General features: G+C 71.2%; 115 protein-coding genes (1 of these 115 running past the window's edge). 23 read left to right on the top strand and 92 right to left on the bottom strand.

Annotated elements, in window-relative coordinates; translation table 11 throughout:
* Both OG883_RS43745 and OG883_RS43750 read left to right on the top strand, forming a co-directional pair.
* Positions 1–319, top strand: partial view of a hypothetical protein gene (locus OG883_RS43745; RefSeq protein ID WP_266553978.1) — the end only. Its footprint begins 1,214 nt before the window's first position; only the last 319 of its 1,533 coding nucleotides appear in the window; its start codon lies off the left edge, out of view; it ends in the stop codon at positions 317–319.
* Between the two features lie 451 nt (positions 320–770).
* On the top strand, positions 771–2,162 hold the full coding sequence (locus OG883_RS43750; protein WP_266553980.1) for a hypothetical protein: 1,392 nt from the start codon (positions 771–773) through the stop codon (positions 2,160–2,162).
* Between the two features lie 160 nt (positions 2,163–2,322).
* Here OG883_RS43750 and OG883_RS43755 read toward each other — a convergent pair whose 3' ends face one another.
* The 23 genes from OG883_RS43755 to OG883_RS43865 all read right to left on the bottom strand — a co-directional run bounded on the left by OG883_RS43755 (position 2,323) and on the right by OG883_RS43865 (position 27,087).
* Complete coding sequence (locus tag OG883_RS43755; protein WP_266553982.1) at positions 2,323–2,916, bottom strand: hypothetical protein; 594 nt, start codon at positions 2,914–2,916, stop codon at positions 2,323–2,325.
* A 144-nt stretch (positions 2,917–3,060) separates the two neighbouring features.
* Positions 3,061–3,210 carry a hypothetical protein gene (locus OG883_RS43760; protein WP_266553984.1) on the bottom strand — a complete coding sequence of 50 codons (150 nt, stop codon included), beginning with the start codon at positions 3,208–3,210 and terminating at the stop codon, positions 3,061–3,063.
* A 2-nt stretch (positions 3,211–3,212) separates the two neighbouring features.
* Positions 3,213–4,448, bottom strand: coding sequence for an MFS transporter (locus OG883_RS43765; RefSeq protein WP_266553990.1), 1,236 nt, complete (start codon positions 4,446–4,448; stop codon positions 3,213–3,215).
* A 324-nt stretch (positions 4,449–4,772) separates the two neighbouring features.
* Positions 4,773–6,017: a hypothetical protein gene (locus OG883_RS43770; RefSeq protein WP_266553992.1), complete on the bottom strand. Its 1,245-nt coding sequence runs from the start codon at positions 6,015–6,017 to the stop codon at positions 4,773–4,775.
* 41 nt (positions 6,018–6,058) lie between these two features.
* The gene (locus tag OG883_RS43775) at positions 6,059–6,910 is read right to left on the bottom strand and encodes a hypothetical protein (RefSeq protein ID WP_266553994.1); all 852 of its coding nucleotides are present in this window, start codon (positions 6,908–6,910) and stop codon (positions 6,059–6,061) included.
* Positions 6,911–7,022: 112 nt separating this feature from the next.
* Positions 7,023–7,250 carry a hypothetical protein gene (locus tag OG883_RS43780; protein WP_266553996.1) on the bottom strand — a complete coding sequence of 76 codons (228 nt, stop codon included), beginning with the start codon at positions 7,248–7,250 and terminating at the stop codon, positions 7,023–7,025.
* Positions 7,251–7,263: 13 nt separating this feature from the next.
* On the bottom strand, positions 7,264–8,016 hold the full coding sequence (locus OG883_RS43785) for an HNH endonuclease family protein (RefSeq protein ID WP_266553998.1): 753 nt from the start codon (positions 8,014–8,016) through the stop codon (positions 7,264–7,266).
* A gap of 58 nt (positions 8,017–8,074) precedes the next feature.
* On the bottom strand, positions 8,075–8,911 hold the full coding sequence (gene trpA / locus OG883_RS43790; protein WP_266554000.1) for a tryptophan synthase subunit alpha: 837 nt from the start codon (positions 8,909–8,911) through the stop codon (positions 8,075–8,077).
* A gap of 128 nt (positions 8,912–9,039) precedes the next feature.
* Positions 9,040–9,378, bottom strand: a complete 339-nt coding sequence (locus tag OG883_RS43795) for an SH3 domain-containing protein (RefSeq protein ID WP_266554002.1) — start codon at positions 9,376–9,378, stop codon at positions 9,040–9,042.
* Between the two features lie 102 nt (positions 9,379–9,480).
* On the bottom strand, positions 9,481–10,311 hold the full coding sequence (locus OG883_RS43800) for a hypothetical protein (RefSeq protein ID WP_266554004.1): 831 nt from the start codon (positions 10,309–10,311) through the stop codon (positions 9,481–9,483).
* Positions 10,312–10,437: 126 nt separating this feature from the next.
* Complete coding sequence (locus OG883_RS43805) at positions 10,438–11,115, bottom strand: HAD family phosphatase (RefSeq protein WP_266554006.1); 678 nt, start codon at positions 11,113–11,115, stop codon at positions 10,438–10,440.
* Positions 11,112–12,284: an MFS transporter gene (locus OG883_RS43810; RefSeq protein ID WP_266554008.1), complete on the bottom strand. Its 1,173-nt coding sequence runs from the start codon at positions 12,282–12,284 to the stop codon at positions 11,112–11,114. Before OG883_RS43810 ends, OG883_RS43805 begins: the two co-directional genes overlap by 4 nt.
* A gap of 787 nt (positions 12,285–13,071) precedes the next feature.
* Positions 13,072–14,085: an MFS transporter gene (locus OG883_RS43815; RefSeq protein ID WP_266554010.1), complete on the bottom strand. Its 1,014-nt coding sequence runs from the start codon at positions 14,083–14,085 to the stop codon at positions 13,072–13,074.
* Positions 14,086–14,328: 243 nt separating this feature from the next.
* Positions 14,329–15,531: a peptidase M23 gene (locus OG883_RS43820; protein WP_266554012.1), complete on the bottom strand. Its 1,203-nt coding sequence runs from the start codon at positions 15,529–15,531 to the stop codon at positions 14,329–14,331.
* A 2-nt stretch (positions 15,532–15,533) separates the two neighbouring features.
* Positions 15,534–16,358, bottom strand: a complete 825-nt coding sequence (locus OG883_RS43825) for a hypothetical protein (RefSeq protein ID WP_266554014.1) — start codon at positions 16,356–16,358, stop codon at positions 15,534–15,536.
* Between the two features lie 142 nt (positions 16,359–16,500).
* Positions 16,501–18,522: a hypothetical protein gene (locus OG883_RS43830; protein WP_266554016.1), complete on the bottom strand. Its 2,022-nt coding sequence runs from the start codon at positions 18,520–18,522 to the stop codon at positions 16,501–16,503.
* Between the two features lie 169 nt (positions 18,523–18,691).
* Positions 18,692–21,292: an ATP-binding protein gene (locus OG883_RS43835; RefSeq protein ID WP_266554018.1), complete on the bottom strand. Its 2,601-nt coding sequence runs from the start codon at positions 21,290–21,292 to the stop codon at positions 18,692–18,694.
* A complete protein-coding gene (locus tag OG883_RS43840; protein WP_266554020.1) occupies positions 21,289–22,143 on the bottom strand; it encodes a hypothetical protein in 855 nt (284 codons plus the stop codon). The genes OG883_RS43835 and OG883_RS43840 overlap by 4 nt, the downstream gene beginning before the upstream one ends.
* Positions 22,140–22,964, bottom strand: coding sequence for a cell division protein FtsK (locus OG883_RS43845; RefSeq protein ID WP_266554022.1), 825 nt, complete (start codon positions 22,962–22,964; stop codon positions 22,140–22,142). Before OG883_RS43845 ends, OG883_RS43840 begins: the two co-directional genes overlap by 4 nt.
* Entirely contained in the window at positions 22,964–23,551 is a 588-nt protein-coding gene (locus OG883_RS43850) for a hypothetical protein (protein ID WP_266554024.1), read from the bottom strand. Before OG883_RS43850 ends, OG883_RS43845 begins: the two co-directional genes overlap by 1 nt.
* A 10-nt stretch (positions 23,552–23,561) precedes the next feature.
* Complete coding sequence (locus OG883_RS43855; RefSeq protein ID WP_266554026.1) at positions 23,562–23,798, bottom strand: hypothetical protein; 237 nt, start codon at positions 23,796–23,798, stop codon at positions 23,562–23,564.
* A gap of 93 nt (positions 23,799–23,891) precedes the next feature.
* The gene (locus OG883_RS43860) at positions 23,892–24,932 is read right to left on the bottom strand and encodes a conjugal transfer protein (RefSeq protein WP_266554028.1); all 1,041 of its coding nucleotides are present in this window, start codon (positions 24,930–24,932) and stop codon (positions 23,892–23,894) included.
* 232 nt (positions 24,933–25,164) lie between these two features.
* Positions 25,165–27,087 carry a hypothetical protein gene (locus OG883_RS43865; protein ID WP_266554030.1) on the bottom strand — a complete coding sequence of 641 codons (1,923 nt, stop codon included), beginning with the start codon at positions 27,085–27,087 and terminating at the stop codon, positions 25,165–25,167.
* A 545-nt stretch (positions 27,088–27,632) separates the two neighbouring features.
* Between OG883_RS43865 and OG883_RS43870 the strand changes: the two genes are divergently transcribed.
* Positions 27,633–27,866: a hypothetical protein gene (locus OG883_RS43870; RefSeq protein WP_266554032.1), complete on the top strand. Its 234-nt coding sequence runs from the start codon at positions 27,633–27,635 to the stop codon at positions 27,864–27,866.
* 404 nt (positions 27,867–28,270) lie between these two features.
* Here the strand turns inward: OG883_RS43870 and OG883_RS43875 are convergent, their stop codons facing one another.
* The 4 genes from OG883_RS43875 to OG883_RS43890 form a co-directional block, all read right to left on the bottom strand.
* Complete coding sequence (locus OG883_RS43875) at positions 28,271–28,393, bottom strand: hypothetical protein (RefSeq protein ID WP_266554034.1); 123 nt, start codon at positions 28,391–28,393, stop codon at positions 28,271–28,273.
* Between the two features lie 228 nt (positions 28,394–28,621).
* Positions 28,622–30,001, bottom strand: coding sequence for a DUF2637 domain-containing protein (locus OG883_RS43880; RefSeq protein ID WP_266554036.1), 1,380 nt, complete (start codon positions 29,999–30,001; stop codon positions 28,622–28,624).
* A gap of 2,487 nt (positions 30,002–32,488) precedes the next feature.
* The gene (locus OG883_RS43885) at positions 32,489–33,541 is read right to left on the bottom strand and encodes a hypothetical protein (protein ID WP_266554038.1); all 1,053 of its coding nucleotides are present in this window, start codon (positions 33,539–33,541) and stop codon (positions 32,489–32,491) included.
* A complete protein-coding gene (locus OG883_RS43890) occupies positions 33,538–34,809 on the bottom strand; it encodes a ParA family protein (protein ID WP_266554040.1) in 1,272 nt (423 codons plus the stop codon). Before OG883_RS43890 ends, OG883_RS43885 begins: the two co-directional genes overlap by 4 nt.
* Before the next feature lie 1,245 nt (positions 34,810–36,054).
* Between OG883_RS43890 and OG883_RS43895 the strand changes: the two genes are divergently transcribed.
* The 4 genes from OG883_RS43895 (at position 36,055) to OG883_RS43910 (ending at position 43,835) form a co-directional block, all read left to right on the top strand.
* Positions 36,055–38,574: a hypothetical protein gene (locus OG883_RS43895; protein WP_266554042.1), complete on the top strand. Its 2,520-nt coding sequence runs from the start codon at positions 36,055–36,057 to the stop codon at positions 38,572–38,574.
* 118 nt (positions 38,575–38,692) lie between these two features.
* Positions 38,693–40,024: a hypothetical protein gene (locus OG883_RS43900; RefSeq protein WP_266554044.1), complete on the top strand. Its 1,332-nt coding sequence runs from the start codon at positions 38,693–38,695 to the stop codon at positions 40,022–40,024.
* A gap of 87 nt (positions 40,025–40,111) precedes the next feature.
* Entirely contained in the window at positions 40,112–40,843 is a 732-nt protein-coding gene (locus tag OG883_RS43905) for an RNase adapter RapZ (RefSeq protein WP_266554046.1), read from the top strand.
* Between the two features lie 226 nt (positions 40,844–41,069).
* Positions 41,070–43,835 (top strand): serine/threonine-protein kinase, encoded by a 2,766-nt coding sequence (locus OG883_RS43910; RefSeq protein WP_266554048.1) that lies wholly within the window; start codon positions 41,070–41,072, stop codon positions 43,833–43,835.
* A 122-nt stretch (positions 43,836–43,957) separates the two neighbouring features.
* On the opposite strand, the gene OG883_RS43915 is transcribed toward OG883_RS43910, so the two are convergent.
* The 3 genes from OG883_RS43915 to OG883_RS43925 all read right to left on the bottom strand — a co-directional run bounded on the left by OG883_RS43915 (position 43,958) and on the right by OG883_RS43925 (position 45,412).
* The gene (locus OG883_RS43915; RefSeq protein WP_266554050.1) at positions 43,958–44,461 is read right to left on the bottom strand and encodes a hypothetical protein; all 504 of its coding nucleotides are present in this window, start codon (positions 44,459–44,461) and stop codon (positions 43,958–43,960) included.
* 26 nt (positions 44,462–44,487) lie between these two features.
* Entirely contained in the window at positions 44,488–44,646 is a 159-nt protein-coding gene (locus tag OG883_RS43920; protein ID WP_266554052.1) for a hypothetical protein, read from the bottom strand.
* Between the two features lie 178 nt (positions 44,647–44,824).
* Positions 44,825–45,412 carry a hypothetical protein gene (locus OG883_RS43925; RefSeq protein WP_266554054.1) on the bottom strand — a complete coding sequence of 196 codons (588 nt, stop codon included), beginning with the start codon at positions 45,410–45,412 and terminating at the stop codon, positions 44,825–44,827.
* A 166-nt stretch (positions 45,413–45,578) separates the two neighbouring features.
* Here OG883_RS43925 and OG883_RS43930 point away from each other — a divergent pair, with 166 nt between their 5' ends.
* The 3 genes from OG883_RS43930 (at position 45,579) to OG883_RS43940 (ending at position 46,947) form a co-directional block, all read left to right on the top strand.
* Positions 45,579–45,923 (top strand): hypothetical protein, encoded by a 345-nt coding sequence (locus tag OG883_RS43930; RefSeq protein WP_266554056.1) that lies wholly within the window; start codon positions 45,579–45,581, stop codon positions 45,921–45,923.
* Between the two features lie 4 nt (positions 45,924–45,927).
* Entirely contained in the window at positions 45,928–46,326 is a 399-nt protein-coding gene (locus OG883_RS43935) for a hypothetical protein (RefSeq protein WP_266554058.1), read from the top strand.
* A gap of 96 nt (positions 46,327–46,422) precedes the next feature.
* Positions 46,423–46,947 (top strand): hypothetical protein, encoded by a 525-nt coding sequence (locus OG883_RS43940; protein ID WP_266554060.1) that lies wholly within the window; start codon positions 46,423–46,425, stop codon positions 46,945–46,947.
* A 13-nt stretch (positions 46,948–46,960) separates the two neighbouring features.
* Here OG883_RS43940 and OG883_RS43945 read toward each other — a convergent pair whose 3' ends face one another.
* The 3 genes from OG883_RS43945 to OG883_RS43955 form a co-directional block, all read right to left on the bottom strand.
* The gene (locus OG883_RS43945; protein ID WP_266554062.1) at positions 46,961–47,794 is read right to left on the bottom strand and encodes an endonuclease/exonuclease/phosphatase family protein; all 834 of its coding nucleotides are present in this window, start codon (positions 47,792–47,794) and stop codon (positions 46,961–46,963) included.
* Positions 47,791–48,432: a 2'-5' RNA ligase family protein gene (locus tag OG883_RS43950; protein ID WP_266554064.1), complete on the bottom strand. Its 642-nt coding sequence runs from the start codon at positions 48,430–48,432 to the stop codon at positions 47,791–47,793. Before OG883_RS43950 ends, OG883_RS43945 begins: the two co-directional genes overlap by 4 nt.
* 76 nt (positions 48,433–48,508) lie before the next feature.
* Entirely contained in the window at positions 48,509–49,045 is a 537-nt protein-coding gene (locus tag OG883_RS43955) for a hypothetical protein (RefSeq protein ID WP_266554066.1), read from the bottom strand.
* Positions 49,046–49,412: 367 nt separating this feature from the next.
* Here OG883_RS43955 and OG883_RS43960 point away from each other — a divergent pair, with 367 nt between their 5' ends.
* On the top strand, positions 49,413–50,540 hold the full coding sequence (locus tag OG883_RS43960; RefSeq protein WP_266554068.1) for a hypothetical protein: 1,128 nt from the start codon (positions 49,413–49,415) through the stop codon (positions 50,538–50,540).
* A gap of 101 nt (positions 50,541–50,641) precedes the next feature.
* Here OG883_RS43960 and fxlM read toward each other — a convergent pair whose 3' ends face one another.
* The 8 genes from fxlM to OG883_RS44000 all read right to left on the bottom strand — a co-directional run bounded on the left by fxlM (position 50,642) and on the right by OG883_RS44000 (position 56,073).
* Positions 50,642–51,886: a methyltransferase, FxLD system gene (gene fxlM / locus OG883_RS43965; protein ID WP_266554070.1), complete on the bottom strand. Its 1,245-nt coding sequence runs from the start codon at positions 51,884–51,886 to the stop codon at positions 50,642–50,644.
* A gap of 97 nt (positions 51,887–51,983) precedes the next feature.
* Positions 51,984–52,196 carry a YozE family protein gene (locus tag OG883_RS43970; protein ID WP_266554072.1) on the bottom strand — a complete coding sequence of 71 codons (213 nt, stop codon included), beginning with the start codon at positions 52,194–52,196 and terminating at the stop codon, positions 51,984–51,986.
* 5 nt (positions 52,197–52,201) lie between these two features.
* Positions 52,202–52,750, bottom strand: coding sequence for an HD domain-containing protein (locus OG883_RS43975; RefSeq protein ID WP_266554074.1), 549 nt, complete (start codon positions 52,748–52,750; stop codon positions 52,202–52,204).
* Positions 52,751–52,863: 113 nt separating this feature from the next.
* Positions 52,864–53,259, bottom strand: a complete 396-nt coding sequence (locus OG883_RS43980) for a DUF3307 domain-containing protein (RefSeq protein ID WP_266554076.1) — start codon at positions 53,257–53,259, stop codon at positions 52,864–52,866.
* A gap of 107 nt (positions 53,260–53,366) precedes the next feature.
* Positions 53,367–54,311: a hypothetical protein gene (locus tag OG883_RS43985; RefSeq protein ID WP_266554078.1), complete on the bottom strand. Its 945-nt coding sequence runs from the start codon at positions 54,309–54,311 to the stop codon at positions 53,367–53,369.
* A gap of 36 nt (positions 54,312–54,347) precedes the next feature.
* On the bottom strand, positions 54,348–54,644 hold the full coding sequence (locus OG883_RS43990) for a hypothetical protein (protein ID WP_266554080.1): 297 nt from the start codon (positions 54,642–54,644) through the stop codon (positions 54,348–54,350).
* A gap of 220 nt (positions 54,645–54,864) precedes the next feature.
* Positions 54,865–55,722 carry a hypothetical protein gene (locus OG883_RS43995; protein WP_266554082.1) on the bottom strand — a complete coding sequence of 286 codons (858 nt, stop codon included), beginning with the start codon at positions 55,720–55,722 and terminating at the stop codon, positions 54,865–54,867.
* Between the two features lie 78 nt (positions 55,723–55,800).
* The gene (locus OG883_RS44000; protein WP_266554084.1) at positions 55,801–56,073 is read right to left on the bottom strand and encodes a hypothetical protein; all 273 of its coding nucleotides are present in this window, start codon (positions 56,071–56,073) and stop codon (positions 55,801–55,803) included.
* Between the two features lie 412 nt (positions 56,074–56,485).
* On the opposite strand from OG883_RS44000, the gene OG883_RS44005 reads away from it, so the two are divergent.
* The gene (locus tag OG883_RS44005; protein WP_266554086.1) at positions 56,486–58,327 is read left to right on the top strand and encodes a hypothetical protein; all 1,842 of its coding nucleotides are present in this window, start codon (positions 56,486–56,488) and stop codon (positions 58,325–58,327) included.
* 138 nt (positions 58,328–58,465) lie between these two features.
* The gene (locus OG883_RS44010; protein WP_266554088.1) at positions 58,466–58,720 is read left to right on the top strand and encodes a hypothetical protein; all 255 of its coding nucleotides are present in this window, start codon (positions 58,466–58,468) and stop codon (positions 58,718–58,720) included.
* A gap of 300 nt (positions 58,721–59,020) precedes the next feature.
* On the opposite strand, the gene OG883_RS44015 is transcribed toward OG883_RS44010, so the two are convergent.
* Positions 59,021–59,656 carry a hypothetical protein gene (locus OG883_RS44015; protein WP_266554090.1) on the bottom strand — a complete coding sequence of 212 codons (636 nt, stop codon included), beginning with the start codon at positions 59,654–59,656 and terminating at the stop codon, positions 59,021–59,023.
* Between the two features lie 87 nt (positions 59,657–59,743).
* Between OG883_RS44015 and OG883_RS44020 the strand changes: the two genes are divergently transcribed.
* On the top strand, positions 59,744–60,043 hold the full coding sequence (locus OG883_RS44020) for a hypothetical protein (RefSeq protein WP_266554092.1): 300 nt from the start codon (positions 59,744–59,746) through the stop codon (positions 60,041–60,043).
* 79 nt (positions 60,044–60,122) lie between these two features.
* Here the strand turns inward: OG883_RS44020 and OG883_RS44025 are convergent, their stop codons facing one another.
* The 12 genes from OG883_RS44025 to OG883_RS44080 form a co-directional block, all read right to left on the bottom strand.
* Positions 60,123–60,353 carry a hypothetical protein gene (locus OG883_RS44025; RefSeq protein WP_266554094.1) on the bottom strand — a complete coding sequence of 77 codons (231 nt, stop codon included), beginning with the start codon at positions 60,351–60,353 and terminating at the stop codon, positions 60,123–60,125.
* A 57-nt stretch (positions 60,354–60,410) separates the two neighbouring features.
* Positions 60,411–60,728, bottom strand: a complete 318-nt coding sequence (locus OG883_RS44030) for a hypothetical protein (protein ID WP_266554096.1) — start codon at positions 60,726–60,728, stop codon at positions 60,411–60,413.
* Between the two features lie 104 nt (positions 60,729–60,832).
* On the bottom strand, positions 60,833–62,233 hold the full coding sequence (locus OG883_RS44035; RefSeq protein ID WP_266554098.1) for a hypothetical protein: 1,401 nt from the start codon (positions 62,231–62,233) through the stop codon (positions 60,833–60,835).
* 185 nt (positions 62,234–62,418) lie between these two features.
* Entirely contained in the window at positions 62,419–63,690 is a 1,272-nt protein-coding gene (locus OG883_RS44040) for an ADP-ribosyltransferase (RefSeq protein WP_266554100.1), read from the bottom strand.
* Between the two features lie 556 nt (positions 63,691–64,246).
* Positions 64,247–64,540, bottom strand: a complete 294-nt coding sequence (locus tag OG883_RS44045; RefSeq protein WP_266554102.1) for a hypothetical protein — start codon at positions 64,538–64,540, stop codon at positions 64,247–64,249.
* Positions 64,541–64,635: 95 nt separating this feature from the next.
* Complete coding sequence (locus tag OG883_RS44050; RefSeq protein ID WP_266554104.1) at positions 64,636–65,457, bottom strand: toxin glutamine deamidase domain-containing protein; 822 nt, start codon at positions 65,455–65,457, stop codon at positions 64,636–64,638.
* 194 nt (positions 65,458–65,651) lie between these two features.
* Complete coding sequence (gene ligA / locus OG883_RS44055) at positions 65,652–67,706, bottom strand: NAD-dependent DNA ligase LigA (protein ID WP_266554106.1); 2,055 nt, start codon at positions 67,704–67,706, stop codon at positions 65,652–65,654.
* Between the two features lie 145 nt (positions 67,707–67,851).
* A complete protein-coding gene (locus tag OG883_RS44060) occupies positions 67,852–68,235 on the bottom strand; it encodes a hypothetical protein (protein WP_266554108.1) in 384 nt (127 codons plus the stop codon).
* Positions 68,236–68,372: 137 nt separating this feature from the next.
* A complete protein-coding gene (locus OG883_RS44065) occupies positions 68,373–68,828 on the bottom strand; it encodes a hypothetical protein (RefSeq protein WP_266554110.1) in 456 nt (151 codons plus the stop codon).
* Positions 68,829–68,931: 103 nt separating this feature from the next.
* Positions 68,932–69,609, bottom strand: coding sequence for a hypothetical protein (locus OG883_RS44070; RefSeq protein WP_266554112.1), 678 nt, complete (start codon positions 69,607–69,609; stop codon positions 68,932–68,934).
* 26 nt (positions 69,610–69,635) lie between these two features.
* A complete protein-coding gene (locus tag OG883_RS44075) occupies positions 69,636–69,932 on the bottom strand; it encodes a hypothetical protein (protein WP_266554114.1) in 297 nt (98 codons plus the stop codon).
* A 91-nt stretch (positions 69,933–70,023) separates the two neighbouring features.
* Positions 70,024–71,043: a DUF932 domain-containing protein gene (locus tag OG883_RS44080; RefSeq protein WP_266554116.1), complete on the bottom strand. Its 1,020-nt coding sequence runs from the start codon at positions 71,041–71,043 to the stop codon at positions 70,024–70,026.
* A gap of 236 nt (positions 71,044–71,279) precedes the next feature.
* On the opposite strand from OG883_RS44080, the gene OG883_RS44085 reads away from it, so the two are divergent.
* The 3 genes from OG883_RS44085 to OG883_RS44095 all read left to right on the top strand — a co-directional run bounded on the left by OG883_RS44085 (position 71,280) and on the right by OG883_RS44095 (position 72,832).
* Positions 71,280–71,504, top strand: a complete 225-nt coding sequence (locus OG883_RS44085; protein ID WP_266554118.1) for a hypothetical protein — start codon at positions 71,280–71,282, stop codon at positions 71,502–71,504.
* Positions 71,505–71,891: 387 nt separating this feature from the next.
* Complete coding sequence (locus OG883_RS44090; protein WP_266554120.1) at positions 71,892–72,434, top strand: hypothetical protein; 543 nt, start codon at positions 71,892–71,894, stop codon at positions 72,432–72,434.
* Positions 72,431–72,832: a hypothetical protein gene (locus tag OG883_RS44095; protein ID WP_266554125.1), complete on the top strand. Its 402-nt coding sequence runs from the start codon at positions 72,431–72,433 to the stop codon at positions 72,830–72,832. The genes OG883_RS44090 and OG883_RS44095 overlap by 4 nt, the downstream gene beginning before the upstream one ends.
* A gap of 132 nt (positions 72,833–72,964) precedes the next feature.
* Here the strand turns inward: OG883_RS44095 and OG883_RS44100 are convergent, their stop codons facing one another.
* The 18 genes from OG883_RS44100 to OG883_RS44185 form a co-directional block, all read right to left on the bottom strand.
* Positions 72,965–73,285, bottom strand: a complete 321-nt coding sequence (locus OG883_RS44100) for a hypothetical protein (protein WP_266554129.1) — start codon at positions 73,283–73,285, stop codon at positions 72,965–72,967.
* Positions 73,286–73,363: 78 nt separating this feature from the next.
* Positions 73,364–74,341 (bottom strand): hypothetical protein, encoded by a 978-nt coding sequence (locus tag OG883_RS44105; protein WP_266554131.1) that lies wholly within the window; start codon positions 74,339–74,341, stop codon positions 73,364–73,366.
* A gap of 101 nt (positions 74,342–74,442) precedes the next feature.
* Positions 74,443–74,757 carry a hypothetical protein gene (locus tag OG883_RS44110; protein ID WP_266554133.1) on the bottom strand — a complete coding sequence of 105 codons (315 nt, stop codon included), beginning with the start codon at positions 74,755–74,757 and terminating at the stop codon, positions 74,443–74,445.
* Positions 74,758–74,762: 5 nt separating this feature from the next.
* The gene (locus OG883_RS44115) at positions 74,763–75,380 is read right to left on the bottom strand and encodes a hypothetical protein (protein ID WP_266554135.1); all 618 of its coding nucleotides are present in this window, start codon (positions 75,378–75,380) and stop codon (positions 74,763–74,765) included.
* An 87-nt stretch (positions 75,381–75,467) separates the two neighbouring features.
* Complete coding sequence (locus tag OG883_RS44120) at positions 75,468–75,974, bottom strand: hypothetical protein (RefSeq protein ID WP_266554141.1); 507 nt, start codon at positions 75,972–75,974, stop codon at positions 75,468–75,470.
* Positions 75,975–76,187: 213 nt separating this feature from the next.
* On the bottom strand, positions 76,188–76,472 hold the full coding sequence (locus OG883_RS44125; RefSeq protein ID WP_266554143.1) for a transporter: 285 nt from the start codon (positions 76,470–76,472) through the stop codon (positions 76,188–76,190).
* Positions 76,473–76,580: 108 nt separating this feature from the next.
* Positions 76,581–77,105, bottom strand: coding sequence for a hypothetical protein (locus OG883_RS44130; protein WP_266554145.1), 525 nt, complete (start codon positions 77,103–77,105; stop codon positions 76,581–76,583).
* Positions 77,106–77,268: 163 nt separating this feature from the next.
* Entirely contained in the window at positions 77,269–78,462 is a 1,194-nt protein-coding gene (locus OG883_RS44135; RefSeq protein WP_266554147.1) for a hypothetical protein, read from the bottom strand.
* Positions 78,463–78,536: 74 nt separating this feature from the next.
* Positions 78,537–79,202 (bottom strand): hypothetical protein, encoded by a 666-nt coding sequence (locus OG883_RS44140; protein WP_266554149.1) that lies wholly within the window; start codon positions 79,200–79,202, stop codon positions 78,537–78,539.
* 59 nt (positions 79,203–79,261) lie between these two features.
* On the bottom strand, positions 79,262–79,582 hold the full coding sequence (locus OG883_RS44145) for a hypothetical protein (protein ID WP_266554151.1): 321 nt from the start codon (positions 79,580–79,582) through the stop codon (positions 79,262–79,264).
* 99 nt (positions 79,583–79,681) lie between these two features.
* Positions 79,682–80,083 carry a hypothetical protein gene (locus tag OG883_RS44150; RefSeq protein WP_266554153.1) on the bottom strand — a complete coding sequence of 134 codons (402 nt, stop codon included), beginning with the start codon at positions 80,081–80,083 and terminating at the stop codon, positions 79,682–79,684.
* Positions 80,084–80,528: 445 nt separating this feature from the next.
* A complete protein-coding gene (locus OG883_RS44155; RefSeq protein WP_266554155.1) occupies positions 80,529–81,548 on the bottom strand; it encodes a hypothetical protein in 1,020 nt (339 codons plus the stop codon).
* Positions 81,549–81,662: 114 nt separating this feature from the next.
* Positions 81,663–82,352: a hypothetical protein gene (locus OG883_RS44160; RefSeq protein WP_266554157.1), complete on the bottom strand. Its 690-nt coding sequence runs from the start codon at positions 82,350–82,352 to the stop codon at positions 81,663–81,665.
* The gene (locus OG883_RS44165; protein WP_266554159.1) at positions 82,349–83,353 is read right to left on the bottom strand and encodes a hypothetical protein; all 1,005 of its coding nucleotides are present in this window, start codon (positions 83,351–83,353) and stop codon (positions 82,349–82,351) included. The genes OG883_RS44160 and OG883_RS44165 overlap by 4 nt, the downstream gene beginning before the upstream one ends.
* A gap of 59 nt (positions 83,354–83,412) precedes the next feature.
* Entirely contained in the window at positions 83,413–83,619 is a 207-nt protein-coding gene (locus OG883_RS44170) for a hypothetical protein (protein WP_266554161.1), read from the bottom strand.
* A 1,017-nt stretch (positions 83,620–84,636) separates the two neighbouring features.
* Entirely contained in the window at positions 84,637–84,990 is a 354-nt protein-coding gene (locus tag OG883_RS44175; protein WP_266554163.1) for a hypothetical protein, read from the bottom strand.
* 60 nt (positions 84,991–85,050) lie between these two features.
* Positions 85,051–85,647 carry an LPD29 domain-containing protein gene (locus OG883_RS44180; RefSeq protein WP_266554165.1) on the bottom strand — a complete coding sequence of 199 codons (597 nt, stop codon included), beginning with the start codon at positions 85,645–85,647 and terminating at the stop codon, positions 85,051–85,053.
* A 177-nt stretch (positions 85,648–85,824) separates the two neighbouring features.
* A complete protein-coding gene (locus OG883_RS44185) occupies positions 85,825–86,082 on the bottom strand; it encodes a hypothetical protein (protein ID WP_266554167.1) in 258 nt (85 codons plus the stop codon).
* A gap of 174 nt (positions 86,083–86,256) precedes the next feature.
* On the opposite strand from OG883_RS44185, the gene OG883_RS44190 reads away from it, so the two are divergent.
* Complete coding sequence (locus OG883_RS44190) at positions 86,257–86,991, top strand: N-acyl homoserine lactonase family protein (protein ID WP_266553733.1); 735 nt, start codon at positions 86,257–86,259, stop codon at positions 86,989–86,991.
* A gap of 182 nt (positions 86,992–87,173) precedes the next feature.
* Here the strand turns inward: OG883_RS44190 and istB are convergent, their stop codons facing one another.
* From istB to OG883_RS44285, 19 genes are all read right to left on the bottom strand, one after another.
* On the bottom strand, positions 87,174–88,010 hold the full coding sequence (gene istB, locus OG883_RS44195) for an IS21-like element helper ATPase IstB (protein WP_266553735.1): 837 nt from the start codon (positions 88,008–88,010) through the stop codon (positions 87,174–87,176).
* A complete protein-coding gene (istA, locus tag OG883_RS44200) occupies positions 88,007–89,689 on the bottom strand; it encodes an IS21 family transposase (protein ID WP_266553737.1) in 1,683 nt (560 codons plus the stop codon). The genes istB and istA overlap by 4 nt, the downstream gene beginning before the upstream one ends.
* Positions 89,690–89,808: 119 nt before the next feature.
* Positions 89,809–90,054 (bottom strand): hypothetical protein, encoded by a 246-nt coding sequence (locus tag OG883_RS44205; protein WP_266554170.1) that lies wholly within the window; start codon positions 90,052–90,054, stop codon positions 89,809–89,811.
* A 193-nt stretch (positions 90,055–90,247) separates the two neighbouring features.
* Positions 90,248–90,754, bottom strand: a complete 507-nt coding sequence (locus OG883_RS44210; RefSeq protein ID WP_266554172.1) for a hypothetical protein — start codon at positions 90,752–90,754, stop codon at positions 90,248–90,250.
* 298 nt (positions 90,755–91,052) lie between these two features.
* On the bottom strand, positions 91,053–91,583 hold the full coding sequence (locus tag OG883_RS44215) for a hypothetical protein (RefSeq protein ID WP_266554174.1): 531 nt from the start codon (positions 91,581–91,583) through the stop codon (positions 91,053–91,055).
* Between the two features lie 83 nt (positions 91,584–91,666).
* Complete coding sequence (locus tag OG883_RS44220) at positions 91,667–91,960, bottom strand: hypothetical protein (protein ID WP_266554176.1); 294 nt, start codon at positions 91,958–91,960, stop codon at positions 91,667–91,669.
* A 367-nt stretch (positions 91,961–92,327) separates the two neighbouring features.
* Positions 92,328–92,867, bottom strand: coding sequence for a hypothetical protein (locus OG883_RS44225; protein ID WP_266554178.1), 540 nt, complete (start codon positions 92,865–92,867; stop codon positions 92,328–92,330).
* 85 nt (positions 92,868–92,952) lie between these two features.
* Complete coding sequence (locus tag OG883_RS44230) at positions 92,953–93,378, bottom strand: hypothetical protein (protein ID WP_266554180.1); 426 nt, start codon at positions 93,376–93,378, stop codon at positions 92,953–92,955.
* 139 nt (positions 93,379–93,517) lie between these two features.
* Complete coding sequence (locus tag OG883_RS44235) at positions 93,518–93,730, bottom strand: hypothetical protein (protein WP_266554182.1); 213 nt, start codon at positions 93,728–93,730, stop codon at positions 93,518–93,520.
* A 76-nt stretch (positions 93,731–93,806) separates the two neighbouring features.
* Positions 93,807–93,998 carry a hypothetical protein gene (locus tag OG883_RS44240; protein ID WP_266554184.1) on the bottom strand — a complete coding sequence of 64 codons (192 nt, stop codon included), beginning with the start codon at positions 93,996–93,998 and terminating at the stop codon, positions 93,807–93,809.
* 212 nt (positions 93,999–94,210) lie between these two features.
* Positions 94,211–94,672 (bottom strand): hypothetical protein, encoded by a 462-nt coding sequence (locus tag OG883_RS44245; protein ID WP_266554186.1) that lies wholly within the window; start codon positions 94,670–94,672, stop codon positions 94,211–94,213.
* 361 nt (positions 94,673–95,033) lie between these two features.
* A complete protein-coding gene (locus tag OG883_RS44250; RefSeq protein WP_266554188.1) occupies positions 95,034–95,603 on the bottom strand; it encodes an LPD29 domain-containing protein in 570 nt (189 codons plus the stop codon).
* Between the two features lie 144 nt (positions 95,604–95,747).
* On the bottom strand, positions 95,748–96,134 hold the full coding sequence (locus OG883_RS44255; RefSeq protein ID WP_266554190.1) for a hypothetical protein: 387 nt from the start codon (positions 96,132–96,134) through the stop codon (positions 95,748–95,750).
* A gap of 104 nt (positions 96,135–96,238) precedes the next feature.
* Positions 96,239–96,511: a hypothetical protein gene (locus OG883_RS44260; RefSeq protein ID WP_266554192.1), complete on the bottom strand. Its 273-nt coding sequence runs from the start codon at positions 96,509–96,511 to the stop codon at positions 96,239–96,241.
* 69 nt (positions 96,512–96,580) lie between these two features.
* The gene (locus tag OG883_RS44265; RefSeq protein ID WP_266554194.1) at positions 96,581–96,859 is read right to left on the bottom strand and encodes a hypothetical protein; all 279 of its coding nucleotides are present in this window, start codon (positions 96,857–96,859) and stop codon (positions 96,581–96,583) included.
* Between the two features lie 241 nt (positions 96,860–97,100).
* Positions 97,101–97,334, bottom strand: a complete 234-nt coding sequence (locus tag OG883_RS44270; protein WP_266554196.1) for a hypothetical protein — start codon at positions 97,332–97,334, stop codon at positions 97,101–97,103.
* Between the two features lie 130 nt (positions 97,335–97,464).
* Entirely contained in the window at positions 97,465–97,674 is a 210-nt protein-coding gene (locus OG883_RS44275) for a hypothetical protein (protein ID WP_266554198.1), read from the bottom strand.
* Between the two features lie 195 nt (positions 97,675–97,869).
* The gene (locus tag OG883_RS44280) at positions 97,870–98,178 is read right to left on the bottom strand and encodes a hypothetical protein (protein ID WP_266554200.1); all 309 of its coding nucleotides are present in this window, start codon (positions 98,176–98,178) and stop codon (positions 97,870–97,872) included.
* A 967-nt stretch (positions 98,179–99,145) separates the two neighbouring features.
* Positions 99,146–99,592: a hypothetical protein gene (locus OG883_RS44285; protein WP_266554202.1), complete on the bottom strand. Its 447-nt coding sequence runs from the start codon at positions 99,590–99,592 to the stop codon at positions 99,146–99,148.
* A 332-nt stretch (positions 99,593–99,924) separates the two neighbouring features.
* Between OG883_RS44285 and OG883_RS44290 the strand changes: the two genes are divergently transcribed.
* The 4 genes from OG883_RS44290 to OG883_RS44305 all read left to right on the top strand — a co-directional run bounded on the left by OG883_RS44290 (position 99,925) and on the right by OG883_RS44305 (position 102,097).
* Positions 99,925–100,437, top strand: a complete 513-nt coding sequence (locus OG883_RS44290) for a hypothetical protein (RefSeq protein WP_266554204.1) — start codon at positions 99,925–99,927, stop codon at positions 100,435–100,437.
* A gap of 55 nt (positions 100,438–100,492) precedes the next feature.
* Entirely contained in the window at positions 100,493–101,206 is a 714-nt protein-coding gene (locus OG883_RS44295) for a hypothetical protein (protein ID WP_266554206.1), read from the top strand.
* Between the two features lie 72 nt (positions 101,207–101,278).
* Entirely contained in the window at positions 101,279–101,590 is a 312-nt protein-coding gene (locus OG883_RS44300) for a hypothetical protein (RefSeq protein ID WP_266554208.1), read from the top strand.
* Between the two features lie 78 nt (positions 101,591–101,668).
* A complete protein-coding gene (locus OG883_RS44305) occupies positions 101,669–102,097 on the top strand; it encodes a hypothetical protein (protein ID WP_266554210.1) in 429 nt (142 codons plus the stop codon).
* A 478-nt stretch (positions 102,098–102,575) separates the two neighbouring features.
* Here the strand turns inward: OG883_RS44305 and OG883_RS44310 are convergent, their stop codons facing one another.
* Complete coding sequence (locus tag OG883_RS44310) at positions 102,576–103,256, bottom strand: hypothetical protein (protein WP_266554212.1); 681 nt, start codon at positions 103,254–103,256, stop codon at positions 102,576–102,578.
* A 1,255-nt stretch (positions 103,257–104,511) separates the two neighbouring features.
* On the opposite strand from OG883_RS44310, the gene OG883_RS44315 reads away from it, so the two are divergent.
* Positions 104,512–105,270 (top strand): hypothetical protein, encoded by a 759-nt coding sequence (locus OG883_RS44315; protein ID WP_266554214.1) that lies wholly within the window; start codon positions 104,512–104,514, stop codon positions 105,268–105,270.
* Positions 105,271–106,009 lie beyond the last annotated feature (739 nt).

Genomic DNA, 106,009 nt, shown 5'->3' on the forward strand with positions numbered 1-106,009 from the left:
CACCCTGCTCGACTGGTCCCGTGAGGAGGGCGTACGGCTGCGCCACGGCGAGCGCTCGCAGATCAAGCGTCTGCACTATCTCGACCGGGGCGAGGGGTATCCCGCGGCGGAGGCGTACCTCGTGGCCGCGCCGAGCGGCGCCGACGACAAGAACAGGGATTCCTTCGAGCGCAGGTGGGTGGAGATCACCGGGCTCATCGGGACCCGGTGGGATCCCATCCGGCCGCTCGTTCGTCACCCGCTCAGTCGCGGCTCGCGCGTCGTGCCGGTCATCCGTCCCTCGGGCGTGACGCGTGTGCCCGCACTGGAGGCGGCCTGATCCGTGCGCGCGGGCCGGCCCCGTTCAGGGTGTGGTGCGCCGGATCGGGCAGCGGCTGCCGAAGGTGTCGACGGCGAGGCGCACATGTACCGAGGACTACACGAAGCTGGGCGCGATCCGGTCGAGGAGCGCAGGCCGCGTGCAGGGCAACTCCGGCGAGCTGCTGCCGTAGCTGAGAGCAGTCTCCAGCGAGTGCGCGGCTGCGCGGCGAGGGGGGCGCACGGGAGCACGGAGCTCGGATTCCGGCAGTCGCCGGGGTGCGGCATCGCTACGATGACGGCCTGGCCAGACACGTACTGCCAAGGCCGCCGTCATCGCCGTCCACGCCCGCTGATGACATTGCCGGCAAGGGTTTGCGGACCCCGTGGTGAGCGACTCCGCCTTGTTGGTCTCTGATTCCGCTGTGGCACGCGGCGTGGGTCTCGGTGTCACGGCCGAAGGAAGCGACCTCGTGACCAAGAAGCGCACGACCGCAAAGCAGCGTGCCCGGGAACTCCAAGCCCTCATGCCACAGCTCTCCTTGAGCGAAGCCCTCGCCCTCGTCCGCTCCGGATCCACCACCGCAGTGCCCACGCGCCAGGAGGCCCGCGTCGCTCTGCAGGAGCTCGCCGCCGACGCCGCGGTGCACGCGAGTTGGCGGGAGCGGATGCGGCATCACCTGGTTGAGGCGGCCGATTCCGGATGGCCATCGCCTCAGACCTGTCGGGAGTTCTGCACCGACCTGCACGCCGCGGCCGGCGGGGGCCCGATCGAGATGTGGGACCGGCTGCGGGTCCCGATGGCGATGATGGACATGCCGCTGCCCCAGGTCCTCCAGGCCATCGCCGCCATGGCGCGGGCCGCCGGCGTTCAGCGCTACGCGAGCTGGTTCGGAGTGCAGCCGCCGGAGGGGACGCAATCACCCTGGGACACGGCTGGTCCGTGGCACCATGCCGCGCAGCAGTACGTGTTCGCGGTCGTGCTCGCCTTCGCCGGCCCGCTGCGCGATCTGTTGCGGCATCCGTACGGACAGATTCCGCTGGCGGACGACGTGGTCTACGGGATTGCGCCGGTCCCGGGCCGACGCTCGTTCCGGCAGATCTGGACCTACACACCGCACGGGCTGCGGATCCAGGCCGTGACGTACCCGCGGCCCTGGGGAACCGAGCCCGTGCACGGCAGTTTCGCGGTCACCGCGGCGGCTGACCGGGTCCTCGTGGCCAGGGCCCTCCTCGCGCACGCCCTCGGCGGCAGCGCCCCGGCTGCTCAGGGGGCGTGCTCCGGTTGCCAGGGCACCGGCTGGCTCGAGGCCCTCGACGACCAGCACGCCGCGCACCGGCCTCACTACCACCGTGGGGAGCCGTCGGTTCCGGTGGCATGCCTGTGCGGTCTCTGCCGCGGCAGTGGCCTTCGCGGCCTGCCCGCACGGGAGTTCGCCGACGCGTTCCTCACGCCCCTCCCGTCATCGTGGAGGATGCGCCGCAGCGACGTCCTCCAGTGGGTGGCCGGCCGGATGGTCCCGACCGAGGTGGAGGTGCCGGCGACCTGCGCGCCCGGCCTGCAGACGGCCTATGTCGACTCCGTGGTGTCCGCCCTGGTCCAGGCGGAGTTCACCGTCGATGACCGGGACGACGGGTACGGCGTCGACTTCGACACCGCCGGCAATCTCGGCGCCTGGGTCACCCTGCCCGGCCACCCCTTCCCCGGCCCGAACGGCTCCAAAGGGTCCTTCCTGACCTGGGCCGACGACCGGGGCTGGTGCGTCACCGCCCACAATGCCGACCCGTCCGCCCCCGCCAGCCTGATCACGACGCGACCGCGCCGCGCGCTGTGCCCGGGAGTCCTGGTGCCTGCTCCGGACTAACTTGTCGCGGCGCTGGCCGGCATGGACCGCGAGGAAGCCCGAGGGAAGTGGGAGCCCCCTTCCGACTTCACGTCCGACTCCTACGCCCAGGTCCTCGCCTATCTCCCGTGACCTCTGCGAGCCCGCACGCGGCGGTCATATCGGCCCGGCAGCCGAAGAATCAAGCCCGGCGCAGGCGGGCGGAGTCCTCCCACTCGCGCCATGCGGCGTACTCCTGACGCACGTACCCGCGCAGTCCCTCGGGCGACTGCCACTGGGGCGATTCGGCGCCGAGAAGGCCTTCGACGTGGACCTGGTCGAGCTCGAGGTCGAGGTGCAGGAGCAGGTCGGCGGCCATCACGGCCGCGTCGTCGGCGTCGGCGGCCTGCTCCTCGTCGATCAGGGCGCCGTGCGCGGCGACTTGCATCGCGTGGGCGGCCCGGTCGAGGTAGGCGGCCTGGCGCAGGTAGAAGAGCCGGTATCCGCCGTGGTCGACCGCGGGCCCGCGGCCGTCCCGGGCCGCCTGGGCGCGCAGGTTGATGCCCTCGGCCCACAGGGCCAGGGTCAGTTCCTCCTCGGCCAGGGCGGGGGCCGTGCCGTACGCCTGGTCGTAGTCGGGCGCGAGGAGGTGTGGGAGTTCGGCGGGATGCCAGCGGTGGCCGCACAGCAGGCAGGCGAACGCGGCGACGGACGGGGCGCCTTCAGGCGGGTCGAGCTGGGCTTCGACTTCGTCGCTCGGGCACTTCGGGCAGTGGATCACGAGGTGGTCGGGCATTGGTGTCCCTTTCGCCGTGCGGGTCATGTCAGCTGCTCCCCTCCCGCCTGGCGGCGGACAAGGGGCCGGTGCATGACGACGGCCCCTGACCACAGCTGATGTGGTCGGGGCCGCCGACGTGAGTCCGGGAGATCCTCATTGCGCTCAGCCGGAGGACGAGGCCGTGTCCGGTCCGCTCGGGACGGGCTCCGCGATCGGTGCCGGCTCCACGGGCGATGTGGCCTGCCCTTCGGCCGGTGGCGCGTCCGGCGGGGTCGGGGAGGGCCAGGGCAGATTGGTGAACTTCGCGGTCACGGTCAACTCCAGGTGTCAGGGCGGGTGGCGGTGCCGGGACGCAGCGAGCGGGCGAGGGGGTAGCAGGCGGCCACGGCGAGCGCGGCGCTGGCTGCGAGGAGGACGGCGACCAGCGGGCGGCCGCCGGCTTCGAGGGCGAGTGCGATCCCGAGCGGCGGCAGGGAGGCGAGCGCAGTCGCCCCGCTGACGACGGCCTGGTAGCGGCCGGTGGCGCCGGGCGGGGCGGCGGTGGAGATGTAGGCGCCGACGGCGACGCTGTAGAGGACTTCGCCCGGGACCAGGACGACGGCGGCGATCGCGTAGCCGAGGGCGGTGTGCTGGAAGGCGGCGATGGTGATGCCGAGGCCGAGGATCGCGGATCCGGTGGCGAGCACGGGCACGAACGGGAACCGGACGGCGTCGCCGCGGCCGACGAGCAGGCGCATCAGGGGCGGGGTCAGGGCGAGGACCGCGACGGTGTTGGCGACCATGGCCACGCCGAAACTCGTGGCCGGGAGATGGTCGCTGGTCATCAGCAGCGGGAGGACCGAGACGAGCCCCCAGGCGCAGAACATCGAGCAGACGGCGACCACGGTGATCCAGCGCAGCGTCGGATCGCCCAGGACCTGCCGGTAGGTGAGCGATGGGGCGCCGGCGGCTGCCGCCTTGGGGGCCAGGGTCCGGCGGGCGACGAGCGCGAAGGCCAGGCACACGACGGCGTTGACGACGAACAAGGCCCGGTAGCCGTGGTGGTGGGCGAGGTAGCCGCCGGCGCCACCGCAGATCGCGACGCCCACGTTGCTTGCGAAGTACGTCCAGGTCTGCGCGCGGGTGCGGCCAGCCTCGGTGGGGATCGCCTCGTTGATGGTGGCCGAGACGGCCGGCCGGTGGGCTTCCATGGTCAGTCCCAGGCACACGGCGACGGCCAGCAGCGCGGGCAGGGAGGTGGCGACGGCAAGCGCGAGGCACGCGAGCGCGGAAAGGATCATCAGGGCGACCAGGGCGGCGCGTTGGCCGAGCCGGTCGGTCAGCGCGCCGGCCGAGGCCTGGCCCAGGCACCAGCCGATCCCGAATGCGGTGAGGGCGGCGCCGGCCGCGGTGGTTCCATGTCCGGTGCCGTCGGCCACGTAGTAGCCGAGGAAGTCCCAGCTGAACCCGCCGGCCTTCACCGCGAGCGAGCTGATGATCAGGATCCGGACGACGGAGCGCGCCGTCGGCGCGGTGGGCACGGCGGTGGTGGCCGGTGCGTGTGTGGCCATGCGGCGTCTCCCTGCAGGTCCCACCTGCGGTCGTCACGATGGGGGCGGACAGCCCGAAGGCGGCCGAACCAGAGGTGCGGCCGCCTTCGGTGTGCTGCTCGTGCCTTACGGGCGCACGAAGCGGACGGAGCGAACGGACCGGACGGAACTCTTACGGCAAGGGCGCATGAGCCTCTCCTCTTCAGTGGTGCCGACCCCCCGAAAGCCGGGGATGTGGTGAACGTATGGGCAGGTCAGCCGCACAGTGGCCGGTCCGGTGCACCCCGGACATGCTTGAAAGGCGAAGCATGTCCGGGGTGCACCGATTCCCGGGCGCGGGCTCGGTCACGCCGCTGCGCGGCGGGGGTCCTCCGGAGCCGGCGGTGCGGCGGACGCGTCGGTGCGCAGCAGATGAGTGGTGTCGGAGCGTGGGATGCCGAACCGCAGCGCGGCCTGCTCGGCGATGGCGGTGACGGTCTGCTCGGCCGCGTGGGGGTGGTGCTGGGTGAGCCAGCCGAGGACCTGGTCGACGGAGGGCGAACGGGCGTCTCCGGCAGTGAAGTTGGCGAGGGCGGCCTGTGTGAGGACTTCGGCGAGCGCCTGGGCGGGCGGGGTGTCCTGCAGCCGGTCGGCCACGAGGTGCGCGAGGTCTGCGGCGACGTCCCGGACGGCGTCCGGGGTGCGGTGGCGCAGAGCCCACCGGGCGCGCCGCTCGGGGTCGTCCCACAGTGCGGCGAACAGGACCGGGTCGAGGCGCCGTCGGATCTGCTCGGCGCCCGCCGGTAGGACCGGGCGGTCGCGGTGGGCCGGCCAGCGGGCGGCGGCGGGGCGGCGCCGGTGGGCGGCCCAGTTCTCGGCGACGGGACGGGACCACATCGGCCGGCCTGCGACGATCGCCTGCGGCTCGGGGACGGCGCCCTGTCCGCGGCTGATGTAGGCGCGCAGCGCCGAGGCGCTGATGGAGGCGGTCGCGGCCAGGGCAGTGGTGCCGATCAGTTGGTCGCCGGTCAGCTCGGGGGCGGTGAGGGTGACCACGCAGGACTCCGGCGGCAGTTGCCCGTCGGCTGTGGTGCGGTGGGCGGCCCAGCGGGCCAGGTCGTGACGCCATTGCGCAGTGTCCACGGCCGCGCTCTCCCCGGTCAGGGCGGCCGCCCGGTGCAGGTGCCCGCGGCCGGCGTCGGCCAGCGGGTCGTCGAGGAGGTCGGCGGCGGTGACGGTGGCTGCGGCGGGCACGGGCTGCTGCTCGAAGGCGCCCGCGGCCTCGTCCCACAGCTGGGACGGCCGGTGCCAGCGGGTGCCGTCCCACCAGTAGCCGCCGGCCCTGGACACCAGGGGCCAGTCGCTCTGCCAGTCCCACGGTCCGGTGCCGTCGGGGCCGGCTTCGTACAGCAGGACGGTGCGGCCCAGGTGCGGGTGGGCGTGGACGATCCACACGAGGCCGGCGCACTCCGGGTCCGGGGTCCGGGTGGGGCGGGGCGCGGTGGCGGCCGGGGGCGGGCCGGCGCCGAGGTGGGTGTCGTCGACGAACGGCAGGCCGGGGACGGGGTGGTCGGTGTTGGCGCCGTTCGCGAGGAGCCGGTGTGCAGCCATGGTCGTGGGTGTCCTTCGGGCAGGTTCGGTGAAAGAGGCGGTCAGGCGACGCGGCGGGCGGGCGCGGGGGCCGGATCCCGGCGGCAGGGGCCGGCTGCCCGGCTGGCCGCCCGGCGCAGCAGGACCGCGAACTCCTGCGCCCGAAGCGGCTCGTGGAACAGCGGGTCGGCCCCGGTGAGGCTGAGGACGGCGACCAGGTGTGGCCCGCGCAGGACGGGCGTGGCCAGGGTGCAGATGCCGGGACATCGGCGCAGCGCGATCCGGCTGGAGCGGATGGTGTCCCGCGTGGCGGCCGGCAGTACGAGCGGACGGTCGTCGGCGTTGACGGCGAGCTCGGCGGGAACGTACGCGAGCGCGGCGCGTCCGGCGGCGGTCGTGCGCGGGTCGTCGTCCTGCTGCGCGGCCGCGGTGCGCAGCTCGGGGTGGGGGCACGCCAGGTCGACGAGCGTGAGGTGCAGTCCGAGGCCGAGCCTGAAGTGCGGCTCGTGCCAGGCCACGGCGAGCCCGGTCTCCTGCTGCAGGTCCTCGACGACGCGGCGGACCGGCGCGGTGGCTGCGGCCGTGCCGGCGGGGTTCGTGGTGAGCGGTGCGGCGTCGCGGGTGATCCGGTAGGTGCCGCGGCGGGTGCCGTGCTCGACGAGGCGCTCCAGGGCGGCGGCCTTGAGGAGCTTGGAGGCGTGTGAGGGCTGCAGGCCTGCGGCGCGGGCGATGTCGGCGAGCTGGTGCTCCTGGTCGGCGCCCAGGCTCAGCAGTGCGTGAAGGACGCGGAAGCCTCGGCCGGCGGACTGCGGCGGCTGCCGGCCGTCGCTCACGGCGGCGAGGAGCGGGGGCACGGCGGGCGGGGACCAGTACGCGGACGAGGAGGGTCTCGGCGGGACGTCGATGCGGGACATGCAACCTCCGGGTCAGTGCGGCGCGGTGAGGCTCCAGACGTCGAGGGGGGAAGCCGGGGAGCCGGCCTGGGCGCGGCTCCGAGTCGGCGACATCGGGGGCGGTCAGGGTCGGTCAGGGTCGGTACGGGCGGCGGCTCGGTCGGAAGGCCGGCGGCTCGGTGGGGGCCGGCACGGCGACGTCGTCGAAGTCGTCGTCCCCCGCCGTGCTGAGGTTGAAGTAGCGGGGTTCCACGAACAGGTGCTGGGCCCGCCATTCCGGCGGCGGGGACAAGGGCGCGGGCCGGGGCCGTCGCACGGCCCCCTCGGTGCGGCCCGGCGGGATGCGGCGTTGGGTGTGCACGACGTCTCCTTCTCTACTTCTGGCCCGGCAGGGCGACGCCCGTGCTGGCGTCGGTGGGCAGCACCTGGTTGGGGCAGCCGGCCAGGACGCGGGTCATGGCGGTCTTCTCCGGCGGTGTGACCCACAGGTGGTACTTGGCCTTGACCGCGATCTGCCGTGCGACGTACGAGCAGCGGAAGGTCTTGTTGGGCGGAAGCCAGGTGGCCGCATCCGCGTCGGACTTCGCGGAGTTCGCCGGGCCATCGGCGGAAATCAAATTCAAGGGGTCGTTGCCTACTGCACGCCTTTGTTCCTGGGTGAGTTGGGCGGCGCCGGTGCGCCAGCTCGCGCCGAGCGCGACGGCGTGGTCGATCTGCACCTTGGCGCTCTGCGGGCCGCGGACGAAGTTGATGCGCTTGCCGGTGTAGGGGTCCTCGAGAGTGCCGGTTGCGATCACGCAGCGGGAGGTCCCCTTGAACGTGATCTTGTGCAGGTCGCGGCGAAGAACATCGTTTCGGGTATCGCACGAATTGCCCGATCCGGGCGCGGTGGTGGTGTCCGACCAGGCGGGCCCGAACTTGGCTTCGCGGTCGTATCCGGTCATCGGGGCGGGGCCCTTGACCGTGAGGCGGGCCAGGGCTCTCTGGGCGGTGCCGGCCGCCGCCGGACCCTGGGCGGCGGCCTTCGCGTTGTCGCTGCCGGGCTGGTCGGCGAGGGCGGAGCAGCCGGTCAGCGTGGCGGCAAGGGCGACGCCGGCCAGTGCCGCGCGGCGGGTGGTGACGTTCAACTCGGCGGTACCTCTTCTTGATCCGGGTGGGCGCCGCTGCCGCGGCGCCCCTTGATGATCACGCAGAGAGCGGGCGGGAGGAGGCAGGCGTGTGCAGGGCGTGTGCGAAGGCCCTGACCTGTTCCACGGCACCGTCGAGACCTGCCGGTGCTGACCCCTGCAGCAGGGGCCGGATCAGCGGGGAGCCGATCACGACCGCGTCAACGAACGGAGCCACCTGTTCTGCGAGTTGGGGGGTCGAGATGCCGATTCCGCCGACCACGGGCAGGCGGGAGTGCGTGCGCAGCCGTGCGGTGAAGTCGTTGAGCGCGGGCAGGTCCAGTTCCCCCTGATAGCCGGTGGGCGCGGGGGCGGCCGGGGCGTAGATCCAGCCGGAGGCGGCCGTGGCGATCGCGGCCAGCTGATCGTCGTCGGCGCTGCGCGGGGCGAATTGCGGGGTGTGGATGCCGGCCTTCCGGGCGGCTTCGATCCATTCGCCGGCCTCCGACGCGGGCAGGTCGGGGATCATCGCGCCGGCGGCGCCGGCCTGGGCGAGGTCCTGGGCGAAGCGCTGGATGCCGAAGTCGAGGACGGGCGCCCAGTAGCTCATGGCGACCACGGGGACGGCGGTGCTGGAGGCGGTGAGGCGGATGGTGGAGAAGACGTGGGCCATGCGCGCGCCCTGGCCCAGGGCCTGTGCGTACGCGGCGGAGATGTCCGGGCCGTCGAGGGTCGGGGTGTGGTGCGGGACGCCCACTTCGAGGAAGTCGGCGCCGTGGCGGGTGAAGGCGCGCAGGGTCTCGATCCCGGCCGTCCAGTTGGGGAAGCCGGCGGGCAGGAACGCGCCGAGGGCCGGTCGTTGGCGGTGGGTGAGCAGTGCGGTCAGCCCGGTGGCGGCAGGGGTCAGCGTGGTCATGACGGGGGCGCCTTTCGCAGGGCGTGGGGGTAGTGGGGCCCGCGATCTTGCGGTGGGTGGCACGCGCGCGGGGGCGAGGGATGCCGGGCCCCGGCCGCCGCTGGGCGGCGGCCGGGGCGGAGCCGGGACTAGCCGGCGAGGTGGAACTTGATCATGTCCTGGCGGATCCAGCCGAACGTGCCGGCCGGCAGCCCGCCCTTGGACCGGTTGATGAGCTTGGCCTTGTACCAGGAGCCGCTCTTGCAGTAGAGGCCCAGCTGGTCCTTGTCGTAGACCAGGCCCTTGGACTTGTACGAAGTGGACGGTCCGGTGCGGAAGTTGATGCCGTTGCCATCGACCTCGGCGCCCTGGTCGTAGTTGGAGCAGTCGCTGCTGGCGGCTGACGCAGTCGGCGCCAGGACGGCGGCACCGCCTGCCAGCAGTGAGACGGACAGGGCGACGGTGGCGAAGCGCTTGAGTACGGCCATGGCCTTCAAGGTCCCTTCAGGAGTGGTGGAGTTGCCCGGTGGCCCGCCATTGCGCGGGCCACCGGGGCCGGGGCGCGTCAGGGCGCCCCGGGCGTGGTGCCGTCAGGCCTGGTCGGCGGTGCGGCGGTCAGCACGGCGCTTGCCGTAGCCGACGACGCCCACGGTCGCCAGGCCGGCGGCGAGGAAGCCGCCGGCGGTGAGGGCGAGCGCTGTGTTGCCGTCCGCGCCCGTGTGCGCGAGGCTCCCGGCGGGCGTGATGGTGTCGCTGGCGCTGATCTGCTCGGTGGCACCGCCCTTGGGCGAGTTGTGCGAGCCGCCGCCCTTGCCCGAGTCCCCCTTGCCCGAACCGTCACCCGAGCCGCCGCTTCCCGAGGTCGGGTCCGGTGACGGCTCGATGGTCGGGTCGGTGCCCGGGTCCGTGGGGTCCGTCGTGGGCGGGTCCGTCGGGTCCGTGGTCGGCGGGTCCGTCGGATCCGTCGTGGGCGGGTCCGTCGGGTCCGTGGTCGGGGGATCCGTCGGATCCGTCGTGGGCGGGTCCGTCGGGTCCGTGGTCGGGGGATCCGTCGGATCCGTCGTGGGCGGGTCCGTCGGGTCGGTCGTCGGGGGATCCGTCGGATCCGTGGTCGGCGGGTCGGTGGGGTCGGTCCCCGGCTCGGTCGGGTCCGTGGTCGGCGGGTCGGTGGGGTCCGTGGTCGGCGGCGTCGTCGGGTCGGTCCCCGGCTCTCCGGTCGGGTCCGGGCTCGGGGAGTCGGCCTTCGCTGAAAGCTCCAGCTCCAGCGCGAGTGACGCGTCGTCCGTCGCCGAGGCGGACACCTTGGGTGATGGTGAGTCGGTGGCGGCGAGTGCAGCCGGGGCGGCCAGGGCCCCCGAGGCGGCGACGAGCGCGGCGGTCGCCACGACGCGACGCAGCACGCGCGTACGGGTCTTACGCATGAGTGAGATCAGCCTCCAGTGCTGGCATGAGCAGGCCCGGCCGGACGACGCATCGGGCGCCGAGGCGAGGTGCCTGCTGGTGAATCGATCTTCGAAGCGGTGGCCTGTGGACAGAGTCCGGAGATTTCAGGGCCGTCTCGCCAGCTGGCCCGCCGGCTGGGTGAGATGGCGGGCGAGCTCGCCGGGGTCACCGGTGTAGTGGCTGCTGAGAAGCCCGAGACGGGCCGCCGCTTCGACGTTGTCGGCCCGGTCGTCGACAAAGAGCGTCTGCTCCGGGGAAGGCCATCCGGCCACGGCGAGGGCAGCCTCGTACGCACGGCGGTGCGGTTTGTTCACACCGATTCGCGCGGAGTACACGGTCTTGGTGAACAACGTGGCGCACCAGTCGGTCGCGTCGAGCGCTGCAGCCAGGGGCCGGGGAGCATTGGACAAGAGCACCAAGGGAGTTCCGGCCCGGTGCGCGGCGTGCAGGACCTCCAGCACGGCCGGGTCGATGGTCGTCCACATCTGGGTGTCGGCGTGGGTCAGCTCCGCCAGAAGGGCGCTGCCGGGCCTGGCCGACAGACCACCACGTAGCAGGCCGTCCCAGAAGACGTGCGTGGTGATCGTGCCCTCGTCGTACGCCGTGCGCCGCTTCCAGAACGCCTTTTGGAACGCCGCGGCCTCCTGCGCGGGCCATCCGGCGAGTTCGGCCAGGCCCCTCCACTGGGTGGGGCTCGGCTGCACGCCGAGGACCCCGTTGTAGTCGAGAATCGCGGCCTCAAGTCGTCTGCGGCGCAGGGTTGTCGGGGTAGGTGCGGTCATCGTTGCTCCAGGGCTCGGTGGGCGGTGAGCGCGACGCAGGCCGCCAGGACAACGGGCAGTGCGAGGGCCGCGGGCAGGCTGGTGAGGGAGGCGAGCGCGCCGATGGCAGCGGGGCCGGCGAGCAGGCCGAGGTAGCCGGTCGCGGCCACGGCGCCGACAGCGCGGGGCCCTCCGCGTCCGGCGGCGGTGATGAGTGAGGGGACGGCCGTGGAGAGGCCGAGACCGATGGCCATCCAGCCGAGGAGCGCACTCGGGGTCGTGCCGATGGCCACGCCGGCGCCAAGGCCGACGGTGGCCAGAACCGCCCCGGCGCGGACCATGGCGGGTGCGCCGTAGCGCGACGTCAGCCGGTCGCCGAACAGTCGGCCGATGGCCATGGCGGCGCTGTAGACGGCGTACGCGGCCGCGGCGGTCGCTTCGGAGGCGTGCAGGGAGCGCAGGTGAACCGCCGACCAGTCTGCGGCGGCGCCCTCGGCGAGCAGACACGCAGCCGCAAGCGCGCCGAGCAGCCACACGGTGACGCGGCGAGAGGGGACCACCTGGGTGTCCTCATCCGCCGGTTCCGCGCGCTCAGACATTCCGTCGAGGCTCTGTGCGGTGCGTACCGCACGGTGTGCTGCGAGGGCTGCGAGAACGGTGCCGGCACCGACCAGGGTGAACAGCAGGCGGTACGGCATCCAGGTTGTGGCGACCACCAGCGCGGCGCCGCCGAGCGCACCGATCGAGTAGGCGGCGTGCAGCCCCGACATGATCGGCCGCTGGTAAGCCCGCTGGCAGTTGACGGCGGAGGAGTTCGCGCCGACGTCGAGCAGACCGTGGGCGCAGCCGAACACCGCCGCGCCCAGGACCAGCGTCGGCAGCGTCCGGCACTGGCCCAGAAGGATGAGGGAGCAGCCGAACGCGATCGTCGGTCCGACGAGCAGGTGCGATGGCCCGCGCCGGGCGGCCAGGCGCCCGCCGGCCTGAAGCCCGGCGACCATGCCAGCTGCTGCGCCGAGCAGGACGATCGCGAGCTGGCCTGCACTGAGGTGGACGGCCGTCTGGACCGCGGGCAACCGTGCGCCCCAGACGGCCATAGCGATGCCGAGGGCGGCGAAGACGCCGGTCAGCAGCCGCCGGTCTGCTGTCGGGGGCGCCGTCGGCACGGCCTGCGCGTTAGTGGTCGTCATCTCGCCACCCGGAGGGTGAGCGGCCGGGGGGGCCGCGGTGTTCGGCCGGCGCGGGGGCGGAGTGTGCTGCGATGACGCGGGATCCGGTGACGGGCACGCGTGAGCATGACGATGTGCATGACGTCCTCACGTGGAAGGCGGCAAGAGGGCAGTGGAAGGCTTGGCGAGTCGGTTCTCGCCGTGGGCGGAGCGCAGTTGGTCACCGGCCGGTGGTGAGCACTGAGCATCACCTGGTCAGCCTGTGGATGGAGTTCGCGCAATCTCCGGCCTCGACTACCGAAAAGCGCCTATTTGGCGGCTAATGTCGTCTACGCGACGACAGTTGAGGTTGCCGAATGCCGAATTGGCCCTGGGCGTCCTGTTCCTGGGCCTGGCCCTGGTCATGGCGTAGCCCCGCGCCCCACTACGGGCGAATGCCGGGCGCACTGACGCTCCACGACGGCTGCTCGCCTCGAGCGGGCAGTCCGGTGCCGGCTGATGTGATCGCCGATGACAGGCGCGTGCGCCCCAGACGACAGCGCAGTTGTCACGGTCGCCGAGTACGACGAGGCCCGGCGCACACACGGGGGATGTGCGCCGGGCGCTGGGGTCACGGTAGCCGCAGGGCGGCGCGCTGCGGGGGCGAATGCCCCGGTTCATCTCAATCCGGCCAGCGGCTCGGCTGTTTGGCCGCAGGCGGCCGGAGGTGAGGGCGCGCGGATCGCGTGAGACGCCGGCGAGGCCTGCCACCATGGGGCGATGACCCTCGCAGTCGCACTCGCCGTCGGGACGGTGGTGGGATACGTGCTCAGGTGCTGTCGTCCTGCCCGGCGGGCGGTTCAGTGGGGGGCAGTACGGCGGCCGCGATGGCCAGGGCGGGGACGGGATCGGCGAGCATCGGCAGCGAACCGAGCAGGAACCCGCCTCCGATGAACAGCAGTTGGCGGGCTGGCGAGCCCGGCCAGGTGCGCCGGCCATAGAGCAGTCCGCCCGTCAGGCTACCGACGGCGAGCGCGGCAGGGATCAGCGTCACCAAGTAGCCGGCGTGGTGGCGTTCCGCCGCCGCGAGGGCCACCACGTTCAAGGCCCCCAGGGTGATGCCCGCTCCGAACAGGGCGGCGGCCAGGGCGCGCAGGCCAGGGACCCGGATCGGTCCGATCCAGTGTGTGCGGGTGGGGACCGGCTGCCAGGTGCGGGTGGGTGGGGCGGTGAGGAACAGCGCGGCGCCCACCCCTCCGATCACGGCGGTGGCGGTGAGCACGAGGGCGGTGCCGTTCACGGCGTCGAGTCCGAGGACGAGGAGCGGCCCGCCGATGAATACGAGCTCCTGGGCGCAGGCATCGAGAGCGAGCGCGGCGCGGCGGTGCTGCGGGTTGTCGACGACGTGCGGCCACAGGACGCGGAGCGCGGCTTCCAGCGGCGGCGTGCACAGGCCTGCGGCCGCCGCGACGACTGCGGCGGGGGCTTGGTGGTCGGCCGGGTGGAGGAAGGCCAGGACCAGGAAGGCCGCGGTGGAGGCGAGGGAGGTGAGTCCGATGGCGAGGCGGTGGCCGTGCCGGTCCAGCAGGCGTCCCCACAGCGGCTGCCCGATCGCAGCGGCCAGTCCATACACGGCGGCGAGGACTCCGGCGAAGCTCAGCGTGCCGCCGTCGGCGCGGACGGCGATCAGGATCGCCAACGGGGCCATGGCGACGGGGAGGTGGCCTATGACCGCGCCCGCCAGGAGGCGGGTGACGTACGGGGTGGCCAGGACGTCGCGGTAGCGGGAGGCCGCGCGGACAGCGGATCTGCGCGGACGGTGCAGGAGGGGGCTGGTGGTCATGGGCGAGCGGTCCTTGGTGTCGTACGCCGGGGAGGGTGCGCGGCGGCCGCGCGGGAGGAGGGGCCGGCCCATCCCGGGGGACGGGCCGGCCTGCGTGGAGGACTCCTCGTGGACCGGGCGGCGCCCGGCGACCGGGATCGGTCCCGACCAGGGCCTGCGCCCAACTGGACGGGAGCGTGGGGGCAGGCCCTGCGGCGAGGGCGGCGCAGATGCCTACGATGAGTCCTCATCAGGGGCCGGCGACTATCCGGCCTTGGGGAAGACCGGCGGGGTCCAGCCGATGTACTTCGCGCCCCACTTGGTTTCGAACAACTCGGCGTCGACGACGTCGATGTAACCCGGCCTCAAGATGTCGTTCGAGGCGACCTTGCCGCCTCCGAGGTAGACGGCGATGTGCCCGGCCCGGTGGCCTGTGTCCCAATACATCAGGGCCCCCGCGGGGGGATGGCGGTCGCCGTCGTGCTGCATGGACTTCGGGACGACTTGGTAGTGGTCGATGGCGTAGTTGACGCCGGAGAACTGCCAGCCGTAGACGATCGCGGTGAAGGCCAGGCAGCGCTGGTACCAGTCGGCGGAGGAGCCCGGCCCGGAGTGCTTCTTGGCCCAGGCGATGGCCTCATCCACCGAGCGCGGGTTCTTCAACTCCCAGGTCTGCTTGCCGTCGGTGAACTTGCCGCCGGCGCTGCCGCCCGTGCCGCCGCCGGTGCCCGGCTTCGCCACGCCGCACCCGTTGTTCTCGCTGGTGACCGGCGTGCTGTCGCCGCCGGCGCTGCTGGAGTCGCCGGAGCCGGTGGTGGAGCCGCCGCGCTCGAGGTTGATGTCGGCGTCCTTGGCGAGCTTGCGCATCGCCGTCTCGTGCCCGGCGTACAGCTCGGGGTGGGCGGAGTTCTGGACCTTCTGGGCGGCCGTGCCGAGGGGGAGCTTGTCCCAGCCTTTGACGTCGACGAGGCCGCCGTTCGTGCCGCGGCCGAGGAAGAACGATTCGGCGGAGTAGCTCGGCGTCATGATCTGCTGCTTGGTGCCCCAGTCCATGGAGGGCCGCTGCTGGAAGAGCCCCACCGAGTCGCGGTCACCGTGATCCAGGTTCTGCATCGTGCTCTCCTGCATCGCGGTCATGAGCGCGATGAGGGTGGCGCGGCCGGGCAGCTTGGCCTTCTTGGCCGCCTTGTCGATCTCCTTGGCGTACTCGACCTGCTGGTCGTGCAGGGTGCCGGAGGCCTGGCTGCCGGCGCCGTCGGCGTCCGAGACGGCGGAGGCGTCTGCTGTGCCGGGCCCGGTGTCCTCGCAGTCGGAGGCGCTCGCCTTCCCGGCGGGGAAGAACATGCCGAGCAGGAGCAGCCCGACGAAGAAGACGACCAGGGCGATGGCGCCGAACTTGAGCTGCGCGCCCTTCTTGACGACTCCGGTGGCCTTGAGGGCGCCGCGCATGAGATCCCGCTCGTCCACGGCTACTCCTCCAGCCCGAGGACGCGGGTGACCATCCAGCGGGAGGCGGCGTCGGCGCGCGCGACCTCGATGGTCAGGTGGCGGGTGTAGCTGTAGGGGTCGGTGGCCTTGACGTCGAGGGTCACGTCAGCCTGCAGGTAGACGCGGACCGAGGTGTCCGGTGCGGGCCGGTCCTTCGCGCTGGGCCGCCCGACGTCGACCTTGGTGGGCTTGGCCTCGGTGGCCTGCGCGGCGACCAGCTGGTTGAAGTCGCGGTCGTCGTGCTTGGTGAGGTTCTCCACGAGGGGGGTGGAGGCGTACGGGGCGGCACGCTGCACGGCCGCCTTGTGGCTGCCGTCCTGGACCGGGCGGCGTTCGGTGTAGGCGGTGACGAATGCCCTGGCGACGGCCTCGGGGTTGTCGGCCACCGTGGGCGCGCTCGCCGTGGGCGTGGGCGAGGCGCTGGACGGCGCTTCGGGCGCCACCACGGTCGGAGTCGCCTTGGGCTTCGCGGTGTCGGCGCCGTGGTGGTCGGGCCACAGCCAGGCAGCGCCTGCAACAGCCGCCGCCACGATCAGGGCGATGACCGGGATGACCGCCGGCGTGGGGGTCTTCTTGCGTTCCTCGCGGATCCACTCGGTGCGCTCGTCACGGCGGGCCGAGCGCCACCGGCGCTTTGCCTTGCGGCGCTTGCGGCCGCGCAACTCGTCGATCTCGGGCGGGAGTTCCTCCCGGGCCAGCAGCTCGCGCCACTCGGCGGCGCTCTGCGGCACCGGCGCCCGCCCGGACTTCCTGCGGGACGTGGCGGAGTCGGTGTCAGGGGTGCGGGGGTCCTTCTCGTGCGTCACAACGGGCTCCGTACGGGCGGCGCATAGGGGTATGCGGGCATGGCGAGATGGCCCCGGGGCGGTCCGGCCGCCTGTTGCGGCCGGACCGCCGGGGATCTCGTGCGGGTGGAAGGGGTGGGCGGGCGCCCGGGGTCAGGCGGGCTCAGGAACTCCCGCGCGGGCGAGGCGGTCCGTTACGGGTTCCGCTGGCCGGCAGGGCGCCGCTGCCCGGCGGGCGGCCGGGCGTACGCGGCGGCCGCGGGGTGGCCGGCGGCGGATAGGTGCGGAACCTGGCGCCGGTCGGGTTGGCCGGCCGGTTGATGACGGTGCCCTGGATGGTGGTGGGCCTGTGGGACGGGTTGGCCGGCGGGACTCCGGTACGCCGGGGCGCGCCGGGCCGCACGGTGTAGCCGCCCGCGGTCGTGCCTCCCGGCCCAGTGCGTCCGGGGCCGCTGGGCCGGCGCGGTCCGGGGCGGGGTCCGGTACCGGGGCGGGTGCGCCGTCCGCTGGGCGCGCCGGGACCAGTGCCGGCGGGACCGGTGGGTCCTGACGGTGCGCCGGGGAGGCCGGGGCCACCCGGTCCGGGCCGGTGCGCGGTGGGCGGGTAGCTCGGCGGCGGCGGGATCGTGCGGCTGGGACGGCTGCGGACATCGCCGGTGTTGGACGATCCGCTGCCGGAGTCGTCGCCGCTGCCGCCGCGTCCGCCGCCGCGGCTGTCGGGGGTGGGGTGACGGTCCATGTCGCCGAAGCGGCCCCGCCTCCGGCCGCCGCCGACTGCGTTGCGCAGGCGGCGGGCGGAGCGCATCCGGCCGAGAGTGGAGAGCACACCGCGGCCGGCCATCTGGGCGCCGCCGGCGCCGACGATGCCGTCGAGGCGGCCCTTGACCTTGAACGCCATGGCGGCGGCGCAGATGTTGAGGGCGCTGACCATGAGCCAGCCGTAGGTCGGCAGCAGCGACATCATCGCGACGCAGACCACCATGACCGAGCCGAGGAGCATGGTCGCGGTGAACGAGACCATCACCAGACCGATGAGCATTTCAAACCATTGCACCCCCCACTGCCTCGGTTTTCCTGGAATGCACCAGAGGGTGGCGAATGCGACGCCGCAGACCAGCAGCATCAACGCGCCGATGAGACTGGCCAAAGTCGTGAAGGCCAAGGTCAGGGCGAGGGCGCAGAAGATGACGCAGCTGATGATGCCGGCGATGAGGACACCGATCCGGCCGCCGGGGGTGTGTCCCTGGCGCCACTGGACGGCTTCACTGCCGACGGTCTCGTCGTTGAGGGTGGAGGAGAGGTAGTCCTCACGCGCGTCCATGTCGGTGCCGAGCTTGACGACCTCGTTGCCCCACCTCTGGCATGCCTTGACGGACCCAAGATCCGCTATGCACCAGGGCGTTGCCACATATGTGCGCCACACCGCGTCGCCGGCCCGGCGGACCGTGTTGTCCTTCTCGTTGTCCGACCACTTCGGGGTGGGTGTCTTGAACGGCATCGCCGCGTCGTCGTTGCCGGACAGACCGGCGCCGATCGTGGTCATGGCGACCGAGGCGCCCAACTGCCGTCCGTTGTCGACGCCCTTGACCCAGGTGGCGGGAGCGACAAGGAAGGTGGTGGCGATCGCCGCGCTCGCAGCGACCCAGGCGAGCTGCCCGAGCGGGGAGGACTCCGACTTCTTGGCCCAGGCGACGAAGGCGCCGACCGCGACGGCGGTCGGCAGGAACGTCGTCATCATCGGGCCGGCCGCGGCGCCGATCGCCTTGGAGATGGCGCCCTCGACCTCCGGGAGGCTGACCACGTTGAAGCACCAGCCGACCACCACCACGGCGGCCCGGCCCACCAGGGTGAGGACCTGCATCAGCATGTTCCCGAACCCGTGCAGCCAGCCGTCGATCAAGTCGCCGCCGGTCAGGTCGTCCGAGAGCTGCTTGTCGAGCTGGTACACCTCGGGGCTGTAGGACTCGAACAGCGTTCCCTGGCCCGGGGGTTTGAAGGGAGACGGCATCATGTCGCCGATGCCGCCCGGCTTGTAGTCGTCGGTGCCGTCGGCGGCCGCGGCCGGTGCGAGGACGCCGAGGGTGGCCAGGATGCCGGCCGTGGGGATCATCAGGGTGCGCAGCCGCGGCAGGGCGAGCCAGATCCGGATCGCCGCGTAGCGGAATCGTTTCAGCAGTTGCTTCATGCCATCGGCTCCAGACCGTCGGCCACCGGGTCTGGGGTGGCGCCGGCGCCCGGGGCGCCGGTGGCCGCGCAGGCCGCGACCGTGGCGGTCAGGTTGCGCTGTCGTGAGGTCACGGCGGGCTGCCTCCTTGGTTCGCAGGCGGCGTCGGCCGGCCCGCTCCGGGTGGGGGTCATGCGGCTTCCGACCCTTCCTCCGGCGGGTTGTGGACAGAGTCCGCGGATTCGGCGCCGGTGAACTCGTCCTGGGGCATGGCGTCCTGGAGGGCGGTCTCGCGGTCCTCGGCCTGGTCCCTGGGGTTGGTGGACAGCGCGCGCAGCAGCTCGTAGGAGGGGGCGTCCCACTGCATGGTGGCCACCCGGTCACGCCGGTCCCTCACGATGCAGTGACCGTGGCGGATGTCGCCGTGCGCGTCCTTGCCGACCCCGTGGATCAGGGCGCGGGTGCTGTCCGACACGGGCAGTCGCAGCAGTTCGGCCATCGCGTCCTGCTGACTGCGAGTGCTCTGCTCGAACGCACAAACCGTCGTAATTGCCTCCAGAACACCGTCCATGCCGAGCAGCGACTTCGGGTCCTGGGTGTCGATCGCCAGAGAGGTGTCGAGGGCCCTTCCCGTACGGGCGATGTAGTCGATGAAGCGCCGGCCGTCGTCGGTGCCCGTCAGGACGTGAACCTCCGGAATCGCCACGACTTTCGGGAGATTTCGCAGGTCAGCGCGGGCGGAGGTGTTCAACGCGTACGCGATCAGGCCGCGCATCAGCGCCAAGGAGACCCGCTCGGTCATCGTCATCTCCCCCGGGCGGGTGCCGGCCTGCGGCATCGTCAGGCCGGGCACCTGGACCAGCCACAGGCCCGGCTCGGGACGCAGCGGCGAGGCCCCGTCGTGCGGGTTTCCCAGCAGAGGCGCACCGAGCTGGGTCTGCGACAGTTCCGAGAGCGCCTCGCCGGCATCGATCGCGAGCGGGTCGCTGCTCGCCTGCAGGTACTCGATCACCCGCCAGGTCGCCGCGTCCTCGTGCTGGGCAACCGCGTTGCAGGCCCGCAGCAGGTGCGTCTCCACACCGGCGTCACGCATCCGCTCCGGCAGGATGATCAGAAGCTGGCTGACGACCTGGAGGGCGGCGTCGCCCTTGGGCAGGAGCCGGAAGACATCGGCCACGGCCGGGGTATCGACACCGCAGGTGACGTGGTGCGAGTCGAGGCCGAGGTACTCGCCGGCCTTCACCAGGCCGCCTTCGTCACCCTTGAAGCCCAGCATCAAACTGAACGCGCCCTTGAGGCCTGCGATCAGCGTCGCCAGCATCATGCTCGTGGTCTTGCCGCGCCCGGACCGGCCGACGAACGCTGTGGTCGTCGCGTCACCCCTCGCGCTGCCGGCGGTGATGTCGATACGGCAGACGCCCGGGGTGGTGCCGGTGAGGAGGCCCGCGATCGGGCCTTCGTCGTCCCCGGCTTCCGAGCCGCCCCAGAACATGCTGGCGGCGAGCGCGTCGGTCGTACGGATGTGGCCGAGGTCCAGCACGCGGAGCATGTCGCCGATCTGCGCCTCCAGCCACAGTTCCCGCTGTTCCTCGGAGGCGACCGTGACGTCGATGGACAGGCCCGCGTAGTGGGCGGTGACCGCGTCGGTGCGGGCGCGGAGGTCGTCGAGGGACTCGGTGGAGGAGACGATGATCCGCGGGTGGTCCTCCAGCAGAGTCATGCCGTCGCGGCTCATCTGCCGGCGCAGGTCCTCCATCACCGCCTCGGTCTCCTCGGTCTCCGCGAAGGTTTCGCCGGCGGATCCTTCGGAGGCGCTGCGGCGCTGTTCCTTGGCGGACTGGCGCTGCTTGTCGACGGACTTGATCGCGGCGCCCTTCTGCCACACCGAGAACCGCACCGACGCCTCCGGGCAGACCAGCGCGTCGTCGCCGGTGACCGGGTGGGTGTAGCTGATCTCGCTGAGGCAGCGCAGCCATTCCTGTTCGCCGGGGGTGATGAGTTCCTCGGGGAAGGCGGGCATCGCCAGCACGCTGACCCAGGCGGCGGTCTCGCCGCGGGCGTCCATCATGCGTACGTGGTCCGCGTGCGGGATGGCCTTGGACTGGGTCAGGCGGACCAGGGAGGCGCCGCTGATGGTGGGCAGGTGCGGCGGGGCAGGCTGCGGACGGAAGCTCTCCCGCGAGACGGCCCAGGCCAGCAGCTCCGCCGGAGCGATCCGCGCACGCCACGGGGTGGCCTCCAGGCGGCGCTCCATCCGCCGGGCCAGGCCGTCCAGGTGGGCGAGTTCGGTCTCGTCGAGACCGGTGTGGCCCACGCCGAGCGCGCCGGTGACGCCGTTCTTGACGGTGGCGTTCGCCGCGGAGTCGCGCTCGACGAGGCGTATGCCGAGCAGGATGTGCCGCTGCGGCAGGTCGAGGGTGTCCAGGCGCTGCGCCCACATCGCGGCGACCGCCTCGACATCCCCGGCGGTGAAAATCTGCCGTGCTTCCTCGCGGTAGTCCTCGCCGTCCAGGCGCGCCCAGATGACCTTGAGGTGGCAGTCGTAGCCCGGCAGGACCTTGGCGAGCGCCAGCGCGGCCGCGTCCTGCTCCATGTCCTGGCGGTCCTCGGGCATGAGGTCCGTGTTGGAGCTGCTCAGCGTGAACCAGGCCTCCGCGGCGACGTCGGTGACCACCAGGCCGTCGGCGATGGCCACCAACTGCGGTTCCTTCATGAGGCGTTCCGCGCCGAGGCCCAGGAGGCGGCCGAACTTGGACGCGGACTTCTTCGCCGCCTTCGTGGTGGTGCTCATCGCTGGGACTCCTTCGTGGTGCGGGCGGCAGGGCGCGGGGCGTGGCTGTGGCGGACGAAGTCGGCGGCGGCGCCTTCGCTGATGCGGGCGGCCTGCACGAGGCGGTGGGAGCCGTCGCGGGTGAGGTGGTGCCACAAGCCGGGGCGAAAGCCGAAGCCGGGAGAACAGGGCTGGTCGGCGAGTCCGGCGCGACGCCAGGTCCGCTTGCTGGGGTCGTGCAGCAGGCGCGTGGAGAACAGGTCCCGCGCCAGCCCGGTGAGCTGTCCGGGCAGGTCAGAGCAGGCGAGGATCACCTGGATCCCGGCCAGCCGGCCGTGGGCCAGGACGGCTGTCAGCGCGTCGAGGGCCATCCCGTTGGGGCGCGGGGAGATCCAGTGGTCCGCCAGGACGGCGGTGGTGTCCTTCTCCACCATCAGCAGGCGCCGCGGACCGGGGCGCCCCGCGGCCGCGCGGCCGCGGGCCTGATGCGCCAGCCCCATCAGATGCCGGTGCATCTGGTCGGGCTCGTCCACGTAGGTGACGCCGTGTTCCAGACCGCGGGCCCAGTCCTGGCTGATCATGCGGACGTCGAGGATGTCCAGCTGCTCACCGCGGGCCAGTGCCTGTACGCCGAGGCTGCGCAGCAGCTGGCTCGCGCCCATCCCGGGAGGGGCGACCACCAGGACGTGGCCGTCCCCGGGGCCGAAGTGCACGCCACGGCCTTGTTCGTCGAGCCCGATCAGGGACAGCTCGCTCGCCTGGGCGGCCTGCTGGCCAGCTCCCTGGGTGAGGTGAACGTCCGCCGGCGGCAGCTGGCTGTCCGGCACAGCCGGGGCCGGCGGACGGGGGCGGCGTCGGGGAAGGAAGTTCATGCCGCCTCACCCGTCTCGATCACACCGCGCGCCAGCGCGCGGGCTTCGGAGTCGCTGAGGTAGAGGGCCTGGAACGCGGTCGTCTTCTGGTCGGCGACGACGTGCATGCGGCCCGGGATGAGGGAGTAGGGCGGGATGGACCACACCTCGGGGGCGATGCGCTGCCACAGGGCAGCGCCGCCGTAGGCGAGGATCCGCGTGGGGAAGACGTCCTTGACGGGTACGGCGCCCAGGCCCGGCAGGCCGACGCGCGGGTTTCCGGCGAAGACCTGGATGCCGAAGGCGGGGCCGGCGGCGAGCAGGACGCCGAGGGCTTCGACACCGGGGGCTTCTTCCATCTGGGTGTCGGGCCGGGTCTGGGACCAGTACTCGCGTAGTCCGTACGCGACGGTGCCCAGGTGCTCGATGACCATGACGCGGCGTCCGCTCCAGCTGCCGTCCCAGTCGCCGGTGCCGTCCTGCAGAGCGGCCACGTTGATCAGCAGGTGGTCGTGGATCTCCGGGATCCGGGAGAGGTAGCGCACTCCGGGCAGGTCGCGGGCCCAGTGGTGGCCGGCGCCGCCCGGGTCGATGAGGTCGACGCTCGCTCCGAGCGCGAGGGCCTGCGCGGTGAGCGTGCGCAGCAGGGTGGTGGTGCCGCCGCCGGCGCCGGTGGCGACCAGGGCGTGTTCGGCGGTGGCGGGCAGGTGGACGGGGCGGTCGCCGTCGGCGAGGCCGAGCAGCGGGGTGCGGGCGGCGTTCAGCGCGGGCAGGGTGTGCGGGTCGGACAGGCGCACCGACTTGCGCAGGGCCTGGATCGGGATGGAGGTCTGGGTGGTCATCAGCTGCTGCCCTTCGGTGCGTGCCGGGCGGCGCTGCGGCGTCGCTTGGCGGTCTTGGTGCGGGCCTTGGCGACGGCGTCGGGGCCGTACATGCGCAGGCGGGGCCGCAGGTGGGCGGGCTTGCCGCAGGATTCGGCGGCGTCCGGGTTGTCGCCGTCGGTGGTGAAGTAAGAGGAGAAGGCCGGCATCTCGGCGAGCTGCGGGGCGCGTTCGGCCAGGCGCTGGGTGCGCAGCCGCAGGCCGACCTTCGGGGCGGGGATGCGGCCGCGGCCGATGACCGGGCGGACCCCGTGGTTGAGGTAGTTCAGCCGCACCCCCCAGAGCAGGAGGTTGGTGCGCCGCCAGTACGTGGTGGAACGTTTCGCCCCGTAGTAGGTGAAGAACAGCGGGGGCAGCAGGAACAGCGGGATCAGCGGCTTGAGGGGGAACCCGAAGAGCAGCAGCCAGGCGCCCCACCACAGCGGGAACATCACCGCGCCGTACTTCAAGGTGGTCCGCGGAAGGCCTTCGCCCAGGTCCAGGCCCAGCAGTTCGTGCTGCCGGGTCTCCAAGTCCCAGTGCCGGGTGTAGGTGTTGGAGGTTCGCATCGCCGCCGCCTCAGCCCGTGCCGGTGAAGACGGTGGCGATCTTGGCGCCGATGAACTTCAGGATCGTGACGGCCTGATTCGGCGTGAAGATCATGACCGCGACGACGCTGCCGCCGACCATGTGTGTGATCAGCGCGCCCCACTCTTTTTTCATCCAGTGCCCGAAGCCGCGGACGGCCAGGACGGCGACGAAGAGGGAGCCGACGACGGCCAAGATCCAGGAAACGAGCGCGTTGTCTCCGCCCATGGGGGATCCACTCCTTGGGTTGGTGGGGATGGGTGTTGAAGGGCCGGCCGAGCGACGGGCCCGCAGCAGCCGCCGCGGTGTAGGGCGAGGCCGCTACGCGGTCTTTGCGGTGACCGCCTCGACCTGCCAGCGGCTCGCGCTGCTGGCCGAGACCTTGGTGAGGGTGATCTGGTAGGTCTGCTGGATCTGGGCGCCGCCGAGCTTCCAGCGCACGGTCGCCGTGCCTAGGCGCTTGTCGCCGCTGCCGGCGTCCACGACCCAGGAGTCGAGGCTGTCGAGCGTCAGCCCGGAGCCGAGCGGCTGGATGTCGGCGCCGGGTGCGGCCGCCTGGTCCTCGCTGCCCGCGGCCCAGGACTTGAGGAAGTCCTTGACCGTGTCGCGGGTCAGCCCGGAGAGCTGGGAGTCGGCCTCGGGGCCGTCCGGCGCCGTGTAGCCGGCGGCGGTCGGCATGCCGACCATTGCGGGCTCGCCGGTGACCACCACCCGGCCGTTCCCCTGGGCAACGGGCACCTCCAGGCCGCGCCAACTCGTCGCGGTCTGCTGCTTGTTGCCGCTGCCGGTCACGGTGCTCACCCGGACGTCGACGCGTACCCGGGCCCGCTTGCCGCCGACTTGGGTGACCGGGCCGGGGATGGTCTGCGCGACCAGCTGGACCCCGGCGCCGTTCCACCCGAGCTTCGGGTCGATCCCCTTGGCGAGGTCCGCCTCGAGCTCCTTCGCGCGGGAGTCGGGATCCTGGGCGTTCCAGTTCATGTACGAGCGGGCGAACCGGGCGGCGACCTGCTGCGCCTCGGCCTCGGGCACGTTGTTCTTCTTCGCCTCGGCCTGCGGGTCCGTCTGCTCGACGGGGGCCGGCGCCTTGGTGGGGAACACCCACGTCCGTACACCGGTGAACGCGGCCAGTCCGATGACCAGCCAGATCGCCACCCGGCCCGCTTTCCGTGCAGCCGAGCGCCCCGAGGACTCCTCCTCTTCCGCCCAGCCGAGCGCGGCCGGCGCCCGGGTCGACGTCCTTCCCTCCCCCGCCTCCGGCAAAGGCGTCTCCACCGAGGCGTCCGCGACAGCGGTGTTTCCTTCATCACCGCCCTTGGGCTCTTTCGGTGGAAGATTCAGCATCTTCCGCAGCGCACTCATCCCGTACTCCTCGGCCAATTCCCAATAACCGACCTCCGCGCATAAGGGCATGGCGGGTCGCCATGCGGCCTCACGCTTTTCGCGGAAAGCTCACACGGGAAACGTAGAAGCGTTGGCCTGTGGATAAGTTCCGGCGATTGCGGCGCCGCCATCCGGGCCGGGGGTGCGGACACAAAGAAAGGGGGCCACGGGAAATCCCGTGGCCCCCTGCGGTGCCTATGCGCCAGGCCGGTCAGTCGTGGCCGGCGCCGCCCTGCTGCTCCTCGTCCTGGTCGTCGTCGGCGGCGTCCTCCGCCTCGTCCACGTCACCCTGGTCGTCCTCCTCGCGCTCGGCGTCCTCGTCGGAATCGTCGGGCTCCTCCTCGTCGGGCCCGTAGTACTCGGCGAGGTCGGCCAGGGCGAACAGCTCCTTGCCGTCGACGACTTGGCCGGCAGGGAAGTTCTTCCGGCGCCGCTTGTGCTGACGCATCAGCTCGGAGCTGACCTCGATCCCGTCTTCGGCCAGCCGGCGGGAGATCTCCGCCAGCGGGAGCAGCTCGACCTCCTCCTCGGGCTCGGCGACGACATCCTGCTCGGCGTCGGCCTCCAGGACCGGCGGCTCGTCCTTGACCATGCTCACCGACGGAAGCTCACCGCTGCCGTCCTGGCCTGCGGGTATGGCCTGCGGATCGGCTTCCTTCGTGAACAGGGGCCTGGACTCCTGCAGCAGGGACGGCAGCCGCTGAGGACTGCGGGCCGGCGGGGCACCGTACAGGTCCTCAGTGCTGTAGCCGCGCTGCGCGCGCAGCTCCATGCTGTGGGTGCGGAAGTCCTCCGGGTCCGCGTACGGGACCTGGATCCAGACCCGCCGGTTGCCCTCGATGATCATCATGCGGCCGGCCCGGTCGACGGACTCCGGCACGGGCGTCGTATTGACGATCATCTTCCACTGATTTGCGTTGAAATTTCCCATAAGGATCATTCGGAACATGTTGCGCAGGCCCCGGGAGCCGACCGCAGCTTCCCGCAGGTCCTGGAACACACCGATGATCGTCACGTTGACGTGCCGGCCCATGCGCATGATGGACGCGATGTCGCCCCAAATGGGGTCGCTGGCAGGCTCGCCCTTTTCCTTGTTCTCGTTCCACCACTCCTTCGACGCATCACCGAATTCATTGCCCTCTTCGAGAATGAGGGTGAGACGGTCGAAGTTCTTCCGCGGGTTGCCCTTCTTCACATAGTTCCGGGCCTCCACCTCACGGGCAGCCCAGGAAATCGCGGACCGCATGTCCCCGATATTCCCCGGGTCGGTGTAGAGATGTACGCCCTCGACGCCTTCGAAGCAGTTGATGGACGCCATCTTCACGTCGATGCCGATAACGGTCGCGCGCTGGCGCACCAGCTGCGTGATGATCATCTGGAGGAACGAGGACTTTCCGCCACCGGAACCCACCGAAAGGGCCCACATTGCGGTTTCTCCGGTCATTTCCTTGATTACCGGGCGCTGGCGTTCGTCGATGCCAAGTACGAGCTGGCCCGGCTCGCACGCAGCGATCGCCTTCTGCACGAGGTCACTGAAGAAGTCGACCGTCTCAGGCGGCTCCAGCTTCGGCTTCGGCTTCTGCGGGGTGAACACCACGTTGAACGGGTGGTTCTTGAGATTCCACTCCCCCGCCCACAGCCCGCCCATTCGGTCCTGGATCAGCTCACGCATCTGCTCCTTGAAGCCACCCGGATCGTGCCAGCCATCAGGCAGGCGGACGGCGACGAACGATCGGTCGATGGGGATGTTGAGAGCGCGCAGCCGCTGGTGATCGTCCCATTCGGAAAGGAGGTCCTTGAGGGCCATGGACATCGGGATCACCAGGGCCCGCATGTGGTGGCGCCGGCCGCGCCCGCGGATCGCCGCGACGACCACGATCGGGACGGCCACGGCCGCGGCGATGATCGACACGCGTATCACGCGGTCGTGGTCCTTGATCCACCACCACATCCACGCGGCCCAGCCGGCCCAGGCCAGAAGCACCAGTCTCAGCAGGGCGATTCCCCACCGCGGCAGGCTGCCCGGTGGTCTCGGCTCACCGTCCAGCGGGGCCCCGCTGACAAACCGCCCGAGGACCATGGCCCCCTGCTCCAGGCCGTCTTCGAGCTGCTTGTCGAACTTAGTCTGCGCCACGGCCCACTTCCCCTTCCACGCTCAGCCCCCTCCAGCTCCCGCGCACACGCGGAAGAACGGTCAAGAGCGAACGTAGGAAGATCAGCCTGTGGACAGAGTCCGCGAACGCGGGGCTCCACGGCCTGTCGAACTGCGAGGAGCAGCTGGTGTGTTCGCGAAGGGTCAGCCACGAGCGAGGGTGGGCCGATGGGCGAGCGTCGAACAGCAGGTGCCGGCCGCATGCCGTCGGCGGGGGTCGACGGGACGCCCGCCTACTGGTCGATGCTGGATCGGGAGGCCGCCCGCTTCGCCGGAAGCCGAGCGGCAAGCGCGCCGGGCGACTGGTCTGATGCGCAGGGCCTGATGATGCGTCTGCGACCGCACTGTGCGGCCAGCCTGCTCGACCTGTGCACGCTGCTGGTTCTGCGCGTCATCGACGCTGCCCCGCCGAGCTCCGTGACGACCAAGGCCGACCGAAGCTGTCGAACCTCATCAGGGGCCAGTCCGATGCCCTCACCACGATCGAGACGTCATCCTCGGCGAACGCGCGGTTGCAGCGAGGGCCCGTGACGGCCAACGATCTGTCCGACGTCGAGCAGCAGGTCGAGCGGATCAACAAACTCGAGACGACGGTGGCCGCAGCCCTTCAGATCCGGGCCGGGCATCCCGAGGCGCGGCGCAACGTCCGCCGAGCCCTGACCGACCGCGGCGAGGGCGTACGCGAAACGACGGCGATCTTCGGCATCCTCAGCGAGATCATGGAAACCATCGGCCGCCGCACCGCTCGCACTGGGGCCTGAGACTCCAGCCCCCCACCGTGTCAGACACGGTTGTCGGTAGTGTCGTCGACGGCGCGCTTCAGGGCCCCGCACCTTCCGGACCGAGCATCCGCAGGGTCGTGATCGCCGGAAGAGGGCTCCGAGAGCGGCGATTCTGACGTTCACCGCGGATGGCGGCACCCGCCGGGCGCAGCTTAGGATCGCCCCTGACGAAGAATCGAACAGATCGAACAGGGGGCAACTGCGGCCCCCGCCGATGGAGTCCACCCGCGTCGGGGTTCCCCTCAACTCGCGGAGCTGGACAGGGACGTGAGTCCGATGATCAGCCCGCCGTAAGCCAGCACCAGCAGCAGGACGACCAGGAGTAGCAGCCAGCCTGTCAGGATGACGACGAGCGCGAGACTACGGTCGCGGCCACCGAGGTGCTAGCCGCGACGCCGGCCGAGATGTCCGGCCGGGATCGCGCCCGCACCGAGCATGCGCATGGCGACGGCGTAGTACTGCCCATGCATGAGCCAGAACAGCGGCGTCGCGAAATTCGCCACCATGAGCCCCACGCCCAGCGCAGCGGATCAGGCGCTGATCAGGGCAGGCGTGTTGCGGGCCTCGACTCCTGACACGGCGGTCGACGGCGTGCGGTTGTTCATCGAGGCCTCTCCCCGTCAGGACCAGATCGCCACCCTACGAGAGGCGAGAGGACGAGGCGGCGAGGCCATCCGCCTTGTGGGTGCGGCCTTGGTGGTCTCTCCTCAGTGGCGCCGACACCGACGGGTGACCTACGAGGCGCCCTTCAGCACCGTGAGGTGCTGGCCCCGCTGCTGCCGCTCCTCCTCGTCCTTCGTGATCCGGTGAGCCTGACCGCGGTTCACTTCCCGGCCATGGGCCGCGAGCCAGTCGACCACGGTAGGTGTGTGCGTGGAGCCGAGCACCCCCATCGCGTACCGGACCGCAGCCGCATTGGACTTCAGCCGTTCGATGGCCGACTCATGCTCGGCGCTCGCCGGGCCTTGAATTTCCCCCTCCCCCAAACTCGGGTCTGCGGACTCCGAGCCCGCCTCCCCCGTAGTCGAGTCACCGCCGAGATCGCTGCCGAGCTCCTCCTCATTCGGCCCGGTCTCGCCACCTGGTGGGGTAGGCAGCAACCCGGACTCGCTGTGACCGCCTTGCTGAACAAGTGGAACTTGGGACCCTGGCGTGATCTGCTCAGTGGAGGGTTCGAGGATCACCGTTCGAAGTGAGCCCTCTCCTTCGGGGCCGGCGTCGGACCTTGCCTCCCGCTCTCCACGCGAGCCTGCATCCGCGGCCGCCTCGCCCTCCGAGTGGAGCACCGACTCGACCGCCGACGAATCCGTCCGCTCAGGCCGTGCCGCATAGGCGAACCCCTCATTCTCATCGTGGTCCCAGCGAGTCCTGGGCACGGCACACTCCTCAAGTTCGTACACGCCCTTCGCGTCCTCTTCTGGTTCACGAGATCGCGGGTGGGTCGAAACCTCAAGCGGTATGCCATAGCGCGCGATCCGTAGCGGGAGGAGTTCCTCAACCGGCGCCTTCCAACGCCAGCCCCGCCCATAGCGCCCTCGCAGTCGGGCCTGGTAGACAAGCCGCTGCTGCTCGGCCTGGATCACATCGTCGTACTTCCGGATCTCCCAAAGCTTCATCCGGCGCCAAAGCCTGAACGTGGGCAGAGGAGCCAGCAGCCACCGCCAGAGACGCACGCCCTCCATGTGCCGGTCCGCCGTGATCGCCGCCAGCCTGCCGACGGCATGCCGGGCCGCCTCGACCGTCACCACGAAGAGGACAGGGATCACGCCGTGCATTCCGACGCCCACCGGGTCCGGCCAAGCCGCCGCCGCGTTGAACCCGATCGTCGCCGCTGTGAGAAGCCACGCGGCCTGCCTCAGCATCGGGAAGGGGATGCGCAACCACGTGAGCAGCAGATCGAGCGCCAGGAGTACCGCGATCCCAGCATCCACGCCAATTGGAAAGACAGTAGCGAAGGCTCCGAAACCCTTGTGGACAGCGAGCTCTCGTACAGCCGCATACGAGCCTGCGAATCCAATCGCTGCAATGAAGACCGCCCCTGTCACGACAACGGCGATGAGTATGCGTTGGGTTCTGTTCAGCCGGACGGCGTCGTCGTCTCTGCTGCGCTCCACTTCCCACTCCCTCTAGATCTGAGTTTGGGTAGCGTGCAGTGGGCGCCCTGTGGACAGAGTCCGCGCCTAGCGAGTGTGCGTTGCAGAACAGGGCCGACTGGGTGAATCCCGCGGCTGCCTGGCCAGGTGCCGCGTGGCGCGGGGAAATACTGAGAGAGGCGGGGGTAGGTTCATAGCCGCGCGATAGGGAGGGCTTTGCGACCCGGATCGCATTCCCCCTTCACGCGCGTCGGCGCCTTCCGGCCTGCGGGTACCCGGGGTACCCGGCACCGCCGAGCTCACCTCAGCACCTTGGCCCGCGCCCACCAGCCGCCGCGGGCCAAGGTGTAGATCAGCACCCGATGGAAGTTCCGCGGGCGCCCGACAGAGCCAAGGCGGGCCGAGTACCCGACTCGGCCGTCGCGTGCCACTCCCATCTGGCACCCGACCAGAGCGCCCGCGGACCCTACACCGACGGGCCCCCATCCCTGCGCCAGCCGTCCGGGTACTCGGCACCGGTCGACAACGTCGGCGGGTACCCGGGGTACCCGACACCGCCGTGCTCTGACTCCCCCCGCCCGGCGGGTACCCGGGGTACCCGGCACCGGTCGACAACGATGGTGGGCACCCGGCAACTTCAGCTCCCGCGGCCCGGCGGGTACCCGGGGTACCCAACACCGCCGAGCTCTGACTCCGCGGGTACCCGGGGTACCCAACACCGCCGAGCTCTCGACTCCCCCGGCCCGGCGGGTACCCGGGGTACCCGACACCCGCCGAGCTCTGACTCCGCGGGTACCCGGGGTACCCAACACCGCCGAGCTATCGACTCCCCCGGCCCGGCGGGTACCCGGGGTACCCAACACCGCCGAGCTCTGACTCCCCCCGCCCGGCGGGTACCCGGGGTACCCGGCACCGGTCGACAACGATGGTGGGCACCCGGCAACTTCAGCTCCCGCGGCCCGGCGGGTACCCGGGGTACCCAACACCGCCGAGCTCTGACTCCGCGGGTACCCGGGGTACCCAACACCGCCGAGCTCTCGACTCCCGCGGCCCGGCGGGTACCCGGGGTACCCAACACCGCCGAGCTCTGACTCCGCGGGTACCCGGGGTACCCAACACCGCCGAGCTCTCGACTCCCCGGCCCGGCGGGTACCCGGGGTACCCAACACCGCCGAGCTCTGACTCCGCGGGTACCCGGGGTACCCAACACCGCCGAGCTCTCGACTCCCCCGGCCCGGCGGGTACCCGGGGTACCCAACACCGCCGAGCTCTGACTCCGCGGGTACCCGGGGTACCCAACACCGCCGAGCTCTCGACTCCCGCGGCCCGGCGGGTACCCGGGGTACCCAACACCGCCGAGCTCTGACTCCGCGGGTACCCGGGGTACCCGGCACCGCCGAGCTATCGACTCCCCCCGGCCCGGCGGGTACCCGGGGTACCCAACACCGCCGTGCTCTGACTCCCCCCGCCCGGCGGGTACCCGGGGTACCCGGCACCGGTCGACAACGATGGTGGGCACCCGGCAACTTCAGCTCCCGCGGCCCGGCGGGTACCCGGGGTACCCAACACCGCCGAGCTCTGACTCCGCGGGTACCCGGGGTACCCAACACCGCCGAGCTCTCGACTCCCCCGGCCCGGCGGGTACCCGGGGTACCCAACACCGCCGAGCTCTGACTCCGCGGGTACCCGGGGTACCCAACACCGCCGAGCTATCGACTCCCCCGGCCCGGCGGGTACCCGGGGTACCCAACACCGCCGAGCTCTGACTCCCCCCGCCCGGCGGGTACCCGGGGTACCCGGCACCGGTCGACAACGATGGTGGGCACCCGGCAACTTCAGCTCCCGCGGCCCGGCGGGTACCCGGGGTACCCGGCACCGCCGAGCTCTGACTCCGCGGGTACCCGGGGTACCCAGCACCGCCGTGCTCTCGACTCCCCCGGCCCGGCGGGTACCCGGGGTTCCCGGCACCGCTCGACAACGCCGGCGGGCACCCGGCAACTTCAGCTTCCCCGGCCCGGCGGGTACCCGGGGTACCCAACACCGCCGAGCTCTCGACTCCCCCCGCCCGGCGGGTACCCGGGGTTCCCGGCACCGCTCGACAACGCCGGCGGGTACCCGGGGTACCCGGCACCGCCGAGCTCTCGACTCCCCCGGCCCGGCGGGTACCCGGGGTTCCCGGCACCGCTCGACAACGCCGGCGGGCACCCGGCAACTTCAGCTTCCCCGGCCCGGCGGGTACCCGGGGTACCCAACACCGCCGAGCTCTCGACTCCCCCCGCCCGGCGGGTACCCGGGGTTCCCGGCACCGCTCGACAACGCCGGCGGGTACCCGGGGTACCCGGCACCGCCGAGCTCTCGACTCCCCCGGCCCGGCGGGTACCCGGGGTTCCCGGCACCGCCGTGTTCCGACTCCGCGGGCACCCGGGGTACCCGGCACCGCTCGACAATCGGGAGAGAACATGACGGTGGCCCGGCGCGCATGCGCCGGGCCACCGTCTCAAGGGTCGTTCAGTTTGCAGCTTCAGCCAGATCGATCCCGAACTCCTCGCAGAGTTCCTGCGCCATCTTCATGAACTCTATGGCGGCCTCACGGGCGCGAGGCTCATCGGTTGCCCGCAGCGAGCGGATGGCTTCCTTGGCCTGGACTGCCTGACGAACGTTGTCTGCGCCTGCCTCCGTAGACCTCGTTGACTGGCCGACCACCTTGGGCTTCTGCTCGACAGGCTCGGCAAAGCCGAGGAACGCGGCAGCCTCGTGGAGGTTCTTCTCCGTGATCTTCTTCCGTGATGCCTCCTCCCACGTCTGCCGAACGGCGTCAGCTCCGAAGGTTTCGAAGACCGGGCAGAGCGGCCGGAGGTGCTTCTCGACGAGCTCCATCGAGGTCACAGACTCGAGTGCCATGACGACTGGTACTGCGCGAATGATCTTGTTGGCGTAGTTCTTGCCGAACCCGAACCGTGCCTTCATCAGCGCATCGAAGTCGGGCAGCCCCACGACCTCCCAGAGCTTCTCCTCCTTGATGGCCAGGAAGTTCTGCCCCTGCACGATGATCTTCTGCTGCTGGACGCGCTGCTCATTGGCGCGAGCTGCCATCTCCGCCTGGGCGATCCCTCGGGCGTAGTGGTTGAGACGCTCCTTGGGGTCCTCGGTGTCAGGGCGTGAGAACGGACGGATCTCGACGTACCCGTTCCGATCACGATCGGCTGGCAGCCGCACCAGGCCATCGCCGTCGTCGCCCGGAAGGAGAAGGTCAGAGTCGGGATCGTCCTCTGCCTCCTGGCTCACCTTCGCAGTCTCCGTCGATGAGGCATTCGCGCCGGCCTCTTCGCTGGCCCCTTCGCTGGCTTCAGCATCTGACGCAGCGAGGTCATCGCCACTTGAGCTTGCGGTGTCGTTGTCGACGTCAGGGGCAGCCACGTCCTGTTCTTGCGTTGCCTTCAGTCGCTCCGCTTCCCACTCCGCTCGAACCTGCTCGCGGGTGCGGACCGCCGGAACTGCCCCGCCTTCCGGCTGACCACTCGTCGACCCCTTGGGGAGGGTAGCGGGACGATACTTGCTCATGCTGCGAGCTCCTTAGCCAGTTTCCGCATCGCCTCAGCTTGCGAACAGTCTGCGGCGTACTGGAACAGTGGGATCTCGTAGTCCGAGGACTCTCGGCCTTCGATGCTGTCCTTCAACTCCGCGAGCACAATGGGGGAGTGGAGGGTGTTCCACTCGTCGTAGAACCCCTTCGTTACGGTGCCCTTCCGGGAGTCGTAGGCGTTGATGATGAACCCAAGCTGGTCCACCTCGATCCGCATGTTCTTGCACGTCGTCTCGATCTGGCCTTTGAGCAGGTTGTACGCGCGGAAGGATGACCGGTCGGACCAGACCGGAATCAGGATTCCCGAGTGGTCGATGAGCTCGCCGGGGCGTCGGTGGACGTAGTCGATCGCGAGCTCCATGCCCAGCCCCAGGTTCGGAGGGCCGTCGAGTACGACCACGTCGTAGTCGTCCTCGACCGGCTCGAGTGCGCGACGCAGGCAGGTGTCGCGGCCGGCGGACATCGTCGCCAGGGCAGCGTCCATCAGGAACGCGTCCTCAAACACCGGCAGTATGTGCAGACGGCCATCGAACATGGGCCCCGGGTTGATCTCGCGGCCCTCCATGGGCACTTCCTCGAGCGCGATGATCGACCGCCGCAGATGCTGTGTCGCCTTGCCGAGCATGTGCTGGAGAAGACTGTCTCCTCCTGTGGGGAGTTCAGCCACCTGGAGGCGTGCGGAGAGGTGACCCTGCGGGTCGTAGTCGACGATCAGGACCTTCAGGCCTAGCTCGGCAAAGGCCTGGGCGAGCGCTGCCGCGATGAACGTCTTGCCCACGCCGCCCTTCTGGTTGCCGACGAGGATCCGCTTGACGGGCTGCCGGACCAACCGATCGACGGGGGAGGGGTGACGGAGAAGCCAGTGCGTGATGGCTTGAGCGATGCCTTGAACCTTCGTCAGGCTCCGCGCCTCACACTCATGCTCGAAGCGCTCGACGCCGCCGGCAGGTACGTAGGAGGCCCAGGACTTCGCGCCCTTGACATCGACCTTCTCGACGTCGGGGTTCTCGTACCAGAGGGTCAGTGCGTTCACGATGGCGTCGGAGACGTTGAGGCCGTGCTCAGCAGCACGGATCTTCAGGTCTCGCCGCATCTCCGGCATGACGTTGGCGATCAGCTTTTCAGTGCCGGATTCGCTGTTGGTGATGGTCATGGTGGGCAACTTATCAGTCACCGACATGTCAGTGCGGTAGGCTGCCCCGTGTTGCCCGAGATGATCATGTTTCCAGCGCGCAGGCTGCGCCAACTGGGGGACCGTCGGCTGCATTAATCAGACATAACGGCCTCGTGGAGCCCTCGAATTCACTCGACTGCTGCCACGCCTCACTCGACCTTGACTGACTAACTTGTCTGCAGGAACGGCCACTCGGCGACCAAAACTGCAGCTGCGACTCCTGTCGACGGTCAACCGCTCCCGCTCGCACAGGCTTGGGGCTCAACTCCACCCTCGTGTAGGCCCATCGCAGGGTAGTTCCAGGCGAATCCAGCCCCCCGCCGACGCGCCCTCCAGGCAGATGCTCAATCGGCGCCTCACAAGACTCAACCCGAAGACTGGCAGCTGCCCGGCAGCCACCTCTCGATCCACCTGGTCCCAGCGGGTACCTGCGGTACCCGCTGGCTGGACGGTCCGTTCTCGGCTGCATCCTGAACCTCGTTTCGATGCGACCGAAGCGCGATTGAACCATCAAATCGCAACCTAAAGATGAGTGGAAGAGTGGCGGTCGAGTTGTCAAAACCACTCTCAAATACGTCGCCCGTTTTAACACTTCAAATAGCAAATTCGACCGCTGAAATGAAGGGAGAAAACACCCTGGAGCGCGTCCGCCACGCCGAGCCAAAACCACAACACCGCAGGTCAGGGAGGGTGTATGGTGACGTTCGCGTAATTAGATTTCGCAAATCTCGAATACCCGAATAGGGTCACGAAACTCGGGGTTGAGCCTGCTGAACCATGGCAGCGCATCCGCGATAGATGATCGCCTATCAAGCTCGTTCTCTACCTGGATTCGACACGCAAGGAGGAGCGGTGGTCAGGCTGACACGTGCTGGACGCAGGTGCGCCGACCGCTGCGAGCCCAAGTGCTCCGACCACAGGGCGCAGCTGATCTCTATCCACAGGCCCAGGCCTGCAGGATGCCCCGAACACGAACAGGCCCGGGATCTGCAGTCCCGGGCCGTTCGCTCTGCGTGGAGGGGGTGTTGGTCAGCCAGATAGCCAGCTGAGTGCCGGTGTCGCCGGGTCCGTCTCTCGTGCTTGCCCTAGCCAGTCGGACCGCGGTGACGGTGTCCCCTTCCCTCCTCGATTATGGAGCAGATCATCGCTGTCCGTACGAGGGCTGGCTCAGTCATGCCGAAAACGGCTGATCGGGCGGCTCGTTCCAAGCGTTCTGGTTCGTCCTGGCGTCGTAGTGCGCGCGCGGGCGAGGTTGTCGAGTTGGCGGGTCCGGTCCCGGAGTCGGGTCCTGGTGATCCGCTGGTGTTGAACCGGGCGATGCGTGCCCGGCTGTATGCCGCGGTGCGGTGCCTCCTGGCGGACAAGTCCCTTGAGGGCGCACCCGATTCAGTGCGCCTCGCGGCGGTGGTGCTGCTGGCGAAGGCGCCTGCGCGCAGTGCCGTACTGCGTCTTCGGGCGGGGGAGATGGGGCGGTGGCTCGGGTTCTCCGAGTCGTACGTCGACCACAAGGTGCTGCCCGCGATGCGCGAGGCCGGCGTGGTTGAGACCGACGCGCTGACCGATGAGTCCGGTCGGGTGACGGGGCTGGAGTGGAAGTTCCTGCCGTTGCTCGCCGCGCGCGAGAGCGGCGATCCGATGCACCCGCTCGCCCTGGTCCGCAAGGACTTGGCGACCCTCCTTCGGTTCTGCGAGGCGCTGTTCGCCCCGGGTTGGGCGCCGATCGACGGTCCGGTGACGCCGCCGGGGCTGCTGGCGGCGCGGCGGGGGAGGGGTGCGGCGACGGACCGGCTCGCTCTGCTGCTCCTGGCGCTGCAGACCCGGCCGGACGGGCGCGTTCGTCTCGTCGGCGGTTCGGTGAAGGAGAGCCGCGGGCGCGCGGATGCCACGGTCGCGAAGGCACTGGGTTGTTCGGTCTCCGGCGGCGGCAAGGTGGTCGATCGCCTGGAGCGTCTCCAGCTGGTCGAGGTGGTGCGCGGGACGACCGAGACGGGCCAGTACGGCAAGGGCCGGCTTGTGGTTCCGGCGGTCGCGTCCGCGTTCGGGCGCGGTGGTGCGCCGCTGGTCGTTGTCGAGGACGTCGTCGAGGAGCCGCAGGAGGCTGCGGCGTGTCCGTCGTGCGCGCACGGTTCGGTCCATGGTGAGGACGGGGCGGCCGGCGAGGTCTTGGTGCTGTCGGGGGAGGGCTGGCAGCAGGAGTCGTTCGACGATGTCGAGCCCGAGGATTTCCAGCGCCCCGCTGCTGCACCCGGAGATCTTGAAGGGGCCTCGGAGCCGGAAGAGCCGCTGACCAGCGGGGAAGAGGCCCCCGGGGCCGAGCCGGAGCCCGGTTTGGTGGAGCGCCCTGCTGGTGCACCCCTCCACGCCGACCACGCGCCTGGGGTTTCTCTCTCTGGTTCTCTCTCGCTCTCTGGTGGGTTTTCCGGCGGAGCCGATCCGGGGTGCGGTGATCTGCCGGAGCGCGCGGGCACCCGCGAGGACGGGCCGGACCACACCTGCGCAGCTGCGGCTGGGCGGGGGCTGGGCGGCCCGCTTCGCGGGGAACAGCAGCAGGAAGCAGATGGTGAGTCGGGTCGGTCGGTCGAGCTTGGCTCGGTGAAGGGCTCGGCGAAGCCGTCGGGGACCCTGGTGTTCGTCAGGCCTGCGGCCTTGCCGGCGGGCCTTGAGTCGGTGCTCGCGCCGGTGCGGGTGGTGTGGGAGCGGATCCTCCGGCCGGCTGCCCGCCGTCATGTCACTGCGGCGGTCCGGGTCCAGCTCGGCGCGCTGCGGGGGATCGTCGGTCCGCAGGACGCCGAACAGGCCCTCGCCGAGCGCCTCGAGCGGCGCCTTGATCAGCAGATGGGCCGGCCGGTCACCGACCCGGTGGGCTGGATCCTGGGCCGCGGCCTGGTCCAGCGGGCGTGGTGCTGGTCGCAGCTGTGCGACGAGGGCCGGCGGATGGACACCGGCGCCGACTGCCCCAGCTGCCAGGTCCTGATCGGTGACCGGCGCGGACTGCGCGCGCGGATCGCCGCGGAGACCGCCCGGGAGCTGGCCGGAGCGGCGCCGCAGGTGCTGCAGGCCGAGATGGAGAAGCGGCTGAACGCCGCGGTGACGTACGAGGCCGCGGCCCAGGCCGTACGCCGGGAGCGGGCGGTTGCCGAGCAGCAGGCCCGCGCCCAGGTCGTCGAGCAGCGCCGGGCCGAGTACGCGGCGGCCGAGCGGGAGCGCCTTGCCCGCCCGTGCGACGACTGCGGGATCCCGGACGCGGCCGGCCGGTGCCTGCTGTGCACCGAACGCCGGGCCGTGGATCGGGCGTTGGCCGAGGCGGTCGACTTCGCGGTCATGGCCCGTGCCGACCTCGCCGACCAGGGCGCGGTCGCCGAAGCCACGAAGCGGTGCACGGCGGACACCCGGGCGCTGCTGGAGCAGCACTTGGACCGGCTGCGCGCCGACGGCGCCGACGAGGGCGGGCTGCTGCTCGCCGCGCGGGAGACGGCCGACAAGATCCGCGACCGGCGCCGCGAGAGCCTGAACGTCCGGCTGATGCGCTCGACGGAGGCCGAGGCGGAGGCGGACAAGGCGTACGACGCCAAGATGCGCGCCGCGCATCGGTTCCCGAACCGGGAGATGGCCGAGGCTGCCGCCGAGCGTGTGGCGGACGAGGCCCTGCTGCGGGCGGTGGAGTTCTTGTTCGCCGACCGGGCCCGGCAGTTGCGGATCGCCCGGGGCGAGCAGCCGGCCCGGCCCGTGGCGACGGATTGGTCGAGCCGCTGCGCCGAGCTCGCCGACCAGGAGCTCCCCGAGGACCCCGCCGAGCGCTCCGGTTCCCGGGTGCTGGAGGCGGTGAGCGCGGCATGAACCCCACCGTCACCGTGGCTGCGCCGCCGCGCGGCGCACGATCCGCACCACCAGGTTCTCCTCACGCCGGACGAGTGCGCCGGGATGTGGTGTCCCCCCTGCGACCTGGGGAGACGTCATGAGCAGCAGGACGCTTTCCCGGGCCCGGCGCGGGCAAGCGGGGCCGGTGTGGGAGCGGCGCCAGCTCAGCCGCCGATCCCAGCACCTGCTGCTGGAGGGTGACGTCGAGGGCCGCTACGCCGGACACAACGACGCGGAGTCCGGCTACCGGCTCACCGCCGCCTTGGCGCTGGCCTGTTCACAGCCGGGCCGGGAATGGACACCCGCCGACTTCCACCACGCCCTCATCTACACCCCGACCCCGGGCGGCTGGTGGGCGCGCAAGCTCCGCGAGCGCAAGGGCGTGCAGTACGCCGAGAACAAGCTCACCGCGATGCTGGAGAACGCCCGCGCTTTCGCCGGCACCCGAGGGACGATCACCGGCCGTCCGGACGCCCTGGAGAACATCGCCGAGATCCGGTACGCCGTCGAATCCCTCGCCTGGCCGACCCGGGGCGGGGGAGCGGTCGACCACAAGAACCTCGCCGCCCGCCTCAGCCGGTGCGACCGCGCCGGCGGTGCCGACCACACGATCGCGGTTCGGCCGCTCGCCGAGGCGATGGGGTGTGCGAAGTCGACCGCCGAGAAGAGCAACGAACGCCTGGAGAAGGCCGGCTGGCTCATCAAGGAGGAGGTGGGCTCGGGCAAGAACCACGGCACCCGATGGCGGCTGAAGATCCCCGACCCCGTCCGCGCGCACCTCGCGTGTGCAGAGTCGGGACAGATCCTGACCCCCCACCCACCACTGCAGCTGGAAACTGTCCCGGACCCGCACACTTTCACCGACACCGCCGCGCTCGCCGAGGTCATGGCCCACGACGCCTTCCACCACTACGGCCACGGCACCAGCGGCGCCCGCCTGTTGGCCTGCCTCGACGTCACCGAAGGACTCAGTCCCGCCCAGCTGCAGCAGGCCACCACCCTGCACCGCACCACCGTCGCCCGCCGCCTCGACAAGCTCGTCGCCGACGGCCTCGCCCACGAGCGCGAGGGCCTGTACTACCTGAGCCCCGACCTCGCCGGCCCCGTACGCCTGCACCCCGACGACGAGGTCCTCACCCAGGCCGCCGAGCAGCAGGGAACCACGGGCAGAGGAGAGCGCCGGCGAGAGCGGCACGCCCGTGAACGCGCCAACTACCAGCGGTGGAAGGCCGAGCGCACCCGGCGCCGCCACCCCGAACGACCGCGCCCGGTCCTCGTGCCCGAGGGCGTCGTCGACCCCGAGACCGGCGAACTCCTCGACGAACGATGGCGCGGCTGGGACACCTCCGACCCCACCCGCCCCGTCTGGCTCGCGCCCGGCGCCATCCCCCGCCCCAACCAGACCACTCCACCCGCGCAGGCAGCATGAACCAACCCGCCGGTCCGTGGCGAAGAGGCAACGTGCAACAGCCCCAACACCCTTCATCAGAGCCCCAGTTGACCCGAGACTGGTCCCATGACCAGCGATCTCATGGGCTCCCGGTCCCCGCATGCCCTCATTCAGACCGTGATCATCAGCTACGGCGACGGACACCACGACGCGCCCCGAGGCGACGCACTCCGGGTGGATACCCGTCCGCTGCGCAACCCGCCCGAGGACCCGGCCGTACGCGCCCGGATGCTCCACTCCACCGGCCTGGATCCCGAGGTACGCGCCTACGTGCTCAGCTCGCCCGGTGCCGAGCGCCTGATCGAGCGCAGCACCCGGCGCGCGCTCACGCTCCTCGGGCAGTCGACGGACGGCCGCCGCGTCGACCTGCACGTTCTGTGCGGTGGCGGCCGCCACCGGTCCGTCGCAGTCGCCGAGGAGGTGGCCGATCGCCTTCGCACCGCCGGCTACGGCGTGGAGACCGAACACCCCCACATCACCCGGCCGATCCTGCCTGCCGTGACATGGCCATCGCTGATCACCGAGCACGAACTGGCCGCACTCTGGCTCCTCGCGCGCGGCCTGCACCACACGGAGATCGCCAAGAAGCTCAAGGTGCGCCCGGAGACCGCAGGCCGACTCCTGCACGGTGCGCAGGGCCGGCTACGAGCGCGCACCCTCGCTCACGCGGTCGCGCGCGGCTATGAGACCGGCATCATCCAACCCGCGCCCCTGCAACTCGCCGATCACCTCCGCCTCAACGCAGCGCACCGGGAAGGGGAGCACCACCACATCACCCGCCCCGACTTCGACTCCTAGCGCCCCGCGCCGGCCAGCTCGCCCGTCAGCCAGCCGCGAGCCCTCGGCGTCCCGCTCGTCGTCACCGCCGGCACAAGCCCGGTGGAGCGGGACACCCGCCCCGGTCCGCAGGTTCGGCCGCCGGGCGGCTCCTGATCCCGAAGATCCCGCCCGTCGCGCCCGGACGTGCGGCACAATCGCTCCCTGGGCGCAGCGCCCGGGGCAGGCACGATGCACGGGCGGGGCGATGGAGGACGTACGGGAGCTGCTGGCCGAGTACGGCCAGGCCCACAGCGACGAACTGTCGGAGCAGGACCGCTACCGGCTCCTGGTCGAGGTGGTGGCGTCCCTGATCCGGCGCACCGACCCCGATGCGACGGTTGCCCACCGCTCGACCGATGAGCCGGCCGTGTTCTTCGAGCTCGCCGGACGCGACTACGCGATCACCGTGACGACCGCGTCGGGCGACGATGCTGCCGAGGCGGCTCGCGCCGCGGTGCAAGCCCGCGAACGGGACCTCGGGCAGGGGGTGCGATGGGTCCTGGTATGCGCAAGGGCTGCGGGCCAGGAGGTGGACGAGACGGTGCGCGCCGTCCTGCGGAGCCAGGGCGTCTTCCTCGACCGTGACCACCTCGAGGCTGCCGTCTGCGACCTTGCCCAGCTCGCGACCCTGATCCGCGCGGCCTTCCGCCCGCCGCGCTCGCCGCACACCCTGCTGCACGAGCTCTTGCTGCAAGAACCCCAGGAGCCTGCCCCGGCCCTGTCGTTGGCGGCCCGCCCGTACGGGGCGGCGAGCCTCCCGTCCCGTACGCCGGCAGGCATCGACCTCTCCGTGGTCCTGGCCGGCGAGGCCTGGCCGCTGCGGCCGACCGGGCTGGCCTGGGAGTCCGCCGAGCACGCGCTGATCACCACCGAGGCCGGCCTTGCGGACGTGGACCTGCAGCGGGGCGGGACCCGGTGGCGGCTGCCCCTTCCTGGCGTGCACGGCGCCGCGGCGGTGCTGCCGGACGGATCGGTGTGGGTGCTGTGCGGGCCGGCGGTGGTGATGTGGCGCGACGGCGTGCTGCGGGCGGCGGGCGGCGGATTCGAGGCGAACGCCAGCCTGTTGCTCGGCCCAGAGTCGAGCGTGTGGGTCCTGTCCGGATCCGGAGCGACGCTCGGCACGGGGACCGGCTCGACCCTGGCGCTCACGCGGCTCGGTGAGGAGGTGGGCGACCAGCAGCGGTACTCCATCGACTTCGACGCGGCGGTCCGCTCGGCCGGCTGGCTCGGCGAGCGGCGCTTCCTCCTCGCCGCCGGCGGACACAGTGCCGTCGTCGACCTCGCCGTCAGCACCAGCGCCGGGGGACACGAGGACTGGATGCTGACCCCGGTGTCCTACCCCGGACATCTGGCACGCAGCGGCGCCGACGCCGTCCTGGTGGCCGGGCGGTCCGGCTCGGGCGTCGGCGTGGAACTGCACACCCTCGACGCGACCGCCCGCACCAGCGACGCGGTCGCCGAGCTGCAACTCGGCGACGTACTCGGTCTCGTCCAAAGCCCAGCCGGCGGACCCGCCTACCTGCTGGGGTCGCTGCCGACGAACGACGTCACCGCCGTCCACCCCGTGCTGGTGAAGATCACCGGCCATGTACCTGCCGCCTCACCAGCGGCCGAAGAACCCGCGCCGCCGGCCGCCGACCCCTACAGCGAGGTGCGCCGCCAGGCCCGCGGCATCAAGAAGGACTACGCCCTGGAGAAGTTCCCGCTGCCGGACGGCAAGGGCGGCATGGGCATCGTCCACGAGGCCGTGCACAAGGAGACGGGAGCCGTCGTCGCCTTCAAGAAGCCCCGCTCGCTGCGCGAGAACCTGACCGCGAGGATGCTCCGCGAAATCGAGGTGGCGCAAAAGCTCGGCAGCAACCGCCACGTCATGCCGGTCCTCGACTCCAGCCCCCGGGCCGAGTGGTTCGTCATGCCGATGGCCCAGAGCACCGCCGAACGCCTCCAGCCCGAACTGCAGCACGACCAAACCGCACTGCGGGCCCTGGTGGACGCGGTCGCGTCCGCCCTGACCGACGCCCACCGCCTGGACTACCTGCACCGCGACATCAAGCCCGCCAACATCCTCCTCCTCGACGGGCGCTGGGTCCTCGGCGACTGGGGCATCGTGCGCCGCCCCCGCGGGCAGACGACCAACCCCAGGCGCACCGGCACCGCGATCGGGACCGCCGAGTTCGGCGCCCCCGAACTGTCCGTCGATCCTCACAACGCCACGCCCGCCAGCGACATCTACAGCCTGGGCAAGGTCATCGGGTGGCTGCTCACCGGCCTTCCCCCGGAGCCGAACGTGCCGCTGCTGCCGCCTGGGCCCTGGCGAGGCGTCGTACGGCACTGCACCTACCGCGATCCGCGGCAGCGCCCGCAGACGATCGCCGACTTCCTCGACCTGGTCGAGCGGGAGACCGCACCGCAGATCGACCTGCCCGTCGCGCGGGCCCAACAACTCCTGACCGCCGCCCAGGAGGGAGATACCGACGCCGCCCGCCGGCTGCTGACACTGGCCGCCGACCACGGCAGCGACTACGAGCTCTACCTGGACGTCCTGCCCGGCCTGGAGATGGACACGGCCGCACCACTCCTGCTGGCCCACCCCGAGCAGGCCCGCACCCTGGTGGAGGCGATGACCGGGCACGTCCGCGGCGACGGCACCGGCTGGCCGCACTGGAACGAATCCAAGCGAGCCATCGCCTGGCTGCGCGGCGTCGCCCGCCACGCAGCCCGAGAAGAACAGTGGGACCTGCTGGAAGAGGCCGCCCGCGGCATGTGCACCTGGGACGAGGCATCGAACGAGTTCGACCAGCAGATCGCGACCCGGGACTGGCTGCGCCACCTTCGCGGCCAGGCAGCCAGGATCCTCGCCGGCGTACTGCGCGACCACCCCGGCAGCGCACGCTTCTACTACGAACTCGCAGGCGAGCGCGCCGTGGACATGGCCATCCGCAACGCCGTCAACCACGCGACCAGCAACTGACGCTCCCGGCTGCGAGCACCTCGACACACCCGCCGCAACGAGCAGCGTCCCGCCCCGCCTCGCGACCGGGTGCCCTCCGGCCGGCGCGGCCCGACCCGAAGGCGCGAAGCGGCGCCGAGCAGCTACGCCTCCATCCGGGCCAACTCCCGGACGGCCTGCAGGGACGCCGGGCTGAGCTGGGCGGCTTCCGCCTCACCAAGGACTCGCCGAGCGAAACTGAGCGTGGCCTGGCGCGGGAGGACACGCGTGTTGAACGCGGTCCTGGCCTGCAGCAGGGAGTTGCCGAAGTGGCGTGCGGTGTGGCCCAGATCCGACGGGTCGCCAGAGCGAGCAGCGGCCACCAGGCCGAGGGCGCTCTTGGCGACCTCCTGCTGCTCCTTACGGACGGTGCGGACCGCATCGGCCGCGGCGTAGCCGACCACCATCACGAGCGGGAGGAGGCCGGCCGCCGCGAAGTCGGCACTCGTCATCTCGTCCAGGCCGATGCCCACCCACCACATGACCAGGGGAGCGGCAGCGGCGGTGAGCAGCGGCCAGGCGATGGCCGACCCCCACGCCGCGGCGGTGAACCGGCGGCGTATCGCCGCCGGGGTCAGGGCCGGCGCAGGTGCTTCCTCATCCTTCATGCAGAGCATCATGCCTGCTCACGCGGTCAGGCCGCCGACGAGGTGGGCGTCCAGACCGCGCTGAGGACGTGGTGGGTGCGCTCGGCGAAGACGGTGCAGGATGTGGTGTCCCCGCATCCTGCCGGGTGCAGATCCAGGAGATGGGCGCCGTGGCCGCGCCCGCACCCCCGGCCGGGCAGCGACATCCCCGGCGAGCGCGGTGGCGTCGGGTCCGCGGGCGACCACGGCGATCGTCAACCGGTCGCCCTCAGCCGTTGAGGCAGGACCGCGGTCGGCGCCGGAGCCGGCCACGGTCGAGAGGGGACCGGCAGGGCGATCACCCGCAACAGGCGGTGCGCCCGACGACCTCGACGGCCGAGGGACTCAGTAACCCTTGTGTGGGTTGAGAGCGCGCACCCGGTGGAGGAAGGTCGGGTCAGGACTCATGGCGACGTGCTGGCCGGTGTCGGTGTCGAGGTAGCCCCACTGACCGGTGTTCCCGGCTCCGCAGACCATGAGCGTGAGCGTCCCGTCCGGCTCGTGTACTTCGGTGACCTCGTGGTAGACGGCGAGAGGCAGATCGTTCACCGTGCCGCTTGTGTGGCTGACACCTCGGGCGGGAACGATGTGCCCGCCCTGCGAGGCGTAGCGGTCTTCGTCGTAGCCACCCAGGAGTACATGGGACCGGAAGGGCCAAGGGTGATCGTGGGGGTGCGCCTGGTCGCCGCCTCGCCGGTCGGGCAGCCGCCACAGATTGATCTTCACAGTGCTCTCAGCCGTCCGGTGCAGGACCAGCTCGGCCTTGTAGGCGTCACCCCTGTCGTCGGGGACGAGGGTCCAGCAGCTCGGGCTGATGAACTGCTCCCAGGTCAGTGGAGCGAGTTCCGGTATGTGGCTCTCGACTCCGGCTGAGGCCGCCTCGAAGATCTCGCTGGTGACGGTCAGACCGGGCACGATCGTGGTCGCCTTCATGCCTCGAGTCTGGCGCGTCCTCCAAGCACGGGAAGCCGGTTCCCGCCAACCGCTCCGCAGACAGGAAGATCGGCGGGACGTAGGCGTCTCGGCCATATCGCCGGCATATAGCCCTCCATCCACGGTCCGCGTTCCCCATCGGGCTGCCGCATGTCAGGATCTGCCCATGTTCTCTTTGGGGCGGGACGGCATGCGCGACCTGCAAGCGCGGGCCGAGGACCTGAGCAATGACCTTGCCAGTGGCCAGTGGAAGCCGAACCGCTTCGACAGGCGCGCTCTGCTCAAGCTGACCGGCGCCGACGGCCCGGTCATCGACCGCGAGGCGATCGTCACCATGTTCGACCAGCTCTACAAGGAGCGCGGGCCCCGGCAGCTCAACAACATGACGGGCCGGCTGACGACGCTGCTGATGAACACGGCGGCGGCACAAGACATGCCGTCGATCGCCGCACTTCCTGAAGGGCAGGAGGCGCTGAGCGCGGTCCGATCGCTCGTCCGCAGCGCGGCGTAGCTGTATGGGAACAGGGTGGCTGGTGCTCATAGCCACCGGCGTGGTCGTCGCCGGCTGGTTCCTGACTGCGATGTACCGGGGCGCCGCTAACCACGCTCGATCGCAGACCCGGCAAGACCTGATCAAGCTCGGCAGCATCCCGACGATCGCTAAGACGCTGACGGACATGAGCAGTCTGCCGGCGTACGCCTTCATGGCCCCCTTCGCGGAGGGCCGCACGCACCCGTTCGGCTGGCTGTGGTGGCGGATCGAGAAGGATGCCGACGGCGACTCGCGGCAGCACATGGGGTGGGCACTGACCTACCGGAGAGCACGCAAGGCCGCCGGCCTTCCGCTTTCGATCCGAGCGCACCACACGGAGGTCACCCTGGCGCAGGGGCAGGACCGTCCGGCTGACCGCTGACGTCCGGACACGAGGGCGCGGGGGAGGGCGAGCCGCCGCCTGCGGAACTGATCGAAGTGGCGGACGCCGCACGCCCCAGGCACGTAGTTTGACGGCATGGCTGACATGCGGAATCTGTGGTGGTCGGCGGGCCGAATGGCCTTCAGCGTGGCGGAGGACGGCAGTTGGCGAAACCAACGGTGGTCCGACTCCCTGCGCCGCTCGGCCACCCTGCTCGAGCCGGTCTGGCCCAAGCACGACACCGGCGGACCGTTCACCTTCGCGCTCCCCACGATCGCGCTGCTCCTGTACGCGGGCCCGCTCGACGACGAGCCCGAGAGCGCGCCGGTGGAGAACATCGTGGCCGCGCTGACCCCGCGCCGAGCCGACGAAGACGCGCCGTCGCTCGAGGACACCATTCGCGCGGGCCTGGCCGAGCGCCATCACGACCTGGACGACGACTCGAAGCTGTCTGCCCTGGTCCGCTCGCTGACCGCCTATCACGAGCCGGTGACCCACACCGCGAGCGGATGGGACCTCCCCGCCTTCGAGCAGACGCCCGGCGGCTCGCTGCTGGACGCGGGAGCGCGGTGGGCGCACCACCGTTTCACGCACCACTACCTTCAGGGCAGCGTGGCCTGACCTTCCGGCGGACTCAGGCGAGGCGGCTCAACTCGAAGGTGGCGCTGACCGCGCCGTGATCGGACAGCTCCTTGTCGATCGGCTCCAAGTGCACCTGGTAGTCGACAAGCGCCGGCGCCAGGGCGGGGCTCATGAGGATGAGGTCCTGGCGCCGGGGCACGTCCCCTTCCCCGAACGCGGCAGTCGGGGCCACCCCCTGCCCGGAGGGGTGGCTCGCGTCCAGGAACCCGGCGCGTCCCAGAAGTTCGGTCGCGTCCCGATCGGAGACCTCTTCCTCGCGGGGCAGCCGGAGTTGGCCGTTTTTGGCGTGTGCCGGCAGCCGCGTCCAGTCAGGTTCCGGATAGCCGAGGCCGATGGCGTTGATGTCGCCGACAACGAGGGAGCGGCGGCCGGGGGCGGCCAGTACGCCCAGCGGCGACACCTCCCGCGCGCGATTGCGCGGGTCGAACGGGTCCAGGTGCAGATTGCGCAGTTCCAGCAGCCCTTCCAGGCCCGGCACGACCAGGTTCGCCCAGCCCATGACGTGGTGGTACCGATCCCGGTCCGCGCCCTGTGCGGCGAGCTGGACACGACGGCTCAGCATGATCACGGTGTGGAAGCGGTGACCGCTCGTCGTCTCGTTGGCGTACGCGAGATAGGCGCTGCCCATGCCGAGGGCGTTCAAGGTCTGGTACATGCGTCGTTGGCCGAGGAGATCCCAGAAGTTGCACTCCTGCAGCGCCAGGACGTCTGCCTCAAGACTCTTGAGGAACGGGATCTGCCCGTGCCATCGGTCACCGCCGCCGAGGCCGAAGTCGTCGTGGCCGCCGAACAGCGTGTTGAACGTGACGACTCTGATCGCGGTCATTCCGACTCTCCCAGTGCAATCGTGGCGAGACGATTCCATGTCACGGTCTTCGACGCCGTGTCCGTCTGCGCGGTGACGTCGACGAGATGGACCGTGCTGATGTGCAGCGGAGCGTGGCTGGGGCGGATACGCCGCAGGATGCGCTGGGCCGCGTCAGAGTCGGCCTCGGCATGGGCGTAGGCCGTCGTCAAGTGCTGCAGGCCCCACTGGTAGCGGCATGCCTCGTCACCGAGCGCGGCCCGTGTGCCCGCGCGGGCGGCCGTGTGCAGGGCAGCCAGCTCGTCGTCCGGCGCGAGATCCGCAATGACTCCGGAGTGATACGAGAGCAGCGACCCCACGGTGACGGTGAACGGCTCGACGCCACCGATCCGCGCGGACACCTCCTCGACGAGCTTGTCCCGCTGCTCCGGGGTGATCTCGTCGGCCGGGACGCTGATCTGGTCGACCGTAATGTGGAGCCATTTCAACTCCACTGGCGTGATGGGGAACCCGGCCTCCACGAGAGCCTGGTTGGACTCCGTGACCAGGTCGCTGAGCTCCTGGTGTCTTGGGTCCGCCCAGTCCAACTCGACGTACCAGTGAAGGAGCGTCCCGGCTTGCCACGACTGTGCACCGGCCTTGAACTCGAACGGCTTCATGGAGTGGAACGGTACGGCCGGCCGGATCACCGAGGCAGGGCCTTCGTCTACCTGGCTGGAACTCGCCCCCAGGTCGCTACCGGTACAGCGGGTCGTCCGGGTCGTGGATCTCGAAAGGACGGTCGGGGGCGCGTTCAGCGTGCCGGATTGAGAGCTGCACGGAGGTCTCGGGCATCACCATCTCCACCGTCTCTGGAGGGCGCGGCAGCAGCACGCTGGGCGGGAACCCGTCGGGCAGAGCGCTCCGGTCGAGGTTCTCCAGCCACCAGCGCATCCAGCCGTAGAGGGCCGACGCGTAGAACTCCGGCGCTCCGCCCTTCGCATGTACGTGCACGGTGTACCCTACGGGCTGCCACACCGACGGCGGTTGTACGCGTACCCACACCAGCGCGCTGTGGTTGCCCGTGACAGCGCCGACCACCAAGACCCCGGGGTACGCACGCACCGCGTCCTCGAGGACGTCGAACGCGCCGTTGGGCGGCGGGGCGTTGGTGGCGTCCACCACGATGACGGAAGCGCTCTCCTTGATCCCCGGCTCGGCGTTCGGCGGCGCCATCAGATGCAGAGCGGGACCGTTCTCCCCTTCCGCGGCCGACAGGTCGCGGGGTGTCACGTGGACGCGAAGGTGCTCTGACGGGGACGAGACGCGAGTCTCCAACCTCCACGCCGCCAGCACTCTTCCCGCTGCCTTGCTCATCGATCCCCCTCGTAGTGTTCCAAGTGTCCGTGACCATCGTTGCCGCTCCGGCCCGGGAAAGGAACAGGGGCACGGCCCCCGCTGTGGCCTTTGGATCGCTCGGACGCGGAGGGCAACTCGTCAGCTCGCGGGTGGGCGGAGCGGATACACGCCGGGAAGAGAGGGTACGGAGGCTTTTGGCTCAAGTGCCGCTGCAGACCGTGCCGTTGCGCGCGCAGGCGGCTGGTGAGTTCGGTAGCGTGCGGGAGCGCACGGCGTGATTCCGCAGGTGGAAGGTGGGGGTATGGAGAGCTTCTTCTCTCCGAAGAGGACGTGGGCGCAGGGCCCGTATCTGCACTTCGTGGCGAGGTTGGACGACCCTGCGTACGTGGAGTACACGCGGGCGCACCACGAGCTGCTCGCAGAGTACGGCGGCCAGCTGGGGACCGTGCCCGCCGAGTGGCTGCACTGGACCGTGCTCGGCGTCCATCACAACCTGACACGGGAGCAGGTGGAGCGCGCGGTTGAGCGGGTCCGCACGAAGCTCGCCGACTACGGCGGATGCGTGGACGCCGAGCTGGGCCCCGTGTGGCCCGGCCCAAGCGCCGTGACCGTGGCGATGTACCCGGAGCCGCCGCTCGCGGCCGTGACCACCAAGGTCCGCGAAGCCGTCTCCACGGTGGAGGGCATCAGCCCACGACCGGCTCCGGACCGGGAGTGGCCGCACTCCACGCTCGCGTACTACCGCACAGGCGACGTCCATGACGCCCGCTTCAACCGCCGCCTTCGCGAGATCCGACCGGACCGCGTCAAGATCAGCATCGACCGTGTGCACGCCGTCTACATGCACCAGGACCTCGACCTCGGGTACTACCGGTGGGATCACCTCGCGGAACTGCCCCTGGGAAACTCCGCGATCCTGACGGTCCGCGACCGCCTGGACGAGCTGGTCACACAAGCGGAGCGCGAGGGCAGCAGCCTGTGGGCCGAGGCGTGGCGGCGCGTGCGCACCGCGCTGGCCCCCGCGTTCGGCGACGAGAAGTTCCGCCCGTCCCACTCCACACTCGACGTCGGCATCGACAACGTCGAAGCCGCGGGTGCTCTGGCCGTCAGCCTCTACCTGCTGGCCCGTGAACGCTCCGTCGCTGCGGCCGACATCACCATCCAGGACCTGGAGGAGCTGGCCGGCGCCCCGTTCCAATACACGAGCCCCCGGTTGCACGAACAGATTCACAGCCGACTCGAAGCGGTAGGGCACGCGTTGGACGACGCCGACGATCCCGTCATGGTGCGCTGGCGCGCCCTGGACTACGTCCACAAGGAGCATTCGGGCGCGGATCTGGACGACAGTTCCCTTCGTGCCGGGCACGCGGGCGAGAACGGACTGCACCGTGTCCTTGCGCCGTTCTACCGGGACCGCATCCGTCTCTGAACGGCGGTGATCGCGGCGGGAGCCAGCATCCTTCGGTCGCGGACAGCGTGCTCACCCGGCGCCGGCCTTGCACGGGAGCCCTCACATGCCGAACGAGTCAGTCAGGCCGCCGAGGTGGTGGGCGTCCAGACCGCACTGAGGATGTGGCGGTCGCGCTCGGCGATGACCGTGCCGGACGTGGTGTCCCCGGAGCCTCGTGGGTGCAGCTCCAGATGGTGGGCGCCGCGGCCGCGCCACGTCGTGTTCCATTCCCGCAGCCGGGCGGCGACATCGTCGGCGAGTGCGGTGGCGCCCGATCCGTGGGCGACCACGGCGATCTCGAACCGGTCACCCTCCCCGCCCAGCCCGCGGCGGTTGGCCAGGTACGCCACCGTGGCGCCGCGGTGGAAGCCAGGACCGCCCCACGGCATCAGGGGCTGTACGACACCGGAGGCGACCGCGTCCTGACCGGCGCTGACCTTGGTGAAGCCCGGGGTGCGCGGGTCGGCCATCAGCCACAGGTGCAGCGCCTCCCACCCGGGACCGTCGTCCACCCGCACGCCCGTCCACTCCACCGCCCGCGGCCCCTTCAGACAGTCGTGCAGTCCTGCCGCATCCACCGGCCGGTCGTCCTCCAGGCGCAGCACGAGCGCGCCGCCGCCGACGTCGACCGCCCGCGGCACCCGGGCACCGGGCCCGGTGACCGGGATGAAGCCGCACGTCTCAGTGGACACCGACACCCAGTGCTCGCGGCGGCGTTCGAACGCCGCCGCCAGCGGCCACGCCAGGCGCAGCGGGACGACGAGCCGGCCGCCGGGGGCGAGCTGGTGCAGCCACGCCTCCTCGATGTCGAACGCGCCGGCCGTCACGAGGATCCGGTCGAAGGGACCGAGACCTGCAGCTCCAGCCCGGCCGTCGCCATGCCGGACCACCACGCGCCCGTACCCGGCCGCGCGCAGGGCCGCTTCTGCGCGCGCGGCGACGTCGCGGTCGCTTTCGATGGTGACGACCTGCCCCGCCGGGCCGACGAGGCAGTAGAGGAGGGCCGCGTTGTAGCCGGTGCCGGCCCCCACTTCGAGGACCCGGTGTCCGCGCTGCACCCCGGCCTGCTCGAGCATCGCGGTCACCACCTGGGGCGCGGACGCCGAGCTGAGCACACTGCCGGCGGCATCACGCTTGATCGTCACCGAGGTGTAGACGCCGTAGGCGTCCTCCAGCGTGGCTTCGGGGACGAACCGGTGCCGCTCCACGGCCCGCAGCGCGGCCTCCACCTGCGGCGAGTGCAGAACGTGGTGCTGGCGCAGCAACGTGACCATCGCCTCGTGAGGTTCCAGGGTGCTCACGCCAGGGGCCGTGCCGGAGTCCATCTGCGGAGTCTGCCAGCACGCGCTCCAACAGCGGAGGAGCGGGCGGACCGAGTTTCGGCCAACCCGCCCACGCGCGCCGACGGCGCGGCCGCGGTGGTCACCCGGCGTCGACCTCGTACAGCACGTGCACGTAGCGGAGCCTGGCCACGGCCTCGTCGCTCGCACCCTTCCAGTCCAGGTAGAGGACCAGATCCTCGAGGTCGTCGGAGTCGGGCCAGTCGGGGTCGGCGGCGACGTCGCGGGCGAGAACGCCGCTCTCCAGCGTCGTGTGGCGCTGCTCCTCCAGCCACTGCTTGAAGGTGATGCTCATATCCGCTACTCCGCGATCGCGTTGACGGCAGACGGAGCCGGGGTGCCGGGACAGTGCTCGTCCAGTTCCGCGAGCAGCGCCGGATTGACGATCCGCACGATCGCCTCGATGTCGGAGCGGCTTGCCGCCGGCCACAGTGCGGCGCGCGCCGTGCGGTACTTCGCGGCCAGGCGCTCCCGCTTGTCCGCCGGCAGCTGGGCCGCCCGGTCGGGGTGGGAGTTGTGCGCGTTGTCGGCGATCTTCACGAGCGTCGCCGACGGGTCGTCGGTGATGCGCCGGATCTTCTCCTCGTACGCCACGCCCGCCTGGTTGGTCACCGCCTCGACGATCTCGACGACCCGCGCAGGGATGCCGGTGCCCAGCAGCTTCTCGGCCGTCCAGTCGGTGTCCTCCACGATGTCGTGCAGCAGGCCCGCCATGACGAGCTCGTCGCCGAACGGCGCGAGCCCGGCGGCGACCGCACGGACGTGCTCGATATAGGGCACGCCGATCTTGTCGACTTGCCCGGCATGCGCGCCCTCGGCCAGGACGGCGACCTCGCTGACGGACTTCATGCTTCCTCCTTCACCGGGCGGCACCCGGCTTTCGACAACGACCGCGGACGGCCGGTTGGTTGGTGAACACCCTGCCGTACACCGGCGGCGGGCATGGACCGCGGCAGGGGTGATCAGGCGGCGGCCGCCAGGGCGGCCAGGACGAGCGCGGTGACATGGGCGGTCTGGTCCACGAAGGCGGCACCGCCCCTCGCCGCGCACTGCGGCGCGTTGCCGACGTGCTCCATCCACCACAGGACCGGCCACCGGCGGTCCAGGAAAGCGTGCGAGGCGCCGATCCACCCCAAGACGGCGGCTGTGACCGGGCCACTCAACGACAGGTCCAGCACCACCGTGCCCAAGGACAGAAGTACCGCGGAGACCAGCACATGGGTTGCGGCGTGGCTCAGGTTGGCGCACCACCCGGTGACGCCGCGCTCGGCCTTGTGCTCTGCCTGGTGATCGGTCTGCAGGGCGTAGTCGGCGATCAGATGCGCGGCGTACAACAGGACGAAAACGGTGGCGAGCATGGCGAAGGTCCTCCGAGGCGTCGAGCACGAGTCGTCGTGCCGCATCCACTGTGGGGACACCGCTCCTCCCGCTCCGCTCCCACGGCGCACACCGGCCGTGACGCCCCTCACAACGTCTCTGCGCCCTCGGCCGGGTCCGGGGCGAGGGAGGACAGCGCCACGGTCGCGGCGTCCTGCGCCGACTGCAGTGCTTCGTTGAAGAGCTCAAGAGCCTTGGCGACCTCTTCGCTCATCCCCGCGATCTCGGTGACCGCGAGCTCATCGCGAGCGGTGGCCGCCAGGAGGTCGAGCAGTTCCTCGGTCCCCGTCGTCAGCTGTCTCAGCTGCCTGAGCTCGCGACGACGCTCCTCGGCCTCGGCGATCTGCGCGGCGTAGTTCTCCAGGGCCTCGACGCGGCGCCCGATACTGGAGAGGCTGATCCGGAGGATCTTGCGGCGGGGTTCCATGGCCTGCGCCACCACCGCGCTGACCGCCGTCGTCGGCCCTTGCCCGGCTACCCGGCTATAGGTGCGCAGCGCGTCGGCGACCTCCCACACCTGGCCGTCCAGCCGCCTGTCGTTGTGCAGCTTGTCCGCCGGGTCCAACCGCTGCACCGAGGAACGCTGGACTCGCGTGGCGGCCCGCGCGGCACGAGCGAGCAACTCGGCCGCCTCCGAGTTGAGTTCGCGGCCCAGGACGAACTGGTCGTGCGCATCGGCTATCCGCAGCAGGACAGCCGTGCGCCGACGACGCTTCAGTACTGCGACCGCGCAGCTCAGCCCATAGGCGCAGGCTCCCACACCGAACATGAACATGCTGCGGGCGAACACGCTGAGCAGGAGCCCCCCGAACCACCATGCGGCGCGACGACCGCCGAGGGGATCGGCCAGACCCCACCACGGGCTGGTGCGTTCGGCGGCAACCGCCTCGCGCAGCAGTGCGGGATCGGCCTGCCGCAGGAGCTCCTGAACGTGATCCGGCAGTTCCGGGTCCAGCGTCAGCTGCGGCGCAGCGGTGCCGGCGTCCCCCGAAACCGCGCGCTCAGCAACCGATGGCTTCCACCATTCACTCACCTCGGTGACTCCCCTCCTCATAGTTGCGGTCGGCCCTCAGCGCTCGTGATGGGCATCGGCCACGGCGACGGCCGGCGGAGAGAACGAGGCCAGCGCACGCAGCACCTCGTCGTAGACGACCTGCTCGCCGAAGACCTTCAGCGCGCCGTCGAAGTTCTCCACTTGGAGGACGTCTCCGTCGCCCGCCCAGACCTGGCCTTCGGCCGGCCTCACTGGGCCGCCGCCCAGGCTCGCCTCGTCGAGCATCGACAGCGGACCGGTCAGCTCGGGCGACAGGTGCTGCACGCGATCCAGGGCGTCGGCGAGCTCGGTGGATGTGAGCTTCTTGTACATCTGCTTCCACTCTCTGTGCGGGGCATCGGGATGGGCGGTGTCGGTGCTGCAGCCGCGGCATCGGACATGGGCTCGGACGTCACGGGCGACGGTCACCGCAGCCGGGGGCCAGGGTCGGCGAGATCTGCGGGGTCTTCCGGAGAGGACGGGATGGGCAGGCCGGCCGCCTGGGCCTTCAGCTGTGCCCAGAGGCAGGTCGGAGCCGGTGCGCCGGCCGCGGTCAGTGGATCTCCTCCTGGCCGGCGGCGCCGGCGGACGGGGTGTCGATGCCGGAGTGGCGCTCTCCCTTGCCGGTGAGGCTGACGACGAGGTCCTCCTCGTGGCCGGCGTCCATCTCCTTGGTCTCCTTCTTGTAGATCTTGCGGATGCGGACCAGGCCGTGGTCGATGAGGTTGTCGAGCGCGACGGAGACGTCGGAGTCGGCCGGCTGGGCGTGCAGCTGAAGCTGGTGCCCGTTGCCCACGACCCCCTCGATCGCGCCGGCGGCGACCTGGTGGCCGGCACCGGGGGAGGGCACCTCGGTGCCGGACGCGGCCGCGGCGAGGGTTTCCAGCAGGGCGCGCTCGAGCGGGGTGAGGGGGATCTCGGTGCGGCGCACCCCGGGCGTGCGGTTGTACTCCTTCTCGGCGAACGTGCGCACGCCGGCCGCGAGGTAGACGGGACCGGAGGCCAGCTCCTGGACGAAGTAGGGCTCCAGCTTGCTGCGCAGCTGGCTGGCCCGGCTCTTGGTAGTTCCGGTGATCTGGGCGACCTCCGACAGGCCGGCCAGCTCGGGCACGAGCGGTTCGGCGAGCCGGCGGTCGAACTCCTCTTCCGTGAGCACTTCGAACCCGGTCATCTGGTGCAGCCAGATCTCGTGCTTCAGCAGGGCGCCCTGGACGTACTCGACGCCGCGGGTGCCGGCGTCGACGGGGCTGTCCGCCTCGAGGAACAGGCGCACGGTCAGGCCGCCGGCGGGGGAGGAGCCGATGGACGCGTCGTAGCGGGACAGGTTCTCGTGGAGGTCGCTGATGATCGTGTCGGGCGGGGTCTCGCTCACGTCGTACTCGACGCGCACGTTGTAGGTGTTCTGGGTCATGGCTTCCTCATCTCGGGGGCAGGGCGGTGACGGCGCGGTCGGCCGGGCGCCGGGGATGTCCCCGGCGCCCCCGGCCGATCAGTGAGTGCGCTGGGGCTTGGGCTTGCCCTTGCGCTCGGTCTCGTAGACGAAGCCGAAGCGCTTGAGGTCCGCCTTCGCGTTCTTCAGGCCGCGGTACTCACTTGGGGTGCTGGGCATCGTGGTGACGAACGTCAGCACCTCCTCCTGCGTGGCGGTGGCCTCGGAGACGACGAGGAACACCCGGTAGTGACTGTTCTTGGTTTCTATGAACCGGAATCCCTGCTTCTCCGCCTTCTTCTTCATCTGGTTCAGGTCCTTCTTGGTGGCCATGTTCTCCCCTAACGCTTAACGCCGTCAAGAAATATGATCTCACACATTGCTAAACATCGTCAAGCATTACGAAAAAAGACCGTGGGTGGTGGTGTGGAGCGGCCCGGTGGAGCCGCCACGCGGCCGTGTCGCGGCCTCGCGCACCGGCCCAGACCCGGTAGGTGCGGCACGGCCGAACGCATCGGCCCCATGGGGTGCGGCGGGCGCCGGTCGGCCGAAACAGCACGACCGCTCCGAGGCGAGCGCTATGGTGTCCCCCGGGCAGGGACTGCTGCCTCCGTCCGCACCAGGTGGCCCGGACCCACAGGTGCACCAGCGGCGGGAAGAGACGAGTCGTCACGTCAGTTGCACAGCCTTCACTGCATCTGCCGGTACGCCGGTCCGGGGAGTCGTGCCGCGGAACGGAAGCCCCATGTCCAGGGACAGCAACACCATCCTGCTGCGCCAGCAGTACACCGGCGAGCCACGCCAGGCGGCCCAAGCCTTCTACCAGGCCCGGGGCCTGTACTTCGGCCTCGTACCCGACGCCACCGACCCTCAGCAGCAGCTCCTCGAAGCCGTCGTGATGCTCAGCCTCGCCCGCCCCCGCCTGCCCGAACCGGCCGAAACGGCCTCGCGCTTCGGCCTGCGCGGCGTTTCCCCGGACGTCGACCAACTCGTCCTGTGGCCCGACCCGGACCACCTCCCACAACTCCTCGCACGGATCCTGCCGACACGCACCTCAGCAGGCATCGGGGGTGTCGCCGGCCTGCGCGTGCGACCGCCAGCCGGCCGCACCGACACCCTGCTCCTCGCCCGCCCCGGCAACCGCGCCCACCTGACCGTCCGCGCCCGGCGCCGAGACCTGGCGGCCGCCGAGCAGTGGGCCAAGGACACCGGCCTCGAACCGCTGTGGACCGCCCGTACCGCACAGGCCGACGAACACGAGGCCTGGAGGTATCTGGTCGAGGGCATGCCACCCGAGGAACGCGCCGTCTGGAGCAGGGCCCTGCGCCGTATCGCCTTGCAGCCGACCGGATCCCGCGACTGGGCGGAGCGCCTGCCCACCCGCCAGGAACTGGACGGACCCAAGCCCCAGCGGATCGAGGCCCGCCCGGTCGGCCCGGCCGGCGGCCCCGCCCGCGGCGTCATCGCGGTGACCACCTCCCGCGGGCAGGCGGGCCTGGGCTGCACCACCGCGGCCCTCGCCCTGGCCGCCGCTCTCGCCCACACCGGCACCAGGGTGGCCTTCCTCGGCACCGGCGCCGAAGACCCCAACGGACTTGCCTACCTCCTGCGCGACGATCTTCCGCCCGCCGGAGTGTTCACCGACCTCGCGGACGACCTGCCCGGCTGCGGTGCCCTGCGTGCCATGACGCTGCCACCCGACGCCGCGCGCGCCCGCGACCTGCTCAGCCAGGCCTCCCGCACCCACGACACGGTGGTCCTGGACGCCGGCGCCGTCTTCCAGATGCGCCACCTCGTCGAGCACGCCGACGCCGTCATCGCCCTGGCCCCGTACCAGCCAGCGGTCTGGGGACACACCGAGGACACCGCACAGCTCCTGCAGTTCCTGGACACGAGGTTCGCCGCCTACGTAGAGGCCCGCACCGAGACCGAGGACTTCTACGACGCCGAGCACCCCGACGTCTACTTCGCGGAAGACCGCAGCAACTACGCCGACAGGTGGTGGGCCGAGTTCGAGAACGCCCCGCACGCCTCGGACGACTGGCCCCGCCTGCCCGACGAGTCGGCAACCGCCCATCTCCGCGCCTGGCGCCGAGACTTCATCAACTTCCTCGACCGTGAGGGGCGCCGCCGCCACCCGACCACCTGGAGCGCAGTCGCCGCGGTGTGGGCGGACCGCAACCGCGCCCGCAACGCCCGCGGACTCCAGCCCGACGAGGATGCAAACGACCTCAGCGCCTACCTCGGCGAGCACGACATCAAGTCGGTTCGGCACCTGGCCGATCCGGCACCCGTCACGGCCTGGCTCCTGCGGCAGTTCGACAGCCTCGTCGAGACCGGGCCGACGCTCCTCCTGCCCCGCGTCCCCGAGGACGTCGACCAGCACCAACTCGCCGAGGTCCGCGAAGGCCTGCGCGCCCACGGGATCCCGGACATCGTCACCTGGCCCGAGCTGGACGAACTGCGCGAGCTGCCCTTCATCATCGCCGGTGTGACCAGCATGTCGGACGAGGCCGCGGCCGCCGCCAACCACCTCGCCCTGGCCGCCGCCGACTGCCTTGCCGCGCGCAAGGGGGCCACCGTGTGACCCCTCCGGCCCGGCCGCGGGAGCGCGCCGCCCGATCCGGCCACGCCGCCACCCGCTACCCCGACGACAAGCCGGCCGCCGGGCATCGACTCCCGCAGCCTGACTCTTCCGACCTCGGCCCGAACGGACGCCACCTTCATGACCGTTGAGAACCCCATAGCCGTGCTCCAAGAGCACCTTGACGGCCTGCAGCAGGAGTACGGGCCGGCACATCCGGAGGTCATCGAGGCCTGGACAAAGCTCGCGGAGCTGACCGGCCAACGAGGCGACCCCCGCGGTGCTGCGCGCCAGTACCAGCAACTCGGTGACACCCTGCGCGAACACATCGGCCCGTTCGACGGGAAAGTGCTGGACGCCTACGAGGGAATGGCCCGCTGGGTGGCCGGCGGCTGACCTTTTCCAGTCAGGTCAGGAGCAACTGCCGGGGTGTGCCCGGAGAGATGTTGGCGGCCCCCGTCCAGTTCCCTGCCTTCGCCTCCGCAGGGTGCGGTGGCGGCGCGTGATCGAGGACGGGGGGCCAGTGTCATGTTCTTCGGTGGTCGACTCCGGCGGGCGAGGTGTCCAGCGCCGGAGCGGGAAGGGCACGCCGCGCGCAGGCAGACCTCCGTGCTCAGGCGCGGGGAGAAGAGGGACGTGGACCACGCCCACGATCCGGGCTGGGCGTCGCTTCGTCGTCCCGGAGCCGTGCGGCGGTTATGCGTCGTACTCGCGCACCCGGGCGATGAGGCGGGAGGCGACGGTTTCCGCGACGGGGTCCAGGTCGGGCCGGATTCCGGCCACGGCGGCGAGCAGGGCGTAGGCGAGGCGGGACTCGCCCTTGGTCAGTACGGCCAGGCGCGGGCCCGGACGGTCGAGCTCGACGTTGAACTCCGCGGTTGCCACGGTGAGGCCACGCAGGGCGGGGCCGTACTCGGCGGCGCGCTCGGTGAGGCGGGCGGTGAGCGCTGCGGCGAGCGGAGCCAGCTGGGTGGCCGTTCCTTCGACGAGCGTGATCAGTGTGTGGACCGCTGCGGTCTCTCCGCTGGTCAGGACAGCCAGACGCGGGCCGGGACGGTCGAACTCAACAGTGAACTCTGCTGCCATGGCGTCGAGTTCACCGTCAGGACTGCCGGTCAGGGTGGTGATGCCGTCGTTGGCGTCGAGGTTCAGACCGCCGATCGTGCCCGCCATGATGACCGTCCCGGTCTGCACGCCGCCGGTGATGCTGTTAGGCCGTGTTGCTAAAGAAGGCTGGTGGGCCGGGTGCACCCAGACTTCGTCGTTGAGCAGCGCCATTCCCGGTACGGGGCAGGCCTCCCACCTGCGCCGGTGCAGCTGCGTGGTGTCCATCTCGCTACGTAAACTGCTGGCTCGTGCGCCTGCTTGTGATGCCAACGTGCCCACTGACGGCTTCCCGTTCGACCGAAGGACTGAGCCGTGCCCGACCGACCTGAAATTGTCTGCATCTGCGGCTCTACCCGGTTCGTGGACGAGATGCGAGCGGTGAACCGTGATCTGACCTTCGCAGGTGTCATTGTCGTCGCGCCAGGCGAAGCAGACGAGTTGATCACCGACGAGCAGAAGACCGCGCTGGACGCCCTCCACCTGCGCAAGATCGACCTGGCCGACCGGGTTCTGGTCGTCAACCCCGGCGGGTATATCGGCGAGTCCACGAGCAGGGAGATCGCATATGCGCACGCCACCGGCAAGCCGATCTCGTTCACCGATCCCATCTGACCAGTAGATGCTTCCTGGTGCGCGCAGGCAATAGCCCACGCGGAACGCGGGAGCCGCGGTGGGCCGGGCGGCGCAGGGGTCATGAACGGGCGGGGTCGCGCTCCGCCTTCTTTGCCTTAGCGGCATCTTCGGTCGGGGCGGTATTGCCGGCGGCGTCCTGGATCGACAGGTCCAGGTACAGGCGCGCCAGTGCGATGTACTCGGCGCGCCGCCGGGAGCTGATGTTCTCCCACGATGCCTGGGCGGCGTACGCCTGGGCCTTGTCCCGGTTGGTCGTGTGGTAGTCGAAGTTCGGCTTCATGTGCCGCATGACGCGGGTTCCTTCCGGATGTGCCGGCGCTCGAGGTCGGCCGGTGCGGCCGGCCGCTCAGAGGTTGATCAGGTCGCGGATCGCGTCGGGCAGCTGGGCGATCTGGTCGGGGCGGTCGAAGTAGTAGTCGCGGATGCGGCCGGCGAGCTCGCGGTCCACGGTCACCGCCTGCGGCGCCGCCGGCAGTTCGAGCGCGGTGCGCGCGGCGTCGTCCAGGTGCGCGGCGAGCGGCTGGTAGTCCCGCTCGTCGGTCTGTGTCATCAGGTCGTCGAAGGTGGGGCGAGGGCCGACCTTCGGGAGCGGGCCGACGGGGCGCATCGCGGGCTGGTCCGCCAGCCGCGAGTCGCGGGGAGTGGGCTGCTGCTGGTCTGTCATGTCGTCCTCCAAGGTCCGGTGGGGAGATTCGGTTGCTCCTCACCCTGAAAATCATCCTACTCACATTGTTAAACTTTGTCAAGCGATATGAAAAAGTAGCCCTGTCAGTGTCGGGGGACCTCGTTCATATCGACGAGCTGCACCACAACGCACTTCCGTCCCTTGATCGTCACGTTCTCCTGGACGCCCACGGACACCCAGTTCGAGCCGCTCTCGTGGAGCCGCTCCCGCTCCAGATTCCCGTACTGCGACACGTGCGCCACAGCGGCCCCGCGGCGGGAGACCATCTCGAAAACGACGGCATGGTCGGCCTTGCCGGACTGGCCGTTGTCCTCCCAGTCAGTCCGCGCGAAGTACTCGTCGGCCGCCACGTTGGAGCAGTGGGACGAGGAGAGGAACGACGGGCTGTGGTAGCGGCTGCCGGCCGGGAAGTTCTCCCGGGCCCATTGCGCGACCCGGTTGCCCTTGCGGACCTCCAGCGGGGGAGTGAACCCGCGGAAGGTCCGGTGCGGCACCTCGGCCGCGCCCGCCGAGCGGATCGCCGAGTTGATGTTCCCGGTGACCACCCGCATCGGGACGTCCATCTTCTCCGCCGGCTGGTCGAGGTCGCGCCCGTTGTAGAGGTGGGCGTTGATCTGCCGGTACTTCGAGCCGGTGTAGGTGCTGACCCAGTGGTGCTGCTCGGAGCTGAGGCTGGAGGCCCACGCATTCGACTCGGGCACCAGCACCCCGGCCCGGTTCTCCTCCAGCTGATCCCGGTGTGGGTCGCGGCCCAGCCCGTGCCGCTCCCACGGGCGGGCCGCCTGCCGGCTGCGCGCCGCGGCGATGATCTGCTCGGCATGATCGGCGGGCACGCGGTCGTAGATGACCTGGCCGTTCTCCACCCGGTAGGGCCAGGGCGAGTTGGCCAGCGCCTGGTAGCGGCCCTGGTCGAGCCGGTTGAACACGACCCGGGCGTGCGGCGGTTCATCTCCGTCCGCCGGATACACGGTCGCTGAGCCGGCGAAGTCGTCCCCGCGCCAGGCCACCGTCTGCCCGCCGTCGGCACGCGGCACGAACGTGGCAGACCCGCCCGCCCCGCTGGCCCGCGCGAACGCGTCGGCGGCACGGACGTGCTCGGGGTACTCCGGCAGCTGCGCCGCGCCCCACTCGTCCTCGGCCGGCTCGGGCGTTCGCGCGGGCATCGCCCACGCGACGCGGGGGTCGGCGGCATTGGGGTAGCGGGGCGCCTGCTTGCGGTCTTTCAGCATGGTGCGGGTCGCGGCCGCGGACAACTTCGCGTTGTCCGCGTACAACTTGGCCTGCTCGTCGTCACCGTTCTCGGCGGCCTGACGGGTCTTGGCCTCCCACATCTGGGCCGTGGCGTACGCGCCGTGCGCGGGGTGCCCGGCGCCGGCCACGGCGACGTCCTTGCGCAGCGCGGTCGAGGCAGCGCGGCGCGCGGCCCGAACGGCCGGGTGGGACGAGCCGCACCTGCGCCCGCCCTTCGATTGCGACCTGCACACCGCAGTGCCCTCCCTTCCTCGCCCGCGATCCGCGGGGCTGCCCCGGCGGGCAGCCACGTGATCTTGGAAGGGGTGGCCTGTGGACAGAGTCCGGCGATTGGCGGCACGGGCGGGTGGGCGCATGCGCACACGGCGCTGGGCCGGACCCGGTCTCGGGTCCGGCCCAGCGGGGCAGAGGCGGGGGGTCAGTAGCGGTGGCTGTCCTGGGTGTCGCAGAGCTGGACCACCATGTACTTGCGCTTGCCGATGGTGACGCCTTCCTGGATGCCGACGACCGTCCACTCCATGCCGCGCGGCATCAGGCGCTCGCGCTCGTGGTTGCCGTACTTGGAGACCGATGCCACGGCTGCGCCGCGGCGGCTGACCGTCTCGAAGACCACCCCGTGGTCCGCTCCCCAGCTGTTGGAGAACCTGGCGGCCACCGCCGGATCGTGCGAGACCGACATGTAGGAGTCGTCCCGGTACTGGGCGCCGACCACGAACTTCTCGCGCACCCACGAGGAGACCCGGTTGCCGGCCAGGACTTCCGGGGGCGGGGTGAAGCCCCGGTACCCGCGGTGCGCGGTCTCGGAGACGCCGGCCGCCGCGATCGCCGAGTCCATGTGCTTGGTGACCGTGCGCATCTTCACCTTGAGGTGCGCTGCCGGTTCGTCCAGGCTCCGGTGCTTGTAGAGGTGCTCGTTGATCGCCTGGTAGTCGTGGCCGGTGTACTTCTTGATCCACCTGCGCTGGCTGTTGTTGAGGCCGTCGACCCACCGCTGCGACTCGGGCCAGAGCTTTCCGGCCTCGGCGGCGTCGAGCTTGTCGCGGTGGGCGGCGTCGCTGAGCCCGTGCCGCTCCCACGGCTTGGCAGCGCGGCGGGAGGCGGCCGCGTGGATGATCTGCTCGGCGTGGTCGACCGGGACGCGGTCGTAGATGACCTGGCCGTTCTCGACCCGGTAGGGCCACGGCGAGTCGGCCAGCGCCTGGTAGCGGTCGCGGTCGAGCTGGCTGAACACGACCCGCGCGTGCGGGGGTTCGTCGCCCTCGCTCGGGTAGACCGTGGCGGCGCCGCCGAAGCCCTGGTCGTTCCAGGCGGTCGTCTGCCCGCCGTCGGCCCGCGGCGGCAGGACCCGGGCGCGCCCGCCGATGCCCGCCGCGCCGGCCAGCGCTCGCGCCGCGCGGGTCTGCTCGGGCGGCGGCGGGGGCGGCGCCGCAGTCAGGGCCTCCGCATCGCCGGCGTCCGGGTAGGGCTCCTTGGGCTGCTTGCCGCGGGCGTACGCGCGGGCCGCGGCCGCGCACTTCTTCGCGTTGTCCGCGTACATCCGCGCCCGGTCGTCGTCACCGGCGTCGAGGGCTTCCTTGGTGCGCGCCGTCCAGGCCTGCGCGTTCGCGTACGCCGCCTGCGCGTCCGCGTCCCCGGTCTCGGCGACGGTCTTGCCCAGCTGGAGGGAGGCGGCGCGCCGAGCCGAGCGCATGGCCGGCTGCGACGACGTACACCGCCGGCCTCCTTTCGCTATGGACCTGCACACGCCCGCTCCCATCTGCCGCTTGCCGCGCGACCACCCGTCCGGGCGGTTGGGTGATCTTGCGGAGGCGGGCCTGTGGACAGAGGCCGGCGAACGAGCAGACGGGCAGGCGCAGCGCACCCCCCGGGCACGGCGTGCCCGGGGGGTGCGGCAGGGTCGGCGAAACGCGGTGAGGCGGGGCGGCCGCGTACGGCTGCCCCGCCTCACCGGGTCGATGGAGGATCTACGCGAGGTGGTCGGCGATCCGTGTCGCGGACTCCTCGGTCAGGATCGTGATGGCCGGCTGCTGGGCCGGGGCGAGTTCGGACCCGGCGCTCTCGCCCGCGACCGGCAGCGTGGTCTTGGTGCTGACACTGGCCGCGGGCGCCGCGTGCTTTGCCGAGGCTCCGGGCGCTCCTGGGAAGGAGGGACACCGGGGGTTGCGGGGGAGCGCGTCTTGGGGCGACTCGGTCGCCCGTTCACGGTGTTCGAGCCTGTGAGCCGGCCTGGGCCTTTCCTCCTGCGGTCAGCTGAGGGTCGGCTCGGGGTTGGAACGCCGCCGGATGGACGGGTCGAGCGCCACCTGCACGGAGGGGAGGCTGTCGACGCGGCCGTCCTCCTTGTAGACCACGGTCACGCCGCCCACGATTTCGAAGGCGGGATCGTTGTCCTTCAGGAACTCGCGTGCACCGACCTCGAAGACGTACATCGTCTCGTTCTCCACGATCGTGCGGTCGTCGATGGAGAACGTCCCGAGCTTCCAGGTGGGCTCAAGTTCTGCGCGCACGCGGTCACGTGCCTGCTCGTACGTGATGGTCATGAGTGTGTCCAATCCTTCAGAGTCTATATCACTAATGTACTCACAGAGGGGAGTCGTGTCAAGTTTTCACTACTCGTCCCGGCTGTGCCGACCGCTCAGTCCGCGATGAAGGGCGCAAGGGTCTTCTTGGAAGGGGTGGGTTTGTCATCGAGCCGCAAGTACCCGGACTCCGTGGCGAGGGAGAAGTAGTGCGAGGCATCGGTCACCGGAGGTGTCGGCTGCGCGTCGATGAACCGGATCTTGCCGTCGACGTTCTCGACGTTGAAGGCGTGGCCGCCTCCGTTCTTCCATCGGACCCTGACGATGCCGCGCGAGCCGGGTTCGGCGAAGGCCCGCTCCACCTGCGAGCGGCCGACATCCGACGCCGATTTGTCGCAGTGCGTGAACTTCTGCCAGCCGCCCCAGGGTTCGCTGTACTCGACGAACGATCGGCCACCCGTCGTGTCCGGCGCCGCCTGGACGTCCAGTCCGCGTCGGCGCAGCTCGTAAGCCTGCGACACGTGGGTGCAGTTGTGCGAGTAGGCCCGCACCCCTGCCTGGTACTTCGGGTTGGCACCGGCCAGCGCCTTGTCCACCTGCTTGGTCGTACGCCGTGCCTCGGCGGCTCGGGCCACACGCCCCTGCGTGTGGATCCGGGCCAGGTGTGCCGCGTGGTTCATCTGGTTCTTGGCGTCAAGCGCGGCGCGCTCTGCGGCTTCGTGGTCACCGGCCTCGGCGGCGGCGCGGGCACGGTCCGCGCTGGACTGGGCGCGTTCGTGCGCCTCCCAGGCGCCGCCGCCGTAGTCGACCTCGCCGTCGTCGAGGGCCTGCCGGTATCCCTTCGCCGCTGCGGAGGTGACCGTGGCGTACCGGGCGCGCCGCACCGCCAGACTGCTCCCCCGGCAGCGCCGGCCGCCCTGGGCGAGTGATCTGCACACGTCTACTCCCCTGCTCCGGGGCCAGTTACCTGGCCGTTCACGAAGCAGGGTGAAATGGCAGGCCTGTGGACAGAGGCCGCCCGTTCAGGGGAGCGCCGGCCGCGGCGCTCAGTGCCCACCCACGTGACGGCGAGACGCGGTGAGGCGGGGCAGCCGCGTACGGCTGCCCCGCCTCACTGGGGGGAAGGGAAGGGTCAGGAGAGGTGGTCGGCGACCAGCGCCGCGAACGTCTCCTCGTCCAGGATCTTGATGCCGAGCTGCTGGGCCTTGGCGAGCTTGGACCCGGCGTTCTCGCCCGCGACCAGCAGAGTCGTCTTCTTGCTGACGCTGCCCGCGGGCTCGCCGCCCGCGGCCTCGATCAGCTCGTTCATCGCGGTCCGGTTGCGTCCGGCGAGCGGACCGGTCATGCCACCGGTGACCACGACGGAGTCCCCGGCGAGCGGGCCGGAGGTGTTCTTCGCGGGGGCGTCCGGCTGCTCCATGTTCACGCCCGAGGCCTTCAACTTGGCGATGACGGGGCGCAGCACCTGAAGGTGGGCGACGATCTTCGCCGCGTTGGCGGAGCCGACCTTGTTCACCCTCACGGTCACCTGGGCCAGAGCCTCGGCGTCGGCGGCCAGGACCTCGTCCATGGTGCCGAACTGGCGGGCGAGAGCCTTGGACACGGACCGGCCGGTCCGCACGATTCCGAGGCTGCACAGCACCCGGTCCAGCGGCTGCTCCTTGGCCTTGGCGATCTCGCCGAGCACCGTCTTCGCCCGCTTCGCGGACCCCGTGGCCTCGGCCAGCTGCTCCTCGGTCAGGGCGAAGTAGTCCGCGACGTCGCCGAGGACGCCCATGTCGACCAGGGCCTCGATGTAGGTGTCGCCGAGCCCCTCGATGTGCAGCTGCTCGCGGCCGACCGCGTAGATGAGGCCGGCGAGCGCACCGCAGGTGCCGTTGATGCCCTCGGCGCACTCCCACCGCTCACCGGAGGTGTCGACGTCGCCGCCGCACTGCGGACAGGACGAGGGGAACTCGACGGGCCGCTCGCTGCCGGTGCGCTTGTCCGCCGCCACGCCCAGGACCTGCGGGATCACATCCCCGGCCTTGGCGATGACTACGGTGTCCCCGACCTTCAGGCCCAGCTCGCGGATGAACCGCGGGTTGTTCAGCGTCGCGAACTCCACCGTGCTGCCCTCCAGCTCGACCGGCTCCAGCACCGCGCGGGGCGCGATGATGCGGGTCTTGCCGACGTTCCACTCGATGTCGATGAGCCGGGTTTCCGCCGTCTCAGGCGGCAGCTTGAAGGCGGTGGCCCAGTGCGGGTGATCACTCGCGTTCCCGGCCTCCTCCTGCTCGGCGACCGCGTTCGCCTTGACGACCACGCCGTCGATCCCGAACGGCAGGTCCGGCCGCATCGCGGCGATCTCGTCGACCCGCTGCTGCGCCTCGGCCAGCGTGGCGTACACCCGCAGTCCGGCCGCGGAGTCGGCGGTGGTCTGCACCCCCGCCTCGGAGACCTGCGCGAGCAGCTCCTCGTGCGTGGACACGGCCGGGGCGAACGGCACGGCGTCCAGCTCGACGGCCCCGTACGCGAAGAACGAGAGCTCGATGCGGTACGGGCGGTTCTTGGCCGCCAGCGTGCCAGCCGCTCCCGCGCGCGGGTTCTTGAACGGCTTGGCCTTGTGCGCGCGGCGGGTCTCGTTGGCCGCCTGGAACTGGGCGCGGGTCAGCAGGACTTCGCCGCGGATCTCGATAGTCAGCGGCACGGACAGCGTCGCGGGCAGACCGTCGATGACGCCGATCGCGTGCGAGACGTCCTCGCCCGTCGCATGGTCGCCGCGCTTGATGAGCTGGTCCAGGCGGCCGTCGCGGTAGCGGGCGGCCACGGCCAGACCGTCGAGCTTCGGCTCGACCGCGTACCCGCCGCGCACCGGTCCGCCCAGGCGGCGCGACAGCGACGCCTGCCACTTCACCAGCTCGTCGGGCGAGTACACGTTGCCGAGCGACAGCATGGGCACGGTGTGGGCGACGTCGCCCACCGGGGCCGCGCCGCCGCCGACCTTGCCGGTGGGGGAGTCGTAGCGCAGGTGCTCGGGGCGGGCGCGCTCGTACTCGCGGATCTGGCGGGCCAGCTGGTCATACGCGGCGTCGGACAGGGTGGTGTCCCCCGGCCCGTAGTACGCCCGGCAGGCGGCGAGGGCGGTGTCCACCGCGGTGTTGTACGCCGTGAGGTCGGCCAGGGGAGCAGCGAGTGCAGTGGTCATGCAGGTTTCCTCTCGGAAGGGGATGGGGGCAAGGCGGCCCGCAGTCGGGGCCGTCCCGGGGCGACGGACTCGGGGATCGGAGTGGTCGCCTGTGGTGCAGCGCCCTGCTCGTGCGGGGCACGAGCGGTTGAGGCGCGGCCGGGGGTTACGGAAGTTCGAGGTGCTGGTCGCACACCCACGACTGGACCCAGCCCTCGGTGACGCGGTCGAGCAGGACGTCGTGGCCGTTGGTGCCGGGCTCGCACAGTCCGCACTCCACGCGGTCGGCGCGCAGCAGCTGGAGCGGGGTGAAGCGGGTGTCGCTCGGAACGCTCCACCGTTCGACGCGGACGGTGTCGTTGTCGTACGGGCGGTAGCTGACGGGGATGCGGGACATCCCCGGAGGGTCGTGGTGGTCGGTGCCGGTCACGGTGACCGCGGTGCCGTTCACGGTGAGGAGATCGCCCTCGCGCAGTTCGCGGGCCTCGACGCCGGTGACGACGGAGCCGGTCATGACGAACACACCCGCGGGCAGGTCAGCAAGGCGCATCAGAGGCGTCCTTCCAGGGAGTTGGGAAGCGGGTGGACAGCAGGCGGGGAGGTCGCGAACGCCGTCCTCCCCGCCCTGGCCCGTGGCCGGTGCGGGACGAGGCCGGCGAGCGGCCCGCCCCGCACGGCGCGGGTGTGCTACGCCGCTGCGGCGAAGGCGTTGCGGATGACCTTGAGCTGCTGCTCGGCCGTCTTCGCGCGCGGCTTCCACTCATCCAGTTCGCGGGTGGCCTTGGTCAGCTTCTTCAGGGCGGCGTCCAGTTCGGTGCTGTACCAGGTGGCCTTCTGCGCGCGCTCGATGAGCTCGGCGAGCGTCAGCCCGCTCACGTCGATCGCCGACGGGTCCGGAGTGGTCTTCGGCGCCTTGACCGCCTGGTTCTTGTGGACCTTCGTGTGCGGCCACACCCCGCTCGCGGACGGCCGGGTGAACTCGCACCCCTGCCAGACGCAGTTGTAGACGACGGTGTCGTCCTCCAGGAGGACCTTCAGGACCTCCTTGAAGTAGCGGCGGTTCTCCGGAGTGCTGCGGGGGGTCTCGGCGAACTCGAAGGCCATGACCTTGAGGCCGTTGAGAATTCCATTCGCGGTTGCCACAGGTGCAGTTCCTAACGGGAAGAAGGGGGAGGGCAGTTGGCGGGAAGGGCGGCCACGGGACGCCGGGGACGGGACCGGCGCCCCGTGGCCGGTCGGTGAGCCGCTACACGGTGGCCAGCGCGGGCGGCAGGCTGTGGCGGTCGATGAGGTCGCGCACCCACGCCGGGGCCTCACGCAGGGAGCCGCCGGGGGAGGTGGGGTAGTACGGCTTCTCGCCGCGGTTCTGCTCCGGGGCGGGCTGCTGCCCGGTCGCCACCCACGGCCCCTGGAACATGGCGACGTCCAGCCGCCACACGTTGTCCTCGGCGACGTAGGTGAACTTGACGGCGTCGGGGCGCAGCGGGTTCGGCGTCGGCCTGTTCAGGGGGTGCCACTGCGGGATCTCGGCGGTGCCGCTGATCCCGGAGTAGATGGTGCGCTGCGCGCTGTCGTGCGTGCGCGTGTACCGGGCGGGCAGCAGGGCGTCCGGATCGGACGCCGTGCTCATGAGGTCGTTGAGCCATCCGGGGCGGCCGGTGCTGGCGTTCTCGGGGTAGTGGTGCTGCTGGCCGCGGTGGGCGTGTCCGGACTGCCCGTCGGGGGCGTGGTTGCCCGTGCACGTCACGATCTCCAGCTTCCACGCGGAGCCCCGGCGGCTGGTGTACGTCAGCCGGAACCCGGTGACGGCCAGTGGCGCGACCTCGGTGGGAAGGTGCGGCACCGATCCGTCTGCGGACGGGGCGATCGTGTACTCCACGATGCGGGTCGCGTAGTCGTTGATCAGCGTGAGGACGGCGGTCACAGCGGAGGAATCCCTTTTCGGTCGGCTCAGCGGATGCGCGTGTGGCGGGCGGAGATGGCCGCGTCGCTCAGCACGCAGGTCGGGCAGGAGCGGGGCGTGGTGGCGGACGACGGGCCGGACTTCCAGGTCAGGCCCCGCCCGCAGCGCCCCCATACGGATGCGATCCAGTAGTCGGCGCGCTCCTCGGCCCAGAGGCTGTCGGGGTTGCCCGTCCAGTAGCGGGTCGACCAGGGGCCGGCCGCGATGTGGACGTAGTGGCCGTCCTCGTGGGCGCTGACGCCGTGCCCGTACAGGGCGGCGTCGTGCTCGGCGTCGGGGGACACGGAAATCTCCGTCGCTTCAGTCGCTGGGGGGGGGAGGGGGCCGCCGGGAGCGGGTGGGGGAGTGCTCCCGGCGGCCGGTCAAAGGGGCCGGTCAGGCGGCCAGGGCGAGGAGCTGGCGGTGGGCGGCGGTCTTCTTCTTGGTGACCGCGCCGATGTCGGACAGCGACCGCGCGGCGCGCGCCGAGACGGAGTTGGCCTTGGCGTAGTGGTCGAGGTACTCGCCGATCGCGTTCCAGCCCGCCCACGCGGTGCCCCGGATGCTCTCCTGGGTGGCCGCGTTCTCGAAGAGGTTGCGCAGGGTGGTCATGCGCTGCTCGTAGTTCTTGCGGGTGCGGGTGGTGGGGCTGGTCGGGACCGGCCACAGGTCGCGGCTGGTGACGAGCTTCTCGAACTGGCCCATGGCCAGCGGGGTGTTGAGCATCCGCTCGGCCTCGCGCTCGAAGGCGTCCTGCCAGTCGAAGAGGACGGCCAGCTCGTTCTCCAGCGTGACGAGCTTGTCCAGGGCGGAGCTGGTGTGGGGGACCGACACCTTGTGCTTGGCGCCCGCGATGATGATCCGCTGCATGTTGCCGCAGTCCAGGCGGGTCGGGCCGATGTGCAGGGAGTTCGCCGAGGAGCCGTCGTGGCTGCCGAAGAGAGTCAGGTGCATGTTGTGCTCGTCGACCCCGCCGATGCGCATGGTGCCCGGCAGGCTCATCGAGATGAAGAACTTCTTGCCGTTGTCGTACGCGCCCGCCTTGTGGAAGACGGCGCCGCTCTCGCGGCGGGCCAGGTCCAGCACGTTCTCGTACGCCTCGATCTGGACCGGGGTGTACTTGCGGCCGACCGCGCTGAGGTACTCGGTCGCGTTGGTGCGCGGGTTGGTGCGGACCGTGGCGCGGGTGTCGGGCATCTTCACCTCGGTGGCGCTGACACCGTCCTCGTGGATCGTGACCTCGGTGGCGGTGACGTTCCCCATGAGGCGGACGTTCCAGTCGCGCAGGTCGGCCATCTCCAGGGCCTCGCGGGCGGTGTTCGCCTCGCTCACGCTGGCGCCCAGGATGCTCCAGGCGTCCTTGCGGCCGGGGGCGCGGAGGGCAGTTCCGTTGGTGGGGATCTCAAGCACAGTCACAGGCAATAGCTCCTCAATCGACTGGGAGTCCCGTCCGACCCCCTGACTCTTATAATGTAACGCATGGGGTACTCTTGAGTCAAGTTAAAAGGGTCAACGGGTGAGAGTGCCGCCCACCGCACCCCCGCGGGCACGCAAAAAGGCCCGTCGGCAGACAAGTTGTCGACCGGCGGGCAGCGGGAGGGGCAGTGCGGCACACTCACCCGTGGCGCAGGAGAGTCTTCGGAGGAATTCGCATGGTGGGGCGTACGGAAAGGCCGGCTAAGAACCCGGCGATCGCGGCTGTGGTGCTCGGTGTCGTGGCCTTCGCGGCCGCGTTGCTCGCCAACTCGGCCCAGCAGACCGCAGCGACATGGGCGGCCATCGCGGTCGTCGCCGCGTGCACGGGGTGGCTCGCCTGGGACGGCTGGCGCCGCTGGCAGCGTGAGCGGGCGGACCGGCACGGAGGACCGGCCGAGTAGCCGGCAGGGTCCGCAGGACCTGCGGACAGCAGAAGCGGGGCCGGACAGCAGACCGAAGTCTTCCCCTCCGGTGAAGAAGGGGATTTGCAAGACCGTCCGGCCCCTCACCACGAACACCGCCGCCCAGGCCGCCGAGGCGGACGGGACGAGGTGAACGCACCCCTACTTTAGCGGCCGCGCACCGTACCCAAGCCCCGTCCCGAACTCCGGGACGGGGCTTGCCGCTCTGGGGAGCCCGGAGGAAGCGCGGAGTGTGGTGTCCCCGGCGTGACCTGCCGGAACGCGCGCCGAGAAGTGGGGCGCCTGATGTTCCTGTGATCGTTGTGACCTGAGCGACGGTCGGGTAGACAGGCGTCCGGCGCACACGGCGCGCGCGAGGGGGAGAGCATGTCCGACCGGAAGACGCCTCGAGGCGAGCGGGAGCTGGCCTGGCACACGCACTTGGAGGTGGCGACCCGCACGCCGTTCCTTGGCGCCACGCCGGGACGCGACCGCGACGGCCTGGTCGGCGAGGCGGTGTACGACAGCTTCGCCGTGCACACCGCGCTGCACAGACTGGCAGCCGGCATCACTCCCGACTCCCCGCTGGTCCCGGTCCTCCTGCCCGCGCTGATGGCCACACGGCAACTCCTGGCGCTGCGCTCGTCCTGGACCGGCTACTGCAACGAGCGGTTCGCCCTCGACCCCGCGGCAACGGACGAAACGAGCGAGATGTCCCGCCAGTACGTGGCCGCGGAGGTCGCACGCGCCTGGCCGAAGTTCGACGAGGGGAAGGCCGCGTACGGCGAGGCGACGGCGGCGGTCCGGGAGTTCCAGCCGGTGCTGGCCCAGTTCTGCGGCCTCGACTCCACCAGCGCGAACACCGCGGCGCCCGGCGGCTGGGAGCCTTTCGGGCTGCGGCTGGTCCCGGGCATACGGATCGCGAAATGAGCGAGGGCTGGACCATCCTCGCCGGCATCGCGGCCGCGGCCGTCGCCTGGTTCCTTGTCGCCGCATGCCGGGCCGCCGCTCAGCTGGCGCGCCGGGACACGCGGCAGGACCTGATCAAGCTCGGCGGGATCCCGGAGACGTCCAAGACCCTCACGGAGATGAGCCGGCTGCCGACCTACGCCCTGGCAGCGCCGTTCGCCTCGGGCCGCTCGAACCCGTTCGGATGGCTGTGGTGGCGCGTCGAGCCGACGGCCGATGGAACCACCCGTCGCGAGATGGGGTGGGCGCTGACGTACCGCGGGGCCCGGAAGGCCGCGGGGCTGCCGCTCTCCTTCAGAGCGCAGCACGCCGAGATCATCATGGCTCCCGGACACCAGGCGCAGCCCCACCCCGAATGACGGTGCCCGGCCTCCGGGCGGAGGCCGGGCACCAGGGGTGAGGCCGCAGAGCCGCACGCACCCGCAGGACTCCGCTGCACCGGACCCGCGGGACCGGACGGGCGCCGGCAGGGACTCGGTGGGGCCGGGGCGTCAGGCGGACTGGCGGATGATCCGCTCGGCCGCCATGTGACCGTACTGGGCGACCAGGTAGGCCACCTGCCGCTCCAGGCCGCGGTTGTTGACGTCGTCGGCGGCCTGGCGGCCGGCCTCGTCGTGCAGCTCGTCGGAGTCGACTTCGTCGGCGGCGTTGGATGCATCGCCGGCGTAGCGGGCGGCCGCATCGTGCACGGCTTCGTCCAGGTCGGTCGGGTCGATGCCGAGGGAGCCGGCGAGGGTGAGGAGCCGCGCGGCGTGAGCGGTGTCCTGGGGGCTGAGCGGAGCGTCGGCTTCGATGTCGAGCAGGACGGTCACCTGGCTTCATCTGGAGGGCCCGGAAGTCCCGGGGCGTCGGAGTCAGCGGTGTGCTGAACGGTGGGTCGGTGCAGGCGGTCAGGCGTCGGCCGGCACCTCCTCGGTGGGGCGGAGCTTGCGATTGCGGACCAGCCAGTCCCGAACCTCAGCGATGTCGCGGGCGCTGCTGTCGTCCTTGGCAGGGAAGGGGTCCTTGGACTTCTCCGGGGTGTACGAGCGCGCGTAGTGCTTGATCGTCTCGATGTTGAGACCGAGCTCGTGGGCCAGCGGGGTGGGCCGCAGCCGGCGCGGCTCCTGCTCGGGAGCGGTGTCACGGGGGCGCAGCGCGGTGCTCCCGGCGTCCTCCAGACCGAGGAGTTCGGCCAGCCACTCCGCCTGGCCGGGGCCCTCCAGGTGGAGGACCTCGGCCAGCCACTCGACCGGTACGTTCGCGCCCGAGGTACGCGCGAGCCGGGCGCGCTCGATTACATCGCGCTGGCCGAGGGTGAGGCCCAGTTCGTCGAGGTAGACCCTGCCGTCGCGTGCTTCGGTGCCGTCGGTGGGGCGCCGCATCAGCCACGTGCGGACCTCCGCCCAGACGTGATCGCCGCCCTCGTCCGGCGTCGGCATCGGGTCGGAGCGGCGCAGCAGCCACGCGCGGACCTGGCTCCAGGAGCGCTTGCCGTCAATGTCCGCCGGAGGGAAGGGGTCGGCGACCGTGCCAGCCGGGTACCGCTCGGCGTACTTGTTCACCGCCCGCCGCGTCAGGCCCAGCAGGTCGGCCAGCTCAAGGGAATCCAGCAGCACCTGCGTCGGCTGGGCGGCGAGAACCTTGGTGGTCAGGTCGCGCGGGCCGGACCGGTCGGCCCGCGCGAAGGGCTGGCCGACGTACCAGTCCAGGACGGCGTCGCGGTCGCGGTAGATCGTGCGGCCCTTGCGGTCGATCTCGCCGGGGAAGCTGTCATCCGCCACCCAGTTGTGGATGTGGCTGCGGCCGGTGGCGTCGGCGATCTGCGCGGCGGTGACGCGCTCGGGCAGCTTCGCGAAGGCTGCCCGGACCTCTTCGATGTTCTTCATGAGGGGGCTCCGGGTTGGCGTATCGGCAGGTAGGGGCGGGACTTGGTGAGTCTCTCCATCTTCCCAGTATTCTCTAATGTTCCCATGGAGGGGGTTTGGTGTCAAGTTTGACGGTCGCCCGTGAGTCGCGGAAGAGGCCGGCCGCCGCTCGGCGCGCGGAGCGGTCCGCCGGCCGCGTGCGCGGCGTCGCGCCCGGCGGAGGTCAGCCGCAGCAGGTGGGGGTGGCCGCGGTGTTCGCCGCCGGGATCCGGTGCGCCAAGGAGGTGGCCGCAGGCGTCGAGGAATCCGGCGAGGCCGAGCACCTCCAGCGCGTGGGTGTCGGCCTCGCTGACGAGCATCGGGTGGATGCTGCCCGAGGGCCGGACGGCGGCGTCGCGCAGTGCCGCGAGCCGGCGGGGAGTCAGGCGGGGCGGCATGGCCGTCAGCCCCAGACCACGTCGCGGCCGTGGTCGGCGCACCACCGGGCGAGATCGTGCAGCTCGACCAGGCGGTGCTGGAGGTAGCCGGCGCGGCGGCCGCCCATGTGGGTGCGCCCGCTCCAGTAGCCGTCGACGCCTGCGTCCTCGGGGGTCAGGGCGAGCGCGACCAGGACGCGGCCGAGGAAGTCCCGGGCCGGGAGCTGGCCCGCATCGCCCGCCGCGTACGGCCGCACGGCAGGATCCGGGACGGTGCCCGGCAGCACGTCCTCTTCGCGCGCGGCCGCGCAGAGCGCCGGCGTCGGGTCCGTGCCGGACGGCTCCGTTGCGGGAAAGCCGAGCAGGTCCGCCAGGCGCACCGCGTTGTGCTCCGAGACGTTCACCTCCGGGATGTCGCCGTCGGGGTCGACGCCGTGCACCCGCAGCGGGTAGTCGGGGCAGATGTCGGGCATCCCGCAGCCGGGCAGCGGGCCCCGGGCGGAGCCCGCGGCGAGGACCTGGACCTCGGCGAGCGCGTCCTCGTACGAGGAGTGTCGCGCGGCGAGCTCGGTGGCCTGCTCGCAGCCGCAGCTGGCGGCGAATCGGCTGGCCGGTCGCCATTCGGCGGTGAAGGTCACGGACACGGGCGCACCCCTTCTTGTCTCTGTGCGGAGGATGAATGCCGGGGCGGTGGGCGGGTGTTGCGGCGTCCGCAGCACCCGCCCGCGGGGTCAGTAGCGCGCGGCGACCGGGCCGATCTCGTGGAGCGGCGAGGTGAACGGGCTCTCCATGCCGGGGTCCGTGCCGAACAGCATCCGGTGGATCGCGCGGGCGTGCAGCCATGCCTCGTCCCAGTCGCCGTCGCTGTTGATCGCGAAGCAGTCGGGGGCGAGCGTGTGAGCGCGCAGCATGACGGCGGTGACCGCCATGTCGTACGGCTTGGGCCTGGTGTCCCCCGTCTTGCAGAACGAGTAGGTGAAGCCCCGCTCGTCCTCGAAGTCAGGGTCCAGCTCGATCGCGAAGGTCTCGTAGTCCTCGTCCGCGGCCATCAGCCCGTTGACGACGATGGCGTCCTCGTCGATCCGGGGTACTCCGGTGCCCGCGCCGCCCGCGAGCGCGATGTCCTGGGTCTGCTCCACCAGGTCCAGGATCGCCGCGGCGTCCAGACGCAGTTGCAGCCAGATGGACCGGAAGTTCTCCGCCTTGGGCGTGTACGCGAAGTAGTTGGCGTGTCCCATGGTGGAGCTCCTTGCGTCGGTGCGGGTTCGTGGCGTGCTGCTCTGGGCGCTTGCATCGCCCGATCAGCTATTCACTAATGTACTCCACGCGGGGGTGTGTGTCAACGTGGGCGGGCGCTCCGGGTCGGACGTACCGACCGGTGCGGTCACGCCGTGCGCGATCGCGCATGCGCGGTGACCCGCTGCGCCCATCAGGGCCTCGGAGTTGGGTGGTCACGAGGGCGTGGGAGTGATCCAGTCCCGGATCGACGCGCGCCCGTCGGCGTTCCTGATGGAGAGGGGCCACAGGTCGCAGTAGTCGAGAACGGGGCGGCGGGGGCGGGTGCCGAGGAGAAGTTCGATCGTGACGCCCGCTTCATCGGCGATACAGGCGAGGTCCGTGGTGGACGGCTCGAGGTCGCCGGCCAGAAGGCGGGGAAGTTCTTCGTACTGAAGCGGCTGCCCCTGCGCCTGCAGGCGCGCAGCGAGGGTCCTGATGCGGTCGGAGACAGGGTTCATTGGTGACCTCCGGGTCGGGTGGGTGGACTGCTGTACCGGGTGACGAACTCGGGTTCTCGCCGATGGCGGCGCATGCCCGGAGCCGGTCGGGCCCCGGGCGGACGGTTGCTACATCACCTGGCGGAGGTGCCGCTCGGGCTCGAAGGCGTCCGCGTAGTTCAGCTCCTTGCTGGGCTCGTAGATGCGGGCCTCCTCGAAGGCTTCCTGCCAGGGAAGCGGGTCGGCCCGCCCGTTGATCAGCTCCCAGGCCCGGAACGTGTCGGCGCCGCCCTCCGGGTCCCTGGTCAGCACGGTGACGATCCCGCCGTCTTCCACCGCGCGTGCGGCGATGGCCAGGAGGCCCATCTCCTGGACCTCCCCCAGGACCTTGTTGTCCTTCTTCACCGCCAGCGCGAACAGGGCCGTGTCCTCCTCGTGCGAGAGGTGGACGGTCAGCGTGTGTGTGCCCCCGCCGAGACCGACGGTGATCGCACGCAGGAAGGCGGGCGGCAGCAGGCCGAACCCGTCCATGAACTCGTCGTGCGTCAGGCCCATGGCCGATGCCCTGCGCTCGATGAGCTCCCGGCACACGGTGCGGATGTGGCGCAGGCGCGGCCGGTTGTCCTTCGGGTCCGTCGGTTCGCTGGCGGTCATGGCGCGCCTCCTGGGGGTGGGTGTTGCCCGGGTTCCCTCGAGCAGATACCCACTAATGTACTCAGAGAAGGGATATACGTCAATCCTTGGGCGTCATCCTGGGGTTGGGGGGCTGCCGGGACCAGGGGGTGCTGGGCTTGGACAGCGTCGTCGGGGCGAAGGCTCAGACGGTGCGGTCCCGGCGCTGGGCCATTTCCTGGGCGAGGTGGCCGCGGACCAGTGCCGCGGCCGCGCCCTCGGGGGAGTGGAACGGCTCCGTGATACCCGGCCCCGTCCAGCGTCCGTCGGCGGTGCGGCTCGTCGGCCCGAGCTCGGTGCGGCCCACGCGGACCGACTGCTCGCCAGCGTCGGTCGGTGCTCCGAGGCGGGCGCGAGCGAGCGCGTCGTTGATGTCGCGGACGGTGCCCAGGCGTCCGGTGTCGTCGAGTACCAGCGCGGTGGCCTCCAGGCGGCCGCCGGTCTCGGAGGCCAGGGCGGACAGTTCCCGAGCGAGGACACCCGGCTCCGACTCTGCGCCGCACACGGCGGTCGCCGCGGTCTCGTCGGCAGCCGTGCGGACGCACGCGAGCCGGGCGGCGGTCGAGCGGCAGTTCTTCGCGGACTGCGCGTAGCGGTCGCCGGGCATTGCGGTCATGGCCGCGTCGATCGCGGAGAGTTCGGCCGCCGCCGAGGACGTCGACTGCAGGTCACGCCAGATCCGGTGGAGGGTGTCCAGGTCCGCGTCGGCGCTGTGGCGCGCGGTGTACCTGCCGTTCAGATCAGCGGGCGGCTGCTCGGCGGTTGCCTCCAGGCGCACGCGCGCCTGGAGACAGAACGTCAGCAGCCGGGCCAGCGACAGCGCGAGCCACTCCCGGGTATCGCCCGTCGACTCGTCCAGCAGAGCCTGGGCGGGCGCCTGGACCAGGCGGAGCAGCCGTGCGACGCGCCGGCACCCGGCGCGGCTGTGCACGGCGTCCCGCTCGGCCCCCACGATCTCGAGGCCGCTGAGGATCGCGGCGACGTGCGGCTGGCGCAGGGCGTAGAAGGTGAAGGCCCGCGCCGTGGTGTCGATGAGCTCCTGTCGCTGCAGCGGGACGAGGCTGACGGCGACCCGGGCCTCGGGGGCGCCCGAGTACGCGGCGGCCGGCTCGTCCGGCAGGCCGTGGCCGGCGATGTGGAACATGACGGCGTCCCCGCCCGCGCCCTGCAGGCTCTGGCGGAGCGGCCCCTTGTCGGGGCCGACCCGGGCGAAGTGGCCGCCGCCGGCCGCCAGGACCTGGCCCACGGCATGGCCGTCGGCGGCAAGGACGTCGTGCGTGCCCGTGTCGGCCAAACGCAGCCGGAACGAGGGGAAGGCGTCGAGGGGTTCGGTGTCCATGAGCGTGTGACTCCTGATGCGGAAGGTGAGAGGCGAGCGGGCGCGCCTGCTGCCGGCCTGGCGCCGACCGGCGATCAGACGGTGTTGCCGACGGGAGCGACGGGCGCGCGACGGGTGGTGCCGAACCAGTTGGTCTCGTACTGGAAGTCGGCGAAGGGGCCGGTCAGCTGCATGCCCCACCGCTCGAGGTTGGCGGCAAGGCGCCGGTCGGACTCGGCCGCCTCGAAGCCGGTCACGTTGTAGAACATGCGGCGGGGCTCGTGGGAGCAGCCGCATGCGCACACCAGCCGCGCGGCGATCGTGCCATCGGTGCTGTACCGGGCCAGCTCGACGCACACGAACCCCGTGGCGCACTGCTCGGCGCGCTGCGCGTCCCACGCGTCGCGGGCGTCGTAGAGCGCAGTCCGTGCCTCCTGCACCATCGCCTCGGTGATTCCGTCCGCGGTGAAGTCGCCCCAGGTCTTGCGTCCGTCGGTCACCTCGTGGACCAGGTTGGACAGGGCGACCGCCACGCAGGTCAGTTCGAAGCCCAGGTTGAAGCCGTCGCCGTAGCCGGAGCCGGTCTCCCGCACGGGCCTGTGGCACAGGAGGTAGGCGCCCTCCCCGTCCACCGGCGTGGCGTCCTTCAGGACCGCCCGGACGACGGGGTAGTCCCCGGACGGGCAGTACTGGGCGATGTCGTGCGCGTACAGCTCGGCAGGAAGCCTGAAGGCGCCGGCCGGTGCGGACAGTGCGGTCATGAGGATCTCTCGTCTCAGTGGGAGCGGGGCCCACCGGCCGGTGGGCTCGCGCTGCATGGTCAGGCGACGCGGAGCAGCAGCCGCAGTGCCTCGGGGCGGACTTCGTCGTCCCGCACGATGGAGCCGTCCGCGGCCGCCCAGTACGCCTCGGTGCCGCTGTCGCGGACGATGACGGTGCGCATCAGGGTGCGCGAGCCGTCGGTGACGACGTCGCCGCAGCGGAAGAGGCCGACGATGATCTCGACGTCCAGGTCGTCCTCGGACTCGAACTCGATGTACGTGCGGGGCGAGAGCTCGAGGCATCCCGGCCCGGACCGCTCGACGGTCGCGGAGACGGTGACGCGGACGCGGTCGCCCGGGGACAGGCGGGGGATCGGCACGAAGCCTCCTGGGTGGCGGGTGGACGGCCGAAGGGCCGGTGAGTGAGAACCCGGGCTGACCTGCGGGGGAGAAGTGGTGTCCCCCCGGTCGCCAGTGATTCAGACGGCGAGGGCGAGCGCCTGGCGCGCCGCACAGGCGCAGGAGGACGTACCGGTCGGCACGGGGAGCTGCGCGGCGGGGATAACCATGACGAGCTCGTCCGGCCGCCACACGAAGGACTCGCCGTCCAGCGCCAGCGACTCGCCTGCGGCGTCCATCGCGGGTGCGGTCTCGAAGGTGGCGTAGGTGTGCACGCCCCAGAACATCCCTCGCCGGGGGGCGGTCGGCTGCTCGCAGTCGCCGAGGTACCAGTCGCCGGGCTGGACATCACGGGCGGCCACCACGCGCAGTGCGGCGGGATCGGCCTCGGCCGGCGGCTGCTGGTAGGCGTAGCCCGGGGAGTCGGCGAGCGGGCGGGCGGTCACGATGACCGGGATGAACGCGACGTCGATGACGGCCATGGGCAGGGCTCCTCGGCTTGGGGCGGTGGGCGTCCGTGGTCTCGGGTCCGGTGCTTGCTTCACCAACCCGATAACTCTAATGTACTCCATAGTGGGGATTGGGGCAACATTTAAGGGTCAATCGCGGTGTGCGGCGGGGTTCCGCTACGCCATGCACCGTGCTGCAGATGGGGCAACGGGTGCAGCACCGAGCCCCTCCGTGCTCCGGAGATCACGGCCCAAGGCCCGTCGGCAGCAGCCCCGGGCAGCGATCGCCGCTGCGCCGCGCTGCACGCGTGACCTGCGAATTCGACTGGCGCGGGACCGAAGCGGAGCAGCCGCAGCCGAGTGCAGCGCCGAGCAGCGCGGAGGCGGGCACCGCCGGGAAGCCGGTATGCAGCGCCCCGTGCTGCGCGCTGCTGCGGGGCAGCGCGATGTGCTGCACGCTGCCCCGGCGGGAGGCTGCTCAGGCGTTCGCGGGCGCGGTGAGGAGGTCCGCGATGAAGGCGGCGGCGTGCGCCGAATCCGTCGCGCAGTCGGGACGGGCGTGCGTGGCCGGCGCACCGAAGACCGGGTCGCCGACCGGCTCGCCGCTGCTGTCATGACGGAAGACGACCCAGCCGCGGTGGGCTGCGGGAACGTGCCCAGTCGAGCCGGTCCGGTCCGCGATGGACAGGTGGGCGCTGGACCACACGTCATCCGCCGGGGTGCCGAAGTCCAGGGCGACGGCGTACGCGTTGTCCCAGGAGGCCGGGGTGATGCCGTACTCGCCGAGCGCGCGCACCAGTTCGGCGCCGGCCGAGGTACGCGGCTCGGCGAACCACTGGGCCACCGCCCGCGCGCCACGGTCGACCGTTTCCACGCTGGCCACGCCGCGGGACTCGAAGACGGTGGCCACCTCGTGGAAGTCCGCTCCGCCGTCGGGTTCCCAGGCCACCGCGCTGAATCCGTCCGGCCAGCCGTCGGAGGCCGTGAACACCTGAAGCAGCACATGCGGCCCCTTCAGAGCGGCATCCTGCGGGACATGAGCCGGGTGCGCGAACACCACACCTTCCTCGGCATCGTAGAAGCCGGCCACATCCGCACCCCGGAGCGCGTTCAGCAGCCGCTGCGCGGAACCGGGCACAGGCTCGGGCGCGCGGCCGGCGAACCACAAGGCCGCGTAGTCGACGACCGCGGCCGCGCAGCGCCGGGCGTCCTCGGTGATGCTCAGCGCCGGATCTCCGGCGAAGACGACGTCAACGAACTCATGGTCCGGCTCATACAGGGAGGCGGACCACGGCTCGTCGTGCTCGGCAACGGGCCGGTCGGCGCTCTCCCCGGAAGCGATCAGCACGTGCGGGTGGTCCCGGACGTCGTCGCCGCAAACGGTGGGGTTCAGCGGGACGGCGAGCGCGGTGACGCCGCCCTCCTCGTACGGGTAAGCGGGGTAGCCGTGGGCGCTGAGCGCGGCCGACACGACGTCGCCCACGGTGCGGTGAACCATCGGAGCAGAATCCATCGGGGCAGGGTCCTTCCAAGCGGTGGGCGGGGGAGCAGGGGAAGCGGGCCGGAGAAGCCGGGGGCTCACGCCCGGCCGGGGTGATCGCGGGCCGGGGCGTCAGGGGGAGTGGAAGACGAGGTGCACGGGGTAGCGCGTGGGCGGGGTTCCGTCGCGGTGGCGGACGAGGATCACCCCGTCCTCGCCGACTTCGTGCCACACGCCGGCGTCGTCGATGACGGACACCACCCCGGGCACGTCGCCGTCGGCGGCACGGATCACGACGTGCTGACCCCAGCGCAACCGGGATGGATCGACCGGACGGCCGGTCAGCCAGGGCAGCACGTTGTCCCGGTAGTGGTGGAGCGCTCCGAGCTCGCTCATGAGCCGCTTGCCGAACACGCACCGGGCGGCGGTGCTCCAGAAGGTGGGAACGCGGCGGCAGATCGAGCAGCGGGCGGTCTCCTCGCGGATCGCGTCGACCAGCTCGGCGTGACTGTCGGCGATCTGCCGCGCGGTGGGGCGCAGCGCCGGGTCGACGTGGACCAGGCCGTGCGGATAGGCGGAGGTGGTCTGGCCGTCGGGCTGATCGAGGACGACCACCCGGTTGCGGGCCGAGGCGTCCAGATGGGTACGGAGGACGGTGTGAGGCGCCCGCTCGGGGTCGCGGGGGCGGAACACCCGCGTCCCCGCCGGGTACTGCAGCACGGACTCGACCTGATGGGGTGCGCGGCGCGGCACGGGGGAGCCGGCCGAAGCGCGGGGCGCCTCGGCGGCCGGCGCGGGCACCGGGGCCTTGGGAGAAGTCAACGGACGTCCTTGGTGAGCGCGGTGAGGTTGACCGGCGGGGCGATGCGGACGCAGCCGGACAGGGCGCGGCGGAAGGGGCGTCCGCCGAGGCCGGCGAGGACGACCAGCGGCATGCCGGTCACGGGATCGTTGCCGGGAGCGGCATCGATGACCTTGGCGCGGCCGGTGATCTGGCTGCCGCCCACGGCGAACTCGACGATGTCTCCGTCACCGATGCCGGACACGCGCCGTGGCGGCGGGGGCGGGGTGACGGTGCCCATCAGCAGGTGCCGTTCGTACGCCCTGGCCGACCACAGCTCGTACTCCCAGTCGGTGGGCAGGTCGTCGAGCGTGACGTCCCGGTAGGTGCGCTCGACGGCGACCTCCATCGGCATCAGGTCGTACGGGGACCGGGTGCAGCGCGAGCAGTCGTACATGTCCCCTTCGGCGGGGAGCCGCTGGCCCATGTCCCAGTCGGTGCGACCGTGTTCGCGCCGGTGCAGCTCGGCGAGGCGGGCCAGTTCGGCGCGGACGCCGTCGCCGGTCGGCAGGACGGCGGGCCCCTGGCGGTAGAGCCGGTAGAAGCGGGAGCTGTCCGGGTTGGGCGGCGGCGGGGTGGGGTCGCCCTGGGCGGGCAGTTCATCCAGGCCGATCGGCCGGCACGTGATGACCGTGTGCTCCTCGGACAGGCGGTCCACGACGATCCCCGGCTGACGGAACGCCCAGTGGTCGCGCACGCAATAGGGGACGGAGATGCGCGCCCGGTCCTGGGCGGCGCGGGCGTTGCGGTGCCGGGAGTGGATGACCCACGCGACGCTGTGGATCCGGGCCAGAGGGAAGTCGTGGTCGGGCTCGACCACGGTGTGGCGGCCGGACCGGTGCGCCTCGGTCGGCTCGAACGAGACGCGGACGGCCGGGTTGTACGACGACCCCTGACGGCGCAGGGAGGCGACGGTGTCGAGGTGGGCGCCGTTCAGGACGACGGCGCCGACGTACAGGTTCTTGGCTGCGGTGCTGCGCATGTGCTCCTTCAGTTGCTGGTGTGCGTGCCGCCCGAGCCTCATCCGGGGGCTCTGCGCGGTCAGCCCGTGCCAGTCGTAGCCGCGCCCTTGACGGCCGCATCGAAGACCAGATCCCGCGCTTCGCGGGGCTCGAGCAGTGCCGAGATGGTGAGGTCCTGGATCATCTCGGCCATGTCCCACGGGCCGAAGGTGCGGCCGGGGAGGGCGGAGAACTCGGCGGTGTAGCGGCCGCGGGCGGCGTGAACGGTGACGGTGGGGGCTGACATGGGCGGGCGTTCCTCCGAGGCGAGGGGCGTCGGGTGCGTCCGGGCCCGCCGGCTCACGGGCAGGTGGCGGCGGTTTACCCGTCGCGGGGTGGGGTGGCGTAATGCCAGGTCAGGGCGTGCCGGCCTGGCGCCGGGAAGTGGTGTCCCCTCGGGGAAGGGGCGTGTCCGGGTTGGGTCGGGGGACCGAAGTCGCCCCCTTTCCTGATTCACTAATTTACTCAGAATCGCCTATGAGTCAAGTTTAATGCGTCACGCCCGGACGGTGGTCGGACATCCCGGAAGGGAGAGGAAGGCGTGCGGGCCAGCGGCGGCCGGAGAGCCGGCACCCATGCCGACGCCACACCACGGCGAGGTGAGGGAGCCTGGCCGACGCGCCCCACGGTCTGCGCCTCGCCCGGTTCGGCGGCTGCCGGACGACGCCGTTCGCGACCTCGGGCCCGCACGCCCCTCGGCCACCGGGCATGCCTAAGAGGTCGCCGGACGTCAGTACGCGCCCCGCCGTCGCGGCCGACCCGAGTGAGGGCCGCGGCGGCCGGTCCCCTGGCCGACGGGGGAGCCGGCCAGGGGACCGGCGGAGGGTCTCGCGAGCCCGAGGGACGCGGACGCCGGCGTAGAGCAGCACGGGAGAAGCCGCGGACAGCAGCGGGCGCTGCTGCACGCACGGTGCGTGCAGCACGCTGCTAGGCAGCGACCGGCCGCGCCGTCGTGCTGCTCGGGCAGCGGGGTTCTGCTGCACACCGGCTCCGTGGTGTGCAGCACCAGACGGTGCAGCGCGAGCGGGACGGCCCGCTGCACGGGCGGTCTGGTACCCGCGCTGCCTCCGCTGTTTCACGCTGCTGCCGTTCTGATCTGCGGAAATGCTATGCAGCGCTGCAAAGCAGCGGGCACCCCGGAACGCTGCAGCGGGAGGGGGCGCTGCCCGCTCGGCGGCGTGCTGCCGCCGGGGCTCGGGCGTGCTGCGCCGGTCCGCTGCAGCAGTCGGGCCGAGAGGGGTCGGAGTGCAGCAGGGGGCGGTCGCTACCAGGAGACGTTGATCAGGTACTCGCCCGGAGCCAGGTGTCCGCTGCACGCGAGGTCGTGCAGCAGCGTGCCCACGTACGGCACGTAGTCGAGGGTGCCGGCCCGCCAGTGGCGGATCGTCTCGGCGGCCTCGGGGTCCAGCCCTTCACGCGGAGTGAAGCGGGAACCTTCCTCGGCGTCGGGGTCGTAGTGCTCGTGGCTCGTGGACACCGTCACCGCGTGGAGCGAGCCGTTCTGTGCTTCGAGGCCGAGGATCACGCTGTACGCGATGCCGTAGTGCGCGGTGATGAAGTTCTCGAGGTCCTTGTACGCGACTTCGAGGTAGGTCTTGGCCGTCGTCTTGAGCGTCAAGCTGGTCCTTCCGTTCGGGGGAGGGGAAGGCCCCGGCCCGGTGGCCGGGGCCGGGCGGGTTCAGGCCGCCGTGCGGTTCAGGTGGATGGCGAGGGCGCCGGGCTCGCCGTAGTGGCGGCGGCCGTCGACGGTGACGGACACCCAGGCCGGGCGGCACTCCTCGGGGCTGCCATAGCGGGCGAGGAGCGGCGCGCTGACGGTGGCGACGGCGGTGCGGCTCGGGCCGCCGCTCCACGTGACGGTGATCTCGTAGCGCTCCAGGTAGCGCTCCTTCGCGCGCTTGGGGCCGCAGCGCACGGAGAACTTCACGCCGGGGAAGGTGCGGCGCAGCAGCTGGCGCAGGTAGACCGCGGTGGCCTTGGTCGACAGGCCGATCGCGGCGTGCATCCGCTCGTCCTCGGTGGGCTCCGGGATGACGGAGGTGTGGCGGACGTGGGAGACGCCGGTCGGCCGCCCGTCCGTGGTCCGCAGTTCGTAGCGGGTCGCGGGGATGCCGAGCAGGACGTTGGCGGCGCAGATGCCGCAGGAGCACGGCTGGACCGTCGCCGGGCCGTGGACGCGGGTCGCGGTGCCGACGTAGCGGACCGCGGCGCCGGGGGTCAGGCGCAGGGCGAGGTAGGCGGTGGCGAGGCGGCGGCGAGCGGTGGCGGAGGTCATGGCGCGCGTCCTTCGGTCGGGGCGTTCGTGGTGCCCGGTCCGGCGCTTGCATCGCCTTCCCGGTAATCACTAATGTACCTCATCGAGGGGTGATGATCAAGTCTTGTTCTCGCCCGGTCCTCGCCGCCGACAGGCGGGCGCACCGGATCCGTCCTCGGCGCGCGCTGCCGCCCGCCCTCACTCGTACGACGTCGCCCAGTCCTCCGCGCTCAGGTACTGGTGGACGTTCTCGCCGCCGTGGGCGCGGACGAACTCGCGCAGGAGGGCGGCCGGGACCTGGCCGAACCAGGTTGCGGCCGCGGTGTCGTACGGGTCCTGGCGGGGGTGCGCAGGAAGGGGGGCGGGCCACCCTTCGGGCGCGGTGAGCGGCGGGACCAGTCCCACCTGGAGCGCCTCGTACGGGCCCGTGTTTTCGCCGGGCAGTTTTGGCCCCACTTGAACGAGTTGTTCTGGCCCCACTTTTGACCCATCCGGGTGAAGGGCTCCGACGCGTCGCGGAAGGAACGGATCTTTCTGGCCCCACCCTTGCCGAGTCTCAGCGGGGCCCATGATGGTTCCGCTGTCAGCAGACCGGCTGGATTTCAGACGGTGGCCCGCAAGGATGACTGCATGCGGAAGAACATGGCGGTGCGTCGACTCGACCTCGGGTACTTCATCCGGCCTGCCTCAGAAGTGGGCGGCCCGCAACCACGAGTCGAACCCGTTCTTGCTTACCTGGTGCAACACGACAACGGGCTGCTCCTCTTCGATACCGGCATCGGGGACGCAGACCCCGAAACCGAAGCGCACTATCGGCCGCGCCGCCGTGCGCTGCAGGACGCCCTCTCGGCATCCGGAGTCACCCTCGCCGACGTTTCCATGATCGTGAACTGCCACCTGCACTTCGACCACATCGGCGGGAACCCGCTCTTGGGCGGCAAGCCCATCCTGGTGCAGGACGTCGAACTGGCCACCGCACGCCGGGGCAACTACACAGTCGACGAGCTGATCGACTTCCCCGGTGCAACCTACGAGGAAGTCGCCGGCGAGATCGAGGTCTGGCCCGGCATCTGGATCATTCCGACGCCTGGTCACACCCAAGGGCACCAGTCGCTGGCCCTCCGGCAAAGCGACGGCACAGTAGTACTCGCCGGTCAGGCATACGACCTCGCTTCTCACTTCGCATCTGAGCAATTGGCCCGCCACGCGACACTTCGCGGCGAGGAACAGCCGCTTCCTCCCTATCGGCACTGGCTGGATCGACTCGCCGACTTCGACCCACGACGTGTGTTCTTCGCCCATGACTGCTCGGTCTGGGAACCGTCACAGACTGGAGGAGCGGAAACCCGACTTTCTGCCACGTAGGACGACCCTCGATCGGGTGACGTTTCCTGGCTGTCCTGAGGTGGAGCCGAATGGTGTCCGTTGGTCGGGGTTGGTGGCGGTAGCGTGTGATTCACGACGCCCGCCCGGCCGCTTCCCCTGACAGGAACGCGAAAGGGCGGGCGCCGTGTTGTGGCGCCCGCCCGCTTGTGGTGAAGGTGAGATCAGGCGGCGGTGGCCGCCTTGCGCTTGGCAGTGGTACTGGCGAGGCGGAAGGACTGGGTGCCGGTCTCGATGATGTGGGCCTCGAAGGTGAGCCGATCGACGATGGCCTGGCAGAGCCGCTTGTCGGTGAAGGTCTGGTCCCACTCGGTGAACGGCCGGTTCGACGCGACGGCGATCGCATGTCGTTCCTCGCGCTCGGTGAAGATCTGGAACAGCAGTTCCGCCCCGTGGCGGTCCAGCTTGACGTAGCCGAGCTCGTCCAGGCAGAGCAGGTCGACCCGCCCGTATTTCTTGATCGTGCGGCCCAGTTGTTTGTCGCTGGCGGCCTCGGCCAGTTCGTTCACCAGGTTCGCCGCAGTGGTGTAGCGGACGCGGCCGCCGGCCTCCGCGATCGCGGTGCCCAGGCCGATCAGCAGGTGGGACTTGCCGGTGCCGGAGTCACCGATCAGGCATAGCGGGTTCCCGGCCTGCACCCAGGCGGGCTGCATGAGGGTGTTGATGACCTCCTGCGGGATGTTCGGGTTCTTCGAGAAGTCGAAGTCCTCGATCCGCTTCGGGCGGGGGAAGTTGGCTTCCTTGACCCGGCGGACCTTGCGGCGGGCGTCACGGTCCTCGCACTCGCTCTCCAGGAGGTCCGCCAGGAAGTCTGCGTAGGACGCCTGCTCGCGCAGGGCCTGGGCGGCGAACTCGTCCCAGCGTGCGCGGATCCCGGACAGGCCGAGGCTCCGGCAGGCTGCATCGATTGCCTCTGACGGGTTCGGCCCGCGCTGGCCGGGCAGGCCGAAGGAGCCCCACCGCCCCGTGGTCGCAGGGGTGGGGGTGGTGCTCTGCGTCATGCTGAGCCTTTCGGTTGGATAGAGAGCAACTGGCCGTAGGCGGCCAGCGATGGTTCGGGCCGGGAGTCCGGGGGCAGGGCAGGACGCCTCTGAGGCAGCGTGATGACCTGGGCCGATTCGGGTTTCGGTTCCGTCGGCTCCGCCGTGTCGGGCTCGGCTGTGACCGTGGTGGCGGTGGCTTGCGGGGCGATCACGACCGGTGGTGGACCACCCGCTGCGGCGAGGGCCTTGCGGGCCTCGATGGCAACCAGGTCCGGCGAGACGGAACCGGCCTCCAGGACCGCTTTCATGCCGGCGACGACCGCCTCGTCGGGCAGCCGCCGGTGCAGAAGCAGGACCTCGATCAGGGCTCGTGTGCCCTCGGAGCGTCCCCGGGACTCGCGGCCGGCTGCCCAGAACGCGTCGTGGGTCTCGGTGAACTTCCCGCTCTCGCGGGCCGCGGCGAGGCCGGTGGAGTGCTCCAGGGCGCCGGGCTTGTGCCGCAGGATCTCCAGGTAGTGGTCCAGCAGATCGCGGAAGCCGTAGCGGCCCGCGAGCCGGGGATGGCGGACCACCAGCTCGTTGCGCTCGAAGACCCAGACCTCGTCCGCCCGCAGCGAGACGCGGACGTTGGTGCCGATGAAGCGGGCCGGGACGGAGTACTTGTTCTGCCGGACGGTGATCCGGGAGGTCTTGTCGACCTTGGGCGTCAGCGTCAGCCCGATGTCGAACTCCTCGAACGGCAGAGGGGCCAGCAGCGGAGCCTCGTAGTCGAAGTCGAAGCCCACCGAGGTGGGCCGGTTGTCGATGTGCCGGACGTCCTCGGCGAGCTCAATCTGCTCGATCTTCTCGTTCAGCTCCGCGAGCGTGTCGACCTCGGGGACAGGGACCAGGTGCGAACGACGGAAGCGTCCGCCCTCGTGCTCGACCCCGCCCTTCTCATGGGCGCCCTCGATGCCGGGGCGGCAGTAGAAGGCGTCGAAGCCGTAGTGCGAGCGGAAGGCCACCCACCTCTGTGACTCCACCCGCGAGCGGCCGAAGCAGACCTGCGAGACCGCGGGCTTGAGGTTGTCGTAACGGATGTGCCGGGTCGGGATGCCGCCCAGGATCCGGAAGGCGTCCACGTGCCCCTGCATGAAGGCTTCCTGGCCGGACGTGGAGAACACCCGGTGGACCGCCTTGCCCGAATACGACAGTCGCAGCGTGAACAACTGGCAGGCCATCGGTTTGCCGTCGACCCTCACCCAGACCTCGGCGAAGTCGACCTCCGCCTCCTCGCCGGGCCGGTGGAACTGCGGGACCATGCCCTCGGTCAGCATCCGGGACCGCTCGGCCTCTTCGCGGATCTGCGGCCGGCGCACCCGCAGGTAGTCGTTGAGCGTTGTGTAGGCGACCGGGAATCCGTACTCGTCCCGCAGCCGTTCCATGATCCGCTTGTTGGTGTGCCGCTGCTTCGGCGGTGCGGTCAGATCTGCCCGCAGCATCTCGTCGATCCAGCCTTTGCCCTGCTCCAGAACCGACCGGCGCACTTCGATCGCTTTCCGCGCAGGGGGCAACGCGCTGTCGAACGCCTGGCGCACGACCCGGCGGTGCACTCCGTAACGCTTCGCCAGCCCTCGGACCGAGGTGCCTTCCAGCCTGCGGTCACGACGAATCAACTCGAACAACTCAACACGCTGCAAAACCCGGCCTCCTGACACGGCCAGCCGACAACCCGCACAGCGTGATCCCGGCCGCGATCCCGGGTCAATCCGGCATTACTCCAAAAGAGTGCATCCGACCCCAAGGGCTCTTGGGTGGGGCCAAAACAATCCGTTCCTCACCCCGGTCCAGCCGAGCCCGTTCTCCCGGGGCCAAAAGAGGCCGTCCTAGACAGGCCCGCGAAGTCGGCGGGCGCGCTCGCGGGAAGGTCCCAGCGCGAGGGGAGCGGAGAGGCGGGCCGGGGGCTGCACTGGCTGGCGTGCCCGGTGACGATCTGGACCTCGGACCAGTCCTCCAGGCGCACCTGGAGGACGGTGCCGGCGGTGCCTTCGGCGATCGCGTTGTCGGTGAGGTCGGTGCGCATCGGGGCTTCCTGTCGTATCGGGTCCGGGCTCTTGGCGGGGCCCGCGCCGGGCGGGCCGGAGGGTGTCACGCACCCCTGTCACGCTGGGTGTCACGGCGGCTGTCACGCTCGCGAGCGTGACAGCCATGACCTGCGGAAACGTGTCGCCAAGGGCGATTTTCGGGCTTCTCGCGCGGCCGCGTGACAGTCGCGCTCAGTAGGAGGCCTGGAGGGGCCGGGTGAGCGGGAGTTCGGTGCAGCCGGGGTGCAGTGCGCGCGCGCCCTCCAGGCCGGACTGGTCGAACTCGCACGCGTCGTAGAGCCACGGGCGCCGCCGCCGGTCGCTGCCGCCGTCGTACGTGGTGTGCGCCGTGCGCGGGGCGAACGCCCACGCGTGCGACTGCGCCCAGTCGCCTGCCTCTGCACCGCCGCTCAGGTTGTCCAGGCAGGTCCAGGCGAGAGGCGTGAAGCGGCGCCGCAGGGGGTGCTTGATCTTCTCCCACTCCCACTCCAGCGAGCGGTGCTCTGCCTCCAGGGCCTTGAGCTGGGAGAGGCTCGCGCCGAAGTGGTGCAGGAGCGTGGACGTGAGCGTCGCGGGCCTGCCGTGGTAGACGAACTGCGAGTACTCCGGGTGCGCGTCGTCGGCGCGCAGCTCGTTCTCGGCGAGCAGTCCGTGAAGGGTCTGGTGGAGGTCGCTGGTGGTGTGGCGGACACGCGGCACGGTGGGCTCCTCGGGGCGACGGGTCGTGGTGCTCCGGGGCGCTTGCATCGCCTCCGGTATTCACTAATGTACTCCATAAGGGGAGCGTTCGTCAAACGTGGAGCCGCTCCGTGAGGCTGTGACGGGGGCCGTCACGGCCAGCCGAGGGCCCGGCGCCGGCGCTCCTCCGCCTCGGCGTGCGCCGCGGCCGACCGGGCGGCGGACAGGCGCCGGTACCGGTCCAGGTCGCAGTCCCTCAGTGCCTGCGCCATGGCGGCGCTGTACGCCTCCCAGGAAGGGCGCCGCGGCCCGGACGCCGTCACTGGCCGACCGGCGTGACGACAGGGGAGACGGAGTTCGCGCGCGCGTTCCCCTCCTGCCTGCCGTCATCGCCGTCCGCTTCCGGGGCGTACTCCGTGGCGTAGGACATGGACCCGGGCTCGTCCACCCACGCCAGCACGCGGCGCGCGCGCTCCTGCCACCCCGGTGCAGCCTTCACCCGGTCACCCCACCGGCTACGGCCCTGCGCGCACACCGTGCACAGCAACCGGCCGTGCGCCTCCCACACCTCCGGATCGGTGGTGAAGCACACCGGGCAGCACCCCTCGGACCAGGCCGGGGGGTGGCACGGCTTGATCACCATGCCCGTGATGATCACGTGACCGCAGTACGCGCACTCGATCCCGTACAAGGCATGCCGCTCGCAGCGCGGGCAGAACCTGCCGGAGAGCTCCGCCTGTGCCTGGTCCTCGGCGTCGAAGACGGCGCGCGGGTCGGCGCCGCTGCTCAGGCGCTGGAGCGCGACGGCGGAGGTCGTGACGCTGGCGCTGCTGCTCGACGTGATGGGCATGGCGGGCTCCTCGGTGCGTGGGATCGGGGGTGGGTGTGTCCGCAGGTCCGGGTGTGCCGGGCTGGGGCCGGCGCGCCCGGCGCTCAGCGGAGCTGACGCCGGGTGGTGACGGGATAGCGGGTGAGGCTGATCCAGTCGCAGCCGCCGTGGACGTACAGGTCGCAGGTGGCGGGGTCTTCGCCGGACCGGTCGACGTCGAGGCGGTTGTTGCGGGCGAGGTCGCGCACGAGGTCGAGGAAGTCGTCGGCGGCCAGGTCCCGGTCGGTGTAGACGCCCTTGATCGAGCCGCCCTCGTAGTCCTCGCCGGACTCGAGAATCCACACGCCCGGCTCCAGCTCGGTGGCGGGGGCCTGTGTGGTGGTGGCGAGCTCGGTCATGGGCGTCACTCCTTCTCGGGACGGGTTCGTGGTGGTCGAGGGGGGCTTGCCTCCCCCCTCTTCATATTCACTAATGTACCTCAATTCTCGATCATGTGTCAACCTTTAAGGGTCGCGCTGGGGGGTGGGTAGGGCGCGCGCCAAGGGGCGGCCGAGCGCAGCCTCCGCCGCCGAGCGCGTGAGAAGAGCCCTGCCGGGTGAGGTGGCGCGGGGCCGGTGCGCGGCGCGCTCGTCGTCCGCCGCTCCTCCCGGGGGCTGGAGGCCGCGGGCAACAACGTGGTGTCCCCCTGCGCCGGCTGGGGCGCAGGGGGACGGGCTCCGGGCGGGAGCAGGGAGGGCGGGGCGCTGATGCGCCCCGCCCTCGTGGTCACTTGCGGTACTCGGCCATGTCGCCGTACTCCCAGACGAAGCTCTCGCCCCACCAGTCGTCGTCGTCCTTCGGGCTGTCGGCGGCGGGCTGCTCGGCGGGGACCGTGGCCCGGCGGTGGGCGACGTGGTGCAGAGCGAGAAGCGCGGAGACGGCGCCGATCGCGGTGAACCCGCCCAGGGTCGGCGAGGGGACGGCGGCGTGGCTGCGGTCGATGGCGAGGGCCGTCATGAACGCGAGGACCGCGAGGAGGGCCAGGAAGTCGGCGGCGAACGCGAGGGCCGCCCACACCGGGCGTACGGTCACCGGCCGGTGGTCCCACGGGCGGTGCGCACCCTCGGGGTCGAGAGCGTGCGTCAGCAGGAGCACGCCGAGCTGAATGCCGCCGAGGAGGACGAGGAGAACCGCCGTCGCCGCGCCGCCGTAGACGACGGCGGCCAGCAGGCTCGGCAACATCAGGACCAGGACGAGGTGGTGCAGGAGGGTGCACTGGCGGAGCGGGCAGGCGCGGGTGGGCAGGTGGCCGTGGGCGGCGTTCATCGCGGAGGTCTCCCGGGCGGAGTCGAAGAGAAAGGAGGCGCGGGGCCGGGGCCGGGCGCGAACGCCCGGCCCCGGCGGGCGGGTCTCAGTACCGGCGGGGGCGGCGGTGGGAGCGCCGGTGCGCGAAGTGGTGAACGGTGCACAGAGCGAGGAAGCCCGCCATGGTCACCAGGCCGCCGGAGGAGAAGAGCACCGCTCCGGAGCCGCCGCCGAGCTGCGCGCCGAGCACGAGTCCGGCCGCGATGAGCAGGACCAGGACGTCCGTGGTGAGTGCCACGGCGGCACGGACCGGGCGGAGGGGGTGCTTCGGGGCGCTCCGGGCGGCGCGCAGAGCGCCGACCACCATGAGCAGACCGAGGGCGGCGAACGCGGCGAGCGCGAGCACCGTCACGTTGGCGCCGCCGCCGAACAGGGCGGGGATCATGCCCACGACGAGGACCGTGCGGCCGACCCGGGTGCACCAGCGGTGCGGGAAGGACTGGGCGATGCCGTGCTGGGCGGTGCAGCTCATCAGGAGTGACTCCTCGTCATGGGTGCTCGTGGCGTCCGGTCCGGGTGCTTGCATCACCCGTTCCGACATTCACTAATGTACTCCATTCCGGGCCGTAAGGCAATCCATAAGGGTCACGCTCGGCATGACTGTGCCGGGATCAGCGGTAGTCGGCGGCCCTCCGCCGGGCGTGCCGCCGCGCCAGTGCCGCCTCGACCGGGCGGGTCACCAGCACCGCCACGATCGCGGCGCAAAGGCGCGCCCACCAAGGTGCGTTCTGGAACGTCACGAGGTACCAGCCGATTCCGAAGAGGAGGTTCAGCGCGCCCAGCAGGAGGAGGTGGGCGGCGCTGAAGGTGCGTTCGTAGAGCACGAATGGCCTTTCTGGAAGGTGTCGGGGTGTCGGGGGTGCCGAGCAGGCGGCCCCGGTGGGGCCGCCTGGGGCGGAGTCAGCAGGGCATCTCGGCGTGGCAGGCGTGGCAGCAGCGCCCGCAGCTCGCCTCGCAGTTGACCTGGACTCGCTCGCCGCAGCCCTCGCACGGGATGTACGCGTCGTCGGAGGCGAAGAAGCCGCCCGCGCCGGTCCCGTCGCAGGTGCACGGCGCGGCGGCGGTCTGGGGGGTGGTGATGGTGAGCGGCATCTCGACTCCTCGTGGTGGCGTGGCCCGTGGTGACCGGCCGGGCGCTTGCGTCGCCCTTTCGGTAATCACTAATGTACCCCATAAGGGGGGAGGCGTCAATTTGTAAGGAGTCGTGCGGTGGTGGCGGCGCTGGAAATAGCCGTATCCGGCCAGCACGACGAGGCGCTTGACGGTGCGAGCCGGCCAAAGGCGACGGCGCCCAGGTCAGGGCCTCAGCGGGCGAGGGCCTTGGGCCTGCGACGCACGCCGGTGAGCCAGTCGACGGTTACGGCGGCGGAAAGCGCCCCCGTGTCGCCGTCCGGATCCGTCCACGTGGCGTCGGAGAGCGGGAAGCGCAGGCCGTCCATGAATTCGTCGTGGTTGTTCCCGTGGCGCGTCATGACCCGTCCCTCCGCCGTGACGGTGCCGCGCACGAGGACCGTGCGCGCCGAGCCGGGACCGGTGCCCAGGGGCGTCATGCCGTGGAATCCGTACCGGGTCTTGGTGAGGGTGTAGCGGAAGCTGATGCTGTCGCCCACCTGGATGTCAGCGACCGCGACCGGGTCCGTGAAGCCGTCGCGCTCCTCGCGTGCCACGTGCTCGGCGTACTCGCGGCGAGCGGTGTCCCTGCTGGTGATGGCGGCGCGGGCGGAGCCGTGCGGATCGGCGGCGGGATCGGCGGCGAGCGCCCGCATGAGCGCGTCGCGGAAGGCGTCGCCGTTGTCTGCCCGGAACTCCCGGAGAGCGGCGCTCAGGGCGTCAAGGTCCGCAGCCCAGGGGATGCCGGGCAGGGCCGCCGTGATCGCGTCACGGGCGGCGGTGGCGGCCTTCTTGTTCGGCAGGGTGTACGGGGTGACGCTCGCGCCCGTCGTGGTGGTCTGGACGACCTAGCGCCCCCGTCCGAGAGAAACGGGGTGCAGCGGACTGGTCGTCTTTGGAGTGGCGCTCACGGTGTTCTCCAGGCGGACGGGGCGAATGACGGGGGGCGAGGCGCACTCCGACCTCTGGGGTGGGGCGGAAGGGCGGCGACGGGGCGGCGAGTGGATCGAAGGCCGGTCAGCGGCGGTTCAGGGTGATCGCGTCGACGAGCGGCGTTCCGTACGTCGCGCGGCCGAAGCGGGTGACCGTGACCGGCCGCGCCCGGCGGCGCCCGGGGGTGGCGTAGTCGGCGAGCAGCGGCGCGGTGACGCTCGCCACCTCGACGTCCGACGGTCCGCCGCTCCAGCGCACGGAGAACGTCCAGCCGCGCCCGCGCCGTACCGAGAACCGCACGCCGGGGAAGGCCTGGCGCAGCGTCTTGCGCAGGTGGGTCGCGGTCTGCGGCCGCGTCAGGGGAGAGGCGTAGACCTGGAACAGCTCGTCCGGGTGGAGGTGGGGAACGACCGAGGTGTGCCGGACGTGGACGAGGGTCGCCTCGTAGCCGTCGGACGTGCGCAGTTCGTAGTGCGTGGCGGGGGCTCCGAGCAGCGTCGCGGACACGCAGATCGCGCACGCGCAGGGCTGCGCGATCCAGATGCGACGGGCCTTGTCGTCCTCGTGGCGGACCCACGTTCCCGCAGGCAGCCGCAGGGCCAGGTAGCCGGCCGTGTGAGTGCCGGTTGCCGGTGCGTTCCGCGTCGCCGTCATTCGCCTGTCCTCTGTTCGGGCGGCTGCCTGCCGCGCGGGAGGGCGACCTCCCGCCCTCAAGTTCTAATGTACTTAGAGAGGGGGTATAAGTCAAATTAAAGGCGTCGCCGTGGGGTAGGGCGGTCACGCCTGTCGGCTGCGCAGCTAGGACTCGAAGCCGTGCAGGCCGGGCCACTGCGCCGTGCAGGCCGGGCACAGGGTGCCGCAGTCGTTCAGCGCTTCCTCGTGGTCGTGCCATCCCAGAGCGCGCGCGGACTTGGAACCGTCGATCTGTCCGCCCTCGAAGCTGGCGGTGCGCCCGCAGTCGACGCAGACCGCGACGTGCCGGTGGAGCGCGTCGGACCGCTTGAGGAGGTGCCGCAGCACCTTGTCCGCGTTCTGCTCGTGCAAGTACGCGTGCTCGAAGCGGAGTTCCTTGAGTCCCTGGCCGTCGTACGCGCGGGCGAGGGCGTCGGCCAGCAGGGTGCGCCCGGCCGGGTCCTCGCTGTCGAGGAGGAGGCGGGCGAGTTCTTCGAGGCGCTCGGCGCTCATGTCAGTCCCCTTCGGGGTTCGGGTGCGGGGGGTGGGAGCCGGCCCGCACTCCGCCGCGCACGGGCCTCGCGGCGGGGTGCGGGCCTGGGTCGCCTCTGTGCGGACTACGGGCGCTGCGCGGCCGCGGAGCGCAGCGAGCGGACCAAGTGCTCGTCCATCTCGTAGCCGACCGCCTCCCGCGCCGCGTACTCGGCGTCGACGACCTCGCGGGGAAGGTCCATGCCGAAGCCGTACGAGGTCACGTCCGGCCCGGCCTGTGCCGATGCGGTCACGTCCAGGAGGCCGTGGAGGGCGGCCCTCGCCTGCTCCAGGGTGAGCGTGTCGCTGTCGATGAGCGCGCGGATCTCGGACTGCCGCTGCTCGGCTCGCTGGTCCATGGGTACCTCCTCGGAAACGGGGGTCGGGGGAGCGGGGCGGCCGGTCGGCCGCCCCGGCCGGGACGGGGGTCAGACGACCCGCATCCCGAACAGGCGGGGCGTGGTGTCACGGACGCCGCACCACTCGTCGGCGCACTCCTGGCACATCTGGTGGGGGCAGCCGCAGTCGTCCAGGTCGTCGCCGACGTGCCATCCGGCGTCGTGCGCCGCGTCGGTGCCCTCGTCCGCGTCGTCGAGGAAGGGGGAGAGCTTGCCGCACTGGCCGCACTCGATCCGGTCGAAGTCGATGACCTCCAGGACCTCGGCGCCCATGAGGCGGAACGTGGTCTCGGTGAGCATGGCGGTCATGGCGCACTCCTCGCGGCGGTGGTTCGTGGTGGCCGGTCCGGGTGCTTGCTCACCCGCCCCAACAATCTCCAATGTACCCGAGAGGGGATTGTTAGTCAAATTAAAAGGGTCGCAAGGGGTATGGGTGCGCCCCGGCGGGAGCGGGTGGCGGGTGCCGGATGGGGTGCGCTGGTTGTCGTCGCGCGGGGCGCTTCAGCGCGGAAGCCCGGCGGGGCCGGCGTGGCCCCGCCGCCCGCGGCGGTCAGCGGGTGGGGAGCAGGCGCAGTACGGCTGCGGAGTGCTCGATGTAGCCCAGGGTGAACAGGTGGAGTGCGGCCTGGTAACCGTCGCGAACCCGCTCGTCGGTGGCGTCCTCGGCCGCCACGTTGAGGTGGTCGCCGATCCAGGCCGCCGGGTCGGTGTGCGGGAGGTTGAAGTGGTCATAGAGGGAAGCGAGCGCCTTGGGGGCGTTGGTGGTGGTGATGTTCTGGGTCATGGCTTCTCCCGCGTTGGGTCGTTCGTGGTGGCCGGTTGGGCCTTGCCTGCCGCCCCGGTAATCACTAATGTACTCCATGAGGGGGTGAAGGTCAAAATTAATGCGCTGCCCTGCTGTGTGGCAGCGGCCGTCAGTCGGCGGCGAACGTCGTGCTGAAGGTGCCGCGCCCGTCGGCGGGCCACGCGCCACCGGATTCCAGGGCGAGATGCTTATGGAACAGGGGTGCGTGTACGGCGGCGGGCACGGAGGCGCCCGCCTGCCCGTCGAACTGCTCGCTCGGGATCAGGAGGAGCTCGCCGCAGACGGCGCAGTCGGCGCACGCGCCGCGCAGGTCCTCCACGCTCCATCGGGGGTGGCGGCGCTTCCAGGAGTGGCCGCACCCGGTCGTGAAGCGGGTGCCGATGATGGTCCGGCGAATGTCTGGATCTCCTTCGTCGTGGGGCGGTTGGCGGGTGTTGCGGGGGAGCAGGCTGGGCGGCGGGGGGTGCCGCTCAAGGCCGCCTGGCGTTCGCGGCGCCGGTGCGGGGCGGGCGGGTCACAGCCAGGGCCGGCCGTCGTCGGGGCGTACGCCGATCACTCCGGCGCGGCCGAGGAGTTCGGCCTCGACCGGGTCGCTCGCGTAGTCCCAGCCCTCAGCCTCGCGGTGCGCGGCATAGGTGTAGGCGTGACCGCGCGCGCAGCTGTAGCCCGTCTCCGTATGGCGCACGAGGGCGCCGCACTCGTAGGCGGTAGGGCCGTCCTCGTCATAGCCCGCGACGAGGTCGAGGCACCGATCGTCGGCGTCGGCGCGGTCGGCGCCGCCCCGCCCATCCAGAGGGGCCCCGGCGGGATTGGTGGCGGACATGCGGAACTCCTTGCAGACGAAAGAGGGGGGAGGGTCGACGGCGCGTGACGCCGGGCGAGGAGGCGGAGGTGACTCTGTGGGCACCGTAGGCCACTGATCCCTAAAGTACCCATGGCGCGCGTGTGGGTCAATGTTTAAGCGTCAATGCGGTGAGGGAGGAAGTGGTGTCCCCCTCCTCGCGGGTGGCGATCCGCGTACGTCGGGCGGGCGGTCCGCGCGTGCGCGGGACCTCCGCCCGCGCACCCTTCTGATCACCGCCGCAGCCGGGGCGGTCCGCGCGTGCGCGGGACCTCCGGTCAAGGTGTAGTCGGCTCCGCCCTGGGCCCCGGGCTCGGCGCGGCGGCCTGTCGAGTGCCCCACGAACCGGAACGGAGGGAGCGCCGAGCTCCCTCGCCCGCTGCGCCCGGGAGCGCTGCCTCCTGGGCCGCCTCGACGCGTACGTGCAACTGGCCTCGGCGCCTCGGCAAGCGCGGGCGTGACTGCGACCGCAGTGACGCGGGGCGTGAGGTGCCGGACGCCGAGGGTGCCGCCCCGCTCAAGGCCCGCCGGGCAGGTCGACGGCGCCACCGTGCAGCCAGAGGTGCGCGCGGCCGGCTCGCCTCTGGGGTGGAAGCCGGGACCCTCCGCCGCTCCTGCCCCATGGAAGGGCCATCCCGGCGGCGGGCTCGGAACCCCCGCGGGTCCTCGACGGGCCCAGCCCATGCGCTCCCGGTGATGGGCCTGTCGCATGTCTCAGGACGACGGCGATGCGCCGGCCAGCAGGTTGCGGAGCACCGCCGAGGAGGGGGCCGGCACTGTCACGCCGAGTGTCACGCGCCCTGTCACGCCGAGTGTCACGCTCATGAGCGTGACAGCCGTGACCTGCGCAAACACCCCCTGGAGGGCCCATCCGCGGGCCCCCAGGGGGTGAGCGTGACAGCGTGACACCCCGGCGGGAACGGCCCGCCGTCGCCAAACTGGGCGGCCGTCAGCCGATGCTGACCCTGCCCGCTCCGATCCCGTCCGCTACGCCGAGGGGGGTCAGCCGGAGGGCGATACCTGCGGCCCGGGTCTCGATGATGAGAACGCCGCTGGCGTGTACGGAGACGTCGCTGCCGATCCGCAGCGCATCGTCGGCGAGGTCCAGGACTTCACCGGCCGAGGCCTCGTTCTTGAGGGCGTCCTTCGCGCTCCAGGTGCCGCGTCCGGCGTGCGTCATCTCGACGCCGTAGCGGTCCGCGAGCGCATGGGTGGAGGTCATCCGTTCCCAGCCGTCGACCGGCGTGAACCGGAAGCTGACGCGGTCGCTGTAGAGGGTCAGCGTGCCGTCGTCCAGGAGTGTGGCCACGCTGTCTTCCCGGTGGAGCAGGACGGCGCCAGCGAGTTCGGCGGTCGCGCCCGCGAGCGTGCCGTCGGGCATCGTGTACCGATCCATGGGCCGCCACTCCGAGTCGGAGCCTTCCTTGCGCTCGAACGAGTAGCGCGCGGCGAGGTCCGGGATGGACAGGTGGCCGTCGTCGTCGAGCGAGATGAGTGCGGTCAGGGCAAGCCTCCTGGGTGGGTCGGCGAGGGGACGTCGAACCCTCGCAACGTAAACGCTAATTTACTCAAATGGTGGGTGTGGAGCAAGTTATAAGAGTCACGCGCCATGCGTTGAGTGCGCGAGAGTGACGCAAAAAAGTTGCGCCAAAGGGGGAGTTGAGGTAAATTAGTGAATGCGAGGCGATGCAAGCGCCCCGCCCCACCACGACCGCCCCGGAGACCCCCGTGAACGTCCCTCTCCCCACCTCTCTCGAGGACCTCGGTGCCCAGATGACCCAGCACGGATGGGAGGTCTCCTGGCAGCGCGACTACGGCACGGCGCGCGTAGAAGGAAGCCGGCGAGGAGGGGCGGCCGTCATGGCCACCGCGCGCTACACGCTCAAGAAGGGCTGGGTCACCCGGTTCTACGTGATCGGCTCGGTCGATGACGGATGGACTGAGTGGCTGCGCGTCCGGCGGGCTGGACTGGTCCACTTCATCGCCACGAACCTCCTTCCCGTCGACGCGCCGCGCTGGCCCGTGAGCGACTCCAAGTGCCAGTGCCGCAAGGGCGAGCAGCCGACCCAGTGGCGCGCCCTGCACCTGCTCGCGGGAATCCGGCTCGACCGCCTCAGCAACCACGGAGCCGAGCAGGAGACGCGGGCCTACCGCTGCCGCCGCGACGCCCGGCGCTGGCACCTCACCTCGCAGGCCGAGCGGACCCCGGGGCCCTGGCACGGGGCTGCGGCCGCCCTCTGAGCGGCCCGTCCTGCCGACCCCCAAGCGAACCCACCACACCGAGGAGCACCCGAGCATGTCGAGCCGGATCCCCCTGAACACCAACGGCCACGATCTCCTGCCCAAGCGCACCGATGACGTGCTCGTCTTCGCCGAGCCCGGCGAAGAGCCGTTCGTGGCGGGCGTCCACTGGAGCTGCGCCACCTGCGACGAACGGCCCAAGTACGTCCTTCGTGACGGCACCGTTCACGTCCAGGACCCGTGCCGCTACCCGATGGGCATCACCACGGAGATCACCCTCGACGTGCCGTCCGGGAAGCTGATCGTCACCGACGACCTGCGCGACGTCTACGACGTCGACATCGACGCGGGCGCCTCCTACAACACCGCCCTCGGCAAGGCCCAGGTCGTCGAGGCGATGGCGGCCCTCGGCTGCGCCTACGGCCCCGTGGGCAACAGCTGCCCCGGCCTGTACCGCGAAGGAGAGAACAGCTACATCATCGCCTCCCCGATCCGCGACGACGACGATGTCCCCTCCCTCCCGGAGGAGGACCGCCTGGCGTGGATCTGCACCGACTTGTGGGCGTACTCGATCGCCGACTTCGAGGACTGGAAGGCCAAGGGCGGCACCCCGGAGGACAAGCGCCTCGGCCACTACACCGTCGTCGACGTCGCCCCGGGCACCTACAAGTTCACCCTCCACGTCGGCGAGCGCGGCTTCGACAACTACGCCGCCGACACCGTGATCTTCGCGCACATCGAGCGCGTCGCCCCGGCCCCCACTGCCTGAGAAGCATCTGCCCCCGGGCGCCCCGCCCACCTCCATCGCGAACCACCGAGCCCCAACACCCAGGAGCTGCACATGCCGCTGTCCCCGCGCGACTTCAGGCTGTCGATGAAGATCAGCCCCATGAGGCCGAACGGCCCCGACGACGAAGGACTCAGGAGCCTGCTCGTGCACCGGCTGCGCGACGCTGCCAAGGCGGTCGCCCGCATCCCCTTGAAGGCCAACCTCGCGACGGCGGGCCTGAAGAAGTACTCGGTGCACTGCGAGCCGTGCCGCGCCTGGTTCGACCTGCCCGAATGGGGCGAGGAAGTGACCTGCCCGAAGTGCGGACGCCTGTACGCCCTCGAGCTCGCCGTCTTCTCCGCCGTTCCGGACACCACCGCATGAACACTGCGCGGTGCGGGGCGTCGACGCCCCGCACCGCCTCCCGCTCCCCCTATCGCCACTGAGCACGAGGAAGTCCGCATGATTCGTGAGGCCCGGTTCCTGATCTCCCGCAAGCCGTTCGCGATCGACCTGTCCACCGTGACTGCCGAGCAGGTCAAGCACGGCGACAGCGACCCCTACTACAACCTCAGCGGACAGGCCGATGCGCTCTGGATCCGCCGGCAGAAGGGCGTTGACCGGGCCTGCATCGGCACGCTCAGCCTGTTCCGTCACTACCTGTCCGAGCCGGTGAACCTCGACGACCCCCACGCAATCCTGACCGCCGACCTGGACGGCCGTTACGGAGGCGAGTGCCACGGCCGCTGGGACGGAAGTCGGTACTGGGGCGCACAGGAGCCGGCCCTGATGGAACAGCACCTCGCGGTCCTGCGCCCGATGCTGGAGAACCACCAGAATCCGCCGTCGGGCTACGACGGGTGGTGGACGTTCCAGGGCCGCGCGAACTGACACCGCCCTCGGCACCTGCCGGTGCCGGGCCCTGGCGAACCTCGTTCGCCAACCCCGCGACCTGGCGCCCATGGTGTCCCCCTGGCGTTCCCGCTCGCGGGAGAGCCCGAGCAGCACCGGCGGGCTACACAACCCACCGGTGCTGCTCGGAACGCTGTCCAGCGAAGGCCGCCAGTCAGTGACCCGTGAGGCGAACCGCGTGGGCGAGGAGCGCGGTCACGGCGGTCATGTCGGCCGGCGCAGTCAGCTGATGTAGGTAATGGAGCTGGGGTATCCGGGGGACGCGTCACGCCGCAGCACCGTGCGCTCGTCCTCGTGCCCGAACTTGATTCCCGGCCCGGCCGGAAGCCGCTACCCGGGCCGCAAGGCGCGCGACGGTGCGACGGGGATTCGTGGTCAAATTAAAAGGGTCAACGTGAACGGGGCGGCCCGCTGTCGCTGTTCAATCAGCAGCAGCCTCGGGCCGCCCCGCGCCCCGTCAGAGCTGCGGGGCGTGTGCGGCCAGAGTCTCGGGTGCCGCCTTGGTGTAGATGCCTTCCAGGCCGGAGGGGGCGATCAGGCCCCAGGTGAAGGTGTCAGTGTCGGCGTAGAACTGGCCGCGCTGGCGGTGGGGGGCGAGGTAGGGGCGCAGGATGCCGACCCCGTAGACCTCCAGGGTGCCGTTGATGAGCTGGCTCGTCTGCTCGTCGGTGAGGCCGGGCCCGTAGATCTTGTCGAACTGGTCGTCGGCGACGACGGCGAGCACGGGGCTGAGGTCGTCCTCGACCGGGCCGAACATGCTGCGCCACCACGCGAGGTCGGCCATTGCTTCTGCGCGGTTGGAGCGGGTGTTGCGGTAGCGGACGCGGTTGCGGTGGTCGGGGATCTCGTCGGTGTCGTACAGCCATGCCTCGACCGGGTGCTCGTCCTGCCCGACGCCGGTGTGACGGCGGCGCAGGAAGCCGAAGGGCTTGCCGTCGACGGGCACGGGGTGCTCCTGGGTGCAGAACTCGCAGGTGATGCCGACATGGCGCAGGACGCGCTGCAGGCGCGGGAAGCGCGCGAAGCGGGTGCCGCAGTTGCAGCAGGTGTACACCAGCCAGCTGGAGACGGTGCCGACCGTGTCGTGGTTGCACTGCGGGCACGAGTAGGCCTGGTTGCTGTTCCAGTCGATGACCATCGGATTTCCTCCTGGATTCGGGGCGGGGCGGGCGCCCCGATGTATTCACTAATGTACCTCACAATGGGGGGAGTGTCAAAAGAAAATCCTCCGCCGCGCCCCTGCGCCCGTCCGCGCCTCCGCCCTCCGCCCTTCCGCCGCCCCGCCCCCGTGCCCGCGGCCGCCGGCCACGCCGGAGCCGCTGTCGGCCGCGTCTCGGGTTGTCTCGGGTTGTTGTGTCGTCAGTTTCTGCTGGTGGGCGAGTTGTTCGCCGTTGTCCGGCGTTGTTCGGCATTGTTCGGCGCCCACCCGCGCCGCGCCCCGTCCCGGCCGTCCGCCGTCCGCCGTCCGCCACCCGCCACCCGCCCCGCTCCGGCCCTCCGCCGCGCCCCGCCGTCGCCTCGGCTGCCGCCCGCCGTCCCGTCCCGCCGCCTCCTGGTGCTGCCCCGCCGCCGGCCTCCCGCCGTGCGCCGCTCCGTGCCCGGCGCCGAGTACGTCGTCCTGTGGGCTACCGCGCCGCGCCCCCGTGCCGCCGACGCCGCCCTGCGCCGCCTCTGCCCCTCCGCCGAGCCTCGACGCCGTCCGGCCGCGCCGCGCCTCCCCGCCCGCCGCGCGCCCGGCCTCCGCCCTCCGGCTGCCCGACCGCGCGCCCGGCCTCCGCGCCGTCCGCCGCCGTCCGGCCGCCGCCGCCGACGTCGTGCCGTCCTGTGTCGTGTGGGCGGCTGGTTGTGGGTGGGCTCGTGTGCTCGTGGGCCGGGTTGTGTTGTGCCTGGTCGCGTGGGGTCAGCGTGGTGTGTGAGCGCGCTGTTCTATCGCGCTCGCGTGTCACGCTGCCTTACCTCGCTGCATGGCCGGGCTGCATGGTCTGGCTGTATTCCTGTGCTGTGTGGTCGTGTATGTGGGGCTCGGGTGGTTGTCGGTCTGGGTGGTCGGGTTGTTGTGGCGTGTCTGGGTGGTTGTTGTCCTACCGCGCTGTGCTGCTGTGTTCGGGGTGCGGGCTGGTGGTCGTGTTGGGTGTACGAGCTGGTCGTGCGTGGTGGTGGGGTGGTCGCGTTGGGGCGGGTTCTGGTCGGTTCTGGTCGTGTCGGGTGGTTCGCTGATCTGCGGCGGGCCGGAGGCGCTACGGTCGCGGGTTATGTCGGAGTCGAGGAAGCCGCGGTTGGTGCCGAGTGGGGATTGCTTTTGCGGGTGTGGGGGTGAGGCGGAGATCGGCCGGTGGTTTGTGCGGGGGCATGACATCACGGCGGCTGCGGCGTTGCGGGCGGTGGAAGGGGGTTTGACGCTGCCGCAGCGGCTGGTGGAAGCGGGGTTCGGCCCGGAACGCTCGGTGGTGGAGCAGGCCGTGGCGGCCGCGGGTTGGGTGCGGTGTGGGAGCTGTGCGTATGCGGGTGCGCCGGTGGGGCTGGCCGCTCACGTACGCGGGGGCGGGTGCCCGGCCGCCGAGGTCGGCCCGGCCCCGGCCCGGGTGCCGGCGGCGGGCGAGGACGCCGCCGCTGCTCCCGTCGAGGAGCCGGCCGCCGAGTCCGCCGAGTCCGCCGGGGGCGCCGGGGGCGCCGGGGGCGCGGAGGGGGCACCAGGGCGCCGTTCACGGGCTCGTTCCGGTTCCCGGGGTGGTGCGGCTGGTGGGGATGCGGGGCCGGTGCGGGCGGAGGCCGGGGTGGCGCGGGGGCTGCTGCTCCCGGGCACGGATGACGCGGTGTGGAAGGAGGTGCCGCTGCCTCTGCGTCAGAGCCTGACGATGCTCGCGCACCGGTTGGTGTCGCCGGAACAGGCGGTGTTGAGGGAGAAGGAGAACCGGGGTGTGCGGTACGCGTTGCGGGCGGCGGGCCAGAGGCGGCTGACCGGCAGGCACTGGCATGTGCTGCTGACGGCCCCGAGGGAGTCGTTCGGCAGTGCGCGCAGCGAGCGGGCGCAGAAGGTCTTCGGGGTCCTGGAGCAGGTGGTGGCCGAGTACGTCCAGCCGGCCGTCGCGAGCTCGGCCGGGGAAGAGGCCGCCGGGGCCGTGCCCGCCGTGGCGGAGACGCCGGCCGGATGAGCCGGCCAGGGCCCTGCGCTCACGGCCGGTGCGCCCGTCGGCTGGGTGCCGGCCGCCCCGCGCCCGCGCTGCCCGGCCCGGGGGCGGGATCTTCAGGCACCTGCCGCGCCGGAGGCCGACCGGCGTAGCAGGTGGTGACCGAGTACGTCGCGCCGGCCGCGGGGGAGTCACCGGCGGGCTGTGTCGCCCGGTGCCGGTGTGCCGGCGACGTCCTGGAGCACGCCCCGCTCGTCCAGCTCGGCCGCGCCGCCGGCCCGAGGCGTGGAGGACGGTGTCCGCTGGTGTCCGCCAGCGTCCAGAACTGTCCAGAACTGTCCGGCCGCCTCCGAGCCGGGCCTGCAGGACCTTGCCGGGCCTACTCCCGGCCGCCCTGTGGTGTCCCCCTGCTGATCTGCGGATTCGAGGATGACGGGCGTGACACTGGAGGCGCTGAAGCAGGCCGAAGGCCGTCGCCCCGGCTACTCTCGCCGAGCCGCACCATGTGGCCGGCGCCCCGCGGGGCAGCTGCTCGTCGGCCCGCTCGGCACGGTGGTGTTGCGGGCCCGGCAACACCACCGCCGTCGACCCCGCCCGCTCCCTGGGCCCCCTGACTCCCGCACCGCCGCCGCGCCCCGTCCGCCGGACACCCTCCCTGCTGCTCCCGGGCGAACCGCCGTCTCCGTCCCGCCGACGCCCTGCGCCCTCCCGCTGCGTGCTGCCGAGCCGTCCGGGCCGTGTCACCGCGGGTGTCGACGAGGGC

The sequence above is a fragment of the Streptomyces sp. NBC_01142 genome, from assembly GCF_026341125.1.
In the GTDB taxonomy this organism is placed as follows: Bacteria; Actinomycetota; Actinomycetes; order Streptomycetales; family Streptomycetaceae; genus Streptomyces.

Excerpts from the sequence above, each read along its gene's own strand:
- OG883_RS44135 (WP_266554147.1), bottom strand. The coding sequence starts at position 78,462 with ATGGACACCGAACCCCTCGACGCCTTCCCCTCGTTCCGGCTGCGTTTG.
- OG883_RS43905 (WP_266554046.1), top strand. The coding sequence starts at position 40,112 with ATGACCAGCGATCTCATGGGCTCCCGGTCCCCGCATGCCCTCATTCAG.
- OG883_RS43885 (WP_266554038.1), bottom strand. The coding sequence starts at position 33,541 with ATGAGCAAGTATCGTCCCGCTACCCTCCCCAAGGGGTCGACGAGTGGT.
- OG883_RS43990 (WP_266554080.1), bottom strand. The coding sequence starts at position 54,644 with ATGTACAAGAAGCTCACATCCACCGAGCTCGCCGACGCCCTGGATCGC.
- OG883_RS44060 (WP_266554108.1), bottom strand. The coding sequence starts at position 68,235 with ATGCGCCTTGCTGACCTGCCCGCGGGTGTGTTCGTCATGACCGGCTCC.
- OG883_RS44130 (WP_266554145.1), bottom strand. The coding sequence starts at position 77,105 with ATGACCGCCAGCGAACCGACGGACCCGAAGGACAACCGGCCGCGCCTG.
- OG883_RS44090 (WP_266554120.1), top strand. The coding sequence starts at position 71,892 with ATGTCCGACCGGAAGACGCCTCGAGGCGAGCGGGAGCTGGCCTGGCAC.
- OG883_RS44225 (WP_266554178.1), bottom strand. The coding sequence starts at position 92,867 with ATGAACGCCGCCCACGGCCACCTGCCCACCCGCGCCTGCCCGCTCCGC.
- OG883_RS43755 (WP_266553982.1), bottom strand. The coding sequence starts at position 2,916 with ATGCCCGACCACCTCGTGATCCACTGCCCGAAGTGCCCGAGCGACGAA.
- OG883_RS44300 (WP_266554208.1), top strand. The coding sequence starts at position 101,279 with ATGCCGCTGTCCCCGCGCGACTTCAGGCTGTCGATGAAGATCAGCCCC.
- OG883_RS43960 (WP_266554068.1), top strand. The coding sequence starts at position 49,413 with ATGGAGAGCTTCTTCTCTCCGAAGAGGACGTGGGCGCAGGGCCCGTAT.
- OG883_RS44180 (WP_266554165.1), bottom strand. The coding sequence starts at position 85,647 with ATGACCTCCGCCACCGCTCGCCGCCGCCTCGCCACCGCCTACCTCGCC.
- OG883_RS44260 (WP_266554192.1), bottom strand. The coding sequence starts at position 96,511 with ATGGACCAGCGAGCCGAGCAGCGGCAGTCCGAGATCCGCGCGCTCATC.
- OG883_RS44205 (WP_266554170.1), bottom strand. The coding sequence starts at position 90,054 with ATGCGCACCGACCTCACCGACAACGCGATCGCCGAAGGCACCGCCGGC.
- OG883_RS44030 (WP_266554096.1), bottom strand. The coding sequence starts at position 60,728 with ATGACAGACCAGCAGCAGCCCACTCCCCGCGACTCGCGGCTGGCGGAC.
- OG883_RS44125 (WP_266554143.1), bottom strand. The coding sequence starts at position 76,472 with ATGAACCCTGTCTCCGACCGCATCAGGACCCTCGCTGCGCGCCTGCAG.
- OG883_RS44085 (WP_266554118.1), top strand. The coding sequence starts at position 71,280 with ATGGTGGGGCGTACGGAAAGGCCGGCTAAGAACCCGGCGATCGCGGCT.
- OG883_RS43920 (WP_266554052.1), bottom strand. The coding sequence starts at position 44,646 with ATGTCGCTGCCCGGCCGGGGGTGCGGGCGCGGCCACGGCGCCCATCTC.
- OG883_RS44005 (WP_266554086.1), top strand. The coding sequence starts at position 56,486 with ATGTCCAGGGACAGCAACACCATCCTGCTGCGCCAGCAGTACACCGGC.
- OG883_RS43915 (WP_266554050.1), bottom strand. The coding sequence starts at position 44,461 with ATGAAGGATGAGGAAGCACCTGCGCCGGCCCTGACCCCGGCGGCGATA.
- OG883_RS44305 (WP_266554210.1), top strand. The coding sequence starts at position 101,669 with ATGATTCGTGAGGCCCGGTTCCTGATCTCCCGCAAGCCGTTCGCGATC.
- OG883_RS44015 (WP_266554090.1), bottom strand. The coding sequence starts at position 59,656 with ATGGACACCACGCAGCTGCACCGGCGCAGGTGGGAGGCCTGCCCCGTA.
- OG883_RS43930 (WP_266554056.1), top strand. The coding sequence starts at position 45,579 with ATGTTCTCTTTGGGGCGGGACGGCATGCGCGACCTGCAAGCGCGGGCC.
- OG883_RS43940 (WP_266554060.1), top strand. The coding sequence starts at position 46,423 with ATGGCTGACATGCGGAATCTGTGGTGGTCGGCGGGCCGAATGGCCTTC.
- OG883_RS44150 (WP_266554153.1), bottom strand. The coding sequence starts at position 80,083 with ATGGCCGTCATCGACGTCGCGTTCATCCCGGTCATCGTGACCGCCCGC.
- OG883_RS44230 (WP_266554180.1), bottom strand. The coding sequence starts at position 93,378 with ATGAGCTGCACCGCCCAGCACGGCATCGCCCAGTCCTTCCCGCACCGC.
- OG883_RS44010 (WP_266554088.1), top strand. The coding sequence starts at position 58,466 with ATGACCGTTGAGAACCCCATAGCCGTGCTCCAAGAGCACCTTGACGGC.
- OG883_RS43970 (WP_266554072.1), bottom strand. The coding sequence starts at position 52,196 with ATGAGCATCACCTTCAAGCAGTGGCTGGAGGAGCAGCGCCACACGACG.
- OG883_RS44040 (WP_266554100.1), bottom strand. The coding sequence starts at position 63,690 with ATGCGCTCGGCTCGGCGCGCCGCCTCCCTCCAGCTGGGCAAGACCGTC.
- OG883_RS44095 (WP_266554125.1), top strand. The coding sequence starts at position 72,431 with ATGAGCGAGGGCTGGACCATCCTCGCCGGCATCGCGGCCGCGGCCGTC.
- OG883_RS44170 (WP_266554161.1), bottom strand. The coding sequence starts at position 83,619 with ATGTCAGCCCCCACCGTCACCGTTCACGCCGCCCGCGGCCGCTACACC.
- OG883_RS43995 (WP_266554082.1), bottom strand. The coding sequence starts at position 55,722 with ATGACCCAGAACACCTACAACGTGCGCGTCGAGTACGACGTGAGCGAG.
- OG883_RS44310 (WP_266554212.1), bottom strand. The coding sequence starts at position 103,256 with ATGGTCATCGACTGGAACAGCAACCAGGCCTACTCGTGCCCGCAGTGC.
- istB (WP_266553735.1), bottom strand. The coding sequence starts at position 88,010 with ATGACGCAGAGCACCACCCCCACCCCTGCGACCACGGGGCGGTGGGGC.
- OG883_RS44045 (WP_266554102.1), bottom strand. The coding sequence starts at position 64,540 with ATGACCATCACGTACGAGCAGGCACGTGACCGCGTGCGCGCAGAACTT.
- OG883_RS44270 (WP_266554196.1), bottom strand. The coding sequence starts at position 97,334 with ATGACCCAGAACATCACCACCACCAACGCCCCCAAGGCGCTCGCTTCC.
- OG883_RS43805 (WP_266554006.1), bottom strand. The coding sequence starts at position 11,115 with ATGACCGCACCTACCCCGACAACCCTGCGCCGCAGACGACTTGAGGCC.
- trpA (WP_266554000.1), bottom strand. The coding sequence starts at position 8,911 with ATGACCACGCTGACCCCTGCCGCCACCGGGCTGACCGCACTGCTCACC.
- OG883_RS44000 (WP_266554084.1), bottom strand. The coding sequence starts at position 56,073 with ATGGCCACCAAGAAGGACCTGAACCAGATGAAGAAGAAGGCGGAGAAG.
- OG883_RS43770 (WP_266553992.1), bottom strand. The coding sequence starts at position 6,017 with ATGGCTGCACACCGGCTCCTCGCGAACGGCGCCAACACCGACCACCCC.
- OG883_RS44190 (WP_266553733.1), top strand. The coding sequence starts at position 86,257 with ATGCGGAAGAACATGGCGGTGCGTCGACTCGACCTCGGGTACTTCATC.
- OG883_RS43840 (WP_266554020.1), bottom strand. The coding sequence starts at position 22,143 with ATGAACTTCCTTCCCCGACGCCGCCCCCGTCCGCCGGCCCCGGCTGTG.
- OG883_RS43910 (WP_266554048.1), top strand. The coding sequence starts at position 41,070 with ATGGAGGACGTACGGGAGCTGCTGGCCGAGTACGGCCAGGCCCACAGC.
- OG883_RS43875 (WP_266554034.1), bottom strand. The coding sequence starts at position 28,393 with ATGGTGGCGAATTTCGCGACGCCGCTGTTCTGGCTCATGCATGGGCAG.
- OG883_RS44105 (WP_266554131.1), bottom strand. The coding sequence starts at position 74,341 with ATGAAGAACATCGAAGAGGTCCGGGCAGCCTTCGCGAAGCTGCCCGAG.
- OG883_RS43860 (WP_266554028.1), bottom strand. The coding sequence starts at position 24,932 with ATGAGTGCGCTGCGGAAGATGCTGAATCTTCCACCGAAAGAGCCCAAG.
- OG883_RS44140 (WP_266554149.1), bottom strand. The coding sequence starts at position 79,202 with ATGACCGCACTGTCCGCACCGGCCGGCGCCTTCAGGCTTCCTGCCGAG.
- OG883_RS44295 (WP_266554206.1), top strand. The coding sequence starts at position 100,493 with ATGTCGAGCCGGATCCCCCTGAACACCAACGGCCACGATCTCCTGCCC.
- OG883_RS44110 (WP_266554133.1), bottom strand. The coding sequence starts at position 74,757 with ATGCCGCCCCGCCTGACTCCCCGCCGGCTCGCGGCACTGCGCGACGCC.
- OG883_RS43935 (WP_266554058.1), top strand. The coding sequence starts at position 45,928 with ATGGGAACAGGGTGGCTGGTGCTCATAGCCACCGGCGTGGTCGTCGCC.
- OG883_RS44215 (WP_266554174.1), bottom strand. The coding sequence starts at position 91,583 with ATGCCCATCACGTCGAGCAGCAGCGCCAGCGTCACGACCTCCGCCGTC.
- OG883_RS43810 (WP_266554008.1), bottom strand. The coding sequence starts at position 12,284 with ATGACGACCACTAACGCGCAGGCCGTGCCGACGGCGCCCCCGACAGCA.
- OG883_RS43795 (WP_266554002.1), bottom strand. The coding sequence starts at position 9,378 with ATGGCCGTACTCAAGCGCTTCGCCACCGTCGCCCTGTCCGTCTCACTG.
- OG883_RS44155 (WP_266554155.1), bottom strand. The coding sequence starts at position 81,548 with ATGGTTCACCGCACCGTGGGCGACGTCGTGTCGGCCGCGCTCAGCGCC.
- OG883_RS43950 (WP_266554064.1), bottom strand. The coding sequence starts at position 48,432 with ATGAAGCCGTTCGAGTTCAAGGCCGGTGCACAGTCGTGGCAAGCCGGG.
- OG883_RS43855 (WP_266554026.1), bottom strand. The coding sequence starts at position 23,798 with ATGGGCGGAGACAACGCGCTCGTTTCCTGGATCTTGGCCGTCGTCGGC.
- OG883_RS44120 (WP_266554141.1), bottom strand. The coding sequence starts at position 75,974 with ATGGGACACGCCAACTACTTCGCGTACACGCCCAAGGCGGAGAACTTC.
- OG883_RS43925 (WP_266554054.1), bottom strand. The coding sequence starts at position 45,412 with ATGAAGGCGACCACGATCGTGCCCGGTCTGACCGTCACCAGCGAGATC.
- OG883_RS44220 (WP_266554176.1), bottom strand. The coding sequence starts at position 91,960 with ATGACCGAGCTCGCCACCACCACACAGGCCCCCGCCACCGAGCTGGAG.
- OG883_RS43765 (WP_266553990.1), bottom strand. The coding sequence starts at position 4,448 with ATGGCCACACACGCACCGGCCACCACCGCCGTGCCCACCGCGCCGACG.
- OG883_RS44245 (WP_266554186.1), bottom strand. The coding sequence starts at position 94,672 with ATGCGGGCGCTCGCCGCCGATCCCGCCGCCGATCCGCACGGCTCCGCC.
- OG883_RS43945 (WP_266554062.1), bottom strand. The coding sequence starts at position 47,794 with ATGACCGCGATCAGAGTCGTCACGTTCAACACGCTGTTCGGCGGCCAC.
- OG883_RS43895 (WP_266554042.1), top strand. The coding sequence starts at position 36,055 with ATGCGTGCCCGGCTGTATGCCGCGGTGCGGTGCCTCCTGGCGGACAAG.
- OG883_RS43800 (WP_266554004.1), bottom strand. The coding sequence starts at position 10,311 with ATGCGTAAGACCCGTACGCGCGTGCTGCGTCGCGTCGTGGCGACCGCC.
- OG883_RS44255 (WP_266554190.1), bottom strand. The coding sequence starts at position 96,134 with ATGAGCGCCGAGCGCCTCGAAGAACTCGCCCGCCTCCTCCTCGACAGC.
- OG883_RS44165 (WP_266554159.1), bottom strand. The coding sequence starts at position 83,353 with ATGCGCAGCACCGCAGCCAAGAACCTGTACGTCGGCGCCGTCGTCCTG.
- OG883_RS43975 (WP_266554074.1), bottom strand. The coding sequence starts at position 52,750 with ATGAAGTCCGTCAGCGAGGTCGCCGTCCTGGCCGAGGGCGCGCATGCC.
- OG883_RS44280 (WP_266554200.1), bottom strand. The coding sequence starts at position 98,178 with ATGTCCGCCACCAATCCCGCCGGGGCCCCTCTGGATGGGCGGGGCGGC.
- OG883_RS43845 (WP_266554022.1), bottom strand. The coding sequence starts at position 22,964 with ATGACCACCCAGACCTCCATCCCGATCCAGGCCCTGCGCAAGTCGGTG.
- OG883_RS44285 (WP_266554202.1), bottom strand. The coding sequence starts at position 99,592 with ATGGATCGGTACACGATGCCCGACGGCACGCTCGCGGGCGCGACCGCC.
- OG883_RS43835 (WP_266554018.1), bottom strand. The coding sequence starts at position 21,292 with ATGAGCACCACCACGAAGGCGGCGAAGAAGTCCGCGTCCAAGTTCGGC.
- OG883_RS44265 (WP_266554194.1), bottom strand. The coding sequence starts at position 96,859 with ATGACCGCCATGCTCACCGAGACCACGTTCCGCCTCATGGGCGCCGAG.
- OG883_RS43815 (WP_266554010.1), bottom strand. The coding sequence starts at position 14,085 with ATGACCACCAGCCCCCTCCTGCACCGTCCGCGCAGATCCGCTGTCCGC.
- OG883_RS44250 (WP_266554188.1), bottom strand. The coding sequence starts at position 95,603 with ATGACGGCGACGCGGAACGCACCGGCAACCGGCACTCACACGGCCGGC.
- OG883_RS43900 (WP_266554044.1), top strand. The coding sequence starts at position 38,693 with ATGAGCAGCAGGACGCTTTCCCGGGCCCGGCGCGGGCAAGCGGGGCCG.
- ligA (WP_266554106.1), bottom strand. The coding sequence starts at position 67,706 with ATGACCACTGCACTCGCTGCTCCCCTGGCCGACCTCACGGCGTACAAC.
- OG883_RS43775 (WP_266553994.1), bottom strand. The coding sequence starts at position 6,910 with ATGTCCCGCATCGACGTCCCGCCGAGACCCTCCTCGTCCGCGTACTGG.
- fxlM (WP_266554070.1), bottom strand. The coding sequence starts at position 51,886 with ATGGACTCCGGCACGGCCCCTGGCGTGAGCACCCTGGAACCTCACGAG.
- OG883_RS44240 (WP_266554184.1), bottom strand. The coding sequence starts at position 93,998 with ATGCCGCTCACCATCACCACCCCCCAGACCGCCGCCGCGCCGTGCACC.
- OG883_RS43830 (WP_266554016.1), bottom strand. The coding sequence starts at position 18,522 with ATGAAGCAACTGCTGAAACGATTCCGCTACGCGGCGATCCGGATCTGG.
- OG883_RS43850 (WP_266554024.1), bottom strand. The coding sequence starts at position 23,551 with ATGCGAACCTCCAACACCTACACCCGGCACTGGGACTTGGAGACCCGG.
- OG883_RS43980 (WP_266554076.1), bottom strand. The coding sequence starts at position 53,259 with ATGCTCGCCACCGTTTTCGTCCTGTTGTACGCCGCGCATCTGATCGCC.
- OG883_RS44025 (WP_266554094.1), bottom strand. The coding sequence starts at position 60,353 with ATGCGGCACATGAAGCCGAACTTCGACTACCACACGACCAACCGGGAC.